Source organism: Bradyrhizobium sp. USDA 4541, from assembly GCF_024171085.1.
Classification (GTDB): Bacteria; Pseudomonadota; Alphaproteobacteria; order Rhizobiales; family Xanthobacteraceae; genus Bradyrhizobium; species Bradyrhizobium australafricanum.
The window spans coordinates 2,660,413-2,772,321 of the sequence record NZ_JALJZF010000001.1 but is presented as its reverse complement, the minus strand read 5'-3'; the positions used below and the strand labels follow the sequence as shown (position 1 = coordinate 2,772,321).

General features: G+C 64.8%; 113 protein-coding genes, 1 tRNA gene and 4 pseudogenes (1 of these 118 only partly in view). 54 read left to right on the top strand and 64 right to left on the bottom strand.

The features are described 5' to 3' along the window. The 3 genes from J2R80_RS12950 to J2R80_RS12940 all read left to right on the top strand — a co-directional run. Positions 1-579: the 3' portion of a DMT family transporter gene (locus tag J2R80_RS12950; RefSeq protein ID WP_057015611.1), read on the top strand. 351 nt of this gene lie to the left of the window's left edge; the window shows 579 of its 930 coding nt (coding positions 352-930); its start codon lies off the left edge, out of view; it ends in the stop codon at positions 577-579. 257 nt (positions 580-836) lie between these two features. Then, positions 837-1,646: an MlaD family protein gene (locus tag J2R80_RS12945; RefSeq protein ID WP_253638668.1), complete on the top strand. Its 810-nt coding sequence runs from the start codon at positions 837-839 to the stop codon at positions 1,644-1,646. Positions 1,647-1,791: 145 nt separating this feature from the next. Next, entirely contained in the window at positions 1,792-3,009 is a 1,218-nt protein-coding gene (locus tag J2R80_RS12940; RefSeq protein WP_309143751.1) for an alpha-hydroxy acid oxidase, read from the top strand. A 205-nt stretch (positions 3,010-3,214) separates the two neighbouring features. On the opposite strand, the gene J2R80_RS12935 is transcribed toward J2R80_RS12940, so the two are convergent. Further along, positions 3,215-3,619, bottom strand: a complete 405-nt coding sequence (locus J2R80_RS12935; protein WP_057015609.1) for a hypothetical protein — start codon at positions 3,617-3,619, stop codon at positions 3,215-3,217. A 75-nt stretch (positions 3,620-3,694) separates the two neighbouring features. Between J2R80_RS12935 and J2R80_RS12930 the strand changes: the two genes are divergently transcribed. Continuing rightward, complete coding sequence (locus J2R80_RS12930; RefSeq protein WP_076829962.1) at positions 3,695-4,309, top strand: TetR/AcrR family transcriptional regulator; 615 nt, start codon at positions 3,695-3,697, stop codon at positions 4,307-4,309. A 125-nt stretch (positions 4,310-4,434) separates the two neighbouring features. Here the strand turns inward: J2R80_RS12930 and J2R80_RS12925 are convergent, their stop codons facing one another. After that, a complete protein-coding gene (locus J2R80_RS12925; protein WP_253625433.1) occupies positions 4,435-4,836 on the bottom strand; it encodes a DUF1330 domain-containing protein in 402 nt (133 codons plus the stop codon). 129 nt (positions 4,837-4,965) lie between these two features. Here J2R80_RS12925 and J2R80_RS12920 point away from each other — a divergent pair, with 129 nt between their 5' ends. The 3 genes from J2R80_RS12920 (at position 4,966) to J2R80_RS12910 (ending at position 7,413) form a co-directional block, all read left to right on the top strand. After that, positions 4,966-5,811 carry a metal-dependent phosphohydrolase gene (locus J2R80_RS12920; protein WP_253638667.1) on the top strand — a complete coding sequence of 282 codons (846 nt, stop codon included), beginning with the start codon at positions 4,966-4,968 and terminating at the stop codon, positions 5,809-5,811. A 223-nt stretch (positions 5,812-6,034) separates the two neighbouring features. Further along, positions 6,035-7,003, top strand: coding sequence for a DMT family transporter (locus J2R80_RS12915; RefSeq protein WP_253638666.1), 969 nt, complete (start codon positions 6,035-6,037; stop codon positions 7,001-7,003). A 176-nt stretch (positions 7,004-7,179) separates the two neighbouring features. Then, positions 7,180-7,413 (top strand): hypothetical protein, encoded by a 234-nt coding sequence (locus tag J2R80_RS12910; RefSeq protein WP_253589082.1) that lies wholly within the window; start codon positions 7,180-7,182, stop codon positions 7,411-7,413. A gap of 10 nt (positions 7,414-7,423) precedes the next feature. Here J2R80_RS12910 and J2R80_RS12905 read toward each other — a convergent pair whose 3' ends face one another. Together J2R80_RS12905 and J2R80_RS12900 are read right to left on the bottom strand one after the other, a co-directional pair. Next, positions 7,424-7,951 carry a hypothetical protein gene (locus J2R80_RS12905; protein ID WP_253638665.1) on the bottom strand — a complete coding sequence of 176 codons (528 nt, stop codon included), beginning with the start codon at positions 7,949-7,951 and terminating at the stop codon, positions 7,424-7,426. Positions 7,952-9,944: 1,993 nt separating this feature from the next. Next, a complete protein-coding gene (locus J2R80_RS12900; protein WP_253638664.1) occupies positions 9,945-10,901 on the bottom strand; it encodes a LysR family transcriptional regulator in 957 nt (318 codons plus the stop codon). Positions 10,902-11,036: 135 nt separating this feature from the next. Between J2R80_RS12900 and J2R80_RS12895 the strand changes: the two genes are divergently transcribed. Further along, complete coding sequence (locus J2R80_RS12895; RefSeq protein WP_253638663.1) at positions 11,037-11,420, top strand: nuclear transport factor 2 family protein; 384 nt, start codon at positions 11,037-11,039, stop codon at positions 11,418-11,420. A 262-nt stretch (positions 11,421-11,682) separates the two neighbouring features. Continuing rightward, positions 11,683-12,660: a tripartite tricarboxylate transporter substrate binding protein gene (locus tag J2R80_RS12890; protein WP_253640959.1), complete on the top strand. Its 978-nt coding sequence runs from the start codon at positions 11,683-11,685 to the stop codon at positions 12,658-12,660. Positions 12,661-12,868: 208 nt separating this feature from the next. Here the strand turns inward: J2R80_RS12890 and J2R80_RS12885 are convergent, their stop codons facing one another. Then, positions 12,869-14,554 carry a methyl-accepting chemotaxis protein gene (locus J2R80_RS12885; protein ID WP_057015598.1) on the bottom strand — a complete coding sequence of 562 codons (1,686 nt, stop codon included), beginning with the start codon at positions 14,552-14,554 and terminating at the stop codon, positions 12,869-12,871. A gap of 276 nt (positions 14,555-14,830) precedes the next feature. Here J2R80_RS12885 and J2R80_RS12880 point away from each other — a divergent pair, with 276 nt between their 5' ends. The 4 genes from J2R80_RS12880 (at position 14,831) to J2R80_RS12865 (ending at position 19,336) form a co-directional block, all read left to right on the top strand. Then, positions 14,831-15,874, top strand: coding sequence for a C-terminal binding protein (locus J2R80_RS12880; RefSeq protein WP_253638662.1), 1,044 nt, complete (start codon positions 14,831-14,833; stop codon positions 15,872-15,874). Positions 15,875-16,015: 141 nt separating this feature from the next. Further along, complete coding sequence (locus tag J2R80_RS12875; protein WP_069276553.1) at positions 16,016-17,362, top strand: ABC transporter substrate-binding protein; 1,347 nt, start codon at positions 16,016-16,018, stop codon at positions 17,360-17,362. Between the two features lie 128 nt (positions 17,363-17,490). Continuing rightward, positions 17,491-18,447, top strand: a complete 957-nt coding sequence (locus J2R80_RS12870; RefSeq protein WP_026193343.1) for a carbohydrate ABC transporter permease — start codon at positions 17,491-17,493, stop codon at positions 18,445-18,447. 46 nt (positions 18,448-18,493) lie between these two features. Next, positions 18,494-19,336 (top strand): carbohydrate ABC transporter permease, encoded by an 843-nt coding sequence (locus tag J2R80_RS12865; protein WP_016840579.1) that lies wholly within the window; start codon positions 18,494-18,496, stop codon positions 19,334-19,336. A 197-nt stretch (positions 19,337-19,533) separates the two neighbouring features. Here J2R80_RS12865 and J2R80_RS12860 read toward each other — a convergent pair whose 3' ends face one another. The 6 genes from J2R80_RS12860 to J2R80_RS12835 form a co-directional block, all read right to left on the bottom strand. Then, entirely contained in the window at positions 19,534-20,355 is an 822-nt protein-coding gene (locus tag J2R80_RS12860) for an energy transducer TonB (protein WP_253589076.1), read from the bottom strand. Positions 20,356-20,358: 3 nt separating this feature from the next. Beyond that, complete coding sequence (exbD, locus tag J2R80_RS12855) at positions 20,359-20,805, bottom strand: TonB system transport protein ExbD (RefSeq protein WP_076829938.1); 447 nt, start codon at positions 20,803-20,805, stop codon at positions 20,359-20,361. A 3-nt stretch (positions 20,806-20,808) separates the two neighbouring features. Further along, positions 20,809-21,609 carry a tonB-system energizer ExbB gene (exbB, locus tag J2R80_RS12850; protein WP_253638661.1) on the bottom strand — a complete coding sequence of 267 codons (801 nt, stop codon included), beginning with the start codon at positions 21,607-21,609 and terminating at the stop codon, positions 20,809-20,811. 161 nt (positions 21,610-21,770) lie between these two features. Beyond that, positions 21,771-22,295: a heme utilization cystosolic carrier protein HutX gene (gene hutX, locus J2R80_RS12845; protein ID WP_253606893.1), complete on the bottom strand. Its 525-nt coding sequence runs from the start codon at positions 22,293-22,295 to the stop codon at positions 21,771-21,773. After that, the gene (locus J2R80_RS12840) at positions 22,292-22,624 is read right to left on the bottom strand and encodes an antibiotic biosynthesis monooxygenase (RefSeq protein WP_021080657.1); all 333 of its coding nucleotides are present in this window, start codon (positions 22,622-22,624) and stop codon (positions 22,292-22,294) included. The genes hutX and J2R80_RS12840 overlap by 4 nt, the downstream gene beginning before the upstream one ends. Positions 22,625-22,771: 147 nt before the next feature. Continuing rightward, on the bottom strand, positions 22,772-25,117 hold the full coding sequence (locus J2R80_RS12835) for a TonB-dependent hemoglobin/transferrin/lactoferrin family receptor (protein ID WP_253638660.1): 2,346 nt from the start codon (positions 25,115-25,117) through the stop codon (positions 22,772-22,774). Positions 25,118-25,368: 251 nt separating this feature from the next. Between J2R80_RS12835 and hemP the strand changes: the two genes are divergently transcribed. The 5 genes from hemP (at position 25,369) to J2R80_RS12810 (ending at position 29,889) form a co-directional block, all read left to right on the top strand. Beyond that, positions 25,369-25,575: a hemin uptake protein HemP gene (gene hemP, locus J2R80_RS12830; protein ID WP_057015592.1), complete on the top strand. Its 207-nt coding sequence runs from the start codon at positions 25,369-25,371 to the stop codon at positions 25,573-25,575. A gap of 8 nt (positions 25,576-25,583) precedes the next feature. Further along, positions 25,584-26,531, top strand: a complete 948-nt coding sequence (locus J2R80_RS12825; protein ID WP_253638659.1) for a hemin ABC transporter substrate-binding protein — start codon at positions 25,584-25,586, stop codon at positions 26,529-26,531. Beyond that, on the top strand, positions 26,528-27,628 hold the full coding sequence (locus J2R80_RS12820; protein WP_253638658.1) for an iron ABC transporter permease: 1,101 nt from the start codon (positions 26,528-26,530) through the stop codon (positions 27,626-27,628). Before J2R80_RS12825 ends, J2R80_RS12820 begins: the two co-directional genes overlap by 4 nt. Beyond that, on the top strand, positions 27,625-28,428 hold the full coding sequence (locus J2R80_RS12815) for a heme ABC transporter ATP-binding protein (RefSeq protein WP_253638657.1): 804 nt from the start codon (positions 27,625-27,627) through the stop codon (positions 28,426-28,428). The genes J2R80_RS12820 and J2R80_RS12815 overlap by 4 nt, the downstream gene beginning before the upstream one ends. Before the next feature lie 108 nt (positions 28,429-28,536). Continuing rightward, on the top strand, positions 28,537-29,889 hold the full coding sequence (locus J2R80_RS12810; protein ID WP_253638656.1) for an esterase-like activity of phytase family protein: 1,353 nt from the start codon (positions 28,537-28,539) through the stop codon (positions 29,887-29,889). A 380-nt stretch (positions 29,890-30,269) separates the two neighbouring features. Here J2R80_RS12810 and J2R80_RS12805 read toward each other — a convergent pair whose 3' ends face one another. The 5 genes and pseudogenes from J2R80_RS12805 to J2R80_RS12785 all read right to left on the bottom strand — a co-directional run bounded on the left by J2R80_RS12805 (position 30,270) and on the right by J2R80_RS12785 (position 35,413). Further along, entirely contained in the window at positions 30,270-31,106 is an 837-nt protein-coding gene (locus J2R80_RS12805; protein WP_057017942.1) for an enoyl-CoA hydratase-related protein, read from the bottom strand. Positions 31,107-31,292: 186 nt separating this feature from the next. Beyond that, positions 31,293-32,008, bottom strand: a pseudogene (locus J2R80_RS12800) (IS5 family transposase). 117 nt (positions 32,009-32,125) lie between these two features. After that, positions 32,126-33,469, bottom strand: a pseudogene (locus J2R80_RS12795) (mucoidy inhibitor MuiA family protein); the annotation flags it as partial. Continuing rightward, positions 33,460-33,798: pseudogene (locus J2R80_RS12790) on the bottom strand (DUF4140 domain-containing protein); the annotation flags it as partial. The pseudogenes J2R80_RS12790 and J2R80_RS12795, both read right to left, overlap by 10 nt. A 181-nt stretch (positions 33,799-33,979) precedes the next feature. After that, positions 33,980-35,413 (bottom strand): MFS transporter, encoded by a 1,434-nt coding sequence (locus tag J2R80_RS12785; protein ID WP_253638655.1) that lies wholly within the window; start codon positions 35,411-35,413, stop codon positions 33,980-33,982. A gap of 81 nt (positions 35,414-35,494) precedes the next feature. On the opposite strand from J2R80_RS12785, the gene J2R80_RS12780 reads away from it, so the two are divergent. Further along, positions 35,495-35,953, top strand: a complete 459-nt coding sequence (locus tag J2R80_RS12780; protein ID WP_057017943.1) for a MarR family winged helix-turn-helix transcriptional regulator — start codon at positions 35,495-35,497, stop codon at positions 35,951-35,953. Positions 35,954-36,043: 90 nt separating this feature from the next. Here J2R80_RS12780 and ltrA read toward each other — a convergent pair whose 3' ends face one another. The 12 genes from ltrA to J2R80_RS12720 form a co-directional block, all read right to left on the bottom strand. Continuing rightward, a complete protein-coding gene (gene ltrA, locus J2R80_RS12775) occupies positions 36,044-37,420 on the bottom strand; it encodes a group II intron reverse transcriptase/maturase (RefSeq protein WP_253638654.1) in 1,377 nt (458 codons plus the stop codon). 482 nt (positions 37,421-37,902) lie between these two features. Next, positions 37,903-39,075 carry an acetyl-CoA C-acyltransferase gene (locus J2R80_RS12770; protein ID WP_057017940.1) on the bottom strand — a complete coding sequence of 391 codons (1,173 nt, stop codon included), beginning with the start codon at positions 39,073-39,075 and terminating at the stop codon, positions 37,903-37,905. A gap of 260 nt (positions 39,076-39,335) precedes the next feature. Then, positions 39,336-40,925: a phosphoglycerate dehydrogenase gene (gene serA / locus J2R80_RS12765; protein WP_028333510.1), complete on the bottom strand. Its 1,590-nt coding sequence runs from the start codon at positions 40,923-40,925 to the stop codon at positions 39,336-39,338. Between the two features lie 230 nt (positions 40,926-41,155). Further along, the gene (locus J2R80_RS12760; protein WP_253638653.1) at positions 41,156-42,328 is read right to left on the bottom strand and encodes a phosphoserine transaminase; all 1,173 of its coding nucleotides are present in this window, start codon (positions 42,326-42,328) and stop codon (positions 41,156-41,158) included. Between the two features lie 78 nt (positions 42,329-42,406). Continuing rightward, positions 42,407-42,619: a hypothetical protein gene (locus tag J2R80_RS12755; RefSeq protein ID WP_253638652.1), complete on the bottom strand. Its 213-nt coding sequence runs from the start codon at positions 42,617-42,619 to the stop codon at positions 42,407-42,409. A gap of 168 nt (positions 42,620-42,787) precedes the next feature. After that, the gene (locus J2R80_RS12750) at positions 42,788-43,258 is read right to left on the bottom strand and encodes a GNAT family N-acetyltransferase (RefSeq protein WP_253638651.1); all 471 of its coding nucleotides are present in this window, start codon (positions 43,256-43,258) and stop codon (positions 42,788-42,790) included. Between the two features lie 18 nt (positions 43,259-43,276). Beyond that, positions 43,277-43,867, bottom strand: coding sequence for a glutathione S-transferase family protein (locus tag J2R80_RS12745; protein ID WP_253638650.1), 591 nt, complete (start codon positions 43,865-43,867; stop codon positions 43,277-43,279). A gap of 81 nt (positions 43,868-43,948) precedes the next feature. Continuing rightward, a complete protein-coding gene (locus J2R80_RS12740) occupies positions 43,949-44,833 on the bottom strand; it encodes an outer membrane protein (RefSeq protein WP_229190707.1) in 885 nt (294 codons plus the stop codon). Positions 44,834-45,033: 200 nt separating this feature from the next. Then, the gene (locus tag J2R80_RS12735) at positions 45,034-45,879 is read right to left on the bottom strand and encodes an outer membrane protein (protein WP_057017933.1); all 846 of its coding nucleotides are present in this window, start codon (positions 45,877-45,879) and stop codon (positions 45,034-45,036) included. A 301-nt stretch (positions 45,880-46,180) separates the two neighbouring features. Beyond that, on the bottom strand, positions 46,181-47,431 hold the full coding sequence (locus tag J2R80_RS12730) for an MFS transporter (RefSeq protein WP_168857582.1): 1,251 nt from the start codon (positions 47,429-47,431) through the stop codon (positions 46,181-46,183). Positions 47,432-47,736: 305 nt separating this feature from the next. After that, positions 47,737-49,083: a phosphoglucosamine mutase gene (gene glmM / locus J2R80_RS12725; RefSeq protein WP_016846677.1), complete on the bottom strand. Its 1,347-nt coding sequence runs from the start codon at positions 49,081-49,083 to the stop codon at positions 47,737-47,739. Positions 49,084-49,299: 216 nt separating this feature from the next. Then, positions 49,300-49,479, bottom strand: a complete 180-nt coding sequence (locus J2R80_RS12720; protein ID WP_092085158.1) for a hypothetical protein — start codon at positions 49,477-49,479, stop codon at positions 49,300-49,302. A 141-nt stretch (positions 49,480-49,620) separates the two neighbouring features. On the opposite strand from J2R80_RS12720, the gene J2R80_RS12715 reads away from it, so the two are divergent. Continuing rightward, positions 49,621-50,757, top strand: a complete 1,137-nt coding sequence (locus J2R80_RS12715) for an alpha-hydroxy acid oxidase (RefSeq protein ID WP_253638649.1) — start codon at positions 49,621-49,623, stop codon at positions 50,755-50,757. Between the two features lie 175 nt (positions 50,758-50,932). Here the strand turns inward: J2R80_RS12715 and J2R80_RS12710 are convergent, their stop codons facing one another. The 6 genes and pseudogenes from J2R80_RS12710 to J2R80_RS12685 all read right to left on the bottom strand — a co-directional run bounded on the left by J2R80_RS12710 (position 50,933) and on the right by J2R80_RS12685 (position 57,274). Continuing rightward, positions 50,933-51,541, bottom strand: coding sequence for a hypothetical protein (locus J2R80_RS12710; RefSeq protein ID WP_057015947.1), 609 nt, complete (start codon positions 51,539-51,541; stop codon positions 50,933-50,935). Positions 51,542-51,801: 260 nt separating this feature from the next. Then, positions 51,802-52,427: pseudogene (locus J2R80_RS12705) on the bottom strand (hypothetical protein). A gap of 69 nt (positions 52,428-52,496) precedes the next feature. Next, complete coding sequence (locus tag J2R80_RS12700) at positions 52,497-53,339, bottom strand: shikimate dehydrogenase (protein WP_057015954.1); 843 nt, start codon at positions 53,337-53,339, stop codon at positions 52,497-52,499. Positions 53,340-53,370: 31 nt separating this feature from the next. After that, positions 53,371-54,012, bottom strand: a complete 642-nt coding sequence (locus tag J2R80_RS12695; protein ID WP_253638647.1) for a YoaK family protein — start codon at positions 54,010-54,012, stop codon at positions 53,371-53,373. Between the two features lie 139 nt (positions 54,013-54,151). Further along, positions 54,152-56,200 (bottom strand): elongation factor G, encoded by a 2,049-nt coding sequence (locus J2R80_RS12690; protein WP_253606878.1) that lies wholly within the window; start codon positions 56,198-56,200, stop codon positions 54,152-54,154. Positions 56,201-56,359: 159 nt separating this feature from the next. Further along, complete coding sequence (locus J2R80_RS12685; RefSeq protein WP_253638646.1) at positions 56,360-57,274, bottom strand: LysR substrate-binding domain-containing protein; 915 nt, start codon at positions 57,272-57,274, stop codon at positions 56,360-56,362. Positions 57,275-57,398: 124 nt separating this feature from the next. Here J2R80_RS12685 and J2R80_RS12680 point away from each other — a divergent pair, with 124 nt between their 5' ends. Both J2R80_RS12680 and J2R80_RS12675 read left to right on the top strand, forming a co-directional pair. Beyond that, a complete protein-coding gene (locus tag J2R80_RS12680) occupies positions 57,399-57,842 on the top strand; it encodes an alpha/beta fold hydrolase (RefSeq protein WP_253638645.1) in 444 nt (147 codons plus the stop codon). Between the two features lie 66 nt (positions 57,843-57,908). Next, the gene (locus tag J2R80_RS12675) at positions 57,909-58,331 is read left to right on the top strand and encodes an alpha/beta fold hydrolase (RefSeq protein WP_253638644.1); all 423 of its coding nucleotides are present in this window, start codon (positions 57,909-57,911) and stop codon (positions 58,329-58,331) included. Here J2R80_RS12675 and J2R80_RS12670 read toward each other — a convergent pair. The 3 genes from J2R80_RS12670 to J2R80_RS12660 form a co-directional block, all read right to left on the bottom strand. Further along, positions 58,328-58,810: a DUF992 domain-containing protein gene (locus J2R80_RS12670; protein WP_028336066.1), complete on the bottom strand. Its 483-nt coding sequence runs from the start codon at positions 58,808-58,810 to the stop codon at positions 58,328-58,330. The genes J2R80_RS12675 and J2R80_RS12670 overlap by 4 nt on opposite strands. A 322-nt stretch (positions 58,811-59,132) precedes the next feature. Then, positions 59,133-59,654 (bottom strand): DUF992 domain-containing protein, encoded by a 522-nt coding sequence (locus tag J2R80_RS12665; RefSeq protein ID WP_057015953.1) that lies wholly within the window; start codon positions 59,652-59,654, stop codon positions 59,133-59,135. Between the two features lie 248 nt (positions 59,655-59,902). Then, a complete protein-coding gene (locus tag J2R80_RS12660; RefSeq protein WP_028340563.1) occupies positions 59,903-61,105 on the bottom strand; it encodes a pyridoxal phosphate-dependent aminotransferase in 1,203 nt (400 codons plus the stop codon). Positions 61,106-61,709: 604 nt separating this feature from the next. Between J2R80_RS12660 and J2R80_RS12655 the strand changes: the two genes are divergently transcribed. The 3 genes from J2R80_RS12655 to J2R80_RS12645 all read left to right on the top strand — a co-directional run bounded on the left by J2R80_RS12655 (position 61,710) and on the right by J2R80_RS12645 (position 62,927). Then, positions 61,710-62,363 (top strand): glutathione S-transferase family protein, encoded by a 654-nt coding sequence (locus tag J2R80_RS12655; RefSeq protein WP_057015955.1) that lies wholly within the window; start codon positions 61,710-61,712, stop codon positions 62,361-62,363. 180 nt (positions 62,364-62,543) lie between these two features. Further along, entirely contained in the window at positions 62,544-62,720 is a 177-nt protein-coding gene (locus tag J2R80_RS12650) for a hypothetical protein (RefSeq protein WP_168859259.1), read from the top strand. 51 nt (positions 62,721-62,771) lie between these two features. Beyond that, complete coding sequence (locus J2R80_RS12645; protein ID WP_168859260.1) at positions 62,772-62,927, top strand: hypothetical protein; 156 nt, start codon at positions 62,772-62,774, stop codon at positions 62,925-62,927. Between the two features lie 194 nt (positions 62,928-63,121). On the opposite strand, the gene J2R80_RS12640 is transcribed toward J2R80_RS12645, so the two are convergent. Further along, the gene (locus J2R80_RS12640) at positions 63,122-64,285 is read right to left on the bottom strand and encodes an IS4 family transposase (protein ID WP_229193596.1); all 1,164 of its coding nucleotides are present in this window, start codon (positions 64,283-64,285) and stop codon (positions 63,122-63,124) included. A gap of 123 nt (positions 64,286-64,408) precedes the next feature. Continuing rightward, on the bottom strand, positions 64,409-64,762 hold the full coding sequence (locus J2R80_RS12635) for a DMT family protein (protein WP_028336063.1): 354 nt from the start codon (positions 64,760-64,762) through the stop codon (positions 64,409-64,411). A 212-nt stretch (positions 64,763-64,974) separates the two neighbouring features. On the opposite strand from J2R80_RS12635, the gene J2R80_RS12630 reads away from it, so the two are divergent. The 3 genes from J2R80_RS12630 to J2R80_RS12620 all read left to right on the top strand — a co-directional run bounded on the left by J2R80_RS12630 (position 64,975) and on the right by J2R80_RS12620 (position 67,568). Further along, complete coding sequence (locus J2R80_RS12630) at positions 64,975-65,790, top strand: PAS-domain containing protein (RefSeq protein WP_076829885.1); 816 nt, start codon at positions 64,975-64,977, stop codon at positions 65,788-65,790. Positions 65,791-65,893: 103 nt separating this feature from the next. Next, entirely contained in the window at positions 65,894-66,355 is a 462-nt protein-coding gene (locus J2R80_RS12625; RefSeq protein WP_172649052.1) for a GNAT family N-acetyltransferase, read from the top strand. Positions 66,356-66,626: 271 nt separating this feature from the next. Then, positions 66,627-67,568 (top strand): aldo/keto reductase, encoded by a 942-nt coding sequence (locus J2R80_RS12620; protein WP_253638643.1) that lies wholly within the window; start codon positions 66,627-66,629, stop codon positions 67,566-67,568. A gap of 67 nt (positions 67,569-67,635) precedes the next feature. Here the strand turns inward: J2R80_RS12620 and J2R80_RS12615 are convergent, their stop codons facing one another. The 3 genes from J2R80_RS12615 to J2R80_RS12605 form a co-directional block, all read right to left on the bottom strand. After that, positions 67,636-67,980: an endonuclease domain-containing protein gene (locus J2R80_RS12615; RefSeq protein ID WP_253638642.1), complete on the bottom strand. Its 345-nt coding sequence runs from the start codon at positions 67,978-67,980 to the stop codon at positions 67,636-67,638. Positions 67,981-68,060: 80 nt separating this feature from the next. Then, positions 68,061-69,290: a DUF1501 domain-containing protein gene (locus tag J2R80_RS12610; RefSeq protein ID WP_253638641.1), complete on the bottom strand. Its 1,230-nt coding sequence runs from the start codon at positions 69,288-69,290 to the stop codon at positions 68,061-68,063. After that, on the bottom strand, positions 69,287-70,870 hold the full coding sequence (locus J2R80_RS12605; RefSeq protein WP_253638640.1) for a DUF1800 family protein: 1,584 nt from the start codon (positions 70,868-70,870) through the stop codon (positions 69,287-69,289). The genes J2R80_RS12610 and J2R80_RS12605 overlap by 4 nt, the downstream gene beginning before the upstream one ends. Positions 70,871-71,185: 315 nt before the next feature. Between J2R80_RS12605 and J2R80_RS12595 the strand changes: the two genes are divergently transcribed. Then, a complete protein-coding gene (locus tag J2R80_RS12595; protein ID WP_229191216.1) occupies positions 71,186-71,860 on the top strand; it encodes an HAD family phosphatase in 675 nt (224 codons plus the stop codon). 99 nt (positions 71,861-71,959) lie between these two features. On the opposite strand, the gene J2R80_RS12590 is transcribed toward J2R80_RS12595, so the two are convergent. After that, on the bottom strand, positions 71,960-72,562 hold the full coding sequence (locus tag J2R80_RS12590) for a TetR/AcrR family transcriptional regulator (protein WP_057019048.1): 603 nt from the start codon (positions 72,560-72,562) through the stop codon (positions 71,960-71,962). An 87-nt stretch (positions 72,563-72,649) separates the two neighbouring features. On the opposite strand from J2R80_RS12590, the gene J2R80_RS12585 reads away from it, so the two are divergent. Continuing rightward, the gene (locus tag J2R80_RS12585) at positions 72,650-73,441 is read left to right on the top strand and encodes a crotonase/enoyl-CoA hydratase family protein (RefSeq protein ID WP_253589056.1); all 792 of its coding nucleotides are present in this window, start codon (positions 72,650-72,652) and stop codon (positions 73,439-73,441) included. A gap of 118 nt (positions 73,442-73,559) precedes the next feature. On the opposite strand, the gene J2R80_RS12580 is transcribed toward J2R80_RS12585, so the two are convergent. Beyond that, entirely contained in the window at positions 73,560-74,267 is a 708-nt protein-coding gene (locus J2R80_RS12580) for a glutathione binding-like protein (RefSeq protein WP_253589055.1), read from the bottom strand. Between J2R80_RS12580 and J2R80_RS12575 the strand changes: the two genes are divergently transcribed. From J2R80_RS12575 to J2R80_RS12565, 3 genes are read left to right on the top strand one after another with little or no spacing between them, the layout of a single operon-like run. After that, a complete protein-coding gene (locus J2R80_RS12575; protein WP_253625419.1) occupies positions 74,266-74,445 on the top strand; it encodes a hypothetical protein in 180 nt (59 codons plus the stop codon). The two genes, J2R80_RS12580 and J2R80_RS12575, sit on opposite strands and share 2 nt — an antisense overlap. Before the next feature lie 48 nt (positions 74,446-74,493). Continuing rightward, positions 74,494-75,609, top strand: a complete 1,116-nt coding sequence (locus J2R80_RS12570; RefSeq protein WP_253589053.1) for an MBL fold metallo-hydrolase — start codon at positions 74,494-74,496, stop codon at positions 75,607-75,609. Beyond that, positions 75,606-76,283, top strand: a complete 678-nt coding sequence (locus J2R80_RS12565) for an SCO family protein (RefSeq protein ID WP_253589052.1) — start codon at positions 75,606-75,608, stop codon at positions 76,281-76,283. Before J2R80_RS12570 ends, J2R80_RS12565 begins: the two co-directional genes overlap by 4 nt. 106 nt (positions 76,284-76,389) lie before the next feature. Here J2R80_RS12565 and J2R80_RS12560 read toward each other — a convergent pair whose 3' ends face one another. Then, positions 76,390-76,623: a hypothetical protein gene (locus J2R80_RS12560; protein ID WP_076829863.1), complete on the bottom strand. Its 234-nt coding sequence runs from the start codon at positions 76,621-76,623 to the stop codon at positions 76,390-76,392. Between the two features lie 112 nt (positions 76,624-76,735). Between J2R80_RS12560 and J2R80_RS12555 the strand changes: the two genes are divergently transcribed. From J2R80_RS12555 to uvrB, 5 genes are all read left to right on the top strand, one after another. Beyond that, entirely contained in the window at positions 76,736-77,638 is a 903-nt protein-coding gene (locus J2R80_RS12555) for a LysR substrate-binding domain-containing protein (protein ID WP_069276582.1), read from the top strand. Continuing rightward, positions 77,631-78,851 (top strand): NAD(P)-binding domain-containing protein, encoded by a 1,221-nt coding sequence (locus J2R80_RS12550; RefSeq protein ID WP_253625417.1) that lies wholly within the window; start codon positions 77,631-77,633, stop codon positions 78,849-78,851. The genes J2R80_RS12555 and J2R80_RS12550 overlap by 8 nt, the downstream gene beginning before the upstream one ends. A 108-nt stretch (positions 78,852-78,959) precedes the next feature. Next, the gene (locus J2R80_RS12545; protein ID WP_038377734.1) at positions 78,960-79,196 is read left to right on the top strand and encodes a hypothetical protein; all 237 of its coding nucleotides are present in this window, start codon (positions 78,960-78,962) and stop codon (positions 79,194-79,196) included. Next, complete coding sequence (locus J2R80_RS12540; RefSeq protein WP_371852155.1) at positions 79,193-79,399, top strand: hypothetical protein; 207 nt, start codon at positions 79,193-79,195, stop codon at positions 79,397-79,399. The genes J2R80_RS12545 and J2R80_RS12540 overlap by 4 nt, the downstream gene beginning before the upstream one ends. Before the next feature lie 112 nt (positions 79,400-79,511). Then, the gene (gene uvrB, locus J2R80_RS12535) at positions 79,512-82,424 is read left to right on the top strand and encodes an excinuclease ABC subunit UvrB (protein ID WP_076829859.1); all 2,913 of its coding nucleotides are present in this window, start codon (positions 79,512-79,514) and stop codon (positions 82,422-82,424) included. An 11-nt stretch (positions 82,425-82,435) separates the two neighbouring features. Here uvrB and J2R80_RS12530 read toward each other — a convergent pair whose 3' ends face one another. After that, on the bottom strand, positions 82,436-83,056 hold the full coding sequence (locus J2R80_RS12530) for a hypothetical protein (protein ID WP_253638639.1): 621 nt from the start codon (positions 83,054-83,056) through the stop codon (positions 82,436-82,438). 199 nt (positions 83,057-83,255) lie between these two features. Between J2R80_RS12530 and J2R80_RS12525 the strand changes: the two genes are divergently transcribed. Together J2R80_RS12525 and J2R80_RS12520 are read left to right on the top strand one after the other, a co-directional pair. Then, entirely contained in the window at positions 83,256-84,023 is a 768-nt protein-coding gene (locus J2R80_RS12525; protein WP_253638638.1) for a DpnI domain-containing protein, read from the top strand. Positions 84,024-84,741: 718 nt separating this feature from the next. Next, entirely contained in the window at positions 84,742-86,067 is a 1,326-nt protein-coding gene (locus J2R80_RS12520; protein WP_057019039.1) for a TAXI family TRAP transporter solute-binding subunit, read from the top strand. 157 nt (positions 86,068-86,224) lie between these two features. Here J2R80_RS12520 and J2R80_RS12515 read toward each other — a convergent pair whose 3' ends face one another. From J2R80_RS12515 to J2R80_RS12505, 3 genes are all read right to left on the bottom strand, one after another. Further along, positions 86,225-86,416 carry a hypothetical protein gene (locus J2R80_RS12515; RefSeq protein WP_172646835.1) on the bottom strand — a complete coding sequence of 64 codons (192 nt, stop codon included), beginning with the start codon at positions 86,414-86,416 and terminating at the stop codon, positions 86,225-86,227. A gap of 96 nt (positions 86,417-86,512) precedes the next feature. Beyond that, a complete protein-coding gene (locus J2R80_RS12510) occupies positions 86,513-86,746 on the bottom strand; it encodes a hypothetical protein (RefSeq protein WP_253638637.1) in 234 nt (77 codons plus the stop codon). Between the two features lie 420 nt (positions 86,747-87,166). Further along, on the bottom strand, positions 87,167-88,285 hold the full coding sequence (locus J2R80_RS12505; RefSeq protein ID WP_253638636.1) for an alpha/beta fold hydrolase: 1,119 nt from the start codon (positions 88,283-88,285) through the stop codon (positions 87,167-87,169). Between the two features lie 312 nt (positions 88,286-88,597). Here J2R80_RS12505 and J2R80_RS12500 point away from each other — a divergent pair, with 312 nt between their 5' ends. The 6 genes from J2R80_RS12500 (at position 88,598) to J2R80_RS12475 (ending at position 92,398) form a co-directional block, all read left to right on the top strand. Further along, positions 88,598-89,068 carry a nuclear transport factor 2 family protein gene (locus tag J2R80_RS12500; RefSeq protein ID WP_057019035.1) on the top strand — a complete coding sequence of 157 codons (471 nt, stop codon included), beginning with the start codon at positions 88,598-88,600 and terminating at the stop codon, positions 89,066-89,068. Between the two features lie 60 nt (positions 89,069-89,128). Continuing rightward, entirely contained in the window at positions 89,129-89,389 is a 261-nt protein-coding gene (locus J2R80_RS12495; protein WP_028336038.1) for a hypothetical protein, read from the top strand. 278 nt (positions 89,390-89,667) lie between these two features. Next, the gene (locus J2R80_RS12490; protein WP_026193357.1) at positions 89,668-90,102 is read left to right on the top strand and encodes a nuclear transport factor 2 family protein; all 435 of its coding nucleotides are present in this window, start codon (positions 89,668-89,670) and stop codon (positions 90,100-90,102) included. Between the two features lie 249 nt (positions 90,103-90,351). Next, positions 90,352-91,293 (top strand): hypothetical protein, encoded by a 942-nt coding sequence (locus J2R80_RS12485; RefSeq protein WP_253638635.1) that lies wholly within the window; start codon positions 90,352-90,354, stop codon positions 91,291-91,293. A gap of 155 nt (positions 91,294-91,448) precedes the next feature. Next, positions 91,449-91,871 (top strand): hypothetical protein, encoded by a 423-nt coding sequence (locus tag J2R80_RS12480; RefSeq protein WP_016841371.1) that lies wholly within the window; start codon positions 91,449-91,451, stop codon positions 91,869-91,871. 386 nt (positions 91,872-92,257) lie between these two features. Continuing rightward, on the top strand, positions 92,258-92,398 hold the full coding sequence (locus tag J2R80_RS12475; RefSeq protein WP_167350365.1) for a hypothetical protein: 141 nt from the start codon (positions 92,258-92,260) through the stop codon (positions 92,396-92,398). Positions 92,399-92,505: 107 nt separating this feature from the next. On the opposite strand, the gene J2R80_RS12470 is transcribed toward J2R80_RS12475, so the two are convergent. The 3 genes from J2R80_RS12470 to J2R80_RS12460 all read right to left on the bottom strand — a co-directional run bounded on the left by J2R80_RS12470 (position 92,506) and on the right by J2R80_RS12460 (position 93,771). After that, complete coding sequence (locus J2R80_RS12470; protein ID WP_016841369.1) at positions 92,506-92,649, bottom strand: hypothetical protein; 144 nt, start codon at positions 92,647-92,649, stop codon at positions 92,506-92,508. A 172-nt stretch (positions 92,650-92,821) separates the two neighbouring features. After that, on the bottom strand, positions 92,822-93,304 hold the full coding sequence (locus J2R80_RS12465) for a MaoC family dehydratase (RefSeq protein WP_076829845.1): 483 nt from the start codon (positions 93,302-93,304) through the stop codon (positions 92,822-92,824). 8 nt (positions 93,305-93,312) lie between these two features. Further along, complete coding sequence (locus J2R80_RS12460; RefSeq protein WP_057019033.1) at positions 93,313-93,771, bottom strand: MaoC family dehydratase; 459 nt, start codon at positions 93,769-93,771, stop codon at positions 93,313-93,315. A 318-nt stretch (positions 93,772-94,089) separates the two neighbouring features. Between J2R80_RS12460 and J2R80_RS12455 the strand changes: the two genes are divergently transcribed. Together J2R80_RS12455 and J2R80_RS12450 are read left to right on the top strand one after the other, a co-directional pair. Beyond that, on the top strand, positions 94,090-94,386 hold the full coding sequence (locus J2R80_RS12455) for a DUF4282 domain-containing protein (RefSeq protein ID WP_028340592.1): 297 nt from the start codon (positions 94,090-94,092) through the stop codon (positions 94,384-94,386). Between the two features lie 152 nt (positions 94,387-94,538). Then, on the top strand, positions 94,539-94,685 hold the full coding sequence (locus J2R80_RS12450) for a hypothetical protein (protein ID WP_162832441.1): 147 nt from the start codon (positions 94,539-94,541) through the stop codon (positions 94,683-94,685). Between the two features lie 163 nt (positions 94,686-94,848). On the opposite strand, the gene J2R80_RS12445 is transcribed toward J2R80_RS12450, so the two are convergent. Beyond that, positions 94,849-95,529: a ParA family protein gene (locus J2R80_RS12445; RefSeq protein ID WP_028336032.1), complete on the bottom strand. Its 681-nt coding sequence runs from the start codon at positions 95,527-95,529 to the stop codon at positions 94,849-94,851. Between the two features lie 34 nt (positions 95,530-95,563). On the opposite strand from J2R80_RS12445, the gene J2R80_RS43260 reads away from it, so the two are divergent. Continuing rightward, positions 95,564-95,698 carry a hypothetical protein gene (locus J2R80_RS43260; RefSeq protein ID WP_256521274.1) on the top strand — a complete coding sequence of 45 codons (135 nt, stop codon included), beginning with the start codon at positions 95,564-95,566 and terminating at the stop codon, positions 95,696-95,698. A gap of 13 nt (positions 95,699-95,711) precedes the next feature. Here the strand turns inward: J2R80_RS43260 and J2R80_RS12440 are convergent, their stop codons facing one another. The 5 genes from J2R80_RS12440 to J2R80_RS12420 all read right to left on the bottom strand — a co-directional run bounded on the left by J2R80_RS12440 (position 95,712) and on the right by J2R80_RS12420 (position 98,282). Continuing rightward, complete coding sequence (locus J2R80_RS12440) at positions 95,712-96,038, bottom strand: hypothetical protein (protein WP_018273595.1); 327 nt, start codon at positions 96,036-96,038, stop codon at positions 95,712-95,714. A 378-nt stretch (positions 96,039-96,416) separates the two neighbouring features. Continuing rightward, the gene (locus tag J2R80_RS12435) at positions 96,417-96,710 is read right to left on the bottom strand and encodes a hypothetical protein (protein WP_375162575.1); all 294 of its coding nucleotides are present in this window, start codon (positions 96,708-96,710) and stop codon (positions 96,417-96,419) included. 200 nt (positions 96,711-96,910) lie between these two features. Continuing rightward, positions 96,911-96,987 (bottom strand) — tRNA-His (locus tag J2R80_RS12430). A gap of 190 nt (positions 96,988-97,177) precedes the next feature. Then, on the bottom strand, positions 97,178-97,612 hold the full coding sequence (locus J2R80_RS12425; RefSeq protein WP_028336028.1) for a phasin: 435 nt from the start codon (positions 97,610-97,612) through the stop codon (positions 97,178-97,180). Positions 97,613-97,883: 271 nt separating this feature from the next. Beyond that, positions 97,884-98,282 (bottom strand): phasin family protein, encoded by a 399-nt coding sequence (locus J2R80_RS12420; protein WP_092085090.1) that lies wholly within the window; start codon positions 98,280-98,282, stop codon positions 97,884-97,886. Positions 98,283-98,638: 356 nt separating this feature from the next. Between J2R80_RS12420 and J2R80_RS12415 the strand changes: the two genes are divergently transcribed. Next, on the top strand, positions 98,639-102,529 hold the full coding sequence (locus J2R80_RS12415) for a PAS domain-containing protein (protein ID WP_253638634.1): 3,891 nt from the start codon (positions 98,639-98,641) through the stop codon (positions 102,527-102,529). Positions 102,530-102,691: 162 nt separating this feature from the next. Beyond that, a complete protein-coding gene (locus J2R80_RS12410; protein ID WP_253638633.1) occupies positions 102,692-103,519 on the top strand; it encodes a metallophosphoesterase in 828 nt (275 codons plus the stop codon). On the opposite strand, the gene J2R80_RS12405 is transcribed toward J2R80_RS12410, so the two are convergent. Both J2R80_RS12405 and J2R80_RS12400 read right to left on the bottom strand, forming a co-directional pair. After that, complete coding sequence (locus J2R80_RS12405; RefSeq protein ID WP_253638632.1) at positions 103,458-103,943, bottom strand: Crp/Fnr family transcriptional regulator; 486 nt, start codon at positions 103,941-103,943, stop codon at positions 103,458-103,460. The genes J2R80_RS12410 and J2R80_RS12405 overlap by 62 nt on opposite strands. 131 nt (positions 103,944-104,074) lie before the next feature. After that, on the bottom strand, positions 104,075-104,872 hold the full coding sequence (locus J2R80_RS12400) for an alpha/beta fold hydrolase (protein ID WP_253638631.1): 798 nt from the start codon (positions 104,870-104,872) through the stop codon (positions 104,075-104,077). Between the two features lie 156 nt (positions 104,873-105,028). On the opposite strand from J2R80_RS12400, the gene J2R80_RS12395 reads away from it, so the two are divergent. The 3 genes from J2R80_RS12395 (at position 105,029) to J2R80_RS12385 (ending at position 108,653) form a co-directional block, all read left to right on the top strand. Continuing rightward, the gene (locus J2R80_RS12395) at positions 105,029-105,682 is read left to right on the top strand and encodes a GntR family transcriptional regulator (RefSeq protein ID WP_076829643.1); all 654 of its coding nucleotides are present in this window, start codon (positions 105,029-105,031) and stop codon (positions 105,680-105,682) included. After that, positions 105,679-107,208 (top strand): aldehyde dehydrogenase, encoded by a 1,530-nt coding sequence (locus tag J2R80_RS12390; RefSeq protein WP_253638630.1) that lies wholly within the window; start codon positions 105,679-105,681, stop codon positions 107,206-107,208. Before J2R80_RS12395 ends, J2R80_RS12390 begins: the two co-directional genes overlap by 4 nt. A 77-nt stretch (positions 107,209-107,285) precedes the next feature. After that, on the top strand, positions 107,286-108,653 hold the full coding sequence (locus J2R80_RS12385) for an MFS transporter (RefSeq protein ID WP_253638629.1): 1,368 nt from the start codon (positions 107,286-107,288) through the stop codon (positions 108,651-108,653). A gap of 57 nt (positions 108,654-108,710) precedes the next feature. On the opposite strand, the gene J2R80_RS12380 is transcribed toward J2R80_RS12385, so the two are convergent. The 4 genes from J2R80_RS12380 to J2R80_RS12365 all read right to left on the bottom strand — a co-directional run bounded on the left by J2R80_RS12380 (position 108,711) and on the right by J2R80_RS12365 (position 111,902). Then, positions 108,711-109,694 carry a carbon-nitrogen hydrolase family protein gene (locus J2R80_RS12380; protein WP_253638628.1) on the bottom strand — a complete coding sequence of 328 codons (984 nt, stop codon included), beginning with the start codon at positions 109,692-109,694 and terminating at the stop codon, positions 108,711-108,713. 13 nt (positions 109,695-109,707) lie between these two features. Next, complete coding sequence (locus tag J2R80_RS12375) at positions 109,708-110,235, bottom strand: tautomerase family protein (RefSeq protein WP_253638627.1); 528 nt, start codon at positions 110,233-110,235, stop codon at positions 109,708-109,710. A 103-nt stretch (positions 110,236-110,338) separates the two neighbouring features. Continuing rightward, complete coding sequence (locus tag J2R80_RS12370; RefSeq protein WP_253588858.1) at positions 110,339-111,346, bottom strand: GlxA family transcriptional regulator; 1,008 nt, start codon at positions 111,344-111,346, stop codon at positions 110,339-110,341. A gap of 352 nt (positions 111,347-111,698) precedes the next feature. Then, positions 111,699-111,902 (bottom strand): hypothetical protein, encoded by a 204-nt coding sequence (locus J2R80_RS12365; protein ID WP_253638626.1) that lies wholly within the window; start codon positions 111,900-111,902, stop codon positions 111,699-111,701. Positions 111,903-111,909 lie beyond the last annotated feature (7 nt).

The following is a 111,909-nucleotide window of genomic DNA, read 5'->3' as shown; positions in this document are numbered from 1 at the left end:
GCGGCACCGCTGGTGGTCGCGCTGTGGTCGCTGATCCTGCTCGGCGCGCGGCTGACACTGGCGCAATTGTTCGGAGTGCTGCTGTCGCTCGCCGGCGTGCTGGTGATCCTGCTGCACGGTGATCTCACGACGCTGTCGAAAATCGAGTTCAACAAGGGCGATCTGATCTTCATCGTCGCATTGGTGATCTTCGCGCTGTATTCGGTGCTGACCCTGAAGCGGCCCAAGATCCACGGCCTGTCGGTCGCCGCCTTCACCTTCGGCTGCGGCGCGCTGGTCCTGATCCCGCTCTACATCTGGGAACTCGGCACGCGTCCGGTGATGCAGCTTACGATCAACAACCTGCTGTCGCTATTCTATGTCGCGGTGTTCCCCTCGACACTGGCCTATCTGTGCTTCAACCGCGGTGTGCAGCTGATCGGCGCCAACCGGGCCGCACCGTTCTTCCACATGGTTCCGGTGTTCGGCACCATCATGTCGATCGTGTTCATCGGCGAGCATCCGCAGGCCTTCCACTTCATCGGCTTCGCGCTGGTGCTGGCCGGCGTCTTCGCGGCATCGCGGAAGCAGAGCGCGTAATTCTCCTCTCCCTCTCCCCGTTCTTACGGGGAGAGGGTTGGGGTGAGGGGCTCGCTCCGCGAGGACGGCGAGAGACGAATGCGCGGAGACTCCCCTCACCCGGACCGCATTCCGCTGCGCTGCATGCGATCCTACCTCTAAGAGCGAGCTTCGCTCGTCTCGACCCCGCAAGCGGGGCGAGGTAAGGAAAGCCCGCGGTGACTATCGGCGGCAAATCCGCTATCTCTTGAGACCTGCTTCGCAGACGGGTTTTACGCATGGCGCGCGCCAGCAATCTCTTGATCGGCACCCTGACGCTGGCCCTGATCGCCGGCTCGCTCGGCGGCTGGCTCGGCTATCAGCGCTATGCCGGCATCAAGCGGATGGTGCCGTTCCGCGTCATCTTCGAGGGCTCGGCCTCCGGCCTGCGCCGCGGCGGCAGCGTCAACTTCGCCGGCGTGCGGATCGGCGAGGTGGTCTCGATCAGGCTCGACCGGCACCGCGTGGTGGCGATGACGCGGATCGAAGGCAACGCCCCGATCAAGAAGGATACCCAGGCCGGCCTCGAATTCCAGGGCCTGACCGGGATCGCCTCGATCTCCTTCACCGGCGGCACCGACGATGCGCCGCCGCCGACGCTCGGCGCCGACGGCATTCCCGAACTGACGGCCGACGCCGAAGGCACGATGGGGATCCAGGAGAAGCTGCGGGTCGCGCTGCGCAATGTCGACCGCGTCATCAGCGAGAACGAGGCCGACATCAAGGACTCGCTGCTCGGGCTCGAGAACTTCACCAACTCGCTGTCCGGCAATGGCGAGCTGATCGCCGGCTTCATCGACGCCGCCGACGACGGCATCAGCGCGGTCGACGCCAAGATGAACTCGGCCGACAAGTTCCTGAAAAGCTTCGGCAGCGACAAATATGGCGGCGAGCTGCTGCCGACCGTGATCTCGCTGCGCGAGCTGATCCAGAACTTCGACAAGAAATCCGGCGCCATGATCGCCGAGACCCGCAAGACGCTCAGCGACGTCAGCCAGTCCGTCAACAAGTTCAACGAGAAATTTGTCGGGCCCGCCGGCAGGCGCTAGATCATGATGCGTTTCCATGGAATCGCGTCATGATCTCATCTCTTTGTTTGAGCATGATCTTTTCGGAAAACCGGTATCCACTTTTCCGGATCATGCTCTAGTCTGGCCTTCCGACCAAGAACCAAGAACAACGGAAACGCTCAACGTGCACGACCGGACCGCAGCCCCCTCTCCGCCTCCCGTAACCGTCAACCGCGCTGCACCCGCCGTACCCCGGCATCTGCGGCGCTATCTCACGCTCGACGATTTCGAGCCGCAGGCGCGCCGGCTGCTGCCGAAATTCCTCTACGGCTACATCTCGGGCGGCGCCGAGACCGATATGGCCCGCACCGACAATCGCCGGGCGTTCGAGGAATACGGCTTCGTGCCGCGGGTGCTGCAGGACGTCTCCGGCCGCGACCAGACCACGACGCTGTTCGGCAAGAGCTACGCCTCGCCGTTCGGCATTCCGCCGATGGGCTCGTCCGCGCTGTGCGCCTATCGCGGCGACATCGTGCTGACGCGCGCCGCGGCCGCCGCCAACGTTCCGATGATCCTGTCGGCCTCCTCGCTGATCACGCTGGAGGACGTTCGCGCCGCCAATCCTTCGGCCTGGTACCAGGCCTATCTCGCCGGCCTTCCCGAGCGGATCGAGCCGCTGGTCGACCGTGTCGCAGCCGCCGGCTACGACACCTTCGTCGTCACCGCCGACGTGCCGGTGCCGCCCAACCGCGAGAACAATATCCGCAACGGCTTCCAGGTGCCGCTCGAGATCACGCCGCGGGTGTTCTGGGACACCATCACCCATCCCGACTGGCTGCTCAACACCTGGGCGCGCACCGTGTTCAACCACGGCATGCCGCATTTCGAGAACATGGACGCCAAGCAGGGCCCGCCGGTGCTGTCCAAGAATTTGATGCGCAACATCGGCAGCCGCGACCAGCTAGCCTGGAAGCATGTCGAGCTGATCCGCAAGCGCTGGCGCGGCAAGCTCGTGGTCAAAGGACTGATCTCGCCGGAAGACGCCCGGCTGGCGCGCGAGCATGGCTGCGACGGCGTCATGGTCTCCAACCATGGCGGCCGCCAGCTCGACTACACCGTCTCCGGCTTGCGCACGCTGCCGGAGATCGCGGCGCAGAAGGGCAACATGACCGTGATGGTCGACGGCGGCATCCGCCGCGGCACCGACGTGATCAAGGCGCTGGCGCTCGGTGCGGATTTCGTCTGGGTCGGGCGGCCGTTCCTCTATGCCGCCGTGGTCGCCGGCGAGGCCGGCGTGACGCGCGCGATCTCGCTGCTGCATGCCGAGATCGACCGCGATCTCGCGCTGCTCGGCATCCGCAGCCTGAAGGAGATCACTCCGGACCTGGTGCGGAAGTTCTAGAGCGTTTTCGAGCGAAGTGGATACCGGTTCGCGTGAAGAAAACGCGTCACAACAAGAGTCCAAAGCATGATCCGGAAAAGTGCGAAGCGGTTTTCCGAAAAGATCATGCTCATACAAGGAGCTAAAGCGCGATGATGATTCAACCCAATCTCATCGCGCTTTAGAGCCCCGTTGCGATTCTATCGGAACGGGAAAGGCTCCAGGCTCACGCATAGCGCGCCGCGCCCATGCACAGCGCGGTGATCGCGAGCAGGGCGGCGGCGATGCGCTGGGCGACCGCCAGGCGCGAGCGCGCGGCTGAGGTATCGCCCGCGCTGCTGCGCAGCTGCCGGACCGCGCCGCCGCCGACGATGACCTGCACGGCGATCGCGGCCAGCGCCGCGATCGCGCCGCCCGCCAGAATCTGCTCCGACAGCCCGAACGAGCCTTCGTGGACCAGGCGCCAGAGCGTGCCGCCGGTCACGATCGCGACCGTCGCGGCGCCGATTTGCGGAAACAGCAGCTTTTCGCCGCCGAGGCCGCCGGTGCGCGCCAGGGTGAAGCTCGAGCCGGCCCAAAACACCGATGACAGGACGTGAAGGGACAGCGCTATGATCAGGGCGGTCTGCATGATGTCGCTCCGGATGGGCATTGGAAATTAGATATACATAATGTATAGTCAATCTGACGAAAGCAAGGCAAACCGATGCCGCCGCGCAGCTATGTGAGCCCGGCGCGCAGCGCTGCCGCCGCCGAGACCCGCGAGCGCGTGATCGAGGCCGCCTCGCGCACATTGCGCGACGAGAGCATCGCGCGCTTCTCGCTCGATACGGTGGCCAAGGCGGCCGGCGTGACCCGGCTGACGGTCTACAACCAGTTCGGCTCGCGGCGCGGGCTGCTCGAGGCGGTGTTCGACGAGATCGCGCGCCATGGCGGGCTGCACCAGCTCGCCGACGCCATGACAATGGCCGATCCGCGCGCCGCGCTCGACCGGATGGTCGAGATCTTCTGCGGATTCTGGAGTCGGGATTCCGCGGTCGGCCGGCTGCACGACGCGATGGCGACCGATCCCGAATTCGCCGAGGCCGTGCGCGAGCGCAACGAGCGCCGCCGCCGCGGCGTCACCGCATTGATCGACCGCATCGCGGGCAAGAGCGCGTCACAGCAGGCCCGCAGCGACGCGGTCGACCTGATCTTCGCGCTGACGAGCTATCCGACCTTCGCCTCGCTGAGCGCGGGGCGGTCGAGCGATGATGTCTGCCGTGTCGTGCAGAGCGCCTGCCACGCGGCGCTGCAGCCGCTCGCAAACCCGTCATCCTGAGGGTCGCTGTCCATCAACCGTCATTGCGAGGAGCGTTAGCGACGAAGCAATCCATCGTTCCACTACGCGGTGAAATGGATTGCTTCGCTACGCTCGCAATGACGGGATGGGAGCCGGCTCGTCGGCTACCCCATCTTGAACTTGCTGTAGGCCTCGCGCGTCGCGATGATGACGTGCTCCTCGCAGCCGTTGCGGCGATGCGGGTCGCAGCGGTCTTCGTAGTCGGCCGAGGTCATCATGTCGATGAAGGCGGCGACGCTCGGGTAGTAGACCAGCGCGAGATAATCCCAGCGCTGGCCGGCCGGCTCGCCGAGGGCGACAGTCTCGGCGCTGCCGGTCCACAACAGCGTGCCGCCGCGCGCCTTGATCATCGGGACGGTGAGCGCGCTGTAGCGCAAATAGGCATCCCAGCCCGAGCCGTCGCCGTCGAGCGACCGCGCGCGAAACCGCATCAGATTGACCATCACGACCGGCGCCTCGCGGTCCAGCTCGTTCAGGCCTTTGACGTTCAAGAGATCGACACCCATCACCCGCTCCCGCCCAAAGCCCCTCACTCCCGCCACATCGGTCCGGCCGCAACGATTATGTCACATCGCGGGACTAGCCTGAAATACCGCCGAGCCGTAAGCTCAGGTCAGCTCTCGGAGGTCAAGGCCGTGATGACCCTTCCAGAACTAGCGGCCGACGCGCTCGGCAAGTTCCTCGGCGAGTACATGCAGCGCCGGTTCGGCTCTTCGCAGACCCAGCTGGTGGAAATGGTGCCCTCGATCGCCCGGATCGCGCTCGAATGCATCGGCAACAGCGACGCGCTCTATCACAATGTCGAGCACACCATGCTGGTGACGCTGGCCGGCCACGACATCCTGCGCGGCCGCGCGCTGCACTCGCATATGAGCGCCGAAGACTATGCCCATGTCATCATCGCCTGCCTCACCCATGACATCGGCTATGTGCGCGGGCTGTTCGAGGCCGACGGCCAGGACGGCTATCTGGTCGAGGCCGACGGCCGCAAGATCATCCTGCCGCGCGGCTCGTCGGATGCGGCGCTGATGTCCTACCACGTCGACCGCTCCAAGATCTTCGTGATGGAGCGGCTCAAGGGCGTCACCCTGCTCGACAAGGAGCGCATCGTGCGTGCCATCGAAGGCACCCGCTTTCCGCTGAGCGCGCCTGATGACGATGAGGATTTCGGCGAAGAGGCCACCCTGCTGCGCGCGGCCGACCTGATCGGCCAGCTCGGCGATCCCCACTACATCCGCAAGGCCAACGCGCTGTACATCGAATTCGAGGAGGCCGGACTGAACCGCCAGCTCGGCTACGATTCGCCGGCCGATCTCGTCGACCGCTATCCGCGGTTCTACTGGGACAGCGTCGCACCGCATGTGCAGAAGGCGATCCGCTACCTCAACATCACCTCGAGCGGACGGCAATGGATCGCCAATCTCTACAGCAACGTGTTTCGCGCCGAGCGCGACATCTCGCTGTCGGGGCCGCAGAGATAGGCAAGGATGCAGCGCAATCTCTCCGCTCGTCGTCCCGGCTTTCGCCGGGACGACATCGAGTATGTTGCGGCATCGAGAGGCATTCATTCACGGTCTCAGGATGACGGGTTCTGTTATTCCGCGGCAGTGTGGCTTCCGCGTCAGATTGAGCCCCCGCGCATGGCTCCAATCCGCTCTTTCGTCTTGTCGCGGCGCCGGATTCGGGCACAACATCCGCCCGATAATGACCACCTTGCCCGCACCTGCCACAACCCCACGCCGCTCGCCGCTCAGCTGGCTCAATAACCAGCCCTATCTGCTGCTCAGCCTGACATCGCTGTTCTGGGCCGCCAACATCGTGCTGGCGCGGCATGTCGGCAGCCATGTGCCGCCGGTCACGCTGACCACGATCCGCTGGTTCGGCGTCTTCCTGATCCTGTTGCCGTTCGCCTGGCCGCATCTGAAGCTGGACTGGCCGAAGCTGCGCGGCGCCCTGCCGCTGATGCTGCTGCTGTCCGCGGTCGGCTTCGCCTTCAACAACGCGATCTCCTACTGGGCGATGCAGTATACCGAGGCGCTCAACGCGCTCTTGATCCAGTCGGCGGGGCCGCTGTTCGTGGCGCTGTGGTCACTGATCCTGTTCGGCGTGCGGCTGACGCCGGCGCAGCTGGCCGGCATCGCGATCTCGCTGGCCGGTGTGCTGACCATCATCCTGCGCGGCGACTTCTCCGCGCTCGCCAGCATCAGCTTCAACCGCGGCGACATCATGTTCGGCGCCTCGCTGGTATCGTTCGGGCTCTATTCGGCGCTGATCCCGCGGCGACCGAAGATCCATCAGCTTTCGCTGATCTCGTTCACCACCTGCTGCGGTGCGCTGATGCTGCTGCCGGTGGCGGCCTGGGAGTTCGCCAACGGCGTGACGCTGAAGTTCGACTTGCTGACCGGCGCAACGCTCGCCTATGTGCTGATCTTCCCGTCCACGCTCGCCTATCTGTTCTTCAACCGCGGCGTCGCGCTGATCGGCCCGAACCGCGCCGCGCCGTTCTTCCATCTGGTGCCGGTGTTCGGCTCGGCGATGGCGATCCTGCTGCTCGGCGAGACGCTCGCGCCGTTCCATCTGATCGGCTACGCGCTGGTGCTCGCCGGCGTCATCATCGCCTCGCGCCAAGGGTCCGCCAAGACATCGGCGAAGCGCGAGGCCGTGAACCCATAAATCTGCCGGGCGGACAGCTTGCCAAAGTCTGCTATAGCACCGATAGCGACCAAATTCTGCAGCGCAGCTAAATGACGCGATGGGCCAATAGGCAACTTCGGCACATTTTGACGTACCGCCCAAAGGAACGACATCTCCGTGGACGCGTTTGAAGATGGGCGTCGTGGAGCTAAAACATGGATCGACAAGCCGAAGTCGAACACCTTGCGCAGTCCGACAGGCATATCGCGACCGCCGAGCAACACATCACGAAGCAACGACTTTTACTTGATAATTTGCGGGCGGAACGTCACGACACCAAAGTTGCGGAGGAGATGCTCACGGGCTTTGAGCACAATCTAAAGACGCTGCGTGAGCATCGAGCGATAATTGTCAAAACGATTGAGCAGATCGACGAGGGGCTGGCTTGATCACCGGACGTTACGGTTCGGCCGAATCGGCTCCCTGTTTTCCCCATGCGGGAGCTGGCCAACTAACAAGGTTGCCTTGAAGCCCTTCCTCGGTCTCCTCGATGGCCCTAACGATAAGCTCGCGGTGTTCTTGCATTACCTGTAGATTGGCCTCGAACACCCGCGACGTTTCCTCCGCGAGCTTCGTGTCCTGGCCGCTGCATCGTAGGTTCTCGATCAAGGCCACTTGCTCCCTGATCACGCATTCAGCCTTCGCTACGTGTTTATTGGCAATAGATAGCTGTTGCCGCTCAAAAGAGCGCCGCTCCTGCGCCTTCCTTTTTCTATCGACAGCCGCTTGCATCCGAAAGCCGTCAGGCTGCTGAGGTGATGGTTTTTTGATCTCGCGCTGCTTGGTTTTTGGAATGTTTGGTCGAGGATTTTCCGAAAGCACTTTGCGGCCCAGCGTAATGGCTGCGCGTCCCGACGCCAGGTGACGAGCGTCGTGCTCTCTGTCGAGAGACGAGAGACGGAAAAAGCGGAAACCTGGCAACACCATCCCGGCGCTCCCTGTCGTAGGCGGAAGCGCGACCGGCCCCAGTCGGGGGACGCGGAACCGCCGCCGACGACAAGGGCACTTTACTGGAATTAGGGCACTGAATACAGCGAAGCGGGCGGCAGTTCACTTGAGGCGCCTTCGCCGGAACGGCGCCCCCCCCCCCGCGTTATCTGGCATGGCACAGGACCTTGAGACACTGTTCGCGCGTGCCGACGCCGCTATACAGCGTTCCAGACAGCTGGCGGAGGCTGTTTCTGCAGCGCATAAACGCCTGCTGGACCAAATATCCGCGCGACGACTATTGGGCTTCAGTCCCGCTGATCTGAAGGTGAGGTACCCGCAGGATTTTCCTGAAACGCGCCCTGCCTCTCAGCCGTTTCCAGCCCAAGCTGACGATAGCGGGACCTAGCGCTTTCGGCACGAACGATAGTAGCTCTCACCTCCCGGGCTACCCTTTGGGCCCGTATAAGGTGCTCTATCGCTTCTTCCTTGACGCGATAGCTATCCTCAATAGCGCGGTCGGCGCGCTTGAGCAGATCGTCCATCGCACGTAAAAGCCATGCGGAATGGACTGTTCCTATCGGCCCGGGGCGTTCCTAAAGTCCGTTGCGGGTCATCCGCGACCGGGTCGAGCCAGTAGCAAGTCCGGCCCAGTCCGCTATGCCGCCGAAAGCGGAAGTCAATTCAGAGCATTAGCGACATGGCACGGGGCGTTGCCAGTTGATGGCGCTGCCCGAGACGTGATTCAAGCTCCGAAAACCGGAGCCTCGGAGCATGCGCTGCGAACTCAGCGACTACGAGTGGACCGCCATCAAACCGATGCCGAACAAGCCGCGCGGTGTTCGGCGTGCAAATGACAGTCGCGGGCATACGGCAAGTAAGGCCGCCTCAGCTGGCGGCCTATTCTCATCCAGCGCACGATTAATTTCCTAGCAGTGGCACAAACTGCACTTTGGTCGCCAGTCATCCCGAGCTAGATTTCAACCCCACGCAGGGGTTGTATCATGACTAGTGACCTACTTTATAGGGCGAGCATTGTAGCGTTGGGGCTGAGCCCCATCGCTCTGGTTGCCATCGTTCTATTTGTTTGAGATCGAGACCGCCCCAGTTTGATGGCCTCTTTCACTTTGCGCGTAACGCGCAACTTCACCGTAATCGACGGTGGGCGCTCTTGGGAGCGCTCCAAAGAAGGAGCCCCAGCGAGGCGACTGGCTGGGGCCGATTTCCCGTGGATTCGTCCATGCGCTGCGGGCAGGTAGTCAGCAATGGACGTTGCGGTAACCGGGATCCACGTCGGCCGTTCCTATCCAAAGAAATGGCCCCGGCGAGGGGGTACACGCTGAGGCCAAGGCGGTTGGATCAATCCATGAGATGACAGGTTCATCACATAAACAGGACGCCGACAACAGGACGCCGACGCCTACGATGAGCGCTACGAACGATATCGCCGCCAACGCCATAAAGGTGTACTCGACGCCATCGTAGTGGCTGAGCCTGAACATGGCGCCCAGTCTGCGCCCGGTTCCGAGCCACCGCATTCGCATAGGCAAGTCAGCGAACTGCCTAACGGCAAAAGAAACGGCCCCAGCACCCTTGGAGGTGATGCTGAGGCCGCTCCTCATTCCATTGCTTGCCGAGCCGCCGCGTCGGTAATCGGGCTAGCCCCTCTGGGCCTGAAAAAATTGTCCTTAATGAAACCGCCTTGCCCAGTGCGGGAATGATCGAATCAAAGCGTGTGCCAGTCAATTAACTTGAGTGAATCAAAGGTAAACAAATCGTCCGGATGCTTAACGGTCGGGGTGTCCTGGTCCGCGCTGCGTCCTAGGACAGCACCATCTATCGAGAGAGCAAGAGCCCTCACCCGGATTGCACTGGACGATGCTTCGCATCGCCAGGCGCAATCCGACCTCTCCCCAACGGGATAGGTGAACCGAGAGCGCGCCAAGCCAATCCAACCAAACCCATCCCGCTCTAGCAGACGCCGAGGAGATGGCTAGCTGACCTTGCGCAAGCCGGCGGATTTGCGTGGCGAATATGGCTTTGCCGCCAGCGTGTCCGTGATGAAGTCGATAAACCGCCTCACCTTCGCCGGCACGTGGTTACGCGAGGCGTAATAGACGTAGAGCGGAAAACACTCGTCGGGCCAGTCCTGAAACAGCTCGATCAGCGCGCCGCTCCTCAGGTGATCGTCGAGGCCGAGATCGATCACCTGCGCGATGCCGAAGCCGGCCAGGCAAGCGCCGAGCTTGGTTCCTGAATCGGTTACGGTGAGCCGCCCGTTGACCGCGACCGGCACGACCTCGTTGCCGCGCCGAAACTCCCAATCGAAGGGACGCCCGGTCGCCGCATCGATTGCATGGATGCACTGATGGTCGCGGCTTGCCAGCTCCCGCGGATCAAGCGGCCGGCCGTGTCGTTCGAGATAGATCGGCGAGGCCACGGTGAGCACGCGCGCATCGAGCACGCGGCGCGCAATCAGCGCCGACGGCACCGGCTCGCCGAAACGCACCGCCAGATCAAAACCGTCGCTGACCAGATCCGCGATCCGGTCGCGGGTCTCGATACGCAGCTCCATGCCTGGATTCTGCAGCAGGAACTCGCTCAGCTTCGGCGACAGCACCATGCGGGAGAACAGCGGGTCGACATTGACCCGCAACCTGCCGCGGACCGCATCGCGCGATTTCGAGGTCTCCGCCGCCGCTTCGCCGATCCCGGCCAGATGCGCAGCAACCCGCTCGCACAGCGCGCGTCCTTCCTCGGTGAGCTCGACGGCGCGGCTCGTGCGGTGAACCAGCCTGGCATCGAGGCGCGCCTCGAGCTTGGCGATCGCCTTGCTGACCCCGGATTGCGTCATGCCGAGCCGTTCGGCGGCCCGGCCAAAACTGCGCGCATCCGCCAGCGCCGCGAGGACCACCAGGCCGCCAACCAGCCGACCGTCAACTTCGTCCATGCCGATGCCTTTCAGTCATCCAAGAGATGACTGCCCAGTCGTAGCACTCCGCCACCATATCGGCCACTGTCGGCGCAGATCACCGGTTCGATCCGGTGCGGCCACCGCCACATCATCCGCCAAGGAGATTTTGCAATGAGCGACATCCAGGCCATCGCATCCGCGATCGATGGATATTTCAACCTGATGTATGACGTCGACGATGGCCGGTTCTGCGACGTCTTCGCCGATGCCTGCATCGTGCACGGCATCCGGGACGGCAAGCACACGGTGCGGTCGGCCTCAGAATTCCGCGACTTCATCCGCAGCCGTCCCTCGCCGGCGTCGATGAAATCACCACGCGAGGAGGCCATTATCAGCATCGACCAGACCGCGTCCGATCTGGCCATCGCCAAGGTGCGCGTCAGGGCTGGCCAAACCGGCTTCATCGATCATCTGGTGTTTCATCGGATCGACGGCCGGTGGCTCATCACCACCAAGGCGTTTCACGTCGCGCAGGTCTTCCCGGCGGGATCGTAGCGTCCCCGACTGACCGAATTTCTGACTATCGGAAGAATGGCACTGATTTGCCCGACGTGTCAAGTTGTCTGGTCGGGCGCCGGCCGCCACCGGCTCTCCTTTGCATGGGGTTGTTTTCGATATTTTGGCAGCGCGCCCCTGCGACGGCCCGGGAGTGGCCATGCGGCGAAAGGCTGCTCCCGGCACGGCTTCCGCGGCCATGGCGGCCGGGTTAGCTTCGGCCGCAATGGGCCTGTTCAGGGCCTGCGCGGGGGACGACGACATGGTGATGGGATTGAGACGATACTGCTGCCTCGCGGTCGCAGCCGCCGCCGCGCTTGCGGCGATATCCGGGGCGGCACTTGGCCAGACCTATCCCACCCGCAACATCACGCTGGTGCTGCCGTTTGCCGCCGGCAGCGGCACCGACACCACGACGCGGCTGATCTCCAAGGAGCTCGGCGTTGCGCTCGGCGTCGGCATGGTGATCGACAACCGGGCCGGCGCCAACGGCTCGATCGCGGCGAACTATGTCGCCCGCTCCGCCCCCGACGGCTACACGCTGTTCGTCACCACGAACACGACGCACTCGGCCAATCCGTATCTGCTCAAGACCATGAACTACGATCCGATCAAGGATTTCACGCCGATCGCGCGCACCGGCGACCTGCCCTTCATGCTGGTGATCCATCCGGACATCCCGGCGAACTCGGTCGCCGAGCTGATCGCGCTCGCCAAGAAGGAGCCGGGCAAGTACAGCTACGCCAGTGGCTCGTCATCGGCGAGCGTCTCCGGCGCGACCTTCGCGCGCCTCGCCGGCATCGACCTGCTGCATGTGCCCTACAAGAGCTCACCGCCGGCACTGACCGACGTCATCGCCGGCCGCATCTCGATGATGTTCATCGACGTGCCGACCGGGCTGCCGCACGTCAACGCCAAGGTGCTGAAGCCGCTCGCCGTCACCACCAAGCGGAAGTCGGCACTGCTGCCGGATCTGCCGACGATGGACGACACCGTGAAGGGCTTCGATATCACCTCCTGGCAGGGCTATCTCGGCCCCGCCAACATGCCGAAGGACGTCGTGGTCAGGCTGAATGCGGAGATCCGCAAGATCGTCGAGCGGCCGGACATCAAGAGCCAGCTCGCCGAGCGCGGCATGGAGGCATTCTCCGGCACGCCCGAGGAGTTTGAGGCATTCCTCAAGGAGCAGCTCGTGCTGTGGGAGAAGCTGATCGCCGACGCCGGAATCGAGAAGCAGTAGGCCCCGGTCATTGCGAGCGAAGCGACGCGACGAAGTCTGCCAACTCCGTCATCCTGAGGAGGCCGCAACGCGGCCGTCTCGAAGGATCGACGGCCCCACTGGTGGCCGTGCATCCTTCGAGACGCGCGCAAGAGCGCGCTCCTCAGGATGACGGGGATGCGGAATCGTAGGGTGGCGTAGCGTCGCTACCCCACCCTACGCGGCTCGCTTACGCCGCGCGCACCTTTTGCAGGAACTCGTCGACCGCGTTGCGCAGCATGCCCGATTGCGTGTCGAGCTCGCGGGCATTCGACAGCACGTCGCCGGCCGCGGTGCCGGTGGCGGCGGCCGCTGACGTGACGCCGCCGATATGGGCGGAGATCTCGCTCGAGCCGGCCGCGACCTGCTGGATGTTGCGCGCGATCTCGCGCGTCGCATCGCCCTGCTGGTCGATCGCGGTCGAGATCGAGGCGGTGATCTCGCTCATCTGCGCGATCGTCGCTGTGATGCCGCCGATCGAGGTCACCGCCTCGCCGGTGGACGCCTGCATCGCGGCGACCTGCGCCGAGATCTCCTCGGTCGCCTTCGCGGTCTGGTTGGCCAGCGCCTTCACTTCAGAGGCGACCACTGCGAAACCGCGGCCGGATTCGCCGGCGCGCGCCGCCTCGATGGTGGCGTTGAGCGCGAGCAGGTTGGTTTGAGCCGCGATCGAGTGAATCAGCTTGACCACCTCGCCGATCTTCTCGGCGCCGGTGGAGAGCGCCTGCACGGTCGCGTTGGTGCGCTCGGCATCGGCCACCGCCTGGCTCGCGACCTCGCTGGAGCGCGCCACCTGGCGGGAGATCTCCGCAACCGAGCTGGAGAGCTCCTCGGCGGCAGCGGCGACGGTGCCGACATTGTTGGAGGCGCTGTCGGACGCAGCGCCGACGGTCGCGGCCCGCGCGCTGGCGTCGCTTGCGGTCGCGGTCATCGACTGCGCCGTGGTCTGCATGCCGGCGGCGGCGGAGGCCACCGTGCGGACGATGCCGTTCACGCTGCGCTCGAAATCGTTGGCGATATTCTCCATCGCACCACGGCGCTCGGCCTCCGCGCGTGCTTTGGTCTCGGCCTCGGCCTGTTCCAGGCCGCGGATGCGAACCGCGTTGTCCTTGAAGACCTGAACCGTGGCCGCCATTCCGCCGACCTCGTCACCGCGGCCGACGCCGGGGATGTCACCGTCGAGCTTGCCGTCGGCGATGTCGCGCATGCGGGCGCCGAGCAGGTTGAGCGGACGGGAGATGCTGCGGCCGATCAGCCAGGCGACCGAGCCGGAAACGATGCCGATGCCGAGGATCGCGAGGCCGAGCAGCCAGGCAATCGGCCGCATCTTGGCATCGATATCGTCGAGATAGGCGCCGGTGCCGAGATACATATCGAAGCCGGGGACCGCGACGGCGTAGCCGAGCTTGCGGATCGGCGTCTCCTGGCCGGGCTTCACATAATCATAGAACAGCAGGATCTCGCCCTTGGCCTTCACGCCGTCCATCAGTTCCTGCGAGAGCTTGCGACCATTGGTCACGATGTCCATGCGATTGGTTCCAACCTGCTTCGGATCGGGCGCCAGCACCGTGATGCCGCTGTAGTCGGTGCCGAACAGATAGCCGGCGCCGTTGTCGTAGGTCAGGGTGTTGGCGCGCTTGCCGAACTCGGCCAGTGCCGCTTCCTTGGTCAGCTTGCCGGCGTCGACATCCTTCTTCAGGCCCGCCGCCATGTTCTTCGCCATCTCGACGATGGCCTTGGCCTGGTCGATGCGCGCATTCATCATCTCCCGCTGCATCAGGTGACCGGCGAGGATGCCGGCCGTGCACAGGCCAAGGAGGGTCACCCCCACCAGAATGCCGAGCTTGGGGGTGATCTTCAGATTTGACAGCTTCACGGGGGTCTCCAGAAGAGGCGGGGAACGCGACGCGATTGGCGGATTGATTCCGCGCACCGTAATGTGAGACCCTTTACCTGATGGTTACGGAGGTTCCCCGTAGAAGCCCGGAGAATCAGGCCGCGGACCAACCGGCAATTGTGGAGAGAACAGCGCGGCTCGCGTACAAGCATGGGAAGGCGGCGACCCAGCCGCGCTCCAAGAAGCAAGAAGAATCAAGATCAAGAAGCAAACCAGCAAGAAGCAAGAACAGCAGACTCACATCGGGAGCAGACAATGTCGAAATTCAGGGTGGTCACGCCGAAGGGCGCGAGCTTCACGGTCGCCGGCGGCGGCTACGATTATGAGCGCGAGGCGCTCGATCCGATCGGCGCCGAGATCGTCGAGGCGCCGGCCAACGAGGCCGAATTCATCGCGGCGGCACGCACCGCGGACGCGATCTACGCCAAGGGCATGCCGATCACCAAGGCGGTCATCGACGCGTTCGAGAACTGCAAGGTGATCACGCTCGGCAGCGTCGGCGTCGACTCGGTCGACGTCAAGGCCGCGACCGCCCGCGGCATTCCTGTCACCAACATCCCCGACACCTTCATCGAGGAGGTCGCCGATCACGCCATGATGCTGCTGCTCGCCGGCTTCCGCCGCCTGATCGAGCAGGACAAGATGGTGCGCACCGGCCGCTGGGCCGAGGGCCGCCCGGCGCTTTTGAAGATTCCGCGGCTGATGGGCCAGACGCTCGGCTTCATCTCGTTCGGCCGGGTCGCTCGCGCTGTGGCCAAGCGCGCCGCGCCGTTCGGCCTCAGGATGGTGGCCTACGATCCCTTCATCCAGGAAACCCTGATGTACGACCACGGCGTGATCCCCTCGACGCTGTCGGAGGTGCTGTCTCAGTCGGATTTCGTCTCGATGCACGCCCCGGCGCGGCCCGAAGTGCACCACATGCTGACCGAGAAGCATTTTCGCCAGATGAAAAAGTCGGCGATCTTCATCAACACCGGCCGCGGCGCCACGGTCGACGAGGAATCGCTGATCAAGGCGCTGCAAGAGGGCTGGATCGCCCACGCCGCGCTCGACGTGCTGGAAAAGGAGCCGCCGTCGCACAACAATCCGATGCTCGGGATGGACAATGTTACCTTGACCGCCCATGTCGCGTCGGCGTCGGCACGTTTTGACGAGGCGCGCAAGCGCCGGGTGGGCTACGAATTGTCACTAGTGCTGCAAGGCATGTGGCCGGTAAGCTGCGTCAACCCGTCGGTGCTGCAAAACACCGCGTTGCGCCGCTGGCAGCCCGTCAGCATGGATCGCGGTCCGAACAGCTAGGGCGGGAATGCGTTTTTCGTGCGGGGCCAGTCTCTTGCGGGCCCTTTGCGCGGCAGGCGCCGAGACCAAGACACCTTCACCGGCGGCCAAACGCCGGGAAGGAAAAAACAACGAAACAATAAGAACGGGAGTGCGAACGACATGAAGTACGAGATCACGCGTCGCGACGCGCTGGTGCTGGGGGCTTCCGCGGCGGCGCTGGCGGTTACCGGCGCTTCGGCGCAGGAGGCGTCGAAGGTGAAGGCAGCCGACGTGGCGGCGCCGTCGCTGCCGATCGAAAAGGACGCCACCTTGCGCATGCTGCGGCCGGTACGCTTCGTCCAGGCCGACGAGGACGTGTTCCGCGCCAATGCCAAGAAATTCACCGACAAGACCGGCGTGGAGATCAAAGTCGACTTCGTCGGCTGGGAGGACATCAACCAGCAGACCGCCGTGACCTCGAACTCCGGCGCCGGCCCCGACATCATCATCGGCTTCGGCGACGCACCGCACATCTATATCGACAAGCTGATCGAGCTGACCGATGTCGCCGACTATCTCGACAAGCGCTATGGCGGATGGCTCACGCTGGCGCGCCGGTACGGCATGCGCTCGAAGTCGAAGAGCTGGGTCGGCCTGCCGTTCGGCGCCTCGGGCGGCCCGCTGGTCTACCGCAAGTCGCTGGTCAACGCCGCCGGCTTCGACAAGGTGCCGGAGGACCACGCCGGCTTCCTCGAACTCTGCAAGAAGCTGAAGGCGGCCGGCAAGCCCGCGGGCTTCGCACTCGGCAACGCGGTCGGCGACGGCAACGGCTTCGCCAACTGGCTGTTGTGGTCGCACAACGCCGCGCTGCTCGATGAGGAAGGCAACATCATCATCAACAGCAAGGAGACGATCGCGGCGCTGAAATATCTGAAGGAACTCTATCCGACCTTCATCGCCGGCACGCCGTCCTGGAACGACGTTTCCAACAACCGCGCTTACTCGTCGCAGGAGATCGGCCTGACCGCAAACGGCGTCTCGCTGTATTTCTCGCTGAAGAACGATCCCGCGACCAAGGCGATCGCCGACGACACCGCGCATCAGTTCCTGATCAAGGGGTTGGCTCCCACCTCTCCGATGTCCGGCCTGACCTTGAACGCAATGGTGTTCAAGCACAGCAAGTATCCCAACGCCGCGAAGGCGTTCCTGCAGTTCATGCTCGAGCACGAACAGTACGAGCCGTGGCTCAACGCCAACTCCGGCTACTGGTCGCAGCCGCTGGCGGCCTATGCCGACGCCGCGGTGTGGTCGAGCGACCCCAAGGTCGCGATCTTCAAGGACACGATGCGGAGCCCCTACTACAACGGCTACAAGGGGCCGATCTCGACCGCGACCGGCGCCGTCAACGCCGACTATGTGCTGGTTCAGATGTGCGCCTCGGTCGCGACCGATGCCGCAACGCCCGAAGCCGCAGCCGCCGAAGCCGAACAGCGCGCCAAGCGGTACTTCCGGCGGCAGGGCCGGTAAGATCGACCTCAAGCCGCTGTCATTCCGGGGCGATGCGTAGCGTCGAATCCGGAATCTCGAGATTCCGGGTCTGGTGCTAACGCACCATCCCGGAATGCCCCTGGAAGTCGGACCGAGACAAGAACCTGATGTCTGTCACCACCCTCCCCTCACGCGGCGCGGCGCTGCACCAGCCGGGCTGGCTCGCGCGCCTGTTCGACTACAAGCCGTTCCTGATCGTGATGTGCCTTGCGCCCGCGATCGGCCTGCTGCTGGTTTTCCTCACCTATCCGCTGGGCCTCGGCATCTGGCTCGCCTTCACCGACACCACGATCGGCCAGCGCGGCATCTACATCGGACTTGAGAACTTCCAGTATCTGCTCAAGGATCCCTTGTGGTGGAACGCGGTGTTCTATTCGATCTTCTACACCGCGATCGCAACTTTCGGAAAGTTCGCGCTCGGCTTCTGGCTGGCGCTGCTGCTCAACAACCATTTCCCGTTCAAGAGCCTGATCCGCGCCATCGTGCTGCTGCCGTGGATCGTGCCGACGGTGCTCTCCGCGCTGGCATTCTGGTGGATCTACGATCCGCAGTTCTCGATCATCTCCTATCTCCTGGTCGACGTGCTGCACTGGCGCGACAGCAATGTCGACTTCCTCGGCTCGCCCTGGCCGGCGCGGTTCTCGCTGATCGCCGCCAATATCTGGCGCGGCATCCCGTTCGTCGCGATCTCGCTGCTGGCGGGGCTGCAGACCATCTCGCCCTCGCTCTACGAGGCGGCGATGCTCGACGGCGCCACCTCCTGGCAGCGCTTCCGCTACATCACCTTCCCGATGATGATGCCGATCCTGGCGATCGTGATGACGTTCTCGATCATCTTCACCTTCACCGACTTCCAGCTGGTCTACGCCATCACCCGCGGCGGCCCGGTCAACTCGACCCATCTGCTCGCGACACTGGCGTTCCAGCGCGGCATCGCCGGCGGCGAACTCGGCGAGGGTGCCGCGATCGCCGTCTCGATGATCCCGTTCCTGGTGTTCGCAACATTGTTCAGCTACTTCGGCCTCGCGCGCCGCAAATGGCAGCAGGGAGAAGCCAATGACTGACGTCGCAGCCCAATCCTCCAACGTCGCCAGCGCCACGCCCGATACGATGGCGTGGGACTCCCGCGCCCGGCGCGTGGTGATGATCTATCTGCCGCTCGCCTGCTTCATCCTGATCCTGCTGTTTCCGTTCTACTGGATGGCGGTCACCTCGTTCAAACCGAACGCCGAGCTGCTGAACTACAAGGAGCACAATCCGTTCTGGATCACCTCGCCGACGCTCGCGCATATCAAGCATCTGTTGTTCGACACGGCCTATCCGCGCTGGCTGAAGACCACCATGCTGGTCGCGATCGGCTCGACCTTCCTGTCGCTGTTCGCCTCGACGCTCGCCGCCTACGCGATCGAGCGGCTGCGCTTCCGCGGCAGTCCCTATGTCGGCCTCGGCATCTACCTCGCCTATCTGGTGCCGCCGTCGATCCTGTTCATTCCGCTCGCCACCGTGATCGTGCAATTCGGCCTGTTCGACTCGCCGCTGGCGCTGATCCTGGTCTATCCGACCTTCCTGGTGCCGTTCTGCACCTGGCTGTTGATCGGCTATTTCAAGTCGATCCCCTACGAGCTCGAGGAATGCGCGCTGGTCGACGGTGCGACGCGGTTGCAGATCCTGTGGCGGATCACGCTGCCGCTCGCGGTGCCCGGCCTGATCTCGGCCGGCATCTTCTCCTTCACGCTGTCCTGGAACGAGTTCATCTACGCGCTCGCCTTCATCCAGAGCGGCGCCAACAAGACGGTGCCGGTCGCGATCCTGACCGAGCTCGTCACCGGCGACGTCTACCAGTGGGGCGCGCTGATGGCCGGCTCGCTGCTCGGCTCGCTGCCGGTCGCGCTGTTCTACTCGCTGTTCGTCGACTACTACGTGTCGTCGCTGACGGGGGCGGTGAAGGAGTAACGGAGCTTCCGGCGTATTGAAGCGAACTCAATCTATCCCCGTCATCCTGAGGAGCGCGAAGCGCGTCTCGAAGAATCGACGGCCAGCAGCCGGGCCGTGCATCCTTCGAGACTCGCCCAGCGGCGCAAGTGCGCCGCAAGGCTCGCACCTCAGGATGACGGGAATAGATGTGCGGCCTCTCTCAATGAAGTCGCGCACTACCGCGGCACGAACGCGACCGGCACGGAAAAGCCCATCGAGCCCTGCGTGATCTCGGACGGAAACGCCGGAAACGGCTGGGCCTGGCGCACCATCGCCAACGCGCGCGCGTCGAAGGTCGGACTGCCGGACGAGCCGCCGAGATGGCTCGACAGCACCTGCCCGCCGCTGCCGAGCGTGAACACCAGGCGGACCACGCCGCGCTGACCGTTGCCGCCTGCGGGATAGGAATGGAAGCGCAGCAGATGCGCGCGGACGCGGGCGTTATAAGCGGCGATCGCTGAGGCGGCTGCGCCGGCGCTGATCGCGGATGCTGCCGGCGCCTGCCGTTCGGCGCGGCTTGGCGCGATGGTGCGCGGTGCCGGGGTTGCCTCGGACGGCTGCTTTGCTTCCCGACGAACCACTTTCGGCTTGACCGGTTCGACCTTCGTCTCCGGAACGACTTTCGCGGGCTCGGGTTTCGGCGGCGTGATCTGCGGCTTCTGTTCCGGCGGCGCGACGACGTCGGGCTTCTCCTGCATCGGCGTCGGCGCAATCTCCTGCGGCACGGGCTGCGCGGCGGCGGGCTCCGGCGGCGACGCGTCGGCCTCCTGCATCGCCGGCCCCGGCGGCAGCTCGGTCTCCGAAATCTCCGGCGCCGAGGTGATCGGCGTCAGATCGACCAGCACCGCCGGCACCGCAACGCCGGGCGGCGGCGCCGGGACCCAGCTCATGCCAACCGCGAGCACTGCCGCATGCGCCGCCAGGATCGCAGCCACCGACAGGCCCCAGCGCCGCAGCCAGATCTCGTCGCCCGCATCATGAAGCGCGTACGCATTCATGGATCAGCTACGCCCGTCGAGGCCAACCAGCGCAATCTTGAGATAGCCGGCGTTGCGCAGCAGGTTCATCACCTCCATCAGATCGCCATAGCTGACCGCCTTGTCGGCGCGCAGGAAGATGCGCTCGTCCTTCCTGCCTTGTGTGGCGCCATCGAGCGTCGACGTCAGCGTCTCGCGCGCGATCACGTCCTCGCCGACCGCGACGGAGAGATCGGACTTCACGGTGACGAACACCGGCTTGTCCGGCCGCGGCTGCGGCTCGGCGGTCGAGGCCGGCAGATCGACGCCGAGATCGACGGTCGCGAGCGGCGCCGCCACCATGAAGATGATCAGCAGCACCAACATCACGTCGATGAACGGGGTGACGTTGATCTCATGCGCCTCGACCAGATCGTCGTCGCCACGACGCCGGCCGCCGAATGCGCCGCCAGTGCCAAGCTTCGCGCCCATCGCCTACTCCGCAGCGCGTGCCAGCCGGAACAGGCTGCGATCGCCCTCGCGGCTGACCAGCAGCATCACCATGGCGGAGGCGTCGCCGAGCAATGCGCGGTAGGACGCGATCGAACGGGTCAGGTGATTGTAGATCACGACCGCCGGGATCGCGGCGACCAGGCCGAGCGCGGTCGCAAGCAGCGCCTCGGCGATGCCGGGCGCGACCACCGCGAGATTGGTGGTGTGGGCCTCGGAGATGCCGATGAAGGCGTTCATGATGCCCCATACCGTGCCGAACAGGCCGACGAACGGCGCGGTGGCGCCGATCGTCGCCAATACGCCGGTGCCGCGCGCGATCTGCCGCGACATCGCCGCCTCGACCCGCTCCAACCGCAGCGCGATGCGCTCCTTGAAGCCGTCGTCGAACATCCCGCCGGACAGCGCAGCCTCGCGCGAGGCCGATTGCACGATCTGCGCTACCGCATCGCTGCCGTCGCGGCTCGCCTGCTCGACCTCGGCAAGCTGGGTGTCGCGCTCAAGGAGGCCGATCCGCTGCCGGGCGAGCGCGCTCTTGCGGCGGATCTCGACGGTCTTGGCGAGCCAGATCGTCCAGGTGACGAGCGAGGCGAAGGCGAGCCCAACCATCACCGCCTTCACGACGATGTCGGCGCTTTCGAACATGCCCCAGGGCGAGAGGTTGCGCGGCAGCAGTGCGGCGTCGGATGCGGCAAGGCTACTGCTTGGGAGAGATGCAGTCACGACCGCAATCAACTGGACGACGATTGATAGCTGGCTACTTCTGCCAAACGTGCGAATTAGCATACTCACCTCCAACCGCATCTCACCTCGCCCCGCCTGCGGGGAGAGGTCGGATCGCATCGCAAGATGCGAGCCGGGTGAGGGGGACTCTCCACGAGCACGGTGCCCGGAGGGTCCCCTCACCCCGACCCTCTCCCCGCAAGCGGGAGAGGGAGAAGAAATCTTCAGCCCGCGTTCGGTGCGAGGCGGTCCGCCAGCGCATGAAAGCGCACCAGCTGATCGCTACGCAGCGCGCGCGTCTCGTCGCGGCCGACGAACACCTTGAACATGATGCCGCCGTCGCGATTGATGAAGGCGATGAACGCCGACACCTTTCCCATGAAGGGCCGCTCGACGAACGCGATCGCCGCGCAGCGATCGTGCCTCAGATGGCCGTGCAAGCCCTTCGGCTGCATCAGGTTGAAATAGCCGCGACCGACCTCGCCGTTCGGAATGGCGCCGGTGAACTCGAAGATCGCGTCATCGGTGTGCACGATCAGCGTCACCTCGCCCCACTCCGCGATGTCCTGCATCGCGGCGGCAAACTCGCCGGGACCGATCCGCACCATGCTCTCGGGGAGCGCCTCGAGCACCGCGCGCGGCGTCACCTTGCGCTCGCGCGCGACGTCCTCGATGACCGTGCCGGGATTGTCGGCCATATAGGCCTTCAATCCCGCAAGCTCCGCGTTCTGCACGGCTGTCTCCGTCATGCCGGGCTCTTCGCGCGCTCGGTGATCAGCACCTCAAAACCCTCGAATTTGGGATGGCCGAGATAGAGGCTGCCGCCGGTCTCGTTGCCGGCGCGCGAATGGGCGCGGCGGAACGCATCGGATTTGGTCCAGTCTTCGAACGCCGCCTTGCTGGCCCAGACGGTATGGGTCGCATAGAGCGTGTGGTCCTCGGCCTCGGGGCCCTTCACCAGATGAAATTCGATGAAGCCCGGCAGATCGCCGAGATAGGATTCGCGCGTCTTCCAGACCGTCTCGAACGCCTGCTCCTTGCCCTTGATCACCTGGAACCGGTTCATTGCGATGAACATGAAAACTCTCTCCTGTTTGACGGCGGATGCCAGGATCCTGCCGGTTGATCTCGTTAATAACATGAACGCGCCAAGGAATACGCCAAGGCCGCGCTGGGGGCACCAGCGCGGCCGGAGCAACCTGGATGGAATGATCGGCGTCTCGCGTTACGCTCCACCTAGGTGAATCCTGAGTCCGGCCTTGTAAACGGTGCCCGGACCGGGGCTCGAGAACAGCACGTCGTTCTGCGTCGTGCCGTCGGTCGAGGAGCCCGGGATCGCATAAGGCCGGTAGTACTGGTTCAAGAGGTTGTCGACCGATGCCGTGAAGGTGATGTCCTTGGTGGCGTTCCAGGTCAGATAGAGGTTGACGAGCTCGTAGCCGGTCGAGGGCAGATAGCCCGCCGGCAGGTCGTTGTTGGCGCCGAACGAGGACCATTGCGCGGCAATGATCAGCGAACGGTCGAGCAGGCGGACGCCGCCCGTCGTCGTCACCTTGCGCGGCGTGATGGTGGCGAGCCCGACATTGGTCTGGGTGTTCCGGCCGCGCATCAGATGGCCGGCGACGCCGACGAACCAGTCGCCTGCATCATACATCGTCTCGAGCTCGAAGCCCTCGATGCGGGCGTGGGCGATGTTCTGGTACTGGTAGAACTGGCTGAACCGCCCGAACGGCGTCAGGGTCGGCGCCGAGGCGACGAGGTCGATATAGCCGTCGACGTCGTTACGGAACACGTTGACCTTGCCGCGGAACGAGTCGCTCGCGTTGAAGATGCCGTCATATTTCAGGTTGATGCCGGCTTCCTTGTTCTTGCCGACCTCCGGCCGCAGCGCTGCATTGGGCAGGAAGCAGAACAGGCCGCTGGTGCCGTCAGGGCAGTTGAACAGCGCCGGCCCGCCGCCGGTGGCGTGGCCGCCCGCGATCAGCGTCTCGGTGATGGACGGCGCGCGATAGCCTTCGGCATAGCTCGCATAGGGCGTGAAGCCGGCAACCGGCGTGACGCCGAGCGTGATCTTCGGCGACAGCCGGTCGCCGCTGGTCGTGGTGTTGATCGAATTGAGTTCGTAATGGTCGTAGCGGACAGCGCTGATCAGCTCGAGCCAGGTCGAATAGTTCTGCTTCAGCTGCACGAAGCCGCCGGACACGGTGCGCTGGCCGCCCGGCGTCGTAATGTTGGAATTGCCGCGCGAATCGAACGTCTCGACATCGTCGCGGAAGGCGTCGAAACCGTAGGTCACGGCGTTGCGCCAGTCGCCGAAATTGAAGCGCGAGGTGTTGTTGACGTCGACACCAACCGTATCCAGCAAATAGCCGCGCTTGTCGCCGACGCAGCCGGAGATGTTGTTGCCGGGATTGGCGAGCGTGCAGACCCCGCCGCCGGTGGTGATGCGGTTGCTGTAGGTCTTGACCTGGTCGTTGTCGGTGCGGTTGCCGTAGACCGAGATATTCCAGTCGAACAGCATGTCGTCGGGCTTGGAATATCGCCAGCTCAAGGTGCCCGTGTAGTTCTTGGCGTCGGAGGCATAGACCGAGGAGCCCGCGATCGCGGCGAGCGGCGCCGCCGCCGTGGTCGGGCCGCGGTTCGGCTGACCGATATTGTATTGGTAGTCCTGGAAGATGCCGCCGATCTTGAACTCGTGGCCTTCGGCCGGGCGGAACGTCACCTTCATCAGGCCGGCCGCGATATCGTTGCCGGTGTTACCGATCTCGGTGCCCGCGCCGTCCTTGTAATTGCCCTGGGTGCGATAAACCGCGCCGCCGAACACATCGACATTCGGATCGACGCGTACACCGCCGAACACGGAGCCCATGCCGCGGTCCTTGTTGGTGCCGTAGGACCCCGACATGTCGACACCCCAGCGCTCACCGGGACGCACTACGTCGTCGATGTCCTTGGTGCGGAATGAGACCACGCCGCCGATCGCGCCGGAGCCGTAGATGTTCGCGGTCGGGCCGCGCACCACGTCGACGCCGCCGATCAATTCGGGATCGAGGAAGAACGAGCCGTTGGCGTTGTGGCCGGTGCGCTGATAGTTCTGCCGCGCGCCGTCAACGACAACAGCGACACGGCCGAAATCCTGCAAGCCGCGGATGTTGATGACGGTTGCCGGATCGTCGCCGCGCTCCTGAACCGAGACGCCGGGCACGTTATAGAAAATATCGGAGAGCCGGTTCGGCTGCAGGCCCTGGATCTTCTCCAGCGTGACGGAGCTGACCGGCGCCAGCGCATCGATCGCGCGCTCCTCGGTCTTGGAGGCCACCGCCGTGATGGTGTCGAGCGATTGCACCGGCACCGCGCCGATCTGCGCGCGCGCATTCATCGCCGCCGACGCCGCCTGAGCTTCGGCCGCCGGCTTCGGCTTCCGCTTGGCTTGCTTCAGCCGCTCGGTAGAAGGATGCGCAGCCGACGGATCGGCGGTCTGCGCGAAACCGCGTTCCGGCAGTGCTGCCGCAAATGAAAACACCGACGCGCCCAAAATCAGTGCGCGCGAAACCCTAGCCCCATCAGCCATTCTAGCCCCAGCCTGATCATCGCTTTTCTGGTTTGGCTGGCGTGCGCTCCGACGAGCGGCTTGCTGGCTACATCGCGATGCAAGTCACCCGCCTGCATCGCGTGAGGATTGGTTACGAGCCGGCAACAAAACGGTCAAGAATGCGGCAGCGCTGTTTATATCGATTGTAAAGTGCCGCCGTTGGAATGCGCCTTCGTCCGCTTATACAAGCAAACACCATTTGAAAATTTTCGCAGGCGCAGCACCACAATATGTCCGCAGCTTCCGAAGACAATATCGACGCAGCCGGAAAGCAGACCGAGCCTGCATCCGGCGCGGCCAAAACGCTGATCATGCGCGGTAATCGTCTCGACAGCCGCGACCTGTTCGCTGCGGAGCGCGAGATCATCATCATGCACGGCGAAGAGCATTACCGGTTGCGGCTGACCTCGCAGAACAAGCTGATCCTGACCAAGTGACGGCCCCGATGACAATTTGTCGCACGCTCGCTTTGCTCGCCTTCTCTCTGCTGCCGATCGAAGCCGTGACGGCCGAGGGCATCACCGTGCATGACGCACGCGACCGCGACGTCGTGATCGACAATCCGTCGCGGATCGTCTCGATCGGCGGCGCGATCACCGAGATTCTCTATGCCCTCGGCTTCGAGGACCGCATCGCCGGCGTCGATGCGACCAGCCTCTACCCGCCGGCTGCGCTGCGCGAGAAGCCCGACGTCGGCTACATGCGCCAGCTGTCGCCGGAGGGCGTGCTTGGCCTGCACCCGTCGCTGGTGCTCGCAGTGCAGGGCTCCGGGCCGAAGGAGACCATGGACGTGCTCGAGGCGGCCAAGGTGCCGCTGGTGCTGGTGCCGGAGACGTTCTCGGAGGCCGGGCTGGTCGAGAAGATCAGACTGGTGGGCCACGCCATGGGCGCCGATCCACGCGCCGCCTGCCTGACCACGGCGGTGGAGAGCGATCTCGCGCAACTGCGCGCGCTGCGTGCTCGGGTGACCAAGCCGGTGCGCGTGATGTTCGTGATGTCGCTGTTGAATGGCCGGGCGATGGCGGCGGGCCACAAGACCGCGGCGGACGAGATCATCCGGCTTGCCGGCGGCGTCAACGCCATCGATGGTTACGACGGCTACAAGCCGGTCAATGACGAGGCCATCGTGGCAGCGAAACCGGATGTCGTGCTGTCGATCGATCGCGGCAAGGACTCGTTGACGTCGGATGCCGTGTTCGCGCATCCAGCCTTCGCGCTGACGCCGGTCGCGGCCAACAAGGCCTTCATCTCGATGGAAGGCCTTTATCTGCTCGGCTTCGGACCGCGCACCGCGGCCGCGGCACGCGACCTCTCGGTCAAGCTCTATCCGGCGCTGGCGCCGGAGGCCGACAACTTCAAGCCGGCAGCGCTGACCGCGAATTGCCGGCAATGAGCGTGCTGGCCGAACGCCGCGGACGTGCGAAACGACGGCGCGCCGGCATGTCGCTGCGGCCGGCCGCGACACTCACCCTGCTCTGCCTGCTTGCGGCGCTCGCAGGCACCGCCCTCGTCGCCCTGACGGTCGGGGCTGCCGGCATTCCAATGGCTCGGCTTCCGGCGGCGCTTGGGCTTTGGGCTGATCGTGTCGCCAACCCGCTGCTCGCACGCGACCAGCTCGTGGTGTGGTCGATCCGCATCCCGCGGATCGCGGCGGCGGCGATGGTCGGCGGCCTCCTTGCCGTATCAGGCTCGATCATGCAGGGCCTGTTCCGCAATCCCCTTGCCGACCCCGCGCTGGTCGGCGTCTCCTCCGGCGGCGCGTTTGCCGCGGCGGCCGCGATCGTGTTCACCGACAGCCATCTCGGCGAAAGCCTGCGCTTCCTGCAACACCAGCTGCTGCCGATCGCGGCCTTTGCCGGCTCGCTGATCACGACCGTCGTGCTTTACGGCATCGCCAGCCGCGGCGGCCGGACATCGATCGCGATCTTCCTGCTGGCCGGGCTTGCGATCGCCGCGATCGCCAATGCCGGCATCGGCCTTCTGGTGTTCGTCGCCGACGATCGCCAGCTTCGCGACATCACCTTCTGGCTGCTCGGCTCGCTCAGCGGTGCGACCTGGAGCAAGCTCACGGCGCTGGCGCCGGTGCTGGCGGTCGCGCTGGTCGCCTGCCTCTCGATCTCGCGCGGGCTCGACGTGCTGGTGCTCGGCGAGGCGGAGGCGTTCCACAGCGGCGTCGACGTCGAACGGCTGAAGCGGATCTCGATCGTGCTGGTGTCGGCGATGACCGGGGTCGCGGTCTCGGTCTGCGGCGTGGTCGGTTTCGTCGGCATCGTGGTGCCGCATCTGTTGCGGCTGGTGATCGGGCCCGCGCATCGGCTGCTGCTGCCGGCCTCCGCGCTGCTCGGCGCCATCCTCCTGGTCGGCGCCGACACCGTGGCGCGCACCATCGTGGCACCCGCGGAAATGCCGATCGGCATCCTGACGGCAGCGATCGGCGCGCCGTTCTTCCTCGCCATGCTGCTGCGGCAGCGCGGGCTGGTGTCGCTATGACGGCCCTGCTCGAAGCACAGTCGGTATCGATGACGGTCGGCGGCGCGACCCTGGTCGATGCGGTGTCGCTGCAGATCGGTGCCGGCGAGATGGTCGCGATCGTCGGTCCCAACGGCGCCGGCAAATCGACCCTGCTGCGGATGCTGTCGGGCGACCTGCGTCCGTCCCGCGGGGCGATCAGGCTGAGGCAGCGCGACCTGCAAACTTACCGACCGCGCGCGCTGGCGCAGCACCGCGCGATGCTGTCGCAGCATGTCAACGTCACCTTCCCGTTCACCGTCGAGGAAATCGTCAGCATGGGCGCCGGCGAAAGCCCGCGTGCCGTGGCGCGGGCGCTGGTCGAGGCGGCGCTCGACGAGGTCGGGCTCGCGCGTTTCCGTTTCAGGCAATTGCCGACACTGTCCGGCGGCGAGCAGCAGCGGGCGCATTTCGCCCGCGTGCTGGTGCAGCTCGCCTGCGGCGAAGCGCTGCATGGACCGGGACTGTTGCTGCTGGACGAGCCGACCTCGAGCCTCGATCTGCGGCACCAGATCGACCTGGTCGAAACGGCCCGGCGGCGCGCCGCCCGCGGCACCGCGGTGATCGCGATCCTGCACGACCTCAACCTCGCGATGCGGTTCGCCGACCGCATCCTGCTGCTGCACCGCGGCCGGCTTGCCGTCGACGGCGACCGTACGGCGGCGATGAAGGCCGAGACGCTGCGCGAGATCTTCGAGATCGACGCTGCGATCGCCTATACCGGAAACGGTGTGCCGTTCCTGCTGCCGCAGACGATGCAGCCGGCGCGCAAGGCGACGTAACGCCGCAAGCCTTATCCCGCCGCAACATCCGCGGTTCACAAAACTGTCAGCCGGCTGTAACAGGCGGCTCGGAGAACACCGCATCGTTTATCCTTTGGGAGATCAACCATGCGCCTGTCCCTGCTCTGCTCCGTCGCCTCGATCCTGCTCGCCACATCGGCATTCGCGCAGGGTGAGGGCGAATTCCCGGCGACGCTGGCGGGACACGCCGTGATGCCGGCGGAGAGCTTCATCGACGCGCCCGCCGACGCCCCTGATGATCTGAAGACCTCGGGCAAATACACCACCGGCAAGCGCGTCGACGCCATCGGCACCGTGATGGGCAAATCGTACGAGCGGCCGACCGGCGTGTCGCTGCCGTTCAAGGGCCAGCCGCTGCAGGGCCATTCCGGCATCAAGGTGATGCCCGACGGCTCGTTCTGGGTGATCACCGACAACGGCATGGGCTCGCGCTACAACTCGGCGGACTCGATGCTGTACCTGAACCGGCACAAGATCGACTGGGCGAGCGGCAAGATCGAGCGTCAGGAGACCGTGTTCCTGCACGATCCCGACAGGAAGGTGCCGTTCCGCATCGTCCACGAGGACACCGCCAAGCGCTATTTGACCGGTGCCGATTTCGACACCGAAGGCTTCCAGATCATCAACGACATTTTCTGGATCGGCGATGAATTCGGGCCCTACATCCTCAAGGCCGACAAGACCGGCAAGATCCTCGCCGTGTTCGAGACCGTCGCCGACGGCAAGCCGGTGCGCTCGCCGGATCACTGGGCGGTGCAGTCGCCCGGCGCGCCCGGCGCCAGCTACACCAACGTCAACCTGCGCCGCTCCAAGGGCTATGAAGGTTTTGCTTCCTCCAAGGACGGCAAGTTCCTTTACGGCCTGCTCGAGGGGCCGCTGTGGGATGCCGACAAGAAGGATTGGGAGAAGGTCGACGGCAAGGAAGCCTCGCGCATCCTGGAATTCGACGTCGCGGCGGAGAAGTTCACTGGACGCTACTGGCAATATGCGTTCGAGCAGAACGGCAATGCGATCGGCGACTTCAACATGATCGATCCGGCCCAGGGCCTCGTGATCGAGCGCGACAATGGCGAAGGCACCGCCGACAAGGCCTGCCCGCAAGGCCAGCGCGGCGAGAACTGTTTTCCTGACCTCGCCAAGTTCAAGCGCGTCTACAAGATCGAGCTGTCCGATGCCAATGTCGGCAAGCCGGTGCGCAAGATCGCCTATATCGACCTGATGAAGATCCGCGATCCGAACAAGAATGCGCGCAAGCCGCTCAACGACGGCGTCTACACCTTCCCGTTCTTCACCATCGAGAACGTCGACCGGGTCGACGAGACCCACATCATCGTCGGCAACGACAACAACCTGCCGTTCTCCTCGAGCCGCGACCCGAACAAGGCCGATGACGACGAGTTCGTGCTGCTCGAGGTCGGCGACTTCCTGAAGGCGAAGTGAAGGGCTGCTTTCGCCGATCACACCCGTGTCGTTGCCCGGCTCGGCCGGGCGACCCAGTATTGCAGAGACGTCCGAACTTAGTGGATGGGCCGCGGCGTACTGGATGCCCCGCTCAAGGCGGGGCATGACAGCGAATATGCGGATAGCGTGATGCTCATCCCGGCACGACGGCCATTCCGTCATCCCCGCGCAAAGGCTACGCCTTTGTCGCTGGAGGTGCGAGCCTTGCGGCGCAATTGCGCCGCTGGGCGAGCCTCGAAGGATGCACGGCCACCGATGCAGCCGCGCGGAGACAGCCGGGCCGCCGCCCCTCGAGACGGCCGCTTTGCGGCCTCCTCAGGGTGACGGTGATACAGCTCAGCGCGCGGCTTGCGTGATCCTCACTCCTTCTTCGTCCGGTAATCTCCGAACGTCGTGTCGCGCTGGTCGAGCTGGGCCTTCACGCTGCCGCCGTCGCGGCGGAAGCCCGCCATGTAGGCCTTGCTGGCCTCGGTCGTGAAGGCCAGCGCCTGGATCTCGGTGCCGGCCCGCATCGCGGCGCGGGCGCCCATGATTTCCATCGCGCGGTGGACGCTACGCTTGTTGAGCTGCTGCAGCTCGATCGGCACCTTGGCCGCGCGCTCGGCGAAATCCAGCGTCTTCGTCTCCAGCTCGGCGAGCGGAAACGACCGGGTCGCATAGCCCCATTCGGCGGCCTCGCGGCCGGACATCGCGTCGCCCGTCAGCATCAATTCCATGGCACGGCGCATGCCGACCAGCCACGGGTGATACTGCATGTCGGGCGGGCTCATCAGCCGCACCGGCGGATAGCCGATCTGGGCGTCGTCGGCGACGTAGACCACGTCGCAGGCGGTCGCGAGCTCGGTGCCGCCGGCGAGGCAATAGCCGTGCACCTGCGCGATCACGGGCTTTGCGAGATCCCAGATCGAGAACCAGCCCTCGACGACATGGCGCGACCATTGGCCGGGCCCGGATGCCGAGTGATAGGGCTGGTCGACGCGATTGTCGGCGGAGAGATCGTAGCCCGCCGAGAAGCAGGGTCCGGCGCCGCGCAGGATCGAGATCGAAATTTCGGGATCGCGGTCGGCCTGCTCCAGCACCTCGAAGATCTCGCCGCGCAGGCGATTGTTCAGCGCGTTGCGCTTCTCGGGGCGGTTCAGCGTGATGCGGCGGACGCGCGGACGCGGATCATCGACGATGATGTGCTGGTAGCTCATGGATCCTCCCGATCTCAGGCTTTGTTGCCTTTGGCAAAGTGATGCCCGAGATCGGCAGGGTTGTCATCGGCAGATGACGCAGGTCCTCAAAGCGTTTTCAAGCGAAGTGGGTTCCGGTTCGCGTGAAGAAAACGCGTCAAGCAACAACGCTAGAGCCCCGGCACGGGCTCTAGGTGGTGTGGACACTTATCGCAGCCATAGGACGATGGCAGCGAGAGTGACGACGGCCCGGTAATTCCGGGCGGTCTTTTCGAAGCGGGTTGCGACGCGTCGGAACTGCTTGAGCTTGCTGAAGCAGCATTCCACGAGATGGCGCTGGGCATAGAGATGTTTGTCGAGCGGATATTTGAGGGCTCGCGAGGGGTTGTTGGGGATGACGGCGAGCGCCTTTTTGGCGGCGATGTCTTGGCGCAAACGATCGGCGTCATAAGCCGTATCGGCGATGACGACCTCGGCGGGCAGCCCCTCGATTAATGCAGCGGCTTGTGGTGCATCGCCCTTCTGGCCCGCGGTGAGCGTGAACCGCACGGGGCATCCCAAGCCGCGTACGGCCATATGTATCTTCGTGCTCAGGCCGCCGCGCGAGCGCCCGATCGCTTGATCTTCAGACCCCCTTTTTTCGCCCCGGCGGCGTGCTGATGCGCCCGGACAATGGTGGAATCGACGATCAGATATTCGAAGTCCGGATCCTCGGACATCGCCTCGAAGATGCGGCACCAGACACCCTTGCGGCTCCATCGACTGAACCGCCGGAACACGCTGTTCCAATCTCCAAAAGCCTCCGGAAGATCACGCCAAGGAGAGCCCGTACGCACGATCCAAAGCACACCTTCCACAAACATCCGGTTGTCCCGCCCGGTCGAGCCCTTCTGATCGGGCCGGCCTATGATCAGCGGCGCCATGCGCTCCCAGGCCGCGTCGCTCAACACCAAACGCTCCATCACACCCAAGGCCGCCTCCCAAAAAGAAGCCTTGAATCTGATTTGCTCTCAAAAGGGAATCCTTAGAGTCCACACCACCTAGCCCGCCGGCACCATCACGACGCCCTTGTCCTTGGGCCAGCGCATCCGCCAGGCGAAATTGATGTCCCTGATATCACCGGCCTTGGCCTCGAACGCCCATTCCAGCACGCCGCGCTTGTCGCGCAGATTGGTGGTCGTGGCAGGCGTCGACGACGGCAGCATCTCCACCACGATATCGTCGTTCTCGCTGACCGGGAGCTGATCCTGGACCGCGACCTTGATCGGGAAGTCGTGGCCGTTGCGCACCGTGGTCTTGAAGGCGCGCTCGTCGGTCTTCGACGTGGTCACGATCAGGCCGGCGGAGCCCTCGTTGCGCTTCACCACCGTGCGTTCGATCTTGACCTTGTCGTCGGCGCCGAAGCCGAGCCGCACGGTCTCGTCCTTGGCGGCGGTGGCCATCCGGCTGCGGCCGACAAAGATACCGTCGCGGTAGATCGAGATTTGCCCCGGCAGCAACGGCGCATCGTCGGCCTGCACGAAGCTCGCTTCCAGGAACGCGGTCGGGTCGATCACCGGAACGGCGCGAACCGCGAGATCGGGGGTGATGGTCGCCGTCGAGATGCGCAGGCTCTTCGCGCCCTCATTGGCGGCAACGCTGACGCGGCCGGGAATCTTGAAGGTGGCCTGGAAGGCGCCGACCTCGGCGGTGGCTTCCAGTTCGTCCATGCGTCCCCCACCAAAGCGGAATTGCTGAACCGCGTCGGCGGCCGGCGCGGGTGCCAGCGCCTCGCGCGACCGCATGCTGGCCTCTCCCGAAAGCTTCGCCAGCGGTCGCGGCGGCTGCGGATATTGCACGATCAGCGAGCGGAGGTCGGGCGCATTGCCGCCGCGCGCGACCCGCACGGTGGAGACGACGAGCGCCACGTTCGACCAGTCCTCGCCGGTCGACTGGGTGATCTCGGCGCGGCGCACCAGTTCGATCGCGGGCTTGCGGTCTTTGGCGCCGGTGTCGAGCCGGGCGTCATAGAGCGGCGTCCAGCGCGCGTTGGGAACCGCATAGGTGACCCGCAAGGTCGCCTTGGTCGCCGCCTGCGAGGCGACATCGATCCGCACCTCGACCTTGCTCGGCGGCTTGCTGGTGCGATCGGCTGCGAGCTGCGCAAGATCGCGGTCGATCACGCGGATCTTGCGCTCGGCGTCACGGATCGCGCTGTCGGCGGTTGCGACCTCGTCGGCCACCGCCGAGAACGCCGCGCGCCACTCGCTGAGCGGACGGGCCTCGCCCTTTTCGCCGAGGCCCGCGGGTGACGCCTCGGCAAACCGCTCGGCAATTTGCGCCGCGCCTCGGCCGCGCTGATCAGTCCCTGCAAATCGGCGCGCTGATCGTTCAGCGCCTCGATGCGCTTGTCGATCTCGGAGAGATTTTGCGGCAGCAGCGGCCCCGGCAGCTTGGTGTCGATCGCGCCTATCGTGAGCTTCGCTCCGCCCTCGCCTTCGACCCGCAGCGAGGACGGATCGAGCCCGATCGGGAAATCCCTGGCGATGAGGGTGTTGTCGCCGGCAGGCAGATCCAGCGTGATGACGCGGGTGACGCTCGCGCCATCGGGATAGACGGTCACGGCATCGACCTGCGAGGCCGCATCGAGATTGGCCGCATGCAGCGGCCCGGCAACCAGCGCACCCGCCAGCACCAGGCTGGTGGTCACAAGATAATTCGCAATCCTACACATGACATCCCTCCGGAAAAAAACGCCGCATCGCGCACGAGACGAACGGCGCGCCGGGCTCGAGGGCGCGTCGTTTCTCGTGGTGAGACGCAGCGAGGAAGGGACTGGTTCGATTGAGGTTTCCCTGCGGCGCGACGATGGCGCCGCCGCGGCTGCCGCATGGCGCGGCGATGTCTTTCGGGCGTTAGCGATCTGCCTTGCGCCGGATCAACAGATAATTCGGCACGAAGCCGGCCAAGGTGATCGCGATCATGATCCACCAGCCGCGCTGAAACGCTGCGATCCGCTCGGTCATCGAGACCGGCGTTGCAAGGATCGCCACAAAGATCGCGACGCCGATCGCCAGTGCCGCCTGCCGGATCATGTTGATGACGCCGGAGCCAGTGGCAAACGACGACGGCGGCAGCGCGCCGGCGCCGACGCCCATCAGGGTCGGAAAGGTCAGCCCGACGCCGATACCGATCAGCATCACGCCCGCGACGACGGCAGGCGCATTGGGGTCGGCCCCGAGCAGCGTCGCCCAGATCGCGAGGCCGGCCGCGAACAGCAGGATTCCGGCGGAGACGACGGCCGCGGCGCCAAACCGCGCAATCAGCCGGCCGGCAAACAGCAGCGAGGTGATCGGCACCATCAGCGGGCCGGGAGCGATCGCAAGGCCGGTCTTCAACGCCGACCAGCCCCATACCGTCTGCTCCCACAAGGCGCAGGACAGCAGCATGGCGCCGAAGGCCGCCGAATAAGGCGCCATCACCAACGACGCGCCGGTGAACGGCCTGACCGCGAACAGCGCAGGATCGACGAAGGGATTCCTCGATCTGAGGCAATGTCGTGCGAAGGCGGCGAGCGAGACGGTCGCGACGGCAAAGCCAAGCACGACGCCGCGCGAACTCCATCCCCAATCGTTCGCCTTCACGATCGCAAATGTCAGCGCACCGATACCGGAGGTCACCAGCAGCGCAGCCCATGAACTCGGACGCGGTACGTCGTGACCGGGCACTTCGGGCAATTTCAGCCAGCCGACGATCAGCGCGACGACGCCGATCGGGACATTGACGATGAAGATCCAGCGCCAGTCGAAGGTGACCAGCACGCCTCCCGCGAGCGGGCCCAGTGCGGCGGCAAGGCCGCCGATCGCCGTCCAGGTGCGCACCGCCCCGGCGCGTTGCTCGGGCGGAAACGACGCCAGCAGCAGGCCGATCGAGGTTGGCGTCATCAATGCCGCACCGGCCGCTTGCGCCACGCGGGAGACGACCAGGAACTCGACACTGGAGGCCAGCGCACATGCCGCCGACGCGGCCGTGAACAGCGCGACGCCGAGCAGGAAGCTGAGATTGCGGCTGTGGCGTTCGGCGAGCCGGCCGAAGAACACCAGCAACGCCGCGTAGGCAATGGCGTAGGCATTGAGGATCCAGGACAAATCCTCAAGCGAGGCGGCGCGAAATTCCTGCGCGATGTTCGACAGCCCGACATTGACGATGAACAGATCGAGATTGGCGAGGCAAATTCCGACCGACACGATCGCAAGCACCTGGCGCGGGGTTGCGGTGGCGACGCCGGACTGCGGCCGCGCATCAGGTTCGACGACCAGATCGATGGTCTCCGCCTCTACCTCCGACATCACACCCTCCGAAATACGTGCATATGCATCTATTGCCATTAGGTGCATATGCATGTATCTGTCAAGTCCTCGGAGGCAGCGATGGCGAAAACGGAGCCCAGCCGGTGTAATCTCACGGCGTTGCGCAAGGCGACGCGGCGGGTGTCGCATCTCTACGATCAGGTCCTTGCGACATCCGGCCTGCGCGGCACGCAACGGGCGATTCTGGTCTATGTCAGGCGGTCGGGCGCGCCGACGATGGGCGAGCTTGCCGCAGCCCTGGTGCTCGACCGCACCGCGCTGAACCACAACCTCAAGCCGCTCGAGCGCGACGGTCTGTTGACCATCACCGTCGACAAGAGCGACCGGCGCAGCCGGCTGGTGCGGCTCACCAAGCGCGGCGAAGCCAGGCTCGAGGAATCACAGGCCGCATGGCTCAAGGCGCAGGAGCGCTTCGAGACCGCCTTCGGCGCAAGGCAGGCCGCCGATCTCCGGCAGACGCTCGAACTGATTGCCTCGCTCGAGTTTGACGAGCGCGCGCTTACCTCACCGGCGAGCTAGCCGGCTCCAAATCGGGATAGGGGGAAGCCTCGCGGCTTCTCCCCTCCCACACCACCGGACATACGGGTCCGTATCCGGCGGTTCGGTGGATTATGCGGGCTGCTGTGCCGCGACGGAAGCCAAGCCGAGTGCCCTGAAGAACGCGATTGGCATGGCGATGGTGAGCGCGGGGCTGTTCGCGAGCCGCCAAGGGCCATGCGGGCTGCCGGCGGTTTGTGCCGCCAGATCCCGGCCGACGCCGCAGCGTCGCAGCTCGGCAAAGCGAGTGTCACCGCGCTTCCATTGTTTCCAGGCGATGGCGCGCAACCGCCGCCTGAGCCATTCGTCAAGTGTGCGCAACACCGACGGGGTTTGGCAGATGCCGAAGTAGCCGCGCCATCCGATCAGATAGCGCGATAGTTCCTTGGCAATCTGCGCGAGGCTTCGGCCGCAGGTGCGTCGTGTCAGTCCTCGGACCTTCGCCTTGAAGCGGGCAAGTGCCTGCGGCGCGATGCGCCGACGCGGTTCTTTCCCACCGATAAAGCTGAAGCCCAAGAACTTGCGAACGCTCGGTTTGGCGACCGCGCTCTTGGCTTTGTTGACCTTGAGCTTGAGGCGCTTTTCGAGGAACCGTTCGATGCCCGCCAGCACCCGCTCGCCCGCCTCCCGACTGCGCACATAGATGTTGCAGTCATCGGCGTAGCGCACGAAGCGATGGCCGCGTCTTTCCAGTTCCCTGTCCAGCACATCCAGCATCAGGTTCGACAATAGCGGCGAGAGCGGACCGCCCTGCGGCGTACCCTCTTCCGTCGGACTGACCAGCCCTCTCTCCAGCACACCCGCATTCAGGAATCCGCGGATCAGCTTCAGGAGGCGCTTGTCAGTCACCCGCTTGGCAACGAGCCTCATCAGGATGTCGTGGTTGACCCGGTCGAAGAACTTCTCCAGGTCGATGTCCACCACGAAGCTGTGGCCGGCCGCAATGTACGTCTGCGCCCGTTCCACCGCCTGATGCGCCGAGCGCCCCGGCCGGAAGCCGAAGCTGGTCTCGGAGAACGTCCCGTCCCAATCCGCCTGCAGCACCTGCATCACCGCCTGCTGGATCAAGCGGTCGAGCACCGTCGGGATGCCGAGCGGCCGCAGGCCGCCCGACGTCTTCGGTATCTCCACCCGCCGCACCGGCTGCGGCTTGTAGGTGCCCTCAAGCAACTGGGCTCGGATCGCTAGCCAGTGCTCCTTCAGGTGGGCCGGCAACTCATCGACGGTCATCCCATCGACGCCCGCCGCGCCCTTGTTGCGCGTCACTTGCGCCAACGCCGTCTTCAGGTTCTCACGCTCGATTACCGCTTCCATCGACGGCCCTGCGGCCGCCGGGCGTTCGAGGGCGGTGGCCGCCGCGCGCGCTTCGGACTCTTGGGCGGCGGCGTTCGGGGCTTCACCCTTCGCTCCGGTGCCCAAGTTCAGCTCGACCTGATTCTTCTGCCGCATGGCTCGCGCGAGATCACCGTTCTACTGGCCACTTCCACCGTTTGGGCCTTCGACGGCACGCCACCGCCTACTATGCCCGCTGCTGACTTCTGCGCTGCGGTCAAGTCGCCTTACGACGACCTCAGTCCCGTTACCGGGACACAGCACAGACCTCCCGAGGTAAGACCGACCGCCTTCACCGCACGCTCGCCGGATTTACCACCCCGACCCTTGATGACTATGGACTTCGCGATCACATGCTCGCTCGTCCGGCCGGGTAGGCCTCGTTATCCGGTAATTGTCCATCGAGCCGCGGCTTTGCTCCACGCTGTCTTCAGACCCCACCTCGCGATGACGCCCTTGCGCTTCGCTAATCCTTCGCCGTCATCAGGCTGGATAGAGGACTTCCACCTCCAAGCTGTCGTTCATACTCGGCACACATGAAAAGCGGCCCGGCGTTGCCGCCGGGCCGCTCGTTCGCACACGATCAGTGTCGATCGCGCTTAGCTGTAGATCTCGAACAGGCCGGCGCCGCCCTGGCCGCCGCCGATGCACATGGTCACGACGCCCCACTTGGCCTTGCGGCGACGGCCTTCCTGCAGCAGGTGGCCGGTGAGCCGGGCGCCGGTCATGCCGAAGGGATGGCCGATCGCGATCGAACCGCCATTGACGTTATACTTCTCGGGATCGATGCCGAGCTGGTCGCGCGAATAGAGGCACTGGCTGGCGAACGCCTCGTTGAGCTCCCAGAGATCGATGTCGTCCACCTTCAGGCCGTGGCGCTTGAGCAGCTTCGGCACCGCAAACACCGGACCGATGCCCATCTCGTCGGGCTCGCAGCCGGCCGAGGCCCAGGCCACGAAGCGGCCGAGCGGATTGAGGCCGCGCTTCTCGGCGTCCTTGGCCTCCATCAGCACCACGGCGGCGGCGCCATCGGAGAGCTGGCTGGCATTGCCGGCGGTGATGAACTTGCCCGGGCCCTTGACCGGCTCGAGCTTGGCGAGGCCCTCCAGCGTGGTCTCGGGGCGGTTGCACTCGTCACGATCGACCACGTAGTCGACGATCGACTCGGCCTTGGTCGCCTTGTCGACCACCTTCATCTTCGTCTTCATTGGGACGATTTCGTCCTTGAACTTGTTGGCCTGCTGCGCGGCGGCCATGCGGCGCTGCGACTCCAGCGAATACTCGTCCTGGTATTCGCGGCTGAGCTTGTAGCGCTCGGCCACGATGTCGGCGGTATCGATCATCGCCATGAAGATGTCGGGCGCGGTCTTGAGCAGCTCGGGATCGATCGATTCCTTCGGCGAGCCGCCGCCGGGAATCGAGATGCTCTCGACGCCGCCGGCGACGATGCAATCGGAGCCGTCGGAACGGATCGAGTTGGCGGCCATCGCGATAGTCTGCAGGCCCGACGAGCAGAAGCGGTTCACGGAGACGCCCGCAGTCGACTTCGGCAGGCCGGCGAGCAGCGCCGCCTGGCGGCCGATGTTCGGCGCGCCATGCGCGCAATTGCCGAGATAGCAATCCTCGACATATTCCTTGTCGACGCCGGCGCGGTCGACCGCGTGCTTGATGGCGTGCGCGGCGAGCGACATCGGCGGGGTGATGTTGAATCCGCCACGGCCGGACTTTGCCAGGCCGGTGCGCGCGTAGGAAACGATTACGGCTTCACGCATTGTTTTCTCCCTCTGAGATGACGGTCATTGTGGCGCGTCGTGGCCCGTTCGTACACATTTTTCGGCGGGCGCAACAGCAATACCGGACGCCCCGGAACGACAAACGCCGCCTCCGGGACCGGAGACGGCGTCATGTTCCGCAGATCGGAATATGGACTGCTTGAGCGGTATCTTCCTTCCGTCATGCCGGGCGTTCCGGGCGATGACGAGGACCGCTCAAACAGCGTTTGAAACGCCAGCGCCTTTAAAACGTCAGCGGCTCAGAACGTCAGTGCCTTGGCCTGCTTCACCTGCGGCAGTGTCTGTACCTTGGCGAGCAGCTCCGCCGGCACCGCGCCGTCGACCTCGACCAGCGCAATGGCGTCGCCGCCTTGCTTGACGCGGCCGAGATGGAAGGTCGCGATATTGATTTTCGCATCACCCAAGAGGCTCGCGAACGCGCCGATGAAGCCCGGCTTGTCCTCGTTGGTCACGTAGATCATCGACTTGCCGAACTCGGCGTCGACACGGATGCCCTTGATGTCGACGAGACGCGGCTTGCCGTCGGCGTAGACGGTGCCGGACACCGAACGCTCCTGACGCTCGGTGGTGACTGTGACCGTAATCAGGCTTTCATAGTCGCTCTGCGCGGCGCGGACGACCTCGTCCACCACCATGCCGCGCTCCTTGGCGACGACCGGCGCCGATACCACGTTGACCTCGCCCAGCATCGGCCGCAGCAGGCCCGACAGCACCGCCGAGGTGATCGCCTTGATCTTCATCTCGGCGACGTGGCCCTCATAGGTGATCTCAGTCTTGAGGATGCCGCTCTCGGTGAGCTGGCCGGCGAACGAGCCGAGCTTCTCGGCAAGCTCGATGAACGGCTTCAGCTTCGGCGCCTCTTCCGCGGTGATCGAGGGGAAGTTGACCGCGTTGGAAATCGCACCCGACAACAGATAGTCCGACATCTGCTCGGCGACCTGCAGCGCGACGTTTTCCTGCGCTTCGGTGGTGGAGGCGCCCAGATGCGGGGTGCAGATCACGTTGGGATGGCCGAACAGCACGTTCGAGGTCGCCGGCTCCTCGACGAACACGTCGAAGGCGGCGCCCGCGACATGCTTGGAATTCAGCGCGTCGACCAGCGCCTGCTCGTCGACCAGGCCGCCACGCGCGCAGTTGATGATGCGCACGCCCTTCTTCATCTTGGCGATCGCGGCCGCATCGATCACGTTGCGGGTCTTCTCGGTCAGCGGCGTATGCAGCGTGATGAAGTCGGCGCGCTTCAAGAGATCGTCGAGCTCGACCTTCTCGACGCCGATGTCCTTGGCGCGCTCCGGCGACAGGAACGGATCGAACGCGATCACCTTCATGCGCAGGCCGAGCGCGCGGTCGGCGACGATCGTGCCGATATTGCCGCAGCCGATCACGCCGAGGGTCTTGGCGGTGATTTCGACGCCCATGAAGCGGTTCTTCTCCCACTTGCCGGCCTGGGTCGAGGCGTCGGCCTGCGGAATCTCGCGCGCCAGCGCCAGCATCAGCGTGATCGCGTGCTCGGCGGTCGTGATCGAATTGCCGAACGGCGTATTCATCACGATGATGCCCTTGGCGGTCGCGGCCGGGATCTCGACATTGTCGACGCCGATGCCGGCGCGGCCGATCACCTTGAGCCTGGTCGCCTTCTCGATGAGCTTGGCGGTCGCCTTGGTGGCCGAGCGGATCGCGAGGCCGTCGTAATTGCCGATGATCTCGGCGAGCTTTTCCTTGTCCTTGCCGAGGTTGGGCTGGAAGTCGACCTCGACGCCGCGATCCTTGAAGATCTGGACGGCGGCGGGAGACAGCGCGTCGGAAATCAGAACTTTGGGTTTTGTCATCTCGATTGTTCCTTTGCCCTGCCGCGGGCGGGTCTCCTGGACCGATCTGGTGAAATCTCTGATCACTTCTCCCTCTCCCCGCTCTTGCGGGGAGAGGGTTGGGGTGAGGGCAGCCACGGGCGAGGAACAAGCCGAAAGGGCCCCTCACCCGGATCGCTCAGGCGCGCAATTGCGCTGCCGAGCGATCCGACCTCTCCCCATAAGAACGGGAAGAGGTGACAAGAGAAAGCTTATGCCGCCTTGGGCAACGCTGCCTTGGTCTCGGCAAACGCCCAGTCGATCCACTGCGTCAGCAGCTCGACATCCTTGGCTTCGACGGTGGCGCCGCACCAGATCCGCAGACCCGCCGGCGCATCGCGGTAATACGCGAAGTCGAAGCCGGCGTTCTCCTTCTCCACCAGCGCGACCAGCTTCTTGCAGAAGTCGGCCTGTGCGTCTGATGGAAGCGAGGTGATCGCGGGATCGGTGAACTTGAGGCACACCGAGGTGTTGGAGCGGATCGCGGGATCCTTGGCCAGGAAGTCGATCCACGGCGTCTTCGCCTTCCAGTCGGCGAGCGCCTTGGTGTTGGCATCGGCGCGGGCGATCAGCGCCTTCAGGCCGCCGATCGACTTCGCCCAGTTCAACGCATCGAGATAGTCCTCGACGCAGAGCATCGACGGCGTGTTGATGGTCTCGCCTTCAAAGATGCCCTGGTTGAGCTTGCCGCCCTTGGTGAGGCGGAAGATCTTCGGCAGCGGCCAGGCCGGCTTGTAGGTCTCGAGCCGTTCCACCGCGCGCGGCGACAGGATCAGCATCCCGTGCGCGGCTTCACCGCCGAGCGCCTTCTGCCAGGAGAAGGTGACGACATCGAGCTTGGCGAAATCGAGCGGCTGCGCGAAGGCGGCCGAGGTCGCGTCGCAAATCGTCAGGCCTTCGCGATCCGCGCTGATCCAGTCAGCGTTCGGCACGCGCACACCCGAGGTGGTGCCGTTCCAGGTGAAGACGATATCCGACTTCGGATCGACCTTGGAGAGATCGGGGATTTCACCATAAGCCGCGTTGAGCTTGGTGACGTCCGTCAGCTTCAATTCCTTGACGATATCGCTGACCCAGCCCTCGCCGAAGGATTCCCAGGCGAGCGTGGTGACGGGCCGCGCGCCGAGCAGCGACCACAGCGCCATCTCGACCGCGCCGGTGTCCGACGCCGGCACGATGCCGATCTTGTAATCGGCGGGCACCTCAAGCACCTCGCGCGTCAGTTCGATCGCGAGCTTGAGCTTGAGCTTGCCGACTTTCGCGCGATGCGAGCGGCCGAGGGCAGCGTCCTTGAGATTGTTGGGGTTCCAGCCGGGGCGCTTGGCACAGGGGCCGGAGGAAAAATGCGGCACTTCAGGCCGCGAAGCGGGCTTCGCTGCAGTCATAATCTACCCTTCCAGATAGCTGCCTCTCGGTGGGGAGAGGTTTCCCGCGGTCGGGGATAGTGGAAAGGTACCCAAACGTCAAGAAAGTTCGGACTCGTCTGGAACAATCCGGGCATCACGGCTGATTGATGGGGCGTCCTCGACCTGCTGGATCGTCTCCTGATCGAGCAAATCTGCCGCCAGAGTCATGACCTTAACTGCCCTGCGCCGGCTCGATACTTTCAGAATGCGCTTCTCGCCGGCCTGCACGATGTATTCGTTGCCGACCCGCACGATCGAATAATCCGACATTCCAATCCCCAGTTGCCCGCCGCCCCGTGGGAGACGTCCGACATACCGGACTCGTTCCGACCCGTAAAATCACAGAGACCGGCTTAGTTTATTGGCTGTTAACCGGATCGCAGACTATCCGCTGCTGCAGGTATTGCCCGGTAGATGGCACAACTTCTTGCACGCGTTTCAAAAGCGAATCGTCATCCCGACATGGCTGCGCGCGAACCCGAGCCTTTCATAGAAGCGCTGCGCATCGACCCGCGTCTGATGCGTCAGCAACTCGATGAGCATGCAGCCTCGCGCGCGCGCCTCCATGACTGCCCACTGCACGAGCTTCTCGCCGATGCCGCGGCTGCGGCAATGCCTTGCGACGCGAACGTCCTCGAGCAGGCCGCGCGAGCCGCCCTGCGAGCTGATGCCCGGCAGAACCGCGAGTTGCAGACAGCCGACGACGACGCCGTCCCCGTCGACGGCGACGACGAGCTGCAAATTGGGATCGCGCTCGACCCGCGCGAAGGCCTCGTAATAGCTTTGCGGCAGCGGATCCTCGATCCGCTCGCGCGCACTGCCGAGCGGATCGTCCGCAAGCATGCCGACGATGGCGGCGACGTCTTCGCGGCGAGCGCGGCGGATCGTGATGGATGAAGCTTCAGTCATGGCGGCATTCACCTGAGGTCAGCGGACCGGCGGCAGCGCGAGCACGCGCTCGGCATCGGCGATCCAGCGACGGATCACGGGATAGCGCGCGAGCTCGAGGCCGCCATCCTCCGCGACACGCGTATATGCGAGCAGCGAGACGTCGGCGAGCGAGAACGCGTCTCCGACCAAAAATTGCGTCCCCGCAAGATGCCGCTCCAGATGATCGAGCGCGACATAGCCGCGCTTGACGAGGTTCGGATCGATCTCCGAGATGGCCTTGCCGAGATACACGGCCTGAAAGCGGCAGACGGCCACATAAGGCTCGTGGCTGTTCTGCTCCCAGAACATCCAGGCATCCATCTGCGCCGCGCGATAGGGATCGCTCGGGATCAGGTCGCTGCCGCGCGCGAGATAGCGGATGATGGCGTTGGATTGTGCCAGCGTGCGGCCTTCATCCAGCTCCATCGTCGGCACTTGGCCCCAGCCGTTTCGCTTGAGGAATTCCGCGGTCCGGCTGCCGCCCTTCATGGTGTCGATCTCGACCCATGTGTACGGCAGCGCCAGCCTGTCGCACACCCATTTCACCTTCAGGCAGTTGCCTGAATTGGCGTCGCCGTAGATTTTCATGTGATCGCGCTCCGACCGTGAGGCGACAGAGCAGCAGTCGCTCCCCGGTCTGTCAACCGTCGCCGGCTACGGCAGCGGCGATCAGAACTTGTAGCCGGCGCCGACCCGGAAGCTGTTCATGTCGACGGCGATATTCTTGACCGCCGCGAAGCGCACATATTCCCACTCGCCGCGGAGAAACAACCCGCCGACCACGCAATATTCAAGCCCGAGGCCCGCGGTCCAGCCGACCGCATAGTTGTTCACCCGCTGCTCCGTCTGGGCGGCGCTGCCTGAGCCCAGGTAGTCGTTATGCTGAATTGTAACGGTGTTGTTGCCGACCGTCTGGGTCTCGGCCCAGGCATCGTACTTGTCAAACGACACCGTCGCCGAACGCGACACGGACATGCGTCCCACCGCGACACCGCCGAACATGTATGGCAGGAAGTTGCCTGCCGCCCATCCGGCGCGTCCACGGAAGGTCGTGACGTCCTTGACCTGCAAGGCGGCGCTCCCCGACAACGTGGTGTTGTAGGTGTAGGTGTGCCCGCTCGGAGGAGTCTCGCCCTTGGGATTCACGATCTGCCGCGTCATCGAGTCGCCCGCCGAACTTTCGAGGCCGTTCAGGTAATTGTAGTTGGCCTCGACGCCGAGCACGACGTCGTCCCATTGCCAGTTGCGGCCGACGAACGCGCCGAACCCGTTGCTCTGCGCATGGTTCTTCGGCAGCAGGGCCCAACCCGAAACCGGGTCGGCCAGAACGCTCTCGCGCAGCATGAAGGAGGTCATCGCGCTTGGCGCGTGGCTGAAATCGATGTCGCCGGAGGAATAGCCGATCTGGCCGCCGACGTACCATCCTTCCCAGTTCCCGCTCCTGCTCGGTGCATCGACATAGGAGCCGCGCAGGATCGGAAAGTCCGGCAGGTCGGCAGCCTGCGCGCCGGTCACCGTTCCAATCATCATCGCCGCCAGCACCAGCCTACGCATTGCAACGCTCCATCCACCGCATCGATTTCGCGTTGATCATCGCCTGTTAACCTTAACCAATCGTTGTCGCCGCCCGTTTCGAGCATGCAAGTTGCAGAAGTGCGCGACATGACGCGGCAAGTTCGCGACATGACGCGGCAAAGAAAAACGGCGCGGGATGGTCCCGCGCCGTTGCAATCGTTAACCGTGAAGGCCCGAAATTAACCCTTGCGGATCAGCGGCGGCGGAGGCGGCGGCACGTCGCAGCACGGCAAGTTGAAGCGCACGCCGAGCTTCACGTCCTGCGAGGTGATGTCGCGGTACTGGAAGCTCGAGGGACCGGCCGGCGTGCCGTCGAAGAAGTGACCTTGGCCGTGGGCGGCAGTGCCCATGTCGAGGTAGCGATAGGCCAGTTCAACCGTGAAGTTGTTGGTGACCTTGTAGGCGACACCGGCATGCAGCGCCCAGGCGAAGTTGGTCTTGGTGGCGCCATCGGCGATGAAGGAACTGGTGAGGCCCGACCCGCTCGGGAACGTCGCGACGTCGGAGAAGGCCGAGGTCTTGATCGTCGCGGCACCGACACCGGCACCGATGAACGGGGTCAAACAGCCCCAGGTGCCGAGATCAGCGTAGACGTTGACGAGGCCAACCCAGCTCTGGATGCCGCCATGATAGGCGTCGCTCAGCGGGCTGGGCCCGGGGAACGTGAAGAAATCGGTGCCGTTGAAGCTCACCTTCGAGCGATACTCACCGGTGATGTCGGCGCGGAACCAGCTGTTGAACTGATAGCCGACGCCGATGCCGTAGAGCACGCCGCCGTCGAAGCCGTGGCCATACTGGTTGAAGGCGGTGCCGGCCGGCAGTGTGTCGTAGGCGTTGACGTGCAGCTTGGCCTGGGTGTTGGTCATGCCGATGTCGCCGCGCAGATACCAGCCGCCGAAATCCTGGACCGGCGGAGGAGCATACGCCATCGGAGGTGGCGGCATGATGGGCATGTCGGCGGCGAACGCCGCCGAGGACAACAGAGATGCCGCACCGGCGGCAATCAGGGTCTTTACGCTACGCATTGGCTTCGTCCTTTTGGGCCAAGTGAGGCGACACGAAAGCCCCACGTCTGAAACTCACGGCCCGGACGATGGCAGGAAATGTTTAAGCGGCACTTAACCCTAATTTTTAAGGTTGATTTTCTCTCACCTTTCTCTGCGGCTGTCGCTTATGGATCCATAAATGACGCAGATTGGCGACGAAACATCGCGATCCCGCCACAAGTGCTAATGAAGCGTTGACGCATCCGCGCCGTTCGCAAGGCACGCGAGCCGGGTGTGTTAGCGAATGCTTAACGCGGGCGTCGCGTCCGCGGCCGAGCGTTCAGCGCACGGCCTGCGGCATCCTCGGCAGGAACACCGCGAGCAGGCCGATCGCCGGCAGGAAGGCGCACAGCTGATAGACGAAGGCGATCGAGGTGTGGTCGGCGAGCTTGCCGAGCACGGCGGCGCCGAGACCGCCGATCCCGAAGGCGACGCCGAAGAACACGCCAGAGATCATGCCGAAGCGATGCGGCATCAATTCCTGCGCGAACACGATGATCGCCGACGTCGCCGACGAGATGATCAAACCGATCACCACCGTCAGCACGGCGCTGGCGAACAGGCCGGCATAGGGCAGCGCCAGCGTGAACGGCAGCGCGCCGAGGATCGAGAACCAGATCACGTATTTGCGGCCGAAGCGGTCGCCGAGCGGACCGCCGATGAACGCACCCGCGGCGTTGGCGGCAAGGAAGACGAACAGATAGAGCTGCGCCGCCTGCGTCGAGACACCGAACCGGTCGATCAGATAGAAGATGTAATAGCTCGACAGGCTCGAGACATAGAGCTGCTTGGAGAACAGCAGCGCGACCAGCACGATGAGCGCGATCTTCACGCGCCGCTGATCCGGATGGTCGGGATGCCGCGCGCTGGCGGCCGTCTTCTTGCCCGATATCTGCGGTTTGTACCAGACGCCGATGCGCCAGAGGATCACGATGGCAAGGAACGCGATCGAGGAGAACCAGGCGATCGAGGGCTGACCGAACGGCACCACGATCAGTGCTGCGAGCACCGGCCCCATCGAGGTGCCGAAACTGCCGCCGAGCTGGAACACCGATTGCGCGAAACCGTAACGTCCGCCTGACGCCAGCCGCGCGATGCGCGACGATTCCGGGTGGAACACCGCGGAGCCAAGGCCGACCAGCGAAGCCGCAATCAGGATGACCCCATAGGTATGCGCAACGCTGAGCAGCAACAGACCGAAAAAGGTGAAGCCCATGCCGATCGCAAGCGAGAACGGCTGCGCCTTCTTGTCGGTGAAATGCCCGACCAGCGGCTGCAGCAGCGACGCCGTGAACTGGAACGCCAGCGTGATCATGCCGATCTGCGCGAAGTCGAGCGCGTAATTGTCCTTCAGGATCGGATAGACCGAAGCGATCAGCGACTGCATCGTGTCGTTGAGGAAGTGCGAGAAGCTGATGCCGGCAAGCACGACATAGGCCGGCCCCGCAGCGGCGGCAACCTTCGCGGCCGTCAGCTCCGGCACCGCCACCGGCTCGCCCAGCGCCTGTTTGCTCACGACGGGTTTGTTCAATGCAGCATTCCCGGACAGATTCGCAAAAATACCTCCGTGTCGTACGACGCGGAGGTGAGGCAAACCAGTTGCGTTAGCCGATGGCAGCGATGCGCTGTGTGGCCAGCCGGCGGCCAAACTCTATCCCCGTCACCCTGAGGAGCGCCAACGGGTCCGCGCAAAGCGCGGCCCGATGACAGGCTCCGCGCGTCTCGAAGGGTCCACGGCCCGGCGCTCGCCACATTGCGACAATGGGCCGTGCATCCTTCGAGACGCGCGCAAGGGCGCGCTCCTCAGGATCACGAGCTGACGAGGCCGGACGGGGCTTAAGCCGCGGCGGCGTGGCCGAGTGCGCTGACGATGTTGTCGACGACCTCTTCCACCAGGATACGATCGTCGCCCTCGCCCATCACGCGGATCACCGGCTCGGTGCCGGAGGGGCGGATCAACAGACGGCCATGGCCGTTGAGGCGCTTCTCGCCGTCGGTGATCGCGGACTTGACCTCGGCGTCGTCGAGCGGCTTGCCGCTGCGATAGCGCACGTTCTTCAGGATTTGCGGCAACGGATCGAAACGCCGGCAGATCTCCGACACCGGGCGGCGCAGCTTCTGCACCACGGCCAGCACCTGCAGTGCCGCGACGAAACCGTCGCCGGTCGTCGAATAGTCCGACATGATGATATGGCCCGACGGCTCGCCGCCGAGATTGTAGCCGCCGCTCAGCATCTGCTCGAGCACATAGCGGTCGCCGACCGGCGTGCGGACCATCTGCAGCCCGAGGCCCTGCAGGAAGCGCTCCAGCCCGAGATTGGACATCACGGTCGTGACGATGCCGGGCTTGGCGAGGCGCCCCTCCTCCTTCCAGCTCTGCGCTATCACCGCGAGCAGCTGGTCGCCGTCGACGATGTGGCCGCGCTCGTCGACCAGGATGACGCGATCGGCATCGCCGTCGAGCGCGATGCCGATGTCGGCGCGCATCTCGCGCACCTTCCGCGACAGCGCTTCCGGCGAGGTAGAGCCGCATTCCTTGTTGATGTTGAAGCCGTCGGGTTCGACCCCGATCGGCACCACGTCGGCGCCGAGCTCCCACAGCGCTTCCGGCACCACCTTGTAGGCGGCGCCATTGGCGCAATCGACCACGACGCGCAGGCCGTCGAGCGAGAGATCGCGCGGCAGCGTGCGCTTGGCGAATTCGATGTAGCGGTCATGGACGCCGTCGATGCGGCGGGCGCGGCCGAGGCTCGCGCTCTGCGCCAGGCGGCGGTCGAGCGATTCGTCGAGCAGCTGCTCGATCTGCTTCTCGACATCGTCCGACAGCTTGAAGCCCTGCGGGCCGAACAGCTTGATGCCGTTGTCTTCGAACAGATTATGCGACGCCGAGATCATGACGCCGAGATCGGCGCGCATCGACTTGGTGAGCATCGCGATCGCCGGGGTCGGCATCGGGCCGACCAGCAGCACGTCCATACCGACCGAGGTGAAGCCCGCGACCATGGCGTATTCGATCATGTAGCCGGACAGCCGCGTGTCCTTGCCGATCACGACGCGATGGCGATGATCGCCACGCTGAAACACCAACCCTGCGGCCTGCCCCACCTTGAGCGCGAGCTCCGGCGTGATCAGCCCATTGGCGCGGCCCCGAATTCCATCGGTCCCGAAATATTTGCGGCTCATGTAACCCCCAAGACGGACCTCTCGAACCACCCGGCGAGAGAGTCCTGAACGCCTACCAGTCTAGCGTGCATCGGCCTTATAGACTGCCAGGCGCTAAAAGGACTTCAAAAAATATGATGAATCATTACCGGGGCTAAACCCCGTGCCTCTACATTAAGGCACTGAAAGATATAACATTATTACTCTTTCGGCAACCTGGGGAACGAACGTCGTCCCCTACCCTTTGCCGTTGCGCTTGACGTGCTGGTCGCCCTTGCTGGGGGCCGGCTGGGTGACATTGACGGGGTCGGAACCGGGAAACGTCTCCTCCAGCCCCTCCTCCAGGGCCTCGTCGAGCCGGCGCTTCTCGGCGTTCTCGTCTGCTTTTGCTTTCGGTTTGGAGCCTGATTGGGTCATCGCGCTCTCCCATCCGCCTTCGATTTGGCAGGCCTCCCATCCATGCTAGATGACGGCAAGATCGAACACCCGCAAGACTTGCTGCCTAAACAAGGCTCGCGACATCGAACTTGCGACACAGAAGAAGGGCCGGGACCGTCCATGAAGCACATTACCTGCATCGAAGATCTGCGCCAGCTGCACAAGCGCCGGGTGCCGAAGGCGTTTTTCGATTATGCGGACCGCGGCTCCTATACCGAGGACACGCTGCGCGCGAATTCGGAAGATCTGCAGCAGATCAAGTTCCGCCAGCGCATCCTGGTCGATGTGTCCAAGCGCACCCTGGCGACCACGATCCTCGGCGAGCCGGCCGCGATGCCGCTGATCCTGGCGCCGGTCGGCCTGCTCGGCATGCAGCATGGCGACGGCGAGATCTATGCCTGCCGCGCCGCGCAGGCGGCCGGCATTCCCTTCACCCAGAGCACGATGTCGATCTGCTCGATCGAGGACATCGCCGCCGCCGTCGACAAGCCGTTCTGGTTCCAGCTCTACGTCATGAAGGACCGCGGCTTCATCAAGTCGCTGATCGAGCGCGCGATCGCGGCGAAATGCGCGGCGCTGGTGTTGACCGTCGACCTGCAGGTGATCGGCCAGCGCCACCAGGACATCAAGAACGGCATGACCGTTCCGCCGGAATGGTCGCTGTCGAAGCTGATCGACTTCGCGACCAAGCCCGCCTGGGTGTCCGGCGTGCTGCAAGGCAAGCGCCGAACCTTCGGCAACATTGCCGGCCACGTCAAAGGCACCGAGGATCTGACGAAACTGTCGGAATGGACCGCCTCGCAGTTCGACACCTCGCTGAACTGGAAGGACATCGACTGGATCCGCAGCATTTGGCCGGGCAAGCTGATCCTTAAAGGCATCCTCGACGTCGAGGACGCCGAGCTTGCCGCCAAGACCGGCGCCCAGGCGATCGTGGTCTCCAACCATGGCGGCCGCCAGCTCGACGGCGCGCCGTCCTCGATCGAGGTGCTGCCGGAGATCGTCGATGAGGTCGGCTCGAAGCTCGAGATCATGTTCGACGGCGGTATCCGCACCGGCATGGACGTCATGCGGGCGCTCGCGCTCGGCGCGAAGTCCTGCATGATCGGCCGCGCCTATGCCTATGGCCTCGGCGCCGGCGGCCAGGAAGGCGTCGCCAAGGCGATCGATATTCTGGGCAAGGAGCTCACCACCACGATGGGACTGTGCGGCGTCAACACCATCGCCGAGATCGACGATCACGTGCTGGCGGTTTAGCGCGGAGCGGCAGCCTCTCTCAACACGTCGTCCCGGGCAAGCGAAGCGCGACCCGGGACCCATAACCACCGATGGCCGTCGTTTCGCAACGCCGCGGCGACAGCGCGCTTCAACAACTCAACCCTGTGGTTATGGGTCCTGCTTTCGCAGGGACGACAGCGGAGCCTGCTCTGCCTCACATCGGCGGCGCAATCCCGTCGCGGCCGACATTGACGCGGTTGGCTTCCAGCGTGCCGTCATCCTTCTTCAGCGCGCCGAAGATGATGATCTTGGCGCCCGGCTTCAGCTCCGACTTGTCGCCGGCGACGAAGGTGACGACCGGGGTGCCCGGCGGCACCACGACTTTCTTCTCGCCGTCCTTGTACTTCACCGTGATGTTCTGGCCGTCGGTGCCCTTCACGGTCTCGGCGACGGTGGCGTTGGTCATGGTCGAATTGGCGCGCAGGTCCCAGGGGCGGAAGCCTTCGGCGGCGCCGCGCTGGTTCTCCGGGAAGATGTGAACCGCGATCGCCTTCTGCGTTCCGTCGGGCTCGGGCATCGCGGTGACACCGATATAGGAACCGGGCTTGATCTCCGACAGATCGGTCTTGGCGACGCCGAACACCGCGACGTTGTCAGTGGTCCGCACCTTCATGTCGGCACCGTCGCGCGACTTGATCGACAGCATCGCGCCGTCGACGGCCTCGATGGTGCCGCGGATACGCACCGCCGGCGGCTGCTGCGCGGATGCAGCCGAGGCAAAGGCAACGAGAAGCAATGCGGCGAACAGCGTCGATTTCGGCATGGTGTCCCTCATGGGTTGGGCTGGCGAATCAGGGAACACCGGGGAGTTGAAGGTATTCCGTGCGGCTACCTCCCGTTCGCGGGAAAGGTGACCGTTCAACAACTACGGACCGGATGAGGGGGCCGTTACTGCGATAACGGACAGGTGATGCGTTTGCATGTTCTGCCGTAGCCCGGATGGAGCGGAGCGCAATCCGGGGACCGCCTTCCTGGGAAGATTCCCGGATTTCGCTCCGCTCCATCCGGGCTACGCGCTGCGCGTCACATCGGCGGCGTAAGCCCGTCGCGGCCGACGCTGACGCGATCGGTTTCAAGCGAGCCGTCTGGCAGTTTCTTCATGAAGGCGATGACCTTGGCGCCGGCCTTCAGGTCCGCCTTGTCGCCGGGAACATAGGTCACGACCGGTGTATCGGGTGCGACTTCCACCTTCTTCTCGCTGTCCTTGTATTTGACCAGCAATGTGTGGCCGTCATTGCTGACGACGGATTGCGCGACGGTCGCATTGGTCATGCTGCTGTTCGGCTTCAGATCGTACGGCCGCGAGCCTTCGCCGGTGCCGCGCATGTTCTCCGGGAAGACGTGCACCTCGACCGCCTTCGGCGTGCCGTCGGGGCCGGGCACGGTGGTCGTGCCGATGAAGGAACCAACCTTGATGTCGGACAGCGCGATCTTGGTGAGACCGAGCACCACCATGTTGCCTGCCATGTGCAGCTTGACGTCCTCGCCGCTGCGCGACTTCACCGCGAGCGTATCGCCGTCGACGCTCTCGACGGTTCCACGCACCCGCGTCGGTGTCGGCGCTGCTGCGCGAGCGCGTAGAGCGTGGACACCGTCACCATCGCAAGCGCGATGAACGGCCGAATGAGATGGGAGCGGCTGGCAGGCATGACTGATCTCCGGGAGGGAACGCGGGGGGACTAACACCAGACCCCGTTCCGGAGATGCTATTCCAGGCCTCAAGTCTTTGTGAGATCGGCCTCAACAAGCGTGCGCAGTTCCGGCGTGACCTGCGGACGCCGCCCGAACCACAATTCGAAACCGCGCACCGCCTGATGCAGCAGCATGCCGAGTCCATCAGCGGTCTTCAGACCACGCGCCTCTGCCGCCGCAAGCAGCGGCGTCACCAGCGGCACATAGACGAGATCGGAAACGACCGCGTGTTGCGGCAGCAGACCGACATCGACCTCGAGCGCGGGCTGACCATGCATGCCGAGCGAGGTGGTATTCACCAGCAGGCCGGCGCGCGGCAGCAGCTTATCAACCTCGTCCCACGTCGCGGGATGAACCCGCGCGCCGAATTGCTCGGCCAGCGCGCGGGCGCGATCGATGCTGCGGTTGACCAGATGCACGCGCGCGATGCCGCGCTCGATCAGGCCGAACACCACCGCACGTGCCGCGCCACCGGCGCCGAGCACCAGCGCGTCCTCCGTCTTGTCCCAGCCGGGCGCGCAGGCGTCGAGATTGTTGATGAAGCCTTCGACATCGGTGTTGGTCGAGCGCAGCTCGCCATCGGCGAACCACAGCGTGTTGGCGGCGCCGACGGCGCGGGCGCGCGCATCCGGTGCCGACAGCGCCAGCGCGCGCTCCTTGTGCGGAATGGTGACGTTGGCGCCGACGAAGCCGCGCAGCGACAGGCGGAACAGGAAATCCTTGAAGTCCTCCGGCGGCACCGCCTCGATCACATAGCCGCCCTCGATGCCGAGCGTGCGCAGCCAGTAATGATGGATCAACGGCGAGCGGGAATGCGCGGCGGGCCAGCCGATCAGGCACGCGGCGCGGGTTTTGCTTGAGGACGTCATGATCGTGACATCGGCCAAGGCGGGCGCGCTGTCAATGCGTCCGCTTCGCGGTTGCGGCAACCAGCGCGCTGAGGGCGAACGCGGCGGCTGCGGCGAACCAGATCGCGGCGAGGTTGATCCAGCCATAGGCCAGCCCGCCGGCGAGCGCGCCCGCGACCAGCGCCGCCCACAGCAGCAGGTTCGGGAGCCAGGCCCAGCCCGCACCGCCTGCGAGCGCGGCGGCGATCAGCTGACCGGCCTTCACCAGCGCCCCGGTGACATAGGTGAGGCCGAGCCCGGCCCCGCCTTCGAGCTGGAATACGGCGTTCTCGAGCCCCATCGCCAGCACGATGGCGGCGACCGCGGCGTTCGACAGGCCATAGGCATAGGCCACCGCCGCCGCCGTGAGCAGCCACGCCTCGATGAGCAGGAGCAGGGGCTGGCGATGCACCAGCGCGCTGAGCACGATCAGGCTGCCGGCTGCGGCGCCGGCGACGAACAGCACGATCAGCTCCAGCGCTTCCAGCGCATGCTGCCAATGCCCCTCGGCCAGCGTCACGCCAAGCCGCGTCGAGTTACCGCTCATGAAGGAGACGAACAGCCCGCCGAGATGCAGATAGCCGATGCCGTCGACATAGCCGGCCATTGCGCTGAGCGCGCAGGCCAGCGCCAGGTTACGGCGGGATTCAAGCATGCTGGCGGAAACTGCCTCATAGGAAGGGAATCACGGGCGCTATCTTGGCCCGTCATTCCGGGGCGATGCGACAGCATCGAACCCGGAATCTCAAGATTCGGGGTCTGGTCCTTCGGACCATCCCGGAATGACAATTCGATCACGCCGCGTCGCGATGCGCGGCGATGATCTGGTCGGCGGCGCGGCCCGTCACTTCGGCCATGCGGTCGAACTGGCGGGTGAAGGTGCCGGCGCCGGCGGTGGCGGAGCGCAGTTCGACAATCAAGTCGCCGATCTCCGATTCCGGCATCGTGGCGCGGACGCAATCCCAGCCGATCCAGCCGTCGCGGGTGTCGAAGCCGAGGATCTGGCCGCGGCGCGCCGACAGGATCGCGTTGATCTTGGCGGTGGCGTCGGTTGGACAGACGATCTCGACCATATGGATCGGCTCCAGCAGCACCGGCTGGCACTGCGGCAACCCTTCGCTGACCCCGATCCGCGCCGCGGTACGGAACGCGAGATCGGACGAGTCGACGCTGTGATAGGAGCCGTCGGTCAGCGTGACGTCGACGTCGATCACGGGGAAGCCGAGCGGGCCGCGCGCCAGCGCGTCGACAACGCCCTCTTCCACCGCGCCGATATAGTTGCGCGGCACCGCGCCCCCGACCACTTTCTCGTGGAATTCGAAGCCTGACCCGCGCGGCTTCGGCTTGATGTCGAGCACGACGTCGCCGAACTGGCCATGGCCGCCGGACTGCTTCTTGTGCCGGCCGCGCTGGGTGATCGGCTTGCGGATGGTCTCCTGATAGCCGATCGCCGGCGGATGCGATTTGACGTTGACGCCGTAGCGGTCCTTCAGCCGCTCCTGCGCCACGCGCAGATGCATCTCGCCCTGCCCCCACAGCACGGTGTCGTGGGTGCGCGGGTTCTGGATCATCGTCAGCGAGGGATCTTCCTCGTTCAGCCGCAGCAGCGCCTGGCCGAGCTTGACATCGTCCTTGCGGTCGGTCGCGGCAATCGAGATCGACAGCACGGCCGCGGCCGGCTCGACCTTGACCAGCGAGGCCGGCGCCGTCTTGCCGCTCGAGACCGTATCGCCGGTCTTGATCGCATCGAGCTTGCCGAGCGCGACGGTGTCGCCGGCCTCGGCCTGCGGCCGCTTGCTGTCATGCCCGCCCGAGACCGCGAGGATGCCTGAGACGCGTCCGCTCTCGCCGCTTGAGGATTGCAGCGTCGCGCCGTCGTCGAGCCGGCCCGCAAGCACGCGCGCCAGCGACAGCTTGCCGCCGTGCTGCAAGTGCACGGTCTTGAACACGTAGGCCAGCGCATCCTTCTGATCCTTGATGCCGAGCCGATCGGCGGTCTCGGCAACGCCGGGCGCCTCATGGCGCAGCGCCTTCATCAGGCGCAGCACGCCGTTCTCGCGGCTCGCAGCGCCGAGCAGCACCGGACAGATCTGCCCATCGCGCAGTTCGCGGGCGAGATCGTCGAACACGGCATCGCGCGGCGGCTGGATATCCTCCAGCAACTGCTCCATCAGCGCGTCGTCATGGTCGGCAAGCTTCTCCAGCATCGAGAAGCGGGCTTCCTTCTCGCGATCGAGATTGCCGCCCTCGAGCGCCATCACCTCCGACGGCTTGTGCTCGCGATAGACGAAGGCGCGCTCCAGCGCGAGATCGACAAAGCCTTCGATCAGATCGCCGTTCCAGATCGGGATCTGGCGCAGCACCAGCGGCACGCGCGAGGCCGGCTGCAGCGTCGCAAGCGTCTCGCGGACGCGCTTGTTGGCGCGGTCGATCTTGTTCAGGAACAGGAAACGGGGAATTCCGAGCTCCTCGAGCTCGCGCAGGATGATCTGCAGCTGCGGCAGCTTTTTCTCGTCGGCTTCGCAGACCACGACCGCGGCATCGACCGCCGGCAACGCTGCACGCATATCGTGCGCGAATTCGATCGAGCCGGGACAATCGATAAAGGTGTAGCTGTCCCCCATAAAGGTGGTGGTGGCGGCGGTCAGGCCTACGCCCATCTTGTGCTGACGCGCCTCGGGGCTGGCATCGCCGACGGAGGTTCCGGCATCGACGCTGCCGGCAGTTTTAATGGCGCCAGTGCGCGCCAGGATCGCTTCCAGAAGTGTGGTTTTACCGCTTTGGAAAGGGCCCACCAATGCGATGCACCGTGGACCTCGGGGACTTCTGACGTCTTGTCCCATTGCCGCCTCCTCGTTTTGGAGCTCGGCCCATGATTGGGTCGGCGACCGTTTATGCTCTGCCTGCGTTTGACATTTGGCAAGCGGGAAAACGTCGCTGCGGTGCGGCGTCGCGGAGGTTTGCAATTCCGAGCCATCGTCCGGACAATTGCATCCGCTGCGTCAGTTCCTTCGCGCAAGTCCCGGAGCAATCTCGCGCCAGCGTGTCGCAAGGTCGAGCAGACGCTGCACGGCGGGCGAGACATCTTCTTCACGCCACGCAATCGTCAACGGCGCCGTCACCGCCGGCGCGGCCAAGCGGACATACGCCACGCCGCGACCGGTCTGCGCGCGTGCCGCGGCCTCCGGGACGAGCGATACACCGACGCCGGCGGCGATCAGGCCAATCGCGGTTTGCAGATGCAGCACCTCCTGCGCGAGTCGCGGCGTGAATCCGGCGGCCTGGCACGCGACGACGATCAGGCCGGTGACCGATGGCTCCGGCCGCGCCGGATAGAGCACGAAGGCATCATCGGACAATTCGGCAAGCGCAATGTCGTCCCTCTCGGCAAGCGGATGCGCGCGCGGCAACGCCGCGACATAGGGCTCCTCCAGGATCAGGCGCTGGGCAAGACCCGCCTCCGGCAATAGCGCCGGGCGTGCGAAGCCGACATCGATCCGGCGTCGCCGCAGCGCTTCGGCAATCTCGGCCGCCAGCATCTCGTCAAGCACGAGCTCGACGTCGGGACAGGCGTCGCGATAGCTGCCTATGATATCGGGCAGACCGGCGAACATCGCGGAGCCGACGAATCCGATCGCGAGCTTGCCGGCCTGGCCGCGCCCGACGCGCCGCGTGTCCGCAACCGCGGCCTCGAAATTTGCGAGCAGGGAGCGGGCGCGCGCAAGCAGCAGCTCGCCCGCCTCGGTGAGCCTGACAGGACGGCTATTCCGCTGCAGCAACGTCACGCCGAGTTCGTCCTCGAGCTGACGGATCTGCTGGCTTAGCGGCGGTTGCGCGATGTGCAGCCGCTCGGCCGCGCGGGTGAAGTTCAATTCCTCGCCGAGCGCCACGAAATATCTGAGATGTCGCAATTCCATGCCGTCGGTATAGCACGGCGGCGGGTGCCGTCAGTCATACGCAATAGCTCTGCAACCGTATCGAACGAGTATTGGACCGGACGCGCGAACGCGGACAGCCTGCGACAAAGCAAAGGGAGTCCCCATGACGGCGCTGGAAAAAGCCTTCGCAGAAGCAGCCGCGGCAGGCATTACGCAACAGAAGATCGATATCGGCGATTTGCGCGTCAATGTCGCGCGCTTCGGCAAAGGGCCGCCGCTGCTCCTGCTTCACGGCTGGCCGGAGTTCTGGCTGGTGTGGCGCCCGCTGATGCTGCGCCTCGGCGACAGTTTTGAACTGATCGCGCCCGACTTGCGCGGCTGCGGCGACACCGGCAAGCCGACAACGGGGCCCGATGCGTCCGCCACCGCGGAGCGCCACGCGCTGGACATGTTTGCCGTCATGGACGCGCTCGACTATCAGCGCTTCGGCGTCATCGGCGGCGATCTCGGCGCCTACGTCATGCAGGCGATGTCGCATCGACATCCGCAGCGGCTGACCGGCACGCTCTATCTCTGCACGCCCTATCCGGGCCTCGGCCATCGCTAAGGCCAGCCCGGCCACCTGATCGAGGTCTGGTATCAGTACTTCCAGCAGCTGCCATGGGCCGCGCAATTGGTCGGAAGCTCGCGCGAGTCATGCCGGCTCTACTTCCGGCATTTCCTCGACCACTGGTCGGGCGACGATCCCGCGGTGTTCGGCGACCTGCTGGAAGCCTATGTCGACAACTTCATGAAGCCGGGCAACATCCAGGGCGGCTTCGACTGGTATCTCTCGTCCGCGCCCAATCGCCGGCTCTGGCTGGAAGGCAAGCTGCCGGCGCAGCCGCGCATCGACGTGCCGTCGCGCTTTCTCTGGGGCCGCCGCGATCCGTTGATCGCGCCCGAATGGTCGGACAGGTTGGGAGACTATTGGAGCGAACCTTCGATCAGGTTCGTCGAGACCGGGCACTATGTTCACGCCGAGGCGCCCGGGATCGTTGCCGAAGAAGCAAGCGGCTTCTTCGGCAAGCTGATCAACCGCACGGGCGCGCGTTAGCGGCCCGGACGCAGCTCCAGGCTCTCGAGGCCGGCGGCGATGTTGATGCCGACCTGGCCCTGCACGCTGAGCGGCTGCAAGGCGATCGTGTTGTCGGAGCCGCCGACCAGCACGTTGCCGCCGACGCCGACACCGAGCGTCGCGCTGCCCTGCGCGCCGGCATAGTTGCCGGAGAGCGCACCCGGCCCGAGCCGCTCCACCGGCGCATAGACGCCCCAGGCCAGCGCCGATTCCTGGGTGATGCCGAGATCGATGCCGACCTTCTGGATGGTCGCGATGTAGCGATCCTCAGGCAGACCATTGGCGCGCAGCACGCAACCGAGATGGGTCACGGAACCGACGATGAAGCCGACGCTCGCGCCGCCGCGGCATTCAAGGACGCCGACCTGCACGCGCTGGATCGGCTGTTGGGCGCTGGCGCCAACGATTGCGGTCAGCGTGGCGATGGCGGCACCGGCGAGGAGAGTGAAGCGACGCATGTTGGGGAGTCTCCGGCTGAGAGGCATGACGCGAGCAGAGAACAGAACGGCGCCGTGTCTGCGGCGCCGTTCGCATCCTATGCCACAACATCGAACGTCCAGCCAGAATTTGCGGTGCCCGGCCACCGATTGTCAGGAGATGTTGCGGCGCTGCTATGTTCCTCAGGGTCTGCCGATTGATCGAGCAACGGACAGCAAACAACAGACAACAAAAAAAGAAGCCCGCTTTCGCGGGCCTCTTTGATCGAACACCGACCAGCCTAGAGCGTTTTCGAGCGAAGCGGATACCGGTTCGCGTGAAGAAAACGCGTCAAAACAAAATCTAGTGGTGGTGATGATGACGGTGGTGACGATGATGACGGCGCGGACCGCCGTAGGCGACCGGCTCGAGATCGATCCCGGCGATGCCGGCCGCGACGTTGAGGCCGGTCTGGCCCTGCACGCTGACCGGCTGCAGCGCATAGGCATTGTTCGGGCCGCCGAACAGGAAGTTACCGCCGGCACCGAGGCCGACCGAGGCGTTGACGCCGACGCCGCCGTAGCTGCCGGCCAGCGCACCGCGCGGGAGCTGGGTGGTCGGCGCGCTCACGGCCCAGGCGAGCTGGGTCGTCGCGGTGACGCCGAGGTCGACGCCGATCCGCTTCACGGTCGCAACATAGGGCTCGGGCCGACGGCCGCCGCTCTGGAACACGCATTCGAGGCGCGCGACAGAGCCGACAACGAAGCCGACATTCTCGCCGCCCTGGCATTGCAGGACCCCGGCTTGAACCTGAGGCGCCGCGTTGGCGGTGGCGAACGGCGCCAGCAACGCAAGCGCTGCAAGGGTGAGGGTCGAAAGTCGCATTATCTGTCTCCGCAAGGTGAACTGAACTGAATTCGCGCGGCGGACAGGAAGGAAGGCTCGTGTCCAAAACAAGGCAGTGCGCAAAGCGGCCGTAAAAACTTCCCGCGTGTGGCATCGATGTTCGCACACACGCGCGTGAGGTGAGCTGGATGTGATTTGACTCGTCGAATCTACTGGCGCGATTTCGGCGCACAAACAAAAACGCTCCCGCACCAGGTGCGGGAGCGTTTCTTTAAGTTCGGATCGAACTACCGCAGATTACCGCAGAAGCGCTGGATGCGCTTGCAGGCATCCTCGAGATCGGAGGTCTTGGTCGCGTAGGAGATGCGGAACGCGGGTCCGAGCCCGAATGCCGATCCCTGCACCACGGCCACGCCTTCGCTCTCGAGCAATTCGGTGACGAACGCCTCGTCGTTGTCGATCAGCTTGCCCGACGGCGCCTTCTTGCCGATCGTGCCGGCGCAGGACGGATAGACGTAGAACGCACCTTCCGGCCGCGGGCACTCGATGCCGCTCGCCTGGTTGAGCATCGACACCACGAGGTCGCGACGTTCCTTGAACACCTTGTTGTTCGCGGCGATGAAGTCCTGCGGACCGTTGAGCGCCTCGACCGACGCCCATTGCGCGATCGACGACGGGTTCGAGGTCGACTGCGACTGGATCGTCGCCATCGCCTTGATCAGCTGCGCCGGGCCGCCGGCATAGCCGATGCGCCAGCCGGTCATGCAGTAGGCCTTCGACACGCCGTTCACGGTCAGCGTGCGATCGTACAGGCTCGGCTCGACCTGCGCCGCCGTGGTGAAGACGAAGTCGTCATAGACGAGGTGCTCGTACATGTCGTCGGTCATCACCCAGACATGCGGATGCTTGACCAGCACGTCGGTGATCGCCTTGAGCTCGCTCTTCGTATAGGCCGAGCCGGTCGGGTTCGACGGCGAGCACAGGATCACCCACTTGGTCTTCGGCGTGATCGCCTTCTCGAGATCTTCCGGACGCAGCTTGAAGCCGGTCGAGGCCGGGCACACCACCGGCACCGACTCGCCGCCGGCGAGCGCCACCATCTCGGGATAGCTGACCCAGTACGGCGCCGGGATGATCACCTCATCGCCCGGATTGATGGTCGCCATCAGCGCGTTGTAGAGCACCTGCTTGCCGCCGGTGCCGACGATGACCTGGTTCGGCTTGTAGGTCAGGCCGTTCTCGCGCGCGAACTTGTTGATGATGGCTTCCTTGAGCTCCGGAATGCCGCCGACATCGGTGTACTTGGTCTTGCCGGCCTCGATCGCGTGGATCGCTGCCAGCTTGATGTTGGCGGGCGTATCGAAGTCAGGCTCGCCGGCGCCGAGGCCGATGACGTTGCGGCCCGCGGCTTTCAGCGCGCGTGCTTTGTCCGTGACCGCGATCGTCGCGGACGGCTTCACACGGTCGAGCGCAGCGGACAGGAAGGCCATTATCATCTCCTGGCAAACGTCGTGAGCCGTAGGGCCACGACTTGATTTGAATGGGATCGCGGCACCCTAGGCCTGTCGCCGCTGCACCGCAAGAAGCTTGGCGGTAAAGCACGAAAACTTTCGCGCATGGCTCGCGGCGCGCGCAATTTTCCGCAAGTTCCGGCACCGGATGACTCATATCCGGCAAGCCCGCTCGGGTCTTGCCGGCGGGGCCTTTCGGCGGCATGCGCCAGCGCGGATTGCTCCGAGGACAATGCCGCGCGGCAACCTGCCTGACAGCGCTAACGGCGGGTCGTCAACGCAGACCGGCGCGCGTCGTGCCGCCAAGGACGCGCGTTAAGGTTTGTGAAGCGCACCGGCCATGGTCGCGACCTTGGCGATCGACCGCCACCGTGCAGAGCGTCGCGCAGGCGTGATCCGAGTTGTTCTGCCGTGTGGATGGAATCGTTCTGCACGTGTGCAGTGCAGTAGACGTTTCGACTTTTTCCACACTGCAGGGCTTGCGACGCACCCCCGTCAGCATCATTGTTTAGCGGCGTTGCGGTGTGACAGGCCGCGCAATTTTTAAGCGTACCGTCTCCTTGACCGAGTGAACCACGACGCAATGTACAAGCTCTATTCGATGCAGCGCTCCGGCAACAGCTACAAGGTCCGGCTGGCGCTTGCCGTGCTGAACACGCCGTACGAGGCGATCGAGATCGACATCCTGCGCGGCGAGAGCCGCACGCCGGAATTCCTGGCCAAGAATCCGAGCGGCCAGGTGCCGCTGCTCGAGGTCGCCGAGGGCCGCCATCTCGCCGAGTCCAATGCCATCCTCTGGTATGTCGCGATCGGCACGCCGCTGGCGCCGGAGTCGCGGATCGAGCGCGCCGAGGCGCTGCAGTGGATGTTCTTCGAGCAGCACGCGCTGGAGCCGAACATCGGCGCCGCCTATTTCTGGCTGTCGCTGGTCAAGGGCGGACGCGACCTGCAGACGCACGCGCTGGAGGACTGGATGGAGCGCGGCTATGCGGCGCTGCAGGTGATGGAAAATCACCTCAAGGAACACGCCTATTTCGCCGCCGGACAGCTCACCGTCGCCGACATCGCCCTTTACGGCTACACCCACGTCGCCGACCGCTGCGACTTCGACCTGGCGACCTTTCCGTCGATCCGCGCCTGGCTCAAGCGGGTCGAGCAGACCCCCGGATTTGTCTCGATGGACTGGCAGCCTGGTACCGAGGCCGAGCCTGAGCCTCGCCTCGCGGCCGGCGTCTGAACGGCCGGGTGTGAATCCAGGGAATAACGGGGAAACTGCCCAAATAACGGGCAAAACTCGCGCCACCGCCGTATTTTAGCCATTTTTGGACGGCGCCGCCGCCGCAATGTTGCCGGTGACAACCGGCAGATTCGCGCGGATGTCGCGAGTGATTCGCTCGCGGCCTGAGGGATTTAGACCATGAAACGGTGGTCCGGCACGGCAGGCTTCGATGGCCGCCCTGCCCCGGTGGCATCATCCCGGCTGACGAACGCGATCGCCGCGTCGCTCGCGCTCGGCGCGCTGACGTTGTGCCTGGTCGTCGCCGTGACGGTGCTGTCGAGCAACATCACCATGGCAACGGCGATCCCGGCGTAATCAAGCAATTTCCGGTTGGCACCTGATCCGCGGGAGAGACAGCGGCGCGACATGATGAAGACCCCCGTCGGACTGGTGACCGTGACGCTGTCGGCGGCGATCCTGCTGGCGGCATCGCTCCTGATCGTGACCGGCACGCAAGGCGAAGACCGCGCACGCCCCGCGCATGTCACGACGCCGACCGCCAAGCCGGCCCCGCACCACTAAAGCGCAATGAGATCAGGTCGAACCGCGGCGGCAGTGTGCTCCGTCGCCCCGTTCTTACGGGGAGAGGGTTGGGGTGAGGGGCTCTTTCCGCGTATTCGGAGATCGCTGCATTTGCGGAGAGTCCCCCTCACCCGGAACGCATCTAACGATGCGTTCCGACCTCTCCCCGCACACGCAGGGGTGTCCGGGGAAATTCAGGCATAGCGGAGCTCCATCTGGTCAGGTGAGATGGTTGATTTCCGACGGCTGGGGTTGATGGGCGGAGGTTTGTCGATGGCAGCGAGGGATCGACGCGTGAGCAGGAGCTGGCCGACGAGTTCGGCGAACCTGAGCGGGAGCATTTTGATGCAGTTGGTGTGAGCGGCGATGCGCAGCAGCAGGTAGGCAATCATCGCAGCGAGCACCTGAAGGCGGATCGCGTTGTCGTTGGCGCCGAGGAACTTGCGAATATCGAGATGCTGCTTGATCCAGCGGAACAGCAGCTCGATTTGCCATCGGCTCTTGTAGAGGGCGGCGATCTCGACGGCGCTACGGGCAAGGTCGTTGGTCAGGAGTGTGATCTTGCCGCCTTTCTCGCGTCTGATCTTGATGCGGCGGAGCGGGATTGGAAGGCGCGAATCGCCCTTGCTGGTGAGCTTCACCTCGTCATCGGCAAGGATTTCGAAGCCATCCCCGTTACGCTTGCGGATGGCGCGATGCCTGAGCGAGCGAAGACGGATGCTCGTCTTCGCCCGGGTAACGAACAAAGCCTTGCTATCATTGATCTTCTGCCACCAGTCGAAACGGCAATAGCCCTTGTCAAACACATAGGTGGTGGCGGGCTGGATTGGGGTCTGTCGGCCGATCTCGATGTCATTGACGTTCGCGGCCGTCATCTCGACGCAGGTCGGGACATCGCTCCTTGGGTCGTAGACGACATGCAGCTTCATGCCGCGGATGCGGCCGTTCCACGTCGCCCAACTGCAGACCTTGCCGAGCGGGATCGGACTGGCGTCGATCAGACGCACCATCTCCATGCCTTCACTCCGCAGCTGGCGACGCGCCATCGCCGACAGCGCCGCAAAGGTTTGCGCGAAAATGCCGATCGGACGGCGGGCATTGGCATCGGACAACGTCGAGCGCGACAGCTTGCCGGTTCCCAAGTGATAGTGATGCTGCGAATTGGCGTTGAAGCCAGTCACCACCCCGCGCAGACTGCTGTTGCCGCTAAGCTGGGCATAGATCAGCGCCACCAGATGATCCCAGCTCCTGAACGACTTGTCGTAGGCATCCCCGTCCAGACGATCCACAACCGTCTGAAACTGCCGTCGATTGATCGGTTCAAGCAGCCTTCCAAAAATGCTACCGCGATATCGCATGCTCGGCCCTCTGTGTCTCGACAACCAGAAAAGACCGATTTGCCTCGGTCCTGCCGAGCATGCACCGCGACACAGTGAATCATTCCCCGGACACCCCTGCCGCACACGGGGCGAGGTGAAGCATTAGCCCCATTTGTGGAAGATCAGAAACGCGCCGGCGGCGATGAAGGCAAATCCGAGCGCGTGATTCCAGCCCAGCGGCTCCTTCAGGTACAACACCGAGAAGGCGGCGAACACGACCAGCGTGATCACCTCCTGCATGGTCTTGAGCTGCGCCGCCGAGTAGACCGCGCTGCCCCAGCGATTGGCCGGCACCGCCAGCCAGTATTCGAAGAAGGCGATGCCCCAGCTCACCAGGATCACGATGGGGAGCGAATGATCCTTGAACTTGAGATGGCCGTACCAGGCGAAGGTCATGAAGACGTTCGAGGCGAACAGCATCAGGATCGGCAGCAGCGACGGCGAAATGGCGGGCATCGAATGTCCTCTTGCAAGCAAAGCACGCGGTAACCCGCAGGCACGGAACCGGGTTCCGTGCCGATCTGCATATCATTTGATTTGAAAGCAGCGAAAGCTGGTTCGGCCCCCGCAACGCCCGCTTAACGGTCGGGACGGAAATGCCGGCGCGGTTGCGGCCCTGTCGTCAAACTGCGGCTTTATCGTTCGTTTGATAGATAGCGAGAACGCGCATGCGGTTCGACTGGCGTGCAATTTCAGGTCCGGCCCTGACGGCGATCACGGCATCCGCCGCCTTCCTGCTCGATCGCCTCGTTGTCGCCGTCCCCAATCCCGCGCCGCTGTTCGTCTGCATCGTGGCGCTTGCGAGCTCGATCAGCGGCATCACCTCCGGGCTGATCTCCGCCGCGATCGCGGTGGCCGCCTCGGCGCTGTTCTTCCTCAATCATCGCGCGCTGCCCGGTTACGACACCGCCGACGTCGCGCGGATGCTGATGCTGGCGGCGACCGCGGCCGGCACCGCCGTGATCACCGGAATGCTACGGCAGAAATGGATCGACGCCTTTGCCGCGGACCAGCAGCATCACGCCACCGCGGAGCGGCTCGCAGCCGCGCTCGACCAGGTCGACATCGGCATCGTGCTGCTCGACGCCGACACCCGCGCCGAATTCATCAACCGCGCCTTCCGCGACTATTTCGCGCTGTCGGATGCGCAGGCCGAGAGCAAGCCGCCCTTCGTCGCGCTGATGTATCACGGCCGCGACACCGGCGCCTATGAACTGCCGGAAGACGAGCTGAGCGCGTTCATCGCCGAGCGCATCGCGATGATGCGCGCCGGCGACTCCACGCCGATCAATCTCAACCTCGCCGACGGCCAGGTGCTGCGCTTCAGCTGCACCGCACTGCCGGACGGCGGCCGCATGCTGAGCTACACGCCGGTCACCGACCTCGTGCGGCACACCGACGATCCCGCGAAGGCCGATGAATATCGGGCCCAGCGCGCCGGGCGCGAGCGCCGTCTGGCGCGGCTGCTGCGCGCCGCCGAGTGAGGCGCGACCTCGTCCGCAATTGATCCTGCGAGATAGCGACGGTAGAACCTTGCGAGCGGTGCGGAGACATCGCCCGCAACGCAGGATCATCCGGGAATCCTCCATGGCCGACGACGTCACCATCCGCTTCGTCACCCGCGACGACTACGCCCAGTGGCTTCCTCTGTGGGACGGCTACAATGCCTTCTATGAGCGATCCGGGCCGACCGCGCTCGCGCCCGAGATCACCGCGATGACGTGGGAACGCTTCTTCGATGCCTATGAGCCGGTGCACGCGCTGGTCGCCGACGCCGGCGGCAGATTGCTCGGGCTGACGCATTATCTGTTTCACCGCTCGACCACCGCGATCGCGCCAACCTGCTATTTGCAGGATCTGTTCACCAGCGAAGCCGCACGCGGCAAGGGCGTTGGCCGCGCGTTGATCAACGGGGTTTACGCGCAGGCCAGGCTCGCGGGATCGCCACGCGTCTACTGGCAGACGCATGAGACCAACCACACCGCGATGCAGCTTTATGACAAGGTCGCAGACAAGCCGGGCTTCGTCATCTATCGCAAGATTGTCTGAGCGGATCTTCGCGGCCTGTGGATTGAACAGAGGTGTCACCGGCACGTTACAAAGCCCGGCTAGGCTTCCGCTCGCGCAGATCAGGCCCCCCGTCTCAGATCTTCGCCAAGCGGTCCCCGTCAGTCGCCGCGTCTGACCGGGACCGCTTTTTTTGCGGCATCTCATTTTGCGACATCGTCATGCGTGATCGGCGGTAGGACGGCACCTTGCCGGGCCCTAGTGTGCTTGTCACAATACGCGGCACCCCTCGCCTATCCCACAGGATTGTCTCATGGAAATTCGTAATCTCGGCGGCTCCGGGCTGCGCGTGTCCGCGGTCGGCCTCGGCTGCAACAATTTCGGCCAGCGCACCGACCTCGAGACCTCGCGCAAGGTGATCCACAAGGCGATCGATCTCGGCATCACGCTGTTCGACACCGCTGACATCTATGCCGGCATGGGCGGCTCGGAGACCGTGCTCGGCACCGTGCTGGGCGACCGCCGCAAGGACATCGTGCTCGCCACCAAATTCTCCAAGCCGATGGCGACCGACGGCACCAAGCAGGGCGCCTCGCGGCGCTACATCATGTCCGCAGTCGAAGCGAGCCTCACTCGCCTGAAGACCGACTATATCGATCTCTACCAGCAGCACGACTACGATCCGCTCACCCCGATCGACGAGACGCTGCGCGCGCTCGACGATCTCGTCCGCCAGGGCAAGGTGCGCTACATCGGCAACTCCAACTTCCCCGCCTGGCGGATCGCCGAAGCCGAGTACGTCGCGCGCCAGATGAACGTGAACCGCTTCGTGTCCTGCCAGGACGAATACAGCCTCCTGGTGCGCGACATCGAGAAGGACCTGCTGCCGGCGACGCAGCAATACAATCTCGGCCTGCTGCCGTTCTTCCCGCTCGCCAGCGGCCTGTTGACCGGCAAGTACCAGCGCGGCGCCGCTGCACCCGCCGATACCCGCTTCGCCAAGGCGCCGGCCCTGAAGGATCGCTACGTCACGCCGCGCAACGAGGACATCGTCGAGAAGCTGCAGGCGTTTGCCAGGGAGCGCGGCCACGCCATGCTCGAGCTCGCCTTCTCCTGGCTCGCCGCCCGCCCGCAAGTCGCAAGCGTCATCGCCGGGGCGACGCGTCCCGAGCAGATCGAGCAGAACGTCAAGGCGATCAGCTGGAAGCTCTCCGCGGAGGAGATGGCGGAGATCGATGGGATAACGAAGGCGTGAAGCGAACGGCACTCTCCCCGCTCCCTCTCCCCGTCCTTTACGGGGCGAGGGTTGGGGTGAGGGGCATCTATCCGCGCAACTCAGTCTGAATTGTAATCAACACACCCTCGACGTTGCCGAGCACATCGTTGTTCCAGAAGCGAAGCACGCGATAGCCCTCCCCGGTGAGATACCAGTCCCGGACCACGTCTGCAGCTGAGTCCGCGCGCTGACCGCCATCCACTTCGATCACGAGCCGTCGCTCGCGGCAGACGAAGTCGCAAATGTAACTCCCGACCGGCACCTGCCGTGCGAACTTATGGCCATCAATCTGGCGATTGCGGATGCGATTCCAAAGCACGGTCTCCGCGTCCGTTTGATTGGCGCGCAGCCCTCTCGCGAGTCGGATAGGTGTTTCCTTGCGGCCACGCATTGCCCTGCCCCTCACCCGGAAGCAACGCGATGCGTCGCTTCCGACCTCTCCCCGCAAAGAGCGGGGAGAGGTCGAGGAAGTCAAGCCACCAGCCCCTTCATCGGCTTTACCGGGGCGCTGTCCGGAAACACGGCATCGGCCAGCACGCGCTCGCCGAGGCCGAACTGGTCGTGCAGCACGCCCTTGATCACGGCGCGCAGGTCGGTGGTCGGGGCGAGGTCGCGGGCCTGGTAGAGATTGGCGGGCTTGAGGCCGGGCCAGTCGGTGATCATGCGGCCGCCATTCACCGCGCCGCCGGCGAGCAGCGCGATGGTGCCGGTGCCGTGGTCGGTGCCCTCGGTGCCGTTGATGCGCGCGGTGCGGCCGAACTCGGTCGCGACCACGATCACGGTGTCGCGCCAGCGCGCGCCGAGGCCGCTCTGGAATTCCGCCAGCGCGCCGTCGAGGCCGCCGAGCAGTTGCGCGAGGCGGCCGACCGGCCCGCCTTCATTGGCATGGGTATCCCAGCCGTCGAAGGCGAGCGCGCCGATCCTCGGGCCGTCATCGGCCGCCATCAATTTCGCGGCGCCCCGCGCCACGAGGCGCATCGCCGCCACGCCGCCCGCCCCGGGCTTCGGCTTCATCTCCTCGCCCTGCGCCTGCTTCTCGAGCTGCAAGCCTTGCGTCAGCGCGCTCGCCAGCGCCGGATCGCGGTGCTGATAGAGATCGAGCAGCCGCATCGCGGTGTCGTCGGCGGCTTGCGGTAGCGCGGTCGGGGCCCAGCCGACGGTCGGCGCCGCGCCGCGCAGCACCAGCGGCGTGGTCGGGCCGACCGCGAGCGCGCTCGTCACCCGCTCGCCTTTCGGCAAGGCTTCCAGCGCGCGATTGAGCCAGCCGGACTGCGCGCGGCCCGGACCGGGGAAGCCGCTTTCCAGCACGTCCTGACCGTCGAAATGCGAGCGATCGCGATAGGAGGTCGCCACCGCATGAACCACCGCGGCCTGCTTGGCGCGATACATCCGCGAAAATTCCGGCATCGCCGGATGCAGGGCGAAGAACTGATCCAGCATCACCGCCGCGTTCGGGCCATCGGGGCGCAGCGCGATCGCGCCGTGCAAGCCGGCATAATCAGGATCGCCGACCGGTGCGACCGTGGCGAGGCCGTCGAGTGCACCGCGCAGGATGATGGTGACGAAGCGCGGATCGCGGCCATCGGCGGCGCGCGCGAATTTCGGGAGGTAGGCCCAGGCCGCAAAGGAGGCGCCGCCGAGCAGCAGCGCGCGCCGCGACGTCGCCTGCAGCATCAGGCTCTCGGAGCATTCCATCGTCATCTCCTCTGGAACTCGGGCGACATCAACAGCAGCGCCAGCGCCTGCTGCCGCGATTCCGCGCGCTCGATGGTGCGCCGCGTCTCGGTCGAGGCTGCATCGGCGGCAATGAGCTCGAGCAGGTCGCGCGGGTCGAACCGGTCGGCGAGCTGGGAGGCGACTTGCGCCGAAATGTCGAGCCTGAGCTTGATGCCTTCAGGCGCCGCCCAGGCCGCGGCGGTGTCCGAAAATCCGTTCGGCCCGGCCGGCGACCACAGCGGCTGGCCGAGCACATTGAGGCCATTGAGATAGCGGCCCGGATCCTCGGGATTGCGGGCCAGCAGGCGGCCGGAGGCGACCAGGAATTCGTAAGGCGAACGCATCTTTGTCAGCGGCGGCTGCCAGGCCTCGCTGGACTGAACGAGCGCGGTAGCCAGCGCCCTGAGATCGCCGTCCGTTTTCGTGAATGTATCCTGCAGCCTCGCCACCAGCGCCGGCGGCGGATCGTCGGCAACGAAGTGGCGCGCGAACTTGGTCGCGATGAATTTTGCGGTCGAGGGATGCCGCGCGATGTCCGACAGCACGGCCTCGCCCTGCGCAACGCCCGCCTGCGCGTAGCTCTTGCCGAGCACCTGCTGCGGTCCGGGCTGGTGCGCATTGGCGTTGAACACGAAGCTGCCGGGCACACCTAACTGCCCACGGCGGCCGGCAAAGGTCCAGCCGGTGATGACGCGCGCCAGCGCCGTCACATCGTCCTGGGTGTAGCCGCCGCCGACGCCGAGCGTATGCAGCTCCATGATCTCGCGCGCGAGATTCTCGTTCAGGCCGCGATTGCGGTTGATGCCGGCGCGCGACTCCGGGCCGAGCGATTGCTGGTTGTCGAGAAAGAACAGCATCGCCGGATGCTGCTCGACGGCCTTCAGCATGTCCGGGAAACGGCCGAGCACATGCGGACGGATCGCCTCGCGCTCGAACGAGCCGGCCCACATCCGCGCCAGCGCGCCCTTGTTGGCGGAGACGCAGAAGTGGTTGGACCAGAACACCACGAGCCGTTCGACGAAGCCGCAATCGGCGACCACGCCGCGCTGCAGGCGCGCCAGCGCCTCGGCGCGGAACGTCTTCTGGATGATGTTGAGCGGTTGCGCCGGCGGCTTGGGGGGACCGGGCACCGTCTGCATCGTCGGAGGCTGCATCGGAGCCGACGGCGTCATCGCCGCGTTGGCGCCATCGGCGCCCTGCGCCTGCATCGCCGGATCCTTGCCGGCGATCTCCTTGGCGGCAGTGGACAGCGACAGATTGCGCCGCTGCGCCGGCTTTGCGTCGGACCCTTGCGGCGGTGTCTCGCTCGCGCCTTGCTGCGCGACCTTCGCGGCATTGCGCGCCTGCTGGATCTCGAACTGATAGTCGAACACCTGCTTGCCGAGCTCCGGCGTCGAGAGCAGGCCCGGCACTTCGAGCAGCGCGCCGTTCGGACGCGCCAGTTCCGCCAGCACGAAACCGCGCGGATCGGAGGCGGCGTTGATGAAGTCGCCGGACGCCCCGCCGCGGGCACCGAATCCAAACCGGTTGAGGGCAACCAGCGCGGCTTGCGAATCACGGGCCATCAGAATTCCCTTAACGGCCTATCCCGGCTATATCAGTTGCCTGGCATCATAGCGCGGTCCGGGATGAACCCGAGATTAATTCGCGCATTAAATCGCGGTTAGAATGGACCTCTCGTCAAACGATCGTTCCAAACCAGCATCTCCGCGCCAGCTTGCCTGCACGGCATGCGGCAGCGAATTTTCCTGCTCGCTCACCGGAGCATGCTGGTGCTGCGATGAGAGTTTTCGCCTGCCGATGCCGACCGATGGCGGCGACTGCCTGTGCCCCGCATGCTTGCGGAAGCTCGCGGAACAGCAAGCAGCGGTGAGCGCCACGTGAACGCACGCTGGACCGTCGACGCCGTCCTGCTCGACATGGACGGCACGCTGCTCGACACCGAGAAGGTTTACTTCGACAGCCTGGTCGCGGCGCTGAACGTGTGCGGCTACACCGACGACGTCGTCGCGCTGTGCCACTCCATGGTCGGGCTTCCCGGCCCGGTCTGCGAGGCGATGCTGCGCGACCATTACGGCGCGGCGTTTCCGCTCGCGGACGTCAACCAAGCGTTTCTCGAACATCGCGATCGGATGATGCGGTCGGGCCTGCCGCTCAAATCAGGCACGCTCGCTCTGCTCGATGCGCTCGCGCTTGCGGAGCGCCCGATGGCGATCGTCACCTCGTCATCGCGCCGTTCGGCCGAACGCAACCTCACCCTCGCCGGCATCCGCGCGCGCTTCGACACGCTGCTGACGCTTGACGATGTCGCGCAGGGCAAGCCGGATCCCGAGCTCTATCTCAAGGCCGCCGCACGGCTCGGCGTGAGGCCGGCGTCCTGCATCGCGGTGGAAGACTCCAACCACGGCGTCGCCGCCGCCCACGCCGCCGGCGCGATCACGCTGATGGTGCCGGACATGGCGCCGCCGACCGACGAGACCCGCGCGAAATGCGCAGCCGTGTTGCCGGACCTCAACGCCGTGCTGGCGCTGCTGCAGGAGCGCGGCGCGCTTTAGCCGTCATTGCGAGACGGTCTCGCCGCAGGCTGCTGCACCTCTCCCGCTTGCGGGGCAGGGAGCGCACCGCCTTCGCGACTACCATTCAACCTACTCTCGTCATGTCCTAACCCCGCTTACGCCCTGCTTCCCCAGCGCCGTCTCGATCAGTGTGCGTGCGGCCTCGCCGGCGGTCTCCATGTAGCTGGGGTCGCGATGCAGCAGCACCACGGCGAACGATCCGTCCAGCAGCAAGAGGATCTGCCGCGCCAGTTTGAGCGGATCGGCGATGCCCTGCTCCGCGAAGGTCGCGCGCAGCCAGTCCTCGAACTTCTTCTTGTGCGCGGCGCCGATCCTGATCGCGGGATGCCCGGGCATGTTGGCGAGTTCGGCGGAGGTGCGCAGGAAGCCGCAGCCCTTCCACTTCGGATGCCGCGCCGAGCGCGCGAGGTTCCTGAAGATCGCCTCGACCTTCACCGGCAGGCCACCCTCGGCCTCCGCGAACCACTTTCGGAACAGCGCGAGATTGGGCTGGTCGCGCGCGGCGAGATAGGCAGCGACCAGATCGTCCTTGCTCTTGAAGTGATAGTACAGCGTGCGCTTGGTGAGGCCGGCCTTGGCGGCGACCTCGTCGACGCTGACGCGGCGAATGCCTTCATTGTAGAACAGCGCGCTCGCCGCCTGGACGATGCGCTCGCGGGTGGGCTCGGAGGGTCTGGGCATGGCGCGTATGTATACTAACCAGTGAATATACACAAATTGCGGCTGGCCCTACATTCGGCCCGACACACAATTGCTGGAGACTGCATCATGCCCGCCCCCATCCTGCTCGAGATCACCGACGCGATCGCCCTGATCACCCTGAACCGTCCGGAGCAGCTCAACGCGCTGAACTACGCGCTGATCGATCAGCTGATGGCTGCGCTCGACCGCATCGAGGGCGACGCTGAGGTGCGCGCCGTGATTTTGACCGGGGCCGGCGAGCGGGCCTTCTCGGCCGGCGCCGACATCAAGGAGTTTTCCGAGAGCGTCAAGCAGGGCTCCGCCGTCGCGGTGCGCGACTTCGTCCGCCGCGGCCAGGCCATGACCGCGCGGCTCGAGGCATTCAAGAAGCCCGTGATCGCCGCGATCAACGGGCTCGCCTTCGGCGGTGGCTGCGAGATTACCGAGGCGGTGCATCTCGCTGTCGCCAGCGACCGCGCGCTATTTGCAAAACCCGAGATCAAGCTCGGCATGCCCCCGACCTTCGGCGGCACGCAGCGGCTGCCGCGGCTGGCCGGACGCAAGCGCGCCCTGCAGCTGCTCCTCGCAGGCGATCCGTTCCCGCCCGAGCATGCGCGTGAGATCGGGCTGGTCAATCAGATCGTGCCGCACGATCAATTGCTGACGGCCGCGCGCGAGCTCGCCGGCCGCATCACCAGGCATTCGCCCGGCGCCGTCGCCGGCACCATCACCGCTGTGACGCGCGGGCTCAACATGCCGATTGCCGAGGGCCTTTTGGTCGAGAGCGAGCAGTTCGCCGCGCTGGTGCCGGGCCGCGATCTCGCCGAGGGGCTCGCGGCGTGGAAGGAACGGCGGCTGGCGAGGTATGTCGGGGCTTGAAAACCCGCGAGTGCTACATCCGTCATTGCGAGCGAAGCGAAGCAATCCATCGACCCGCATACGCGGAAAGATGGATTGCTTCGTCGCTTCGCTCCTCGCAATGACGGAGGAGTTCGCCCTACCGCACCACCGCCGCGGTCTGCCCGAACAGCAACTTGCGCTCTTCCTCGGTGCGGATCGCGGGCTGGCCGAAATTCGGATTGACCTCCTTCGCCATGGCATAGGCGCGCACGGTCGCCGGGCGCTTGCCGATCGTCTCCAGCCAGCGCTTCAGATGCGGGAAATCGTCGATCTCCTGGCCCTGGTTCTTGTAGGGCACGACCCAGGGATAGCTCGCCATGTCGGCGATCGAGTAGTCGCCGGCGACGAATTCGCGGTCGGCGAGCCGCTTGTTGAGCACGCCGTAGAGCCGGTTGGTCTCGTTGACATAGCGGTCGATCGCGTAAGGCAGCTTCTCGACGGCGTAGTTGCGGAAATGGTGGTTCTGCCCGGCCATCGGCCCGAGCCCGCCCATCTGCCAGAACGTCCACTGGATCGCGTCATAGCGGCCATGGATATCGGCCGGCAGGAATTGTCCGGTCTTCTCGGCGAGATAGAGCAGGATCGCGCCGGACTCGAACAGCTGTAGCGGCTTGCCACCGCCCTTCGGCGCGTGATCGAGAATTGCGGGGATGCGGTTGTTCGGCGCGATCTGCAAAAAGTCCGGCTTGAACTGATCGCCTTTGCCGATGTTCACTGGGAAAATCTTGTACTCCAATCCGGTCTCCTCAAGGAACATCGTTACCTTGTGACCGTTCGGCGTGGACCAGTAGTGAAGGTCGATCATGCGCGTGATCCTGCATTGCCAGGGACTGCCGATGCCACGCATCGGCGAGAAAGATGCGAATGCATGGAGTTGGACGCATATCCGCACCCAAGTCAATGGCGCCCGCATTGCACCGCGCGCGAATGTGATCTGCAAGCAGCGCAAGTGCCCGATTGAGCCGCGTCCCGATTGCTCCTAGGCTCAACGTGTTTGGTATTGAAAAGTTTTCAAAACACGGGGGATTGCGATGACGCGGGATTTGGCACGACGTGATTTCCTGAAAGGTTCGGCGGCGCTCGCCGGCGCCGCAGCCGCGGGCGCCTTCTCCTGCGTCGAGATCGCGAGCGCCGCACCGATCGAGGTGCCGACCGTCGACAAGCTCTCGATCCGCGTGCTGGTCGATTCCAGCTTCGATTTGTTCTTCAAGCCGAAGCAGGCCGGCGGCGTCACCATCGCGCCGCCGCCGCGCTCCGCCGACTACCAGAAGTCGCTGCACAATGAATGGGGCCTGTCGCTGTGGCTGGAGTCGGAAGCCAAGGGCGCACGGCGCACGCTGATGCTCGACTACGGCTACACGCCGGAGGTGCTGCTCAACAACATGGCGCTGGTCGGCGTCGATCCGGCGAAGCTCGATGGGCTGATCGTGAGCCACGGGCATTACGACCATTTCGGCGGCCTCAACGGCTTCCTCGACAAGTTCCGCGACAAGCTGCCGGCCGACGTGAAGCTCTATGCCGGCGGCGAGGACAATTTCTGCCACCGCGTCAGCGCAACGCCGACCAAGGGCCAGTTCAACGATTTCGGCACGCTCGATCGCCGCCAGCTCGCGGCGCAGCGCGTCACCACGGTGCTGTGCGAGACCCCGACCGTGATCGCCGGCCACGCCTTCACCACCGGCAAGATCACCCGCCGCAGCATCGAGCGCGTGCTGCCGCAGACCTGGGTCGAGTTCGGCATCAAGGACGGGCTCGGCTGCAATGCCAGCCACTATCTGCCGGCCGAGATGGAAGGCAAGATCGTGCCCGACGAGCACATCCATGAGCACGCCACCTGCTTCAACGTGCGGGACTTCGGCCTCGTCGTGATCTCGTCCTGCGGCCATGTCGGCATCGTCAATTCGGTGAAGCAGGCACAGGAGGTCTCCGGCATCCAGAAGGTGCACGCCATCGTCGGCGGCTTCCATCTCGGGCCGGCGCCGAAGGATTACCTCACCGAGGTGGTCGCCGAGATCAGGAAGCTCGACCCCGACGTGCTGATCCCGATGCACTGCTCCGGGCTCAACTTCGTGCAGGAGGCGACCGCGCAGATGGGCGACAAGGTGCTGGTCACGACGACGGGCAGCCGCCTCTCCTTCGGCATATGATCGCGCCGATCCTGCGCGTCATTGCATTCGCTGGCGCGGGCTTGGCATTCGCTGGCCCGGGCCTGGCATTCGCCGGCGCCGGCCTGTGGCTGACGCTGGCGCCGGTGCTGGCCGCCGATGCGCCGCCGCAATCGGCGCGCTCGCCCGCCGAGATCATGGACATCCTGATGTGGAACAGGGAGCCGGTCGGCGGCCCGTTCGCGCTGACCGATCAGGCCGGCCATGAACGCACCGACAAGGAGTTTCGCGGCAAGCTGATGCTGATCTATTTCGGCTTCACCACCTGCCCAGACGTCTGCCCGACCGATCTGCAAGCGATCGCCCTGGCGCTCGACAAGCTCGGCCGCGACGGCGACCAGGTGCAACCGATCTTCATCACGGTCGATCCCGAGCGCGACACCGCGGCGCATCTCGCAGACTACGTGCCGATGTTCCACCCGCGCCTGATCGGACTGACCGGCAGCGGTGATGCGATCCGCAAGCTCGCTGATGCCTACAAGGTCTACTTCGCGCGGGTGCCGCTGAAGGATGCCGGCGACTATACCGTCGATCACACCGCCTACATCTATTTGATGGACCGCGAGGGCAATTATCTCGGCTTCTTTCCGCCGGGGACATCAGCCGACCGGATGGTCGAGATCATCCGGCCACGGCTCGCCGAACCGGTACGCTGACATCAGAGATTGGCAATTCCAGCCGCGTCAATACTGCGCCCCCTCTCCCGCTTGCGGGTGAGGTGAAGAAAGCAGTTCGGCAGGCGGATCGGACAAATCGCCGGACTCAATGTATCCGCCCATGCGCGCGCAAGAATGTCTCACCGGTTTCCGTCACCGTTACCCGCATGCCCTCAACCGAGGGTCGGCGCGCGACATAGCCGCGGTCGACGGCGTCCTCCCAGATCGTCAGCCGCGGGCATGAGGTGCGCCAGACCTCGAGCACCTCGGCATAAGGCCGCGGCTCGCGCGCCACCCATTCCACGAGATCGAGCACCAGGGCGTCTGTGGTCTCTGTCATGTGGTCCTCGCCGGGATCAGCAGGGATTCATTGTCTCCAGTATTTCTGCGCCGCTTGGCCTCTTCCGGCAAACTGAGTTATCTTGACCTTGCATCAGTTTTCCTGAGGGTTCATGCGGCGGCTGCTCTTTCTCAACGGCATCAAGGCGTTCGAAGCCGCGGCGCGGACCGGCAGCTTCGCGGCGGCGGGCAGCGAGCTCAATGTCTCGGCCGCCGCGATCAGCCGGATGGTGCATCTGCTCGAGGAGCGGCTCGGCGTCGCGCTGTTCGAGCGCAAGGCCAACCGCCTCGTCACCACTCCGGCGGGCCGCGCCTATCAGGGCGGGCTGACGCCGATCTTCGACGCGCTGGCGAGCCTCACCGCGCAGGTCACGGCATCCGCGAGCGCGCGGGTGCTGACCGTCGGCGTCGGACCGACCTTTGCGCTGAAATGGATGATCCCGCACCTTGCCGAGTTCCGCAAAGCGGAGCCCGACATCGAGGTGCGGATCACGACCGGCGGCATGGCGGTGCCTTTCGCCGACGACTGGAGCTGCGGCATCCAGCTCGGCGACGGCCAGTGGCCAGGCCTCGTCGCCGAGCCGCTGTTTGCCGCCGACCTGATGCCGGTGTGCACGGCGCGGCTCGCCAACACCCTGAAGCGCCCCGCCGACCTCAAGGGCCCGAGCCTGATCCGCGTCGCGCATTCGCCCGACGATTGGCCGTCCTGGCTGAAGGCCGCGGGCGTGCCGCGCCTGACCGCGCGCGGGCCGGAATTCCAGTTTTACGGCCAGGCGCTGCAGGCAGCTAGCGACGGGCTCGGCATCGCGATGGGCATCCGGCCCTATATCGACGACGATCTCGCCGCCGGCCGGCTGGTGGCGCCGTTTGCGCTCAGCGTGCCGAAGGGCATGCGCTGGTATCTGGTCTATCGCGGCTTCCACGCCGAACAGCGCGATTTCGCCGCGTTCCGGCGCTGGATCATCCGCGCCGCGGCGGAGCCCGCGGCCCGCCGCAAGGGATCGCGCAGTGCCTGACGAGACCGTCGATACGCTGGTGATCGGCGGCGGCCAGGCCGGGCTCACCATGAGCCATCGGCTGAAGCAGCGCGGCATAGCCCATCTGGTGCTGGAGCGGGGGCGCATCGCCGAGCGCTGGCGCAGCGAACGCTGGGACGGCCTCATGTTCCAGTTTCCGAACTGGTCGGTGCGGCTGCCGGATTTCGCGTTTCCGCACAGCGATCCCGACGGCTTCTCGGACACCGCCGCCATCATCGCCTTCATCGAGGACTACGCCGCGTTCGTCGCGCCGCCGATCCGCTGCGGTGTCGCGGTCACCAGGCTGCGCCACGACGCCGGCGGTTTCCTCGCCGAATTTGCCGGCGGCAGCATCGCAGCCCGCAACGTCGTCATCGCCACCGGTCCCTATCAACGGCCGCTGCGGCCCGCGCTGCTGCGCGAGCATCCCGGCCTGTTCCAGATCGATGCCGCCGGCTACAAAAATCCGGCGCAATTGCCTGACGGCGCGGTGCTGGTGGTCGGTGCCGGCGCCTCGGGCGCGCAGATCGCCGAAGAGCTGATGCGCGCCGGCCGCGAGGTCGTCCTCTCGGTCGGACGTCACAACCGCCTGCCGCGCCGCTATCGCGGCCGCGACCTGATCTGGTGGCTGGCCGAGATGGGCATCGACCGGACGCCGGTCGAGCAGCGCGGCCCGTCGCGGCTGCTGCCGGTGATTTCCGGCGCCCATGGCGGCCACACCGTCGATTTCCGCCGCTTCGCCGCCGGCGGCGTGACCCTGCTCGGCCGCGTGACGGCGGCGCGCGACGGCGTGCTCGAGATCGCGCCCGATCTCGCCGCCAACATCGCCAATGGCGACGCCTATTACGCGACGTTCCTCGGGATCGTCGACGACTTCGTCGCGGCGCGCGGCCTCGATCATCCCGATGATCCCTTGGCGCGCCTCCGCCTGCCCGATCCGCCGTGCCTCACCGCGCCGCTCGACGCGATCGACCTGCGCGCCGCGCGGATCAGGAGCGTGATCTGGGCCACCGGCTACGGTCTCGATCTGAACTGGATCGACATACCGGTGCTGGATGCCGCCGGGGCCCCGCGCCACCGCCATGGCGTCTCCGACGTGCCGGGCCTCTATTTCCTCGGCCTGCAATGGCTGTCGAAGATGAAATCCTCGTTCCTGTCAGGCGTCGGCGACGATGCCGCGGTGCTCGCCGACCACATCGCCGGCCGCGGCTAGCTCCGGGTTCCTTTGCTGCGCGGAAATAAACCCGGCGAGTTGTGAACTGCTTCACATTTAGCGCAACGCGCTCGTGCTTCCTATGAGAAGGGCATTTCGAGGTCGCACATGATTTACAGCGGTTTTGAGATCAAGTCGTTCGAAGTGGGGAAGGGGCAATGGCACGCCAGGGTTCAACGGGTCGATCAAAGGCCGGTCGTCATCGATGGCATGCTGTTTCCGACGCTCGACATCGGCTTTGCGTGGTCCGATCCGGATGCGGCGATCGCCGACGCGAAGCGGGCTATCGACCGGTTCCCGCAACGCTATGGCATGACAATGCCGGCGGCCGAAGCGTCGGCGTGACCGGTAACGTCGTGGTCGCCGCCGTCCCGCAATGCGAGCCGGATCCGGTCTGGCCGGCGCAGGTCCGCACCAGCTGCCCGGAATGTGCCGCATCGCTTTCGCTGCTGCGCGTGATCCCCGGCCGCGCCGCCGAATACTGGACCATGCGCTGCGACGGCTGCGGCGGGATCCATCTCGACATCGTCGACCTGCCGCGGGCGTAAAGTCCGCGAAGCCGCCGCCTGCTGACACCCTGCTGTCAGCAGCCTTGCCCGAGCAGCGATCCGGCCGCCGTTTGCCCTTTTCTCGCTGCCGGACTCGTCCCATATTCGGGGCATGGCGAAGACACCGAACACTCCGAAAAAGCCCGGCAAAACCCCCAAATCCAAAGCACACCGGCCCGAGGTCCTCCCGATCGGGCCCGCGCTTGCCGAACTGCTCAATCCGGCGATCAACCGCGGCGATGCCGGCATGGGTTCGGGCACCGGCCTGCAGCCGCCGCCGGACAATTCCTGGGACCGTCGCGCCGGCGGCGAGGCCGCCGCGCATCGCGCGCGGGCGTCGACGCGCGAGACCAGCGAGGGCGTCGCGAAGCGCGATGCTTCCGGGCTCGAGGAGGCCCCGCAGGCCAATTACGGAACCTCGGCCACGATCCCGACCCTCGATCCGGAACTGGCGCGGCAGCTCGGCCTGCCGACCGCCGAGGACGACGACGAAGCCCTGGCGCGGCCGCCGCGCAGCAAGATGGAGGCGCTCGGCGTCAAGGCGACTGCCGACGCGCTGGAGAACCTGATCCGCGACGGCCGCCCGGAATTCCGCAAGGACGACGGCTCGATGCGGGTGTGGACCCCGCACCGCCCGCCGCGCCCGGAAAAATCCGAAGGCGGCGTGCGCTTCGAGATCAAGTCCGACTACCAGCCGAAAGGCGACCAGCCGACCGCGATCGCCGAGCTGGTCGAGGGCATCGACCGCAACGACCGCACCCAGGTGCTGCTCGGCGTCACCGGCTCGGGCAAGACCTACACCATGGCCAAGGTGATCGAGGCGACGCAGCGCCCGGCGCTGATCCTGGCGCCGAACAAGACGCTGGCCGCCCAGCTCTATGGCGAGTTCAAGAACTTCTTCCCCGACAACGCGGTCGAGTATTTCGTCAGCTATTATGACTACTACCAGCCGGAAGCCTACGTCCCGCGCACCGACACCTATATCGAGAAGGATTCCTCGATCAACGAACAGATCGACCGCATGCGTCACTCGGCGACGCGCGCGCTGCTCGAGCGCGACGACGTCATCATCGTCGCTTCCGTGTCCTGCATCTACGGTATCGGCTCGGTCGAGACCTACACCGCGATGACCTTCGCCTTGAAGAAGGGCGAGCGCATCGATCAGCGGCAGCTCATCGCCGACCTCGTTGCTCTCCAGTACAAGCGCACCCAGGCCGACTTCACCCGCGGCACCTTCCGCGTCCGCGGCGACGTCATCGACATCTTCCCGGCGCACTATGAGGACCGCGCCTGGCGGGTGAACCTGTTCGGCGACACCATCGAAACCATCGAGGAGTTCGATCCGCTCACCGGCCACAAGCAGGACGAGCTCGAATTCATCAAGATGTACGCCAACTCGCACTATGTGACGCCGCGCCCGACGCTGGTGCAGGCGATCAAGTCGATCAAATCGGAGTTGAAGCAGCGCCTCGACCAGCTCAACGACCAGGGCCGCCTCTTGGAGGCACAGCGACTCGAGCAGCGCACCACCTTCGATCTCGAGATGATGGAGGCGACCGGAAGCTGCGCCGGCATCGAGAACTATTCGCGCTATCTCACCGGGCGCCGCCCCGGCGAACCGCCGCCGACGCTGTTCGAATATGTACCGGACAACGCGCTGATCTTCGCCGACGAGAGCCACGTCACCGTGCCGCAGATCGGCGCCATGTTCCGCGGCGACTTCCGCCGCAAGGCGACGCTCGCCGAATACGGCTTCCGCCTGCCCTCCTGCATGGACAACCGGCCGCTCCGCTTCGAGGAGTGGGACATGATGCGGCCGCAGACGGTTGCGGTGTCGGCGACGCCGAGCGGCTGGGAGCTGAACGAAAGCGGCGGCGTGTTTGTCGAGCAGGTGATCCGTCCGACCGGCCTCATCGATCCTCCCGTGGACATCCGCCCTGCCCGCACCCAGGTCGACGATCTCGTCGGCGAGGTGCGCGCCACCGCGGCGGCCGGCTATCGCTCGCTGATCACGGTGCTCACCAAGCGCATGGCGGAGGACCTCACCGAATATCTGCACGAGCAGGGCATCCGCGTCCGCTACATGCACTCGGATATCGACACCATCGAGCGCATCGAGATCATCCGCGACCTCAGGCTCGGCGCATTCGACGCGCTGGTCGGCATCAACCTGTTGCGCGAGGGCCTCGACATTCCCGAATGCGCGCTGGTCGCGATCCTCGATGCCGACAAGGAAGGCTTCCTGCGCAGCGAGACCTCGCTGATCCAGACCATCGGCCGTGCCGCGCGCAACGTCGACGGCAAGGTGATCCTCTATGCCGACAGCATGACCGGCTCGATGGAGCGCGCGATGGCCGAGACCACGCGGCGCCGCGAGAAGCAGGTCGAGTACAACGAGGCCAACGGCATCACGCCGGAGAGCGTGAAGAAGTCGATCGGCGACATCCTCAACTCCGTCTACGAGCGCGACCACGTGCTGGTCGAGATCGGCGACGGCGGCATCGCCGACGACGTCATCAGTATCGGGCATAATTTCGAGGCCGTGCTGAGCGATCTCGAAACGCGGATGCGCGAGGCCGCGGCCGATTTGAACTTCGAGGAGGCCGCGCGACTGCGCGACGAGGTCAAGCGGCTGCGCGCCACCGAGATGGCCGTGGTCGACGACCCCACCGCCAAGCAGCGCAACGTGCAGAAGCAGGCCGGCGCCTATGCCGGCACAAGAAAATACGGCGATGCCGCCAACCTGCCGGTCAGCGCATTGAAGAACAAGTCGGCGCAGACCTCGCTCAAGGCGAGCCGCGGCGGCAAGTCCGGCTCACGCATCCACAAGCCCGATCTCGACGAGATGCACGGACCGGAATCGCTGCCCTTCCGCCCCAGCGGCGCGCTGCCCGCCAAGCCGTTCGGCACCACGAGCCGCATCATCCAGCCGACCGACTCGCGGCAGTCGGGGCCGGAGTTCGGCCCGTCGCCGCGGTCGAGCGGCGGCGCGCCAGGCAAGCGGGGCGGGTGGAAGAAGCGGTAGAGCAACCTTTTCTATTCGTCCTCGCCAGGAACTACCTCGTTGGGAGCAGGAAGCTGCTTCGGTTCTGAAGGCCCCTCAATTTGAGGATTCTCACCAAAACTCTTTTCCGCAATGCCCAGTATCTCACGAATTCGATCAAAGGCGGGCTTGACCTTTTGTCCCGCCTCTCCGAGGGCCTCGCTAGCTTCCACAAACCCGTCAAGAAACACTCGAAAGCTGCTTTTTGACTTCTCAAGCTCTGCTTGAAATTTGTTTACAATCCTAAGGAGTCGCCGCTTGTGGTCGCCCGACAAATCGGCGTTGTCTCTCACGAGTGTTCTGACTTCAGAAAGCAGATCATTGATACGACGAACGTCTTCCTCCTTAAAGAAGACTAGCAATTGCTTTTCGAGGTGGCTTTCTTCGTCAACATGCAAGACAAGAAGGCGCGCTTTTAACTGACGATGAATTCTTTGAATCCAGGCAATCCGAGAATCACGACCACCTTGAAAAGCTGCAATGATAAGATTGCTGCTCCGCGGCATTTCCCGAATATCGGCAAATTCCCCTTCTAGGAGCTCTTGCAATATGATCTGAGCATCCCTCACCTCTTCATCAGATAGAAGCGCTACACGGGGAACGGGTTTCTTCAAAAAGCTTGATCTTCGAACCTCTTCAAACAAGTCATTACATATTTTTACGCTGCGAGCACCCTGTTCTTCGGCAGCCCCAACATGTAGTTTCTGTCAACATTATTGCCCCACCAATGGAAGAACCCCTCTCAGAAACACCATGGTGTATGCAGCTAATAGTTGCAATAGAGACCTCATTGGCTAAAGACTTAGAACGCGGATGAAGTTAGCTTTTGAAGAATCGCAGACCTCCTACACCAGCGGCTCGCAAAGCGCCCGCACGTGGACGGAGGCCTGGGTCAGGGCTTGGGCCTATTGTCCGCACTGCGGCAATGCGAAGATGTCGCAGTTTCCCAACAACAGCCCGCTGGCCGACTTCCTGTGCGGATCGTGCAGCGAGGAGTTCGAACTCAAGAGCCAGAAGGGAAAGTTCGGCCGGAAGGTCGCCGATGGCGCCTACAAGACCAAATGCGAGCGTCTTGCTGCGAGCAATAATCCCAATCTTCTGCTGATGAACTACGATCTCAGGTCACTTGCAGTCGTCAATCTGCTGATCGTCCCCAAGCACTTCTTCGTTCGGGACATCATCGAGGAGCGGAAGCCGCTGGCTGCGACCGCCCGGCGCGCGGGCTGGATCGGGTCCAATATCCTGCTCGGGAAGGTTCCTGAATCAGGCAAAATCCACATCGTTCGAAACGGTGTCATTCGCGACAAGGAGCTGGTTCTTGCGGAATGGCAGAAGACGCTCTTTCTCAGAGACCAATCGCTGGAATCGCGGGGATGGCTTCTCGACGTGATGAAGTGTGTAGAGTCACTCGGCAAGCGCGATTTCACGCTTGACGACGTCTATGCCTTCGAGCGTCATCTTGGCGACCTGTATCCGGGCAATCAGAACGTCCGGCCGAAGATACGCCAGCAGCTCCAGTATTTGCGTGATCGTGGATTCATCGAGTTCTTGTCGCGAGGCAATTACCGACTAAAATCGTGAGGCGTCGACATGGCCTGGTTTCTGAATCTCTACCGATGTGCGCGCTGTGGGGACATCTGGACTGACGAGTGGTCTTGCACTTGCGATGACGATTGCCCGCATTGCGGCGCACGGCATATGTCGCCATTCAACAGCGAAGACTTGACTGAGCTTGTCGCGCAGGAAGGTGACGAATTCGTTGCTATTCGGTCACCGGACTCGGCCGAGCACAGTCCGGACTATCGCGAACTTGGTCGGTTTCCAACGCGCGCACAGGCGGAAGAATTTCTGTCCTCGACTGCCTCCGACTAGGCCCGACATGGCGCAAAAACAGATCGCTTTGAGGCGCCAACTTCACGACGCCTCAACAGCGCGCACAAGATACCTACCCCACGCTCACCACCGCGACCGCCAGCAGTGACATTGTGATCATCGTGGTCACGAGCTACAGCGAAACACTAGGCTGTCTCCGCCACCGCGCGATCTTCTCGGCGACCGTGAGACTCGCGTCGAAGAACACCGGCGCGTAGGCGTGCGCGAACCGCCGCGGAAATCGCGCCGAGCCATGGTGTGATCGCGGCGTAGACCAGCGAGGCGAACACGACGGAGATCGTGGCGCCATAGCGTTCGATCTCACGGGCGGCGTTTAGCCAAAACCCCCTTGACCTGCATCAATCACGGGTATCCCCTACCCCTTACATTTTGAAGCCATAGTTGTTCCGGCATTGGGGAAGTCGTCATGATTTCGGTCAGAATGCCGTTCTGGCTCCGCGTTGTTTCGCTGGTTGGCGTGATCCTGCTCTGCACGGCCGCCGGGCTCTATGGATATCGTTGGTACAATCGTCCGGTAACGCTGACGCTGGCGGTCGGCTCGATCGACGGAGAAGCAGCCAGCGCAATGACGGCGGTCGCCAATCAGCTTGCCTCCGACGGCGCTTCGGTACGGTTGAAGGTCGTCGACACCGGAACAGCCGTTGAATCAGGCAAACTGTTCGCTGCAGGAAATGTCGATCTCGCTGCCGTTCGCGGTGACGTCGGCGACTTGTCCAAAGCCCAGGCCATTGTCGTGCTGTCGCACTTGACTGCACTTCTCATCGCCCCGCCCGGTTCATCGATCGACAGCATCAGCAAGCTCAAGGGCCAGACCGTGGGCGTGCTCGGAGGCGAGGCAAACGCCAAACTCGTCGATGTGTTGAACAGCACCTACGATCTTGCCCGGACCAAGACGGTTTTCAAGAACCTCGGCTTGCGGGATGCGCGGCAGGCCGTTGCATCAAAACAGGTCCACGCCCTGCTTGTGGTCATCCCGCTGACGGAGAAATACATTGCGCTGGTGAAGGGCTTTTTCCCGCAAGGTACAAAAGCGAGCCCGATCCTGATCCCGATCGACTCGGCCGCGGCAATTGCAGACGGCAATCGCGCCTATGAGAGCTTCGACCTGCCAAAGGGCACCCTGCGCGGATCACCTCCCGTCCCCGATGACGACCTGACGACTCTGAGGACGTCGCTCTATCTTGTCGCGCGAAAGAGCCTCAGCGCCGACGTTGCAACAAATCTGACCCAGAGCATTTTGAAAGTACGTAGAGAGCTGCTGCGAGAGAATCCTCTCATTGCCCAGATCACGGCCCCAAGCACTGATGCGGACGCCTACCTTCCCGTCCATCCCGGAGCGTTGGCCGTCTACAACGGCACCACGCAGAGTTTCCTCGATGAATACAGCAACTACATTTATCTGGGCCCGATGATCCTTGGAGGAATTGCCTCGGTGCTTGCCGCTGCGTGGAAGTTTTTGGGCATCGGGCAGCCCGAATTCCGCGAGGGTCCCCTCGACACCCTTTACGGCCTCGCGCGCCGGATCCGCACGGTCAGCTTCGAGAACGAACTTTCAGACATCGAGGACGAGATCGACAATATTCTCAAGAGCGAACGTCTCAAGGCCGAGGCGGGCGATGAAAATGCGGTCGACACCGCGACGCTGAATGTCGTAGCCCACCGCCTGGAAAATCTGGTTCATGACCGCAGAGCGATACTGTTGGCAAAACCCCCGATCGCTTCGGTGGCCTAGGAGAGAATCGGACGCTCATCGTCGTCCTGGCGAAGCCAGGACCCATTACCCCAAATCTCTATTGCTGCGCGACATTGGGCCGCGATCCCGCTCATCACTGAATTGGGTGGTTATGGGTCCTGGCTTTCGCCAGGACGACACCGAGAGTGTGGCCGCCCTACCCCGATCGCTTGTTGCTGGTGTTCTGGGTCAGATTACCGTGCGCGGCCTGCTCGCGGATGTTGTGCTTCTCGTCGTCGCGATGCCCCTTGGTGGTGTCGATGGGAACGCTCGGGGTGCTGCCGGGGCCCTTGTGGCTCTTGTTGTCGTCGGGAACGGGCTGGATGGTCTTTGTCTTTGGTTTCGTCATCATCGTCTCCGTTACGCATGGAGACAACGCGGCCGGGACGGACGGCGTTCCCGGAATGTGCTTCACGTTTCTGGAGATGTGGCTTCACAGCTGATCCTACAGCTTCTCCTGCTGCGCGGGCTGTGACTGCGGCTGCTGCTGGCGCTGCTGTTTGGCGTGATGGCGGCCGTAGAGGCAACCGGCGGCGGCGCCGAGCATGCCGTGATGGCCGGCATAATGACCGGCGACGCCGCCGACGATGGCGCCCTTGATGCAACCCTTGGCGTCGGCAGGCGGCGCCAAGGCGAGTGCACTGACGGCAATGACGGACGCGAGAACAATCGATCTCATGATACGGCTCCAATGCAATGCTGCCGCATCAACGGTGCAGCGGCACGGCCGGTTCCGGGAAGAATAAGCGGTTCACCATCGACCCCGCCGCCGGCAAGGCGGCGCCGTCGGATTGGCTGTTGTCGAACGCACCGCGACAGCGAGCCGGCGCGATTTCACCGGCCGGCCCCGGAGGAGCTCAAGGCCTCGTGGCCGGCGTCGACGCCGGCTCACCGTCGCGCGGTGCGCGCTCGCATGATTTATTTGGAGACAACCAGGGCGGCGACGGCAAGCGGCATGGTGTTTCTCATACGGAACTCCTCATTGCGGATGCGTCGCCCACGCCGAACCAACCGGGCGCGCGAGCGGAGGTTTCATTAACTCGCGGACAGCTGCCCGCCGCATGCCTCCACGTCTGCGAGACGCGGCCGGTTCAGCCGATCACTCCAGTTTCTTGCCGCCGTCGGTCACGCCGTCGAGGAACACGCCGGTCTCGCGGTTGAGAAACTCGACATCCGCCGGGAAGAAACCGCCGGCCGAGGCGTGGCCGGTCACGGTGCCCGGGCTGATCGTCTTGATCGTCACGCCGGGAATGTCCTTTGCCATCTGGTTCGGCTCGAATTCGGGATTGAGCAGGTCCTTGGTGCCGGTGAGGATCAGCGTCTTCGCCTTGATCGAAGCCAGCGCCTTCGCCGTGTCGCCGCCGAACCCGGCCGTGGTGCCGACATCGTGCCGGTCATAGGCCCAGCTCTGGTAGATCCAGTCGTTGGCGTCGAACAGCTTCCATAGCGCGGTCTCCTGCTCGGCCATCCAGGGCAGCACGTCGGGGCCGGACTTGAACTGCGCCGCATACATGTCGGGCGTGCGCGCCGCGAGCAGCGCGACGATATCGCGGAACAGCTTGAGGCCCTTCTCCGGCGGCGCCTCGTAATTGCCTTCCTTCCACGCCGGATCGTTCATGATCGCCTTGCGCGAGGCCTCCATCACCGCGACCGACCAGGCCGGCGTCTTCGCAAGCGGCACCATCGCAACCAGCGCGTCCATGAAGTCCGGATGGCTGACGCCCCATTGCAGCGCCTGCATGCCGCCCATCGAGGGGCCGACCACGGCGACGACATGGTCGATACCGAGCTTCTCCTTCATCAGCCGATACTGCGATTCCACCATGTCGCGGATCGCGAATTTCGGGAACTGCATCCGCGGCTGCGCCTTCGAATTGCTCGGCGACGTGGTCAGCCCGTTGCCGATCGCATCGGTGCAGACGATGAAATACTTGTCGGGGTCGAGCGCCTTGCCGGGGCCGATCATGAAATCGAGCCGGTGATGATTGCCCGAGATCGCGGTCACCATCAGGATGGCGTTCGACTTCTTCGCGTTCAGCGTGCCGTGGGTGACGTAGGAGATCGAGAAATCCTTGATCGCCTCGCCGCTCTCGATCTTCAGGTCGCCTTCGTTGTAGAGCTGGTGGGCAGGCTGCTGCGGCGTGTGTGCGAAGGCGGGCGGGATCGCCGGGCATGCCAGCAGCGACAGGATCGCGGCGAAGTTGGTGATGCGCTTCATTGGTCTCTCCCCATCGGGGCGGCTCTGTTCGGCCGCCTTCCGCCGCGAAGCATACGGGCCGGCGGCGCCGCGGCAAGGCCGCGGGCGCGAAGATTTAAGCGGCGCAGGCGCGGAATAAACCGCCGCCTGCACCGCGACAGCCGCCCGTCGTCGCATTGCGCGAACCGGCGCGCCGCATGCATTTTGCGCCACAATGCACGCGCTGGTTGCCGAACCTAATCGCGTCTCGCGCGTCAAACATATGTTGTTTGATTGTGGAATGCTCCGGTTCACAATGCCGGGCCAGAGCGAGTCGGACCGGCGGAGTCGATCATGGGCGAGGATTTGAACCGGCAGCGCGTCTTGAACTTCCTCGACGTTTATTATGCCGGCGGCATCGAGGGCGCGCTCGATCGCTGCAGCGACGACGTCGCGTTTCTCGCCAACGCCCCGATCGACATTCTTCCGCATATGGGCCAGCACCGCGGCAAGGCCGCGCTGCGCCAGATGTGGACCACGATCCACGAGCGCTATTCGGACATGCGCTATGAGGCGCCGATCGTGGTGACCCAGGGCGACAGGGTCGCCGCGCAGCTGCGCGTGTTCTTCCGCAAGCGCAACAACGCCCGCGTGGTGCAGTTCGATGTGGCGGTGTTCTACACGCTGCGCGACGGCAAGATCACCGAGATCCGCGAGATCATCGACACCTTCGACCTCGTCCAGCAGGTGCTGGAGCGCGACGTCGCGGCGGCGCTGACCGGGCACGACGACATCGTGCAGGCAAATTCGCAACGCCGGCGTTGAACCTCGACAGCCCGGCGCTGACTTATTACCGGGCTTGTTGCGGTCGGGGCTGAAATCACCATGAAAATCGCATTGCTCGCTGTGCTTGGCCTGGCGCTGGGCGCCCTTGGCGGCGCCGCCTTCGGCATCGGAGCCGGGCTTAGCTGGATCGGATTGGCTAGAACCTCTGGTATCGACAGCGGAACGCTGGTGTTTTTCACCTTCATGCCGCTCGGCGCCGCGATCGGCGGCATCGGCGGCGCGCTGCTGTTCGCGGTGGTGGCGATCCGCGACGCCGAGATCGTGATCGAGCGGCAACCGGTGCGGCAGCGCGACCGCTGAATTGCGGCGACCGGAGCGTTTTCGCGCGAAGCCTGCCCCGCACGTGAGTGGATGCCGGTTCGCATCAAAAAAGCGCGTCGGAACCAGAATCCAGAGGTCGGCGGTCACATTCGGGTAAAATTCGGCGCAATTGTGCATTGCAAAAAAGTCATTTGCGTTTTTGCCGTTCGGCACTATTTCAGGCCGCAATAGCGATGTGCAGCAACCTGGCAAGGCGTCGGCGCTGACCCCCTGCCATCCGTTTGCGTTTGAAAATCCAGTTTCAGGACAAGGCCAAAATGACAGAGCATAGTCTCTGGCGTTTTTCGCGCGCATTGCATCGCGCGATCAACGAACGCCAGCTTGCAGATATCGAGCCGCTGCTCGACGACGAGGTCGAATGGTCCATCTATGGGCCGATCGATCTGTTTTCCTTTTTCGGCGCGCGCCGCGGCAAGGCCGCGGTACTCGAGGTGATCCGGCAGATCGGCGAGAACCTCAGGGTTCACCGCTTCGACCGGGAACAGATCATGCTCGGCGTGGATTCCGCAGCCTCGATGCTGCGCTATTCGCTGACGGCACTCGACTCCAACAAGCCGATCTCGCTCCGGATCGCGCATTTCGCGCAGTTCAGGGCCGGCAAGCTGACGAGCTTCCGCGTGCTGGTCGACAGTTTCGACCTCGTCGAGCAGACCGTCGGCTACCCGATCCATCTGCCGCGCATCGCGGTCTGACGGCTTTTCACGCCTTCGTCATGTCCGGCGCGCTAAAGCGCGAAGCGCGTCTTCGCGTTCAGGCGCCCCGGCAGCGGCGGCCTGTTTTGCCAGCCCCGAACGGCCGCGCTCGGGACGCGCCGCGCGAACGCGCTGCGCGTTTGTCCCGGACATGACGATCACGCGTTGATCACTTGCTTTCAGAGCGCCGATGCCACAATTTTGCGCCACGGCAATGCATGCTGCGGCTCTGGAATTCGCGGGCTGGGAATGACTTTCACATTACGATTTGGCTGGGCAAGGCTGCAGGTGCTGGCAGCCGGCTTCAGCCTGGCGATGGCGCTGTCGGCCGGCGCGCAAACCCCGCCGTGGCAGATCGCTCCCGCCGCCCAGGATAGCGCAGCTGATAACGCCGAGGCTGCGGCCGACGAGGAGCCGCCGGCGGCCAATGCCAATGACGCCGACATCCTGAAGGACATCGACGAGAGCAAGCTCGACTGGAGCCAGCTCGACACCGATTCTACGAGCCTGCCCACGCTGGCGCCGAAGCGTGCGGCGAGGCCCGCCAGCATCGCCGGCAAGGATCCATCCTGGTCGACCAACAACAACGCCAACGGCTCGTCGGCGGTGTCGGTCAAGCAGTCGATCTCGCCATTCCTCGATACCCGCATCGGCGCCGACATGACGGTCGCAAGGCAAGGCACGATGACGACGTCGGAGCAATTGTCGGAGCGGCTCGCCAATGGCGGCAGCCTGCCGCAGTCCGGCGGCTCGGCCTGGGCCGCGATCTCTACCGGCGGCGTGGCCTCGATCTGGGACAAGACCTCGGTCGAGGCGCGGGTCGATCCCTCCGCCGACCAGAGCAAGGTCGGCACCTCCTTGAGCAAGTCGGTGCCGCTGTCGGAGCAATATTCGCTGACGCTGCAGAACGGCTACAACTTCATCCAGCAGGGCGTGGTCCCGGTGCCCGGCATCATCAGCCACCCCTCGCGCAGCTATGACACCGACCAGTCGGCGAGCCTGTCGGTTAACGACACCGGCACCAGCATCACGGCAGGCCAGACGCTGTCGACCTCCGACGACCGATGGCTGCGCCGGATCGGCGCCGAGCAGAAGCTGTTCGACGGCGTCACCGTCTCCGGCTCGGTCGGCGAGACCTCCCAGGGCACCACCAACAAGAGCATCAGCGCCGGCTACAAGCGCTCATGGTGAACGGTCTGTTAGCTCTATCGCGCTAAATGATCAGGCATTGCCGCAACTTGGCCCAGATGCGGTCAAATTCGGCGGCACTGATAGGTCCGTAACTTCATCAATTCGTCGTGCGGGGGACAAGCCGCGCTTCGCCATTGCGAACAAGGGGAAAGCCGATGAACGCCACCAACCGTACCGAGGAAGCCGAAGTCGAAACGACGTCCGAGGTCGACACCAACCTCGCCGCCGTCTCGGAAGTCGAAGCCGGCATCCGCGACTTCGTGCGCAACGATATCGCCTATCTGCGCCGGCCGGTGGCGAGTCCGGAGACCGCGCCGACCGACACCAACACCGATGCCACCGTCAGCAACGTCAACTCGCTGATCCAGCGCGTCGCCGGCACCTCGCTCGCCGAGATCGAGAAGCTGATCGGCGAGCTCGAGAGCCTGCGTGACCTGCTGCATGCCGAGGGCCAGCGCGTCCAGCGCGAGATCTCCGGCTATGCCCAGCTCAGCCAGGCCGCGATGAAGTCGACGCGCATGATCGCCGACAACGTCTCGCAGTGGAAGCGCGCCGCCGACGGCCTGCGCAACAGCTGATACTTCAGTTTTCCAAACTGATCGCCGCCGCCTCCTGAACAGGGGGCGGCGGCTTCGCTTTGCGGCCTGATTCAGCGCAGAACGATTCGTTATTCAGCGCGGTGTAAACTCCGCGACGTCAATTTTTTGCAGAAGCCGATTTGAACTGGGGATGTCGAGCCCGCGTCCAATCCGGAATTCGCGTCCGGACCGCGCCTAGTGTGCTGAATGCGAAGTTCGTGCGATTTCGCGGCAGCCACTTTCACGAACTTCGCATTCATAAAGCACACTAGAATCAAAGGTTTGCTAGTGTCCTTATCGAATCCGAAGTTCGCTCCGAAGGTGCGGCAAATGATGCGAACTTCGGATTCGGGACACTAGCCGGGCATCCATTTGGAGACGAAGTCATGCAGAGCGTCCGGCCGGATAACGCCGCCGATCCGATTCCGCTGCGCCAGCCGCAGCAGGGCATCGGCACGATCATGATCCGCTTCATCGGCATCCTGGCAGCCGCGACGGTCGTGATGGTGCTGATCTGGAATCGTTAGACTGAAGCTTGGAAGAAATGTGACGCAGCCTGCCGACAGATCACATTGAAAAGCGCAAATGCACGCCACCTGCGCTCCCTCGAGCGCCGGGAGTTACAGACGGTCAATCAGCGGTCGATGCTCGCGGTGGTCTCGAAGGAATAATTGCCGTCGGCAAAGCCCTTCACGACCATCCCGGTGGCCAGCATCACCACAACCGTTACCGTCGCGAAGATAATGCCGACGAGTTTCAGCGCGCTGCGATCTGCCATGGTATCCCCAGTCATTCTTGCCAGATGTCCGTGCCCTCAAACCATAAGGCAGGGACAAAGGTTCAGAATGCGTTAGCAAAAACTGAGTTCCACGCAACGCACAACTGCGTCGGCAGCAGAAGTCATTCGCTAACCATGGCGTCCGGGCAACATCAGAGGCGCGCGGGCAACATCAGGAACCGGGATTCCGCCGCGGCACGAAAGCGGTGGCGAGGAACGAGAACACCACCTCGTTGCGCTGATTGACGCCGGTGTTGCGGGCCTGAAGGATGCCCCATTCGGGCCGCTTTTCGGACGTGCGCTTGGTCTCGACCTGGTTGGTGAAGCTGATGGTATCGCCCGCCAGCACCGGGCGGATCCAGCGCAGTTCGCGGAAGCCCGGCGAGGGCCCCCAGACCGCGACCTCCTCGCCGCGCGCGGCGGCTTCCGCGGCGAGCCGCTTGCCGTCGGCGACGAGCAGCTTCATGCAGACGCTGGCGACATGCCAGCCCGATGCGGCGAGCCCGCCGAACAGCGAGTTGCGCCCCTCCTCCTCGTCGAGATGGAAGCGCTGCGGATCGAACTGCGCGGCGAACCGCTTGATATCCTCGGGCGTGAAGGTGAAGGAGCCGAACTCGCGCCGCGCGCCGATCTCGATATCTTCAAAAAAGCGCATGACCTCTCCTATGCGCTCGCGCCGTCGCGGCGGCTGACGATGATCGGCGACTCCATCTCGCACAGCATCTCGCCGCGCGCGTTGCGGATGGTGCCCTTGAAAGTGACGATGCCGGTCTCGGGCCGGCTCTTCGAGACGCGCGCCTCGACGACGTCGACATCCAGCGTCAAATCGTCGCCCGGACGCAGCGGCGCCACCCAGCGCATCTCGTTGACCCCGGGCGAACCGAGCGAGGCGGTGCGGCCGATGAAGCCGTCGAACAGCATCCGCATCATCAGCGAGCCGAGATGCCAGCCCGAGCCCGACAGGCCGCGGAGCATGGATTTCTTCGCCGCCTCCTCGTCGAGATGCATCGGCTGCGGGTCGAATTCGGCGGCAAAGGCGAGGATCTCCTCGCGTGAAACATGGCGCGGGCCGAACGTGCCGAAGCGGCCGGGCTTGAAGTCTTCGAAGGTCAGCGTGGTCATTGGGTGAGGATATGCCGGAGGGAAGCCCGATTGTGGCCGTTATTTGCGGCAATCACAACCGGCCCACTCGCATAGCTCGCCCCTGGACTGCCGGCGCCCGGTCCGGGGCTCGCCTTTGGCGAGACCGAATGGGCTTCTGCGGTATCGATCCCTCTGGTCGCGGAGGCGCCTGGCGCCGTCCCGAACCATTGGCCCGGCGAAAGCCTCTTCCCGACGGACGCCTGCGGCGCAGGCTCCCGGGATGAAGTGATCACGCCGGCGGTCACGCAGTAGGATGAACGAGACGCGAATCATATTCGGCTGGCCGGGAGAACCATGATGTTCGATTTCCAGGATCTGTTTCAGTGGGACCGCTTCATCACGCCCACGATCATCAAGACGTTCTACTGGCTGGTGATCGCGGTCATCGTGCTGTTCGGGATCTCCGGCATCCTGTGGAGCCTCACGGCGATGGCGATCAGCCCGTTCGTCGGATTCATCCAGCTGCTCGCGTCGATCGCCAGCGTCTTCGTCGGCATCGTGTTCTCGCGCATCGCCGCCGAGTTCATCCTGATCGTATTCCGGATCAACGAGCATCTCGGAGCGATCCGCGATCGGGACGGAGCAATGCACTGAAGCGAACGGCACCCGGCCGAACGCGACCGACCGGCGGGGCTGTGGTTAATCCGAAGTAGCACCCGCGCGCAAATGCCCGCGAAATTCCGACCAGGATCTTAAATCCGCTCGCGTACAGCCTTCCGCATTGCCAAGACCAGCGCGGGGGCGTCGTGAATTCGAGGAATGGGTTTGTTGCCGTGAGGCCGGGTGCCGAGCCGGGCTTTACGACCGAGGATATTTTATGGGCTGTCGGCATCTGGTCGGTGATCCTGACCCTAGCGCCGGTGATCGTGTTCTATCTGCTGATGGTGGCGTGAGGGCATCCCCTCCGTCATTCCGGAGCGATGCGTGAGCATCGAATCCGGAATCTCGAGATTCCGGGCTCATGCTTCGCATGCCCCGGAATGGCTCCAATATTCTCGACGACAAAAAACGCGCGGGAGCCGCGCGTTCTTTCCATTTCAAACCAAAACGGCGTTGTTACGCCGCCTGCTTGTGCATCGTACCGGACGCCGACGCCGTGCCGCGGATCGCCTTGATCGAGCGTTCGATCGCGGCCCACAGCCGATTGATCTCGGCGGCGGCGCGGCCTTCCGCATAATATTCGCGGGCGCCTTCGCCCTGGCCGAGCGCCATCAGAAGATCGGCGCGGTTGGTGATCTGGCCGCTCCACACCGGAGCGCGGAATTTCGCCAGCGCCTCGCGCGCGATCGCGACGATGCGGCTTTCGGCGCCGTCACGCTGCGCGGGCGCACCGTTGATCACGACGGCATAGGGCTTGCGCATCGAGCGGCAGGTCTGGATGGTTTCCTGCACGGCGTTGACGTCGAACACGCCGGGCCGCGCCGGAATGATCACCATCGTGGCGTTCTTGATGGAGTCGTCGACCACGGCCGAGAGGTTCGGCGGCGTGTCGATGAACACCCACTCGATGCCGTCACGCTTGGCCTGGGCAATGATCCCGCTGACCGAGTTCACTGCCGTCTTGATCGCCGGCTCGTTGGTGCCGCGCAGCTTGTGCCAGAGAGTCAGCGAGCCCTGCGGATCGGCGTCGATCAGCAGACAGGGCTTCGTTGCCTTGTGCACTTGCGCGGCGAGGTGAGCAGCCAGGGTACTTTTTCCCGAGCCCCCCTTACGCGAAGCGAAAACAATCACGTTCATACGTTGGCCTCCAGATTGACCCCAGGAGGCGAAAATGAATCAGCACGCTGATTCGCGAAAGAAAAAATTTCTTGCAATCCGCAAAGTGGCCAAGATTACCGGTGCGTTTTGCTTTTTGAGTCACACCGAACTTATGACGCAACCGCAAATGGAAGCCCTAAGCGTTTGATATGACTCGGTGCCTAGCGTTTTCCGGCAGCTTTCGCGCGCTCGCGCTCGATCCACTTGCGCTCGATCCAGCCGAGCAATTGCGCGGTCGGTTTCTGCAGGAACGGAACGTCCTGCGCGAACAAAAGGAGTCCGAGCGGCAGCATCCAGAGTCCGAGCACCGGCAGGAAGCTGAAGATGCCGCCGATGATCAGGAGGATCGCGAGCGGAATCCGCACATAGCGCGACGACGGCTTGCGCAGCCACGCGACGAAGCGCGCCGGCTTTTCCGGCAGCTTGGCTTCGAACCAGGCGAAGTGCCGATCGATCTCTTGTTTGTAGTATTCGCTCACGCGTCCCACTCCATCCGTTCCACAAGCGGAACAGATTTGGCTGACAATACAAGCCCCAGAGATGATGCTGCATGACAGCGTCACAAGGCGTCAGTCTGTCGCGCATCGCAACCTTGAAATCGCATGGAGGCGATCCACCGCGCGATGAGATTGCGTTGACCGCGATGGCGCTGCGCTCCCTCTCCCCGTTCTTACGGGGAGAGGGTTGGGGTGAGGGGCTGTCTCCGCGTGGATGGCGATAGTTGCGCTTGTGGAGACTCCCCCTCACCCGGAACGCATCTGACGATGCGTTCCGACCTCTCCCCGCACGCGGGGCGAGGTGAAGCGCACAGCGGTCCGCTCGACGAGAATGCGCCAAGTTAGCCGCGTGCGCGCGATGGGAATCATTTAGTGGGTGGACTTCTTCGCCCTGTGCGATTTGGCGGCCTTGTGCTTGGCAGCACGCCGTTCCACGCGCTCGCTCGCTTCACGCGGCTCGGGACCACCGCGGAAGAACACCCGGCAGGCCGGCGAGAGCTGCGCCTTGTTCCTGATCATGCAGGCCGTGATGCGATCGACGTCGGGAATCTCGGGGCCGCAAAGCCTGAACGCATCCGGCGTACAGGCCTGCTGCTGGTCTTGCGTATAGGCCTCACTTCGGCCCGGCAGCAGCAGCGCCGCAAGAGCGATGCTTGATATCAACGCAAACGAAAAACTCCTTGAACAGGCGATCCCCATGCATCCCCCCAAAGGTGTCACTAGGCGTCGTTAAGGCGTCGTGTCAGTCAGTTTGGGTGACGGGACGGAGAAGTGCAAGCGGACGCGGTGACACGCCGGGCGACAAGGGCGAGCGACCTTGCGATGGTCGGATTTTGCGATGTCGCGCTGACTGATCTTGCGGATGGTACAGTTGGGTGGGCTCGAACCACCGACCTCCTGTTCCACAGACAGGCGCTCTAACCAACTGAGCTACAACTGCATCCTGACGCGCGGCCCGCTCAAGCGGGGCGGCGATTTCGGGCGGAAACTAGGTGCAACGCCGCGCTTTGGCAAGGCCGTAACGCGCCGATTTCCGCTGTTATGTCGGGCCGCTTGACGGGCCCCTGGCCGGCAAAAAGGCCCGGACCGCTTCGGCCCGGGCCTTTCGCTGGTCTCCCAAACGGCAGCGATCAGGCGGCCGGCTTGTAGAACTTCGATGCGCTGGCCTTGATCGGCTCGGCGGTCTCGCTGGCGACCTTCTGGCCGAGCTCGGCCAGTTCCTTGGCCTGCGCGGTGTAGGTCTCGAACTGCTTGCGGGCGTGCGACGTCCACAGCTCGACCGCTTCGGTCGGCGACTTCACGCTGAACAGCTCCTGGGCGAAGTCGAGCGAGGAGGTGGTGTTGGCCTTGAAGAACTCGATCAGCTTGGCCGAATACTCGCTGGCGCCCTTGCTCACCGAGGTGAACACGGCCTCGACCGTCGAGTTGTGGGTCTCGGCAGCGTCCTTGAACTTGGCGTAGCTGTCGCGGGCCTGCAGAACGCCCTTCTCGGCGAACGCGCGCATCTGCTCGGGAACTTCAAACGGAATGATCGAGGCGGAAAACGGATCGGACGGGTTGGTCATACGTGTAATCCTTCGCAACGGGTGAGTAGATGTGACCATTGCGGACGTCCCGGAGCCCATCAGGCCGGGAGCGCTGAAATGGATCACGCTGCCTTGATTCACGGGAGTGCCCTTCGTCGGGCGCGCCTAATAAACACCCATATCATGTCAATTTTGTGCAACGCAACGTAAGATCGCGTGCGACGCCACATTTTTTATCTGACGGAACAAAAGATTACCGCGGCCGACCGAGGCTGAATGCGCCAGGGTCGGCCGCGGCCAATGCGCCTCGTCAGTTCTTCGGCTTGACCGCGTCCATCGCGGCCCGGCTGACGGCCTGGCCCATCTCGCTGGCCTGCTCGGCGAGCGAGCGCATCTGGCCCTGCACATATTCGCTGTGCAGCCGCATGACGTCGCTGAGGTCCTTGGCCTTGAGCAGCGCCTCGGCGTAGTCCAGCGACGACTGCACGTTCTTTTCGGCATAGGACAGCGCCTTGGTCGAAAGATCCTTGGCGCCGGCGCGCACCGTGGCGTTGCGCTCCTCGATCTTGCCGGCGGTGTCCTTGGCGTTGGTCACGAATTGCTCGAACGCCTTGCGCGCCTGCTCAAAACTCGCCTCCGCCATCGACCGCATATCCTTGGGAATCTCGAACTTGGGGATCTCGAAATGGTCACGCCCGTTGTCGCTCATGGTCGCTCTCCCTCGCTTGCTGATCGGCCCGCCGCTTGGCCCTGCGGGCCCAGGGCAAGATAGACGGCAGAATATATATCGTGGCACTGCAATCGCAGGTGTGACGCGGCGCCGCCTGGTTCCGCATCGCGCGGCTCGCAGCAACCTCTCTTTGCCCGACAACGCCAAACGGCTGTGGATCGTTCAGCCGAGTTAACGTTATCCCGGCTTTGGCGGGGGCAGTTTCGCTGCGGACATGGACCTGCCGCCCCCCAGTTGCGATACTAACCTTCTGTTAAGGCTGTCGTCCTGCGGCTGCCGGGCCTTCGGCTGAGCTTAAGGAAGAAAGCCAAACCCATGCGGTCAAATCTTGCGTGATGAGTGACGCGGAATTCCAGATCCAGGCGCTCGGCGATGTCAGGCTGGCGGATCATGCGACGGGCGCCCTGCCGGCATGGCTGTGGGCGGCCGACGGCGCGCGGATTCTCTGGGCCAATCCCGTCGGCGCGCAGGTATTCGGTGCCGCCAACGGCGCCGAGCTGGCGAAGCGCGGCTTCGGCCCGGCCGATCCGCACCGCCGCCAGGTCGCGCGGCTCGGCCACAGCCTGAACGCCAATGGCGCGGTCCGCCTGGAGCGGCTGCGCGGCTTCGGCGCGGCGCCCGGCATGCTCGCGACCTGCGGCTGCGCCCGGATCGACCTGCCGGACGGCAGCCACGGCATCCTGATGACGGCGCTCAACGCGACCGGCCGCGGCATGCCGCTCGCGGAACGCCTGCAACGGCTGCTGCAGGGCTTGCCGCGTCCGGCCGCCGCCTTCACCAGCAACGGACTGCTGGTCGCAACCAATGAGGCGGCGCGTACGCTGCCCGGCCTGCACGACCTCACCGAAGCCGGTCTCGATGCCGCGCGCGGTGAGGCGCTGGCGCAGGGCCGCGCGGCGGCGAGCGTTGCGATCGGCCGCGTCGTGCTGCAGCGGATCGGCCGCGCCGCCGATCGCGCGCTGGTCGCGTTGATCAAGCCGGCGCCGCATCTCGCCGCAAAGCCGGCGGCGCCGATCGTGCCCGAGCCAGTTGAGCCGGAGACGCCGGCGCGCGAAGCACAGGCTCCCCCAGCGCCAGCGCAGCAAGAGGCCATGGCCGTAGAGCCGCCGCCAGCACCTGCAGTTATCGAACAAGCCGTTGCGCATGACGAAGCGCCCGCGACGGCCAGCGCAGCACCGATCGCCTTGTTCGACGCGCTGGATCCGCAGTTGGAAGAGCGCGTCACGATCGAGCCGATCGTCAGCGCGGCTAAATCCGAACCTGAGAATGCTGCTCCATCTGCCGCGGCAGCAGAGGCGGCGCACGTAGAGGCGCCCGTCGAGACCGCAGCTCTCGACACCACGCAAGACGAAACAGCTGCCGCCGAGGAACCTCTGTCGGAAGCACTGATCGAAGTGCCGGACGGCGCGCAGATCGAAGAGCCTACGCCTCTTGCCCCGCCACTTGCGTCGGCAGAACTCACGCATTCAGAGCCGACGCCCGTCGAGACTGCACCTCTCGACACCACGCCCGACGAAAGCCCCGCCGTCGAGGAGCCGCTGTCGGAAGCGCTGATCGAAGCACCCGCTGAAGCGCCGGTCGAACAGCCTGCGCCTGATCTCGCAGAGACGGCACGCACGCACGCGCCGGAAATATCGGCGCCCCCGGCCGATCCCGCCCCCTCGCCTTATGCGATCGCGGATGCGCCCGCGCCGCCGCCTGCCGCCGAGCCGGAGCCCGCGACATTGGCGCCGGTGCCACCACCATCATGGCTCGACGAGCCGTTGCCGGTGCGGCGCCATCCGCTGCGCTTCATGTGGCAGATGGACCATGAGGCCCGCTTCTCGCTCGGCTCCGATGAATTCACCCGCCTGATCGGCCTGCACACCGCGGCGGGCTTCGGCCGGCTGTGGAGCGACATCGCCGAGAGTTTTGGCCTCGATCCCGAGGGCCGCGTGATGCAGGCGTTCGCCAGCCATGACACCTGGAGCGGCATCACGCTGCACTGGCCGGTCGACGGTGGCGGCCGGCTGCCGGTCGAACTGTCCGGCCTGCCGGTGTTCGATCGTGCCAGGAATTTCGCCGGCTACCGCGGCTTTGGTGTGTGTCGCGACCTCGACGGGCTTGCGCGACTCGCCGCATTGCGCCGCTATGAGTTCTTCAGCGGCACGGTCGCGCCGCAATCGCTGTCGGCCGATGTCGCACCGGCGCCGCGCACCGTTGCGCCGCCCGGGCCCGCCGCGCCACAGGACAATCCTCCGCCGCACGCGGAGCCGCCGCCCGACACGACCGCAGCAGCACCACCCGAGGAATTGACCGAGCCGACAGCCGCAGAGACTTCACACCGAGCCGATCCGGATCACGCCGTGGAAACGCACGAGGAAACGCACGAAGTGCGTCACGACCCGCCACCGAATGTGGTGCCGTTCCGTCCCGCCGGCGACACCCGGCCGCCGTCGCTGACGCCGGTCGAGAACAACGCCTTCAACGAGCTCGCCCGTCAATTGTCGGCGCGGCTCGAGAACGAGGCCGGCCTCGCCGCGACGACGGACGACAGCGTGCCGGCCGAGCCGGTCGCCGAAGCGCCGCCCGCAAGCGAACCGCCGCAGCAAGCAGAGGCGCCAGCGCAAGAGGCGGTCGCGCAGCTGGAGACACCGGCGGAAACACCAAAGGCCAGCTGGCTGGCTGCGGCGGAGCCGGCGCCGCGCGCCGACTCCCGGCGCGACCGCGCGCTGCTCGATCTGTTGCCGGTCGGCATCCTGATCTACCGGCTCGACCGCCTGCTCTATGCCAACCGCGCCTTCCTCTCGCGCATGGGCCATGACAGCCTGCACGCGCTGGAAGCCGCCGGCGGCCTCGACGCGCTCTATGTCGAGCCCGGCGTCTCGCAGGCGAGCAGCACGTCGGGCACCGGCACGCCGGTGACCATCTCCGCGAACCAGAGCGCCGAGCACGGCGCGCAGTCGGTGTCCGCCGAGGCGCGGCTGCACACCATCACCTGGGACGACGATTCCGCGCTGGCGCTGATCTTCTCGCGCACGCTGGACGAGGATGCCTCGATCGCCGCCGCGCTATCCGAGCCGGAGCCTGCGGCGGCCGCCGAGCCGCTGCTTGCGCCGGCTGAGCCGCAAGCCGGCCAGGCCGACGCCGAAGAGCTCGGCGCGATCCTCGACACCGCGGCCGAAGGCATCATCATGTTCGATGCCGACGGCAACATCCATTCCTGCAACCGCAGCGCCGAGGCGCTGTTCGGCTATGACGGCGACGAGTTCGTCACCCGCAAGCTCGCCGATCTGTTCGCGCCGGAAAGCCAGCACGGCATCTTCGACTATCTTGCCAGCCTGAAATCGGCCGGCGTCGCCAGCCTGCTCGACCATGGCCGCGAGACGCTCGGCCGCGTCCGCCAGGGCGGCATCATCCCGCTGTCGGTGACGATGGGCCGCACCCGCGCCGATGGACCGAACTTCTTCGCGGTGTTCCGTGATCTCTCGCAAACCAAAAAGAGCGAAGGCGAATTGCGCGAGGCGCGGCGGCTCGCCGAACGCGCCGCCAACGCCAAGTCCGACATGCTGGCGCGGATCAGCCACGAGCTGCGCACGCCGCTCAACGCCATCATCGGCTTTGCCGAGGTGATGATCGGCGAGCGCTTCGGCGCGCTCGGCAACGAGCGCTATGTCGAATACATGAAGGACATCCGCGCCTCCGGCGAGCGGGTGATCGCGATCGTCAACGATCTGCTCGACCTGTCGCGGATCGAGACCGGCAAGCTCGACCTCGCCTTCGCCAGCCAGAACCTCAACGAGATGGTGGAGAGCTGCGTCGCTGTGATGCAGCCGCAGGCCAACCGCGAGCGCATCATCATCCGCACCTCGCTCGCCCACACGCTGCCGCCTGTGGTCGCTGACGCCCGCGCGTTGCGCCAGATCACGCTGAACCTGATCGGCAATTCGATCCATCTCGCCAATGCCGGCGGCCAGGTGATCGTCTCGACCGCGCTGTCGGATTTTGGCGAGGTGATGCTGCGCGTGCGCGACACCGGGCAGAGTCTCAACGACAACGAGGTCGCCGCCGCGCTGGAGCCGTTCCGCGCCCCGACGCCATCAGATCAGGCCGGCTCCGGCGGCGTCAGCCTGTCGCTGACCAAGGCGCTGGTCGAAGCCAATCGCGCCAAATTCCAGATCCGGACCGGCGGCCGCACCGGCACGCTGATCGAGGTGACCTTCGCCCACGCCACAGCAAGGGCGTGAGCCGCGATCCGCCCTTCGCGCTCTTGCCGGCCGATTCCCGGACACTGCGAACATCTGTCGCGTCGGATCCGCGCGGCGCGGCATAGATCTTGCTGCGATTCGGCTTGTTTGAATTCATTGCCGTGCGGCCCCGCCCGTTTTCCGGGCATTCGGATTTCACCGATGCGCTGTCTTGTCGTCGCCGATCTGCATTACTCGTTGCCGCAGTTCGACTGGCTGCTGGCGGCGGCACCGCAATTCGATCTCGTGATCTTCGCCGGCGATGCGCTCAACCTCGGCTCGGCGGTCGATTTCCGCGCTCAGATCGTCGTCGTCACGAAATACCTGTCGCGGCTCGCCGATCTCACGCGGGTGATCTTCTGCTCGGGCAATCACGACCTCGACGAGCGCAACCCGGAGGGCGAGAAGATCGCGCGCTGGGTCGCGGGCATCAGGGAGTTCGGCGTCGCCTGCGACGGCGACAATCTGGCCATCGGCGACACGCTGTTCACGGTGTGCCCGTGGTGGGACGGCCCGCTGGTCAAGGCGCGGATCGACGATCAGCTTCGCGCGGCGGCCGCGATGCCGCACCGCCGCTGGGTCTGGGTCCATCACGCCCCGCCGGCGGATTCGCCGACCAGCTGGGGCGGCAAGCGCTTTTTCGGCGACGCCGAGCTGCTCGGCTGGATCGAGCGCCACCATCCGGCGCTGGTGATCTCGGGCCATGTGCATCAATCGCCGTTCATCCAGAGCGGCTCGTGGTTCGACCGGATCGGGGCGAGCTGGGTGTTCAACACCGGCCTGCAACCCGGCCGGCCCCCGGTCTACATCGTGCTCGATCTCGCCCAGGACAAGGCGTTCTGGCTCGCGGCCGGCGATGCGCAGATGATCGATCTCAAGACGCCGCTGTCGCGGCCGGCGGCGCCTGTGCGCGATGCGCCGGACTGGCTCATATCCTTGGATCGGATTGCCGATCCGAGCCTGGCGCGATCTGCATCGGCGGCAGGTTGATCATGCTCTGCAGCACCTCGCCGACCATCGCCAGATGGGTGCCGTGATCGGCATATTGGTGCATCAGGTCGGCAAGATAGGTCGTGGCGACATGAAGCCGTTGCGCCAGGAGCTGCGCGATCAGCAGCGCCACCTCCGGCTGCTCGCGCAGGAACGACGCCGCATCGTCGAACTCGTACAGGACGCAATCAGTGGCCGTGCGCACCTTGGCGCTGTGCGCCCGGTCGAGCAACACACTCATCTCGCCGAACACCGCGCCGGCCTCGTCGATCACGGCGACCAGGCTGTCGCCCTTGACGACTTCCACCTTGCCCTCGAGCAGCACGAACAGATGACCGGTCTTGCCGCCCTCCTCGATGAAATCCGTGCCCGCCGGCAAGCTGCGCCTGCGACCGCCGGTGCAGTGATCAAGGATCGCTCGCATGTTTCATCTCCGTCTCCGGTCAGACTAGGCAGAGATGCTGTCGCGTCAAACGGCATTAGCTGGGCGTTCTGCCCAAATTGTCGGCACGCCACCGCGTGACCCGCGGCGCGATCCAGCCGTGTGCGCGTGCCTCAGGCGGGGGCGTTATGCTTGACCGCCGGGAAATCGCCGATCGTATCGAGGAACAGTTTTGGCGATTGCAGTTGCGGGACATGCGCACATCCCGGAATGACCCTGAGCCTGGCTCTCGGCAGGCCGCCTGCCAATTCGTATGACATCGGCGGCGGCGTCGCCTCGTCATATTCGCCGACCACGACGAGTGTCGGTACCGTCACGCTGCGTAGTTCGGCACGAAGATCGAGGCTCGCCAGCGCGTCACAGGCCGCGCAGAACACGTTGAGATCGGTGCGAAGGAATGCGTCGCGGCGATCCTGCATCAGCGCGGGATGCTGTGCCTGGAAATCCGGTGCAAACAGCCGGCGCATTGCAATGTCGGTGATCGCGGCGAGCCCCTTCTCGCGTGAAACCCTGGCCATGTTGCGAAACGCCTCGCGGCCCGGCTCGGAGAACGCCGCACCGCTGTCGGCGAGGATCAGCCGGCTCGCGATCGCCGGGTGGCGGATCGCCATCTGCAGCGCGACGAACCCGCCATAACCGTTGCCGAGCACGATGGCCGGCGTGCCATCAGCCGCATCATGCACCGCGTCCGCCATCCGATCGGCGATCGCGGCGAGGCCACCACCCTCGACCGCGCTCGACCGACCGAATCCCGGTAGTTCCGGCACGATGGTCCGAAACGACCGGGCAAGTTCCGGCACGATCGCATCGAAGCTCGCGCGATCCGACAGCAGCGAGTGAAACAGGACCAGCGGCGGCCCCTCGCCCGACTGGGCTGCGTTGACTGTGCGGTTGGCCAAAAGCCTGTCCATCGTCGCTCTCTTTCAAATCGTGCGCGAAATTCGCGCATTTGGGCTCCAAAGCGCCCCTGCGGACGATTGATAAATCAAATCACCCGAATTTCAAGGATTTCAGCTTGACGTGATATTTCACAGATTGCATTTTATTGGGCAGGAGACTCCAATAAAATGATCCTTCTCCGCGAGAATATCTACGAAAACCTGCGATCTGATATTTTATCGTGTCAGCTTGCTCCTGGCGATGAAATACGAGAGCAGGATCTGGCGGAGCGTTACGCGGTCAGCCGCCAGCCGGTCCGCGACGCCCTGCTGCGGCTCGAGCGCGAGCACCTCGTGACGGTGCAGCCCCGCCAGGGTTACCGGGTCAATCCGATCTCGCTGTCCGACGCGCGCGATCTGCTGCGCTTCCGCCTTGCGCTCGAACCGGCCTGCGTCGCCGAAGCAATCGAGAGCGCGCCCGACAGCATCCTGAAATCACTCGACGAATTCCGCCGCTTCTCCGGCAGCCATGAGGACTTCATCACCTACAATCGCGGCTTCCACTCGGCGCTGGCGCACGCATCGGGCAACCGCCGCATGGCGACCACGCTCTGCGACCTGATCGGCCAGGCCGATCGGCTGGTGCGCGTCAGCGTCTCCAATCTGAAGGGCCACGATCCGGCGAAGCTCGTGGCCGAGCATGTCGCATTGATCGACGCCATGCAGCGGCGCGAGGCACGCACCGCGGCCCGCATCATCAAGGCTCACATCGCGGCGACCGAAAAGCGCGTGCTGCCGGCACTCAAGCGCAACGCCGTCATCGTCGAAGAGAGGTCATCATGAACATTCCGTCGAAGCCCGCGACGATCGACGTCGAGATCCACGGCAACTTCATCGACGGACGCGAGGTCGAGGCCGGAGACGGCGAGATGCTCGACGTCCGCAATCCCGCGACCGGCGACGTCATCGCCCGGATTCCGAATTCGACCGCCGCGGATATCGACCGTGCGATGAAGAGCGCTCGCGCTGCATTCGAAGGCAAGGCGTGGGGCGGGATGGACACGAGGGCGCGCGCCCGGCTCGTCAACAGGCTCGCCGACGCGTTCGAGGCCAATCTCGACACGCTGTACCGGCTGGAGACATTGAACAACGGCCGTCCGGTCAACGAAACCCGCGCGCAGCTGTCGCGCCTGCCGGATTTCTTCCGCTACTTCGCCGGACTGGCGCTGTCGCGCCGCGATTCCGTCATCCCGGTCGAAGGCGCGTATCTGAACTACACCCTGCGCACGCCGATCGGAATCGTCGCCAACTGCACGCCCTTCAATCACCCGCTCATGATCCTGTGCAAGTCGCTTGCCGTCGTGCTGGCGACCGGATGCGTCACCGTTGTCAAGCCGTCGGAATATACGCCGCTGACGACATTGAAGCTCGCCCAGATCTTCAGCGAGGCCGGACTGCCTCCCGGCGTCTTCAACATCGTGCTTGGCCTCGGCCAGAGCGCCGGCAAGATGCTCGCCGAGCATGGCGACATCGACAAGCTTGTGCTGACCGGCGGGACCGAAGCCGGCCGCATCGCGGGCAGCGCCGCGGCGAAGGTGTTCGCGCACCAGACCATGGAGCTCGGCGGCAAGACGCCGGTGATGATATTCGACGATTTCGACGTCGACCGCGCCGTCAACTATGCCGCATTCGGCGCCTTCATCGGCGCCGGCCAAACCTGCGTTTGCGCGTCGCGCCATATCGTGCAGGCCTCGATCTACGACGAGTTCGTCGAAAAGCTGCAGGCCAAGACCCGCACCATCCGCATTGGCGATCCGTTCGATCCGAACACGCAGCTTGGGCCGGTGATCTCGGCACGCCAGCGCGACCGCGTTCTCAGCTATGCGCGCTACGGTCATGAAGACGGCGCGCGGCTGCTCACCGGCGGCGTGGCCGCAAAGGTCGCGGGCCACGACAACGGCTATTTCGTCGAACCGACCGTGTTCGCCGACGTCAAATCCGACATGCGGATCTTCCATGAGGAGGTGTTCGGCCCCTTCACCTCGGTGACCCCCTTCAAGGACGAGGCCGACGCGCTCCGGCTCGCCAACGATTCGCCCTTTGGCCTCGCCGCCGCCATTCGCACCCGCGACGTCGCGCGTGCGCATCGCGTGGCCGCCGCGGTCAAGGCCGGGATCGTCTGGATCAACGATCACCACCGGCTCGATCCGGCCTCGCCCTGGGGCGGCGTTGACGATTCCGGCATCGGCCGGGAATGCGGCACCGAGAGTTTCGACGACCATTTCAACACCAAGAGCGTGATGGTCGCGACCCACGAACAGCCATTCGATTGGTACCGCGACACGGCCAGCCAGCGCCGGTTGAACTAGCCGCAGTCGAGCAAAGCGGCAAACCGCCCACAGATGGCGGGCCGCATCACCAGGAAACAGTCAAGGGGAGAGCGCAAATGTCGACATCGGTCAATGCCGGGAGCCGCCTCGATCGGCTTCCGATCGGACCATTCCATCGCCGGATCATGATCCTGATCGGGATCGGAATGTTCTTCGACGGTTTCGACATCTATATCGCCGGCACCGTGCTCGGCGTGACGCTGAAGACCGGATTCTCGACGCTCGCCCAAAACGCCGCGTTCATCTCCGCAACCTTCGTCGGCATGATGCTCGGATCTTTCGGCACCGGCTTCCTCGGCGACCGTTACGGACGACGCTTCACCTACCAGTTCAATCTGCTGCTGTTCGGCATCGCGTCCCTGGCGGCGGCGTTTGCGCCAAACATGGCCTTTCTGATTGCCTGCCGTTTCGTAATGGGCGTCGGTCTCGGCGCCGAAAATGTTGTCGGCTATTCCACCATGACCGAGTTCGTGCCGGCCCGGAGCCGCGGCAAGTGGCTCGGCTTCACCGCCGTCTGTGTCGTGACCGGCCTGCCCATCGCGCTGCTGGTCGCATCGGTCGTCGTCCCGCAATTCGGCTGGCGCGCGATGTTCGTGCTGGGCGGCGTCGGCGCCTTGATCGTCTGGTACCTGCGCAAGTCGCTGCCGGAGTCGCCGCGCTGGCTGGAGGCGGTGGGACGCACCGCCGAGGCCGAGGCGCTGATGCAGGCGATCGAGAAGGAAGCTTCCCAGGGTCAGCCCTTGCCGGCGCCCGCGGCTGCAACGCCGGCACCGGTGTCGCCCGATCTCGCCACGCTGTTCGCTGCGCCGCTGCTGTCCCGCATGATCGTCGGCGCGGTATGCCTGATTACCATCAATACGCTGCTCTACGGTTTCGTGACCTGGCTGCCGGTGTTCTTCATCAAGCAGGGCCTGTCCGTCGCGACCTCGTTCGGCTACTCGCTGCTGATGGCGCTTGGCGCGCCGATCGGCTCGGCGATCGGCGCCCTGACCGCCGACCGCTGGGGCCGCAAGCCCACGATCATCGGCGCATCGCTGATCTCGATCATCCTCGGCATCATCTATCCGATGATCTCGGATCCGTTCCTGCTGCCGGCCGTCGGCTTCGCGCTGACCGTGCCGATCTATGTCTTGGTCGCGCTGTTGTTCGGCATCTATATTCCCGAACTGTTCCCGACCGAGGTGCGGCTGCGGGCATCCGGCATAGTCAACACACTCGGTCGAGGTGCCACCATCGTGACACCATTCCTGGTCGTGATGCTGTTCGAAGCGCGCGGCGTCGCCGGCGTGATGGCCCTGATGATCGGACTGCTCGTCGTGCAGATCATCACCGTATGGGCGCTCGGCATCGAGCCGCGGCACCGCAGCCTCGAGGAGCTCAAGGGCGAGGAATCACCATCCGCAATTCCGCAGGAAGCTTCGTGAGGCGGAGCGACCTTTCTCGCGACAAGCTTGACGGCGCGGGCTACCCGCGCCGTCGCGTCACTCCCACATCTCCGGCGTGACACGCCCGGCGAAGCCGCAGTCGATGACCCGCTCCCGCGGATTGCGATCCACGATCAGCCGCAGCAGGTCGGGGCGCGAATAATGGCCGCCGATATCGCACAGCGCCTTGGCGGCGAGCACGGCCTCCCGCGAGCCGTCCGCGATCAGGATGGTCTCGCCCTGCGCCGGACCGGCGATGACCTCGCCGCGCGGATCGATGATGACGCTGTTACCGCTGTACTCGATCGTCGATAGTTCGCGGTAACGTTCCGGCGTGATTTCGTGCGAGCGCATGCCGCCGACCGCGATGACGTAGCAGCCGGCTTGCGAGGCGAACGCTCGCGACAGCAACAACTGCCGCGGCCAGAGCGGCGTCGGCGACGGTGGCGCCGCCGCGGGCTCCCGCCCCGGCCACGCCGCGACGTGGATCTGCGTTCCCTGCGCGGCCAGCGCATAGCCGGGCAGCATCGTGTTGTGCTCCCAGCAATTGAGGCCGCTGATCCGGCCATAGGGCCGCTCATGCACGCGCAGGCCCGCCGCGTCGCCATCGGCCCACACCGAGCGCTCGTTGAAGGTGGGCTTCAGCTTGCGATGGCGGCCGAGCAGCCGTCCCTCGCGGCCGATGAACAGCAGCGTGCAGTAGACCGTGCCCTTGGTCACGGCATCACGTTCGGCGACGCCGATCACGACATCCAGTCCCGCGGCCTCGGCGGCGGCGCAGAGCCGATCGGTCGCGGGCGAGGGAATCTCGACCGCGTTGTCGAGATACTCGGCCATCGCGCGAAACGTGTTCGGCCCGGTCGGCGCGTGACAGAAGAAGGGATAGCCGGGCAGCCAGGTCTCGCCGAAGGCGGCAATCGTCGCGCCCATGGCGCCGGCCTCGCCGATCAGGCGGCAGGCCTTCTCCAGCGAGGCGTCGCGATCGAATGGCACCGCGGCGGCCTGGACCGCCGCGAGCCTGAAATGCGTGTCGGATGTCATGGTTGCGCCCGCGTCAGTCGACGCCCTTACGGGCAGCGTCGAGCGCGCCCGCAAGCAACTCCAGCGCCTTGACGCGCCGCCGTCGCGCCAGACGCGCCTCGCCGACCTTGCGCTCGTGCTCGCCGGCGATGAAGGCCTGGATGTCCGGCAGCGGACGAATGACGCCACGGCTGCCCCACTGGCCGTCGGGGATCTCTGTCGGAAACACCCATACCTGCGGCGCCACATCGTCGAACGAACCGCCGGCGGCGCGCACCACGGCATCGGTCACGTCCTTCACCAAGGCCGCGCGCGAGGCTTCGGTGTACTGGCCCTCGGGGACCGTCGGGACGATGCGAAATCGTGGCGATGGCGATGGCTGGCCCGCGACATAAACGGCGGCCGGCCGATGCAGGAAGACAAGAGTGACCCCTTGCGCAACCTTGTTCGCCGGATCGAACCCCTCGTGGCCGATCAGGATATCGCCGAGCTCCTTGATGAGCCGCGCCTCCGCTTCCACCTTCAGGGCTCCTTCGGGAATTGTCACGTCGATCATCGGCATTGAGAGACCTCCTGTTGTTGACAGCACGAGGTCTATCCGAGGCGCACTGCTCGGCAGCAGTGGCAGTATCGCCATTTTCAGGGCAAATTCGGACACGGCGTGCTCAGGCGGCGGTAGCCCTGCGCACGAACCGGCGCTGGTATTCGCGCGGCGAGAGCCCGGTTTCGCGCTTGAACAGACGACGGAAGGTCGACAGATCGTTGTAGCCGACGCGCCCGCTGACCGCGTCGAGCTTCAGCCGCGTGGTTTCGATCAGGCGCTTGGCGACATCCACCCGCAGCGCCTGCAGATATTGCAAGGGCGCCTCGCCGACCGCCAGCTTGAAGCGGCGGTTCAACGTCCGCTCGCTGACCGAAAGGTCGCGGGCCAGCCTGGCCAGACTGAAGCCCTGTTGCAGCGACTTCTCCATCATGCTCTGCGCCCGCGCCACCAGCGCGTCGGAGTGCTGCGTGTCGCGCGCGCGGCTGGCATAGGGTGCCTGCGAGACGCGATTGCTGTCGATCAGCATCAGCTTGCCGGTCTCGGCGGCTACGTCGGCACCGGCGAATTTCTCGACCAGCCGAAGCGCGAGATTGAGCGAGGTGGTCACCGCGCCCGAGCAGACAATGCGGTTCTGCTCGGTGAGGATCTCGGCGACGCGCAGATCCACCGCCGGGTAGCGCATCGCGAATGTCCGTCCCTTCGCCCAATGGGTGGTCGCAACCCTGCCGTCGAGCAGGCCGGCCTCGGCGAGGATGAAGCTGCCGGTGCAATAGGACGCGAGCAGGGTACCGCGCTCATGCTGCCGACGCAGCGCCGCGAGTAGCGGCTCGACGGTATCGAGCCGCGCGAAGAAACGTTCGATATCGCCGACGAACGGTCCCGGGATCACCACCGCGTCTGCCGAAGACCGCGCACCGATCGGCCCATCGACGCCGATGACCTGGCCTGACGCCGTGTGGACCGGTCGGCCACTCAAGGACTCGACGCGCCACCGCAGCTGCGACGGCGTGCCGCTGCGACGTCGCGGTCGCCGCGACGTCACCGAATTGGCGGCGGTGAACACGTCGACAATCCCCGCCACGCCCGAAGCGAGGATACCGTCATAGACCCAGATCCGGATGAGTGGCATGGCCCGTGTCCGATTTTGCACAACATGGCGCAATTCTGCCATTGCATGGACGACTGGACAAGCGGGCGGCGGGCGCCGAATGCGCCGCGCCGTGTGGCTGCCCGACGGGAAACTCAGCAAAAAACTGTCAACCCGGACAAACCATGTCGCGAAAATGCGGGCGTATGACTCACAAGCCGTGCCGCACACTCACCGTCGTCCCCGGCGAAGGCCGGGACCCATAACCACCGACGCGAATTGTCATGCGCGATTGCAACGACGAGTCCCGCCTGCAACATCCGCCGCGGCGTATGGGTCCCGGCCTTCGCCGGGACGACAGATGTATATGCGGGCCGTTCGCCGTGCGCCCTATTCACATCGCCCGCGCAAATCTGCGAAAGCCCGGCGCGCCGGTCATCGCCTCGAAGGCGGCGTCGCGCTTCTCTTCGGCGAAGGCGAAGCCGGCCCTGGCGTAGCAGCGTTCGGCGGCGTCGTTGCCGATCAGGAACGAGATCGATGCCTGCGTGTAACCGGCCGCCTTGCCGTCGGCGAGTGCGCGGCGGATCAAGTCCTGCACCAGACCG

Coding starts and splice junctions, on each gene's coding strand:
- J2R80_RS12945 (WP_253638668.1), top strand. CDS start 837: ATGGCGCGCGCCAGCAATCTCTTGATCGGCACCCTGACGCTGGCCCTG.
- J2R80_RS12935 (WP_057015609.1), bottom strand. CDS start 3,619: ATGCAGACCGCCCTGATCATAGCGCTGTCCCTTCACGTCCTGTCATCG.
- J2R80_RS12930 (WP_076829962.1), top strand. CDS start 3,695: ATGCCGCCGCGCAGCTATGTGAGCCCGGCGCGCAGCGCTGCCGCCGCC.
- J2R80_RS12925 (WP_253625433.1), bottom strand. CDS start 4,836: ATGGGTGTCGATCTCTTGAACGTCAAAGGCCTGAACGAGCTGGACCGC.
- J2R80_RS12915 (WP_253638666.1), top strand. CDS start 6,035: ATGACCACCTTGCCCGCACCTGCCACAACCCCACGCCGCTCGCCGCTC.
- J2R80_RS12910 (WP_253589082.1), top strand. CDS start 7,180: ATGGATCGACAAGCCGAAGTCGAACACCTTGCGCAGTCCGACAGGCAT.
- J2R80_RS12905 (WP_253638665.1), bottom strand. CDS start 7,951: ATGGTGTTGCCAGGTTTCCGCTTTTTCCGTCTCTCGTCTCTCGACAGA.
- J2R80_RS12900 (WP_253638664.1), bottom strand. CDS start 10,901: ATGGACGAAGTTGACGGTCGGCTGGTTGGCGGCCTGGTGGTCCTCGCG.
- J2R80_RS12895 (WP_253638663.1), top strand. CDS start 11,037: ATGAGCGACATCCAGGCCATCGCATCCGCGATCGATGGATATTTCAAC.
- J2R80_RS12890 (WP_253640959.1), top strand. CDS start 11,683: ATGGTGATGGGATTGAGACGATACTGCTGCCTCGCGGTCGCAGCCGCC.
- J2R80_RS12880 (WP_253638662.1), top strand. CDS start 14,831: ATGTCGAAATTCAGGGTGGTCACGCCGAAGGGCGCGAGCTTCACGGTC.
- J2R80_RS12875 (WP_069276553.1), top strand. CDS start 16,016: ATGAAGTACGAGATCACGCGTCGCGACGCGCTGGTGCTGGGGGCTTCC.
- J2R80_RS12870 (WP_026193343.1), top strand. CDS start 17,491: ATGTCTGTCACCACCCTCCCCTCACGCGGCGCGGCGCTGCACCAGCCG.
- J2R80_RS12865 (WP_016840579.1), top strand. CDS start 18,494: ATGGCGTGGGACTCCCGCGCCCGGCGCGTGGTGATGATCTATCTGCCG.
- J2R80_RS12860 (WP_253589076.1), bottom strand. CDS start 20,355: ATGAATGCGTACGCGCTTCATGATGCGGGCGACGAGATCTGGCTGCGG.
- exbD (WP_076829938.1), bottom strand. CDS start 20,805: ATGGGCGCGAAGCTTGGCACTGGCGGCGCATTCGGCGGCCGGCGTCGT.
- exbB (WP_253638661.1), bottom strand. CDS start 21,609: ATGCTAATTCGCACGTTTGGCAGAAGTAGCCAGCTATCAATCGTCGTC.
- hutX (WP_253606893.1), bottom strand. CDS start 22,295: ATGACGGAGACAGCCGTGCAGAACGCGGAGCTTGCGGGATTGAAGGCC.
- J2R80_RS12840 (WP_021080657.1), bottom strand. CDS start 22,624: ATGTTCATCGCAATGAACCGGTTCCAGGTGATCAAGGGCAAGGAGCAG.
- J2R80_RS12835 (WP_253638660.1), bottom strand. CDS start 25,117: ATGGCTGATGGGGCTAGGGTTTCGCGCGCACTGATTTTGGGCGCGTCG.
- hemP (WP_057015592.1), top strand. CDS start 25,369: ATGTCCGCAGCTTCCGAAGACAATATCGACGCAGCCGGAAAGCAGACC.
- J2R80_RS12825 (WP_253638659.1), top strand. CDS start 25,584: ATGACAATTTGTCGCACGCTCGCTTTGCTCGCCTTCTCTCTGCTGCCG.
- J2R80_RS12820 (WP_253638658.1), top strand. CDS start 26,528: ATGAGCGTGCTGGCCGAACGCCGCGGACGTGCGAAACGACGGCGCGCC.
- J2R80_RS12815 (WP_253638657.1), top strand. CDS start 27,625: ATGACGGCCCTGCTCGAAGCACAGTCGGTATCGATGACGGTCGGCGGC.
- J2R80_RS12810 (WP_253638656.1), top strand. CDS start 28,537: ATGCGCCTGTCCCTGCTCTGCTCCGTCGCCTCGATCCTGCTCGCCACA.
- J2R80_RS12805 (WP_057017942.1), bottom strand. CDS start 31,106: ATGAGCTACCAGCACATCATCGTCGATGATCCGCGTCCGCGCGTCCGC.
- J2R80_RS12785 (WP_253638655.1), bottom strand. CDS start 35,413: ATGTCGGAGGTAGAGGCGGAGACCATCGATCTGGTCGTCGAACCTGAT.
- J2R80_RS12780 (WP_057017943.1), top strand. CDS start 35,495: ATGGCGAAAACGGAGCCCAGCCGGTGTAATCTCACGGCGTTGCGCAAG.
- ltrA (WP_253638654.1), bottom strand. CDS start 37,420: ATGCGGCAGAAGAATCAGGTCGAGCTGAACTTGGGCACCGGAGCGAAG.
- J2R80_RS12770 (WP_057017940.1), bottom strand. CDS start 39,075: ATGCGTGAAGCCGTAATCGTTTCCTACGCGCGCACCGGCCTGGCAAAG.
- serA (WP_028333510.1), bottom strand. CDS start 40,925: ATGACAAAACCCAAAGTTCTGATTTCCGACGCGCTGTCTCCCGCCGCC.
- J2R80_RS12760 (WP_253638653.1), bottom strand. CDS start 42,328: ATGACTGCAGCGAAGCCCGCTTCGCGGCCTGAAGTGCCGCATTTTTCC.
- J2R80_RS12755 (WP_253638652.1), bottom strand. CDS start 42,619: ATGTCGGATTATTCGATCGTGCGGGTCGGCAACGAATACATCGTGCAG.
- J2R80_RS12750 (WP_253638651.1), bottom strand. CDS start 43,258: ATGACTGAAGCTTCATCCATCACGATCCGCCGCGCTCGCCGCGAAGAC.
- J2R80_RS12745 (WP_253638650.1), bottom strand. CDS start 43,867: ATGAAAATCTACGGCGACGCCAATTCAGGCAACTGCCTGAAGGTGAAA.
- J2R80_RS12740 (WP_229190707.1), bottom strand. CDS start 44,833: ATGCGTAGGCTGGTGCTGGCGGCGATGATGATTGGAACGGTGACCGGC.
- J2R80_RS12735 (WP_057017933.1), bottom strand. CDS start 45,879: ATGCGTAGCGTAAAGACCCTGATTGCCGCCGGTGCGGCATCTCTGTTG.
- glmM (WP_016846677.1), bottom strand. CDS start 49,083: ATGAGCCGCAAATATTTCGGGACCGATGGAATTCGGGGCCGCGCCAAT.
- J2R80_RS12720 (WP_092085158.1), bottom strand. CDS start 49,479: ATGACCCAATCAGGCTCCAAACCGAAAGCAAAAGCAGACGAGAACGCC.
- J2R80_RS12715 (WP_253638649.1), top strand. CDS start 49,621: ATGAAGCACATTACCTGCATCGAAGATCTGCGCCAGCTGCACAAGCGC.
- J2R80_RS12710 (WP_057015947.1), bottom strand. CDS start 51,541: ATGCCGAAATCGACGCTGTTCGCCGCATTGCTTCTCGTTGCCTTTGCC.
- J2R80_RS12700 (WP_057015954.1), bottom strand. CDS start 53,339: ATGACGTCCTCAAGCAAAACCCGCGCCGCGTGCCTGATCGGCTGGCCC.
- J2R80_RS12695 (WP_253638647.1), bottom strand. CDS start 54,012: ATGCTTGAATCCCGCCGTAACCTGGCGCTGGCCTGCGCGCTCAGCGCA.
- J2R80_RS12690 (WP_253606878.1), bottom strand. CDS start 56,200: ATGGGACAAGACGTCAGAAGTCCCCGAGGTCCACGGTGCATCGCATTG.
- J2R80_RS12685 (WP_253638646.1), bottom strand. CDS start 57,274: ATGGAATTGCGACATCTCAGATATTTCGTGGCGCTCGGCGAGGAATTG.
- J2R80_RS12680 (WP_253638645.1), top strand. CDS start 57,399: ATGACGGCGCTGGAAAAAGCCTTCGCAGAAGCAGCCGCGGCAGGCATT.
- J2R80_RS12670 (WP_028336066.1), bottom strand. CDS start 58,810: ATGCGTCGCTTCACTCTCCTCGCCGGTGCCGCCATCGCCACGCTGACC.
- J2R80_RS12665 (WP_057015953.1), bottom strand. CDS start 59,654: ATGCGACTTTCGACCCTCACCCTTGCAGCGCTTGCGTTGCTGGCGCCG.
- J2R80_RS12660 (WP_028340563.1), bottom strand. CDS start 61,105: ATGGCCTTCCTGTCCGCTGCGCTCGACCGTGTGAAGCCGTCCGCGACG.
- J2R80_RS12655 (WP_057015955.1), top strand. CDS start 61,710: ATGTACAAGCTCTATTCGATGCAGCGCTCCGGCAACAGCTACAAGGTC.
- J2R80_RS12650 (WP_168859259.1), top strand. CDS start 62,544: ATGAAACGGTGGTCCGGCACGGCAGGCTTCGATGGCCGCCCTGCCCCG.
- J2R80_RS12645 (WP_168859260.1), top strand. CDS start 62,772: ATGATGAAGACCCCCGTCGGACTGGTGACCGTGACGCTGTCGGCGGCG.
- J2R80_RS12640 (WP_229193596.1), bottom strand. CDS start 64,285: ATGCGATATCGCGGTAGCATTTTTGGAAGGCTGCTTGAACCGATCAAT.
- J2R80_RS12635 (WP_028336063.1), bottom strand. CDS start 64,762: ATGCCCGCCATTTCGCCGTCGCTGCTGCCGATCCTGATGCTGTTCGCC.
- J2R80_RS12630 (WP_076829885.1), top strand. CDS start 64,975: ATGCGGTTCGACTGGCGTGCAATTTCAGGTCCGGCCCTGACGGCGATC.
- J2R80_RS12625 (WP_172649052.1), top strand. CDS start 65,894: ATGGCCGACGACGTCACCATCCGCTTCGTCACCCGCGACGACTACGCC.
- J2R80_RS12620 (WP_253638643.1), top strand. CDS start 66,627: ATGGAAATTCGTAATCTCGGCGGCTCCGGGCTGCGCGTGTCCGCGGTC.
- J2R80_RS12615 (WP_253638642.1), bottom strand. CDS start 67,980: ATGCGTGGCCGCAAGGAAACACCTATCCGACTCGCGAGAGGGCTGCGC.
- J2R80_RS12610 (WP_253638641.1), bottom strand. CDS start 69,290: ATGACGATGGAATGCTCCGAGAGCCTGATGCTGCAGGCGACGTCGCGG.
- J2R80_RS12605 (WP_253638640.1), bottom strand. CDS start 70,870: ATGGCCCGTGATTCGCAAGCCGCGCTGGTTGCCCTCAACCGGTTTGGA.
- J2R80_RS12590 (WP_057019048.1), bottom strand. CDS start 72,562: ATGCCCAGACCCTCCGAGCCCACCCGCGAGCGCATCGTCCAGGCGGCG.
- J2R80_RS12585 (WP_253589056.1), top strand. CDS start 72,650: ATGCCCGCCCCCATCCTGCTCGAGATCACCGACGCGATCGCCCTGATC.
- J2R80_RS12575 (WP_253625419.1), top strand. CDS start 74,266: ATGCGCGTGATCCTGCATTGCCAGGGACTGCCGATGCCACGCATCGGC.
- J2R80_RS12580 (WP_253589055.1), bottom strand. CDS start 74,267: ATGATCGACCTTCACTACTGGTCCACGCCGAACGGTCACAAGGTAACG.
- J2R80_RS12570 (WP_253589053.1), top strand. CDS start 74,494: ATGACGCGGGATTTGGCACGACGTGATTTCCTGAAAGGTTCGGCGGCG.
- J2R80_RS12565 (WP_253589052.1), top strand. CDS start 75,606: ATGATCGCGCCGATCCTGCGCGTCATTGCATTCGCTGGCGCGGGCTTG.
- J2R80_RS12560 (WP_076829863.1), bottom strand. CDS start 76,623: ATGACAGAGACCACAGACGCCCTGGTGCTCGATCTCGTGGAATGGGTG.
- J2R80_RS12555 (WP_069276582.1), top strand. CDS start 76,736: ATGCGGCGGCTGCTCTTTCTCAACGGCATCAAGGCGTTCGAAGCCGCG.
- J2R80_RS12545 (WP_038377734.1), top strand. CDS start 78,960: ATGATTTACAGCGGTTTTGAGATCAAGTCGTTCGAAGTGGGGAAGGGG.
- uvrB (WP_076829859.1), top strand. CDS start 79,512: ATGGCGAAGACACCGAACACTCCGAAAAAGCCCGGCAAAACCCCCAAA.
- J2R80_RS12525 (WP_253638638.1), top strand. CDS start 83,256: ATGAAGTTAGCTTTTGAAGAATCGCAGACCTCCTACACCAGCGGCTCG.
- J2R80_RS12520 (WP_057019039.1), top strand. CDS start 84,742: ATGATTTCGGTCAGAATGCCGTTCTGGCTCCGCGTTGTTTCGCTGGTT.
- J2R80_RS12515 (WP_172646835.1), bottom strand. CDS start 86,416: ATGACGAAACCAAAGACAAAGACCATCCAGCCCGTTCCCGACGACAAC.
- J2R80_RS12510 (WP_253638637.1), bottom strand. CDS start 86,746: ATGAGATCGATTGTTCTCGCGTCCGTCATTGCCGTCAGTGCACTCGCC.
- J2R80_RS12505 (WP_253638636.1), bottom strand. CDS start 88,285: ATGAAGCGCATCACCAACTTCGCCGCGATCCTGTCGCTGCTGGCATGC.
- J2R80_RS12500 (WP_057019035.1), top strand. CDS start 88,598: ATGGGCGAGGATTTGAACCGGCAGCGCGTCTTGAACTTCCTCGACGTT.
- J2R80_RS12495 (WP_028336038.1), top strand. CDS start 89,129: ATGAAAATCGCATTGCTCGCTGTGCTTGGCCTGGCGCTGGGCGCCCTT.
- J2R80_RS12490 (WP_026193357.1), top strand. CDS start 89,668: ATGACAGAGCATAGTCTCTGGCGTTTTTCGCGCGCATTGCATCGCGCG.
- J2R80_RS12485 (WP_253638635.1), top strand. CDS start 90,352: ATGACTTTCACATTACGATTTGGCTGGGCAAGGCTGCAGGTGCTGGCA.
- J2R80_RS12480 (WP_016841371.1), top strand. CDS start 91,449: ATGAACGCCACCAACCGTACCGAGGAAGCCGAAGTCGAAACGACGTCC.
- J2R80_RS12475 (WP_167350365.1), top strand. CDS start 92,258: ATGCAGAGCGTCCGGCCGGATAACGCCGCCGATCCGATTCCGCTGCGC.
- J2R80_RS12470 (WP_016841369.1), bottom strand. CDS start 92,649: ATGGCAGATCGCAGCGCGCTGAAACTCGTCGGCATTATCTTCGCGACG.
- J2R80_RS12465 (WP_076829845.1), bottom strand. CDS start 93,304: ATGCGCTTTTTTGAAGATATCGAGATCGGCGCGCGGCGCGAGTTCGGC.
- J2R80_RS12460 (WP_057019033.1), bottom strand. CDS start 93,771: ATGACCACGCTGACCTTCGAAGACTTCAAGCCCGGCCGCTTCGGCACG.
- J2R80_RS12455 (WP_028340592.1), top strand. CDS start 94,090: ATGTTCGATTTCCAGGATCTGTTTCAGTGGGACCGCTTCATCACGCCC.
- J2R80_RS12445 (WP_028336032.1), bottom strand. CDS start 95,529: ATGAACGTGATTGTTTTCGCTTCGCGTAAGGGGGGCTCGGGAAAAAGT.
- J2R80_RS43260 (WP_256521274.1), top strand. CDS start 95,564: ATGAATCAGCACGCTGATTCGCGAAAGAAAAAATTTCTTGCAATCCGC.
- J2R80_RS12425 (WP_028336028.1), bottom strand. CDS start 97,612: ATGACCAACCCGTCCGATCCGTTTTCCGCCTCGATCATTCCGTTTGAA.
- J2R80_RS12420 (WP_092085090.1), bottom strand. CDS start 98,282: ATGAGCGACAACGGGCGTGACCATTTCGAGATCCCCAAGTTCGAGATT.
- J2R80_RS12415 (WP_253638634.1), top strand. CDS start 98,639: ATGAGTGACGCGGAATTCCAGATCCAGGCGCTCGGCGATGTCAGGCTG.
- J2R80_RS12410 (WP_253638633.1), top strand. CDS start 102,692: ATGCGCTGTCTTGTCGTCGCCGATCTGCATTACTCGTTGCCGCAGTTC.
- J2R80_RS12405 (WP_253638632.1), bottom strand. CDS start 103,943: ATGCGAGCGATCCTTGATCACTGCACCGGCGGTCGCAGGCGCAGCTTG.
- J2R80_RS12400 (WP_253638631.1), bottom strand. CDS start 104,872: ATGGACAGGCTTTTGGCCAACCGCACAGTCAACGCAGCCCAGTCGGGC.
- J2R80_RS12395 (WP_076829643.1), top strand. CDS start 105,029: ATGATCCTTCTCCGCGAGAATATCTACGAAAACCTGCGATCTGATATT.
- J2R80_RS12390 (WP_253638630.1), top strand. CDS start 105,679: ATGAACATTCCGTCGAAGCCCGCGACGATCGACGTCGAGATCCACGGC.
- J2R80_RS12385 (WP_253638629.1), top strand. CDS start 107,286: ATGTCGACATCGGTCAATGCCGGGAGCCGCCTCGATCGGCTTCCGATC.
- J2R80_RS12380 (WP_253638628.1), bottom strand. CDS start 109,694: ATGACATCCGACACGCATTTCAGGCTCGCGGCGGTCCAGGCCGCCGCG.
- J2R80_RS12375 (WP_253638627.1), bottom strand. CDS start 110,235: ATGCCGATGATCGACGTGACAATTCCCGAAGGAGCCCTGAAGGTGGAA.
- J2R80_RS12370 (WP_253588858.1), bottom strand. CDS start 111,346: ATGCCACTCATCCGGATCTGGGTCTATGACGGTATCCTCGCTTCGGGC.